79 protein-coding genes and 6 pseudogenes are annotated in these 91,714 nt (G+C 55.5%); 43 read left to right on the top strand and 42 right to left on the bottom strand.

Annotation, left to right across the window (positions count from 1 at the left end; all coding sequences use genetic code 11):
* Positions 1–211: 211 nt before the first annotated feature.
* From HX866_RS27675 to HX866_RS27665, 3 genes are all read left to right on the top strand, one after another.
* Complete coding sequence (locus tag HX866_RS27675; RefSeq protein WP_177101010.1) at positions 212–787, top strand: TetR/AcrR family transcriptional regulator; 576 nt, start codon at positions 212–214, stop codon at positions 785–787.
* Between the two features lie 211 nt (positions 788–998).
* Entirely contained in the window at positions 999–1,133 is a 135-nt protein-coding gene (locus HX866_RS27670) for a hypothetical protein (protein WP_256261192.1), read from the top strand.
* A 401-nt stretch (positions 1,134–1,534) separates the two neighbouring features.
* Positions 1,535–2,512: an aldo/keto reductase gene (locus HX866_RS27665; RefSeq protein WP_177140821.1), complete on the top strand. Its 978-nt coding sequence runs from the start codon at positions 1,535–1,537 to the stop codon at positions 2,510–2,512.
* Here the strand turns inward: HX866_RS27665 and HX866_RS34905 are convergent.
* The 10 genes and pseudogenes from HX866_RS34905 to HX866_RS27615 form a co-directional block, all read right to left on the bottom strand.
* Positions 2,505–3,016 (bottom strand): annotated as a pseudogene (locus tag HX866_RS34905) (hypothetical protein); the annotation flags it as partial. The gene HX866_RS27665 and the pseudogene HX866_RS34905 overlap by 8 nt on opposite strands.
* A gap of 6 nt (positions 3,017–3,022) precedes the next feature.
* Positions 3,023–3,988: pseudogene (locus HX866_RS27655) on the bottom strand (IS110 family transposase); the annotation flags it as partial.
* Between the two features lie 261 nt (positions 3,989–4,249).
* Positions 4,250–4,510, bottom strand: a pseudogene (locus HX866_RS27650) (transposase); the annotation flags it as partial.
* A 189-nt stretch (positions 4,511–4,699) separates the two neighbouring features.
* The gene (locus HX866_RS27645; RefSeq protein ID WP_177101006.1) at positions 4,700–6,370 is read right to left on the bottom strand and encodes a glycoside hydrolase family 3 protein; all 1,671 of its coding nucleotides are present in this window, start codon (positions 6,368–6,370) and stop codon (positions 4,700–4,702) included.
* A 78-nt stretch (positions 6,371–6,448) separates the two neighbouring features.
* Positions 6,449–7,897 carry an OprD family outer membrane porin gene (locus HX866_RS27640; protein ID WP_177140820.1) on the bottom strand — a complete coding sequence of 483 codons (1,449 nt, stop codon included), beginning with the start codon at positions 7,895–7,897 and terminating at the stop codon, positions 6,449–6,451.
* 88 nt (positions 7,898–7,985) lie between these two features.
* Positions 7,986–9,236 carry an MFS transporter gene (locus HX866_RS27635; RefSeq protein WP_177140819.1) on the bottom strand — a complete coding sequence of 417 codons (1,251 nt, stop codon included), beginning with the start codon at positions 9,234–9,236 and terminating at the stop codon, positions 7,986–7,988.
* Between the two features lie 210 nt (positions 9,237–9,446).
* Positions 9,447–10,427: a sugar ABC transporter substrate-binding protein gene (locus HX866_RS27630; protein ID WP_177140818.1), complete on the bottom strand. Its 981-nt coding sequence runs from the start codon at positions 10,425–10,427 to the stop codon at positions 9,447–9,449.
* Positions 10,428–10,463: 36 nt separating this feature from the next.
* Positions 10,464–11,432: an ABC transporter permease gene (locus HX866_RS27625; protein ID WP_177140817.1), complete on the bottom strand. Its 969-nt coding sequence runs from the start codon at positions 11,430–11,432 to the stop codon at positions 10,464–10,466.
* Positions 11,433–11,448: 16 nt separating this feature from the next.
* Positions 11,449–12,456 carry an ABC transporter permease gene (locus tag HX866_RS27620; protein ID WP_218179783.1) on the bottom strand — a complete coding sequence of 336 codons (1,008 nt, stop codon included), beginning with the start codon at positions 12,454–12,456 and terminating at the stop codon, positions 11,449–11,451.
* The gene (locus HX866_RS27615) at positions 12,453–13,964 is read right to left on the bottom strand and encodes a sugar ABC transporter ATP-binding protein (protein ID WP_177140816.1); all 1,512 of its coding nucleotides are present in this window, start codon (positions 13,962–13,964) and stop codon (positions 12,453–12,455) included. Before HX866_RS27615 ends, HX866_RS27620 begins: the two co-directional genes overlap by 4 nt.
* Positions 13,965–14,394: 430 nt before the next feature.
* Between HX866_RS27615 and HX866_RS27610 the strand changes: the two genes are divergently transcribed.
* Entirely contained in the window at positions 14,395–15,333 is a 939-nt protein-coding gene (locus HX866_RS27610) for a helix-turn-helix domain-containing protein (protein ID WP_177100995.1), read from the top strand.
* Positions 15,334–15,792: 459 nt separating this feature from the next.
* Entirely contained in the window at positions 15,793–17,034 is a 1,242-nt protein-coding gene (locus HX866_RS27605; protein ID WP_256261191.1) for a carbohydrate porin, read from the top strand.
* Between the two features lie 191 nt (positions 17,035–17,225).
* Here HX866_RS27605 and HX866_RS27600 read toward each other — a convergent pair whose 3' ends face one another.
* Entirely contained in the window at positions 17,226–17,624 is a 399-nt protein-coding gene (locus HX866_RS27600; RefSeq protein ID WP_177100991.1) for an EthD domain-containing protein, read from the bottom strand.
* 276 nt (positions 17,625–17,900) lie between these two features.
* On the opposite strand from HX866_RS27600, the gene HX866_RS27595 reads away from it, so the two are divergent.
* The 4 genes from HX866_RS27595 (at position 17,901) to HX866_RS27580 (ending at position 22,318) form a co-directional block, all read left to right on the top strand.
* Positions 17,901–18,830 carry a helix-turn-helix domain-containing protein gene (locus HX866_RS27595; protein ID WP_177100989.1) on the top strand — a complete coding sequence of 310 codons (930 nt, stop codon included), beginning with the start codon at positions 17,901–17,903 and terminating at the stop codon, positions 18,828–18,830.
* Between the two features lie 182 nt (positions 18,831–19,012).
* Positions 19,013–19,915 (top strand): DMT family transporter, encoded by a 903-nt coding sequence (locus HX866_RS27590; protein WP_177140814.1) that lies wholly within the window; start codon positions 19,013–19,015, stop codon positions 19,913–19,915.
* 51 nt (positions 19,916–19,966) lie between these two features.
* The gene (locus tag HX866_RS27585) at positions 19,967–20,854 is read left to right on the top strand and encodes an arginase family protein (protein WP_177100985.1); all 888 of its coding nucleotides are present in this window, start codon (positions 19,967–19,969) and stop codon (positions 20,852–20,854) included.
* A gap of 492 nt (positions 20,855–21,346) precedes the next feature.
* Complete coding sequence (locus tag HX866_RS27580; protein WP_177140813.1) at positions 21,347–22,318, top strand: quinone oxidoreductase family protein; 972 nt, start codon at positions 21,347–21,349, stop codon at positions 22,316–22,318.
* A gap of 144 nt (positions 22,319–22,462) precedes the next feature.
* Here HX866_RS27580 and HX866_RS27575 read toward each other — a convergent pair whose 3' ends face one another.
* The 4 genes from HX866_RS27575 to HX866_RS27560 all read right to left on the bottom strand — a co-directional run bounded on the left by HX866_RS27575 (position 22,463) and on the right by HX866_RS27560 (position 27,759).
* Complete coding sequence (locus tag HX866_RS27575; protein WP_177100981.1) at positions 22,463–23,332, bottom strand: transporter; 870 nt, start codon at positions 23,330–23,332, stop codon at positions 22,463–22,465.
* 126 nt (positions 23,333–23,458) lie between these two features.
* Positions 23,459–24,814: an MFS transporter gene (locus HX866_RS27570; protein WP_177140812.1), complete on the bottom strand. Its 1,356-nt coding sequence runs from the start codon at positions 24,812–24,814 to the stop codon at positions 23,459–23,461.
* A 196-nt stretch (positions 24,815–25,010) separates the two neighbouring features.
* Positions 25,011–26,696: a GMC family oxidoreductase gene (locus HX866_RS27565; RefSeq protein ID WP_177100977.1), complete on the bottom strand. Its 1,686-nt coding sequence runs from the start codon at positions 26,694–26,696 to the stop codon at positions 25,011–25,013.
* Between the two features lie 124 nt (positions 26,697–26,820).
* The gene (locus HX866_RS27560) at positions 26,821–27,759 is read right to left on the bottom strand and encodes a helix-turn-helix domain-containing protein (protein ID WP_177100975.1); all 939 of its coding nucleotides are present in this window, start codon (positions 27,757–27,759) and stop codon (positions 26,821–26,823) included.
* Between the two features lie 204 nt (positions 27,760–27,963).
* Here HX866_RS27560 and HX866_RS27555 point away from each other — a divergent pair, with 204 nt between their 5' ends.
* Genes HX866_RS27555 through HX866_RS27535 form a run of 5 tightly spaced genes read left to right on the top strand, consistent with a single transcriptional unit; the run spans position 27,964 to position 32,781 of the window.
* Positions 27,964–29,622, top strand: coding sequence for a GMC family oxidoreductase (locus tag HX866_RS27555; RefSeq protein WP_177100973.1), 1,659 nt, complete (start codon positions 27,964–27,966; stop codon positions 29,620–29,622).
* A gap of 9 nt (positions 29,623–29,631) precedes the next feature.
* Positions 29,632–30,678: an oxidoreductase gene (locus HX866_RS27550; RefSeq protein ID WP_177100971.1), complete on the top strand. Its 1,047-nt coding sequence runs from the start codon at positions 29,632–29,634 to the stop codon at positions 30,676–30,678.
* Positions 30,679–30,716: 38 nt separating this feature from the next.
* Positions 30,717–31,151, top strand: a complete 435-nt coding sequence (locus HX866_RS27545; RefSeq protein ID WP_177100969.1) for a nuclear transport factor 2 family protein — start codon at positions 30,717–30,719, stop codon at positions 31,149–31,151.
* 49 nt (positions 31,152–31,200) lie between these two features.
* Positions 31,201–31,641, top strand: a complete 441-nt coding sequence (locus HX866_RS27540) for a nuclear transport factor 2 family protein (protein WP_177100967.1) — start codon at positions 31,201–31,203, stop codon at positions 31,639–31,641.
* Between the two features lie 45 nt (positions 31,642–31,686).
* Positions 31,687–32,781, top strand: a complete 1,095-nt coding sequence (locus HX866_RS27535; protein ID WP_177100965.1) for an alkene reductase — start codon at positions 31,687–31,689, stop codon at positions 32,779–32,781.
* A 188-nt stretch (positions 32,782–32,969) separates the two neighbouring features.
* Here HX866_RS27535 and hpaR (HX866_RS27530) read toward each other — a convergent pair whose 3' ends face one another.
* The 3 genes from hpaR (HX866_RS27530) to hpaA form a co-directional block, all read right to left on the bottom strand.
* Positions 32,970–33,392 (bottom strand): homoprotocatechuate degradation operon regulator HpaR, encoded by a 423-nt coding sequence (gene hpaR, locus HX866_RS27530; protein WP_177100963.1) that lies wholly within the window; start codon positions 33,390–33,392, stop codon positions 32,970–32,972.
* A 75-nt stretch (positions 33,393–33,467) separates the two neighbouring features.
* Positions 33,468–34,226 (bottom strand): MFS transporter, encoded by a 759-nt coding sequence (locus HX866_RS27525; protein WP_177100961.1) that lies wholly within the window; start codon positions 34,224–34,226, stop codon positions 33,468–33,470.
* 178 nt (positions 34,227–34,404) lie between these two features.
* On the bottom strand, positions 34,405–35,307 hold the full coding sequence (gene hpaA, locus HX866_RS27520) for a 4-hydroxyphenylacetate catabolism regulatory protein HpaA (RefSeq protein ID WP_177100959.1): 903 nt from the start codon (positions 35,305–35,307) through the stop codon (positions 34,405–34,407).
* 183 nt (positions 35,308–35,490) lie between these two features.
* Between hpaA and HX866_RS27515 the strand changes: the two genes are divergently transcribed.
* From HX866_RS27515 to HX866_RS27475, 9 genes are all read left to right on the top strand, one after another.
* Complete coding sequence (locus tag HX866_RS27515) at positions 35,491–36,150, top strand: fumarylacetoacetate hydrolase family protein (RefSeq protein ID WP_177100957.1); 660 nt, start codon at positions 35,491–35,493, stop codon at positions 36,148–36,150.
* A gap of 12 nt (positions 36,151–36,162) precedes the next feature.
* Entirely contained in the window at positions 36,163–36,930 is a 768-nt protein-coding gene (locus HX866_RS27510) for a fumarylacetoacetate hydrolase family protein (protein WP_177100955.1), read from the top strand.
* Between the two features lie 35 nt (positions 36,931–36,965).
* A complete protein-coding gene (gene hpaE / locus HX866_RS27505) occupies positions 36,966–38,426 on the top strand; it encodes a 5-carboxymethyl-2-hydroxymuconate semialdehyde dehydrogenase (RefSeq protein WP_177100953.1) in 1,461 nt (486 codons plus the stop codon).
* 65 nt (positions 38,427–38,491) lie between these two features.
* Positions 38,492–39,415 carry a 3,4-dihydroxyphenylacetate 2,3-dioxygenase gene (gene hpaD / locus HX866_RS27500; protein WP_177140811.1) on the top strand — a complete coding sequence of 308 codons (924 nt, stop codon included), beginning with the start codon at positions 38,492–38,494 and terminating at the stop codon, positions 39,413–39,415.
* Between the two features lie 93 nt (positions 39,416–39,508).
* Positions 39,509–39,919 carry a 5-carboxymethyl-2-hydroxymuconate isomerase gene (locus tag HX866_RS27495; RefSeq protein WP_177140810.1) on the top strand — a complete coding sequence of 137 codons (411 nt, stop codon included), beginning with the start codon at positions 39,509–39,511 and terminating at the stop codon, positions 39,917–39,919.
* Between the two features lie 64 nt (positions 39,920–39,983).
* Complete coding sequence (locus tag HX866_RS27490; protein ID WP_177140809.1) at positions 39,984–41,288, top strand: MFS transporter; 1,305 nt, start codon at positions 39,984–39,986, stop codon at positions 41,286–41,288.
* A 12-nt stretch (positions 41,289–41,300) separates the two neighbouring features.
* Positions 41,301–42,104 (top strand): 2-oxo-hept-4-ene-1,7-dioate hydratase, encoded by an 804-nt coding sequence (gene hpaH, locus HX866_RS27485; protein ID WP_177140808.1) that lies wholly within the window; start codon positions 41,301–41,303, stop codon positions 42,102–42,104.
* Positions 42,105–42,125: 21 nt separating this feature from the next.
* Entirely contained in the window at positions 42,126–42,923 is a 798-nt protein-coding gene (hpaI, locus tag HX866_RS27480) for a 4-hydroxy-2-oxoheptanedioate aldolase (protein WP_218177361.1), read from the top strand.
* Positions 42,924–42,937: 14 nt separating this feature from the next.
* Complete coding sequence (locus tag HX866_RS27475) at positions 42,938–44,392, top strand: NAD-dependent succinate-semialdehyde dehydrogenase (RefSeq protein WP_177100942.1); 1,455 nt, start codon at positions 42,938–42,940, stop codon at positions 44,390–44,392.
* Positions 44,393–44,469: 77 nt separating this feature from the next.
* On the opposite strand, the gene HX866_RS27470 is transcribed toward HX866_RS27475, so the two are convergent.
* Complete coding sequence (locus tag HX866_RS27470) at positions 44,470–44,790, bottom strand: ArsR/SmtB family transcription factor (RefSeq protein WP_177100940.1); 321 nt, start codon at positions 44,788–44,790, stop codon at positions 44,470–44,472.
* A gap of 91 nt (positions 44,791–44,881) precedes the next feature.
* On the opposite strand from HX866_RS27470, the gene HX866_RS27465 reads away from it, so the two are divergent.
* Positions 44,882–45,973, top strand: coding sequence for an NADH:flavin oxidoreductase/NADH oxidase (locus HX866_RS27465; protein ID WP_177100938.1), 1,092 nt, complete (start codon positions 44,882–44,884; stop codon positions 45,971–45,973).
* A 118-nt stretch (positions 45,974–46,091) separates the two neighbouring features.
* Here HX866_RS27465 and hpaR (HX866_RS27460) read toward each other — a convergent pair whose 3' ends face one another.
* From hpaR (HX866_RS27460) to HX866_RS27450, 3 genes are all read right to left on the bottom strand, one after another.
* The gene (gene hpaR, locus HX866_RS27460; protein WP_177140807.1) at positions 46,092–46,514 is read right to left on the bottom strand and encodes a homoprotocatechuate degradation operon regulator HpaR; all 423 of its coding nucleotides are present in this window, start codon (positions 46,512–46,514) and stop codon (positions 46,092–46,094) included.
* A gap of 139 nt (positions 46,515–46,653) precedes the next feature.
* Positions 46,654–47,601 (bottom strand): p-hydroxyphenylacetate 3-hydroxylase reductase component, encoded by a 948-nt coding sequence (locus HX866_RS27455; protein WP_177100934.1) that lies wholly within the window; start codon positions 47,599–47,601, stop codon positions 46,654–46,656.
* A 77-nt stretch (positions 47,602–47,678) separates the two neighbouring features.
* Positions 47,679–48,848, bottom strand: coding sequence for a p-hydroxyphenylacetate 3-hydroxylase oxygenase component (locus HX866_RS27450; RefSeq protein ID WP_177140806.1), 1,170 nt, complete (start codon positions 48,846–48,848; stop codon positions 47,679–47,681).
* Between the two features lie 452 nt (positions 48,849–49,300).
* Here HX866_RS27450 and HX866_RS34500 point away from each other — a divergent pair.
* Positions 49,301–49,877, top strand: a pseudogene (locus HX866_RS34500) (IS3 family transposase); the annotation flags it as partial.
* Between the two features lie 55 nt (positions 49,878–49,932).
* Here the strand turns inward: HX866_RS34500 and HX866_RS27440 are convergent.
* The 11 genes from HX866_RS27440 to HX866_RS27390 form a co-directional block, all read right to left on the bottom strand.
* Positions 49,933–50,664 (bottom strand): SDR family oxidoreductase, encoded by a 732-nt coding sequence (locus HX866_RS27440; RefSeq protein WP_177140804.1) that lies wholly within the window; start codon positions 50,662–50,664, stop codon positions 49,933–49,935.
* Positions 50,665–50,813: 149 nt separating this feature from the next.
* Positions 50,814–52,223, bottom strand: a complete 1,410-nt coding sequence (locus HX866_RS27435; protein WP_177100926.1) for an MFS transporter — start codon at positions 52,221–52,223, stop codon at positions 50,814–50,816.
* 46 nt (positions 52,224–52,269) lie between these two features.
* Positions 52,270–53,004, bottom strand: coding sequence for an NADPH-dependent F420 reductase (locus HX866_RS27430; RefSeq protein ID WP_177140803.1), 735 nt, complete (start codon positions 53,002–53,004; stop codon positions 52,270–52,272).
* A gap of 32 nt (positions 53,005–53,036) precedes the next feature.
* The gene (locus HX866_RS27425; RefSeq protein ID WP_218179782.1) at positions 53,037–53,957 is read right to left on the bottom strand and encodes an SDR family NAD(P)-dependent oxidoreductase; all 921 of its coding nucleotides are present in this window, start codon (positions 53,955–53,957) and stop codon (positions 53,037–53,039) included.
* 20 nt (positions 53,958–53,977) lie between these two features.
* Positions 53,978–55,309, bottom strand: a complete 1,332-nt coding sequence (locus tag HX866_RS27420) for an NTP/NDP exchange transporter (protein ID WP_218179781.1) — start codon at positions 55,307–55,309, stop codon at positions 53,978–53,980.
* An 80-nt stretch (positions 55,310–55,389) separates the two neighbouring features.
* A complete protein-coding gene (locus HX866_RS27415) occupies positions 55,390–56,280 on the bottom strand; it encodes an aldo/keto reductase (protein WP_177140802.1) in 891 nt (296 codons plus the stop codon).
* A gap of 90 nt (positions 56,281–56,370) precedes the next feature.
* Positions 56,371–57,774 carry an efflux transporter outer membrane subunit gene (locus tag HX866_RS27410; RefSeq protein WP_177100922.1) on the bottom strand — a complete coding sequence of 468 codons (1,404 nt, stop codon included), beginning with the start codon at positions 57,772–57,774 and terminating at the stop codon, positions 56,371–56,373.
* The gene (locus tag HX866_RS27405; RefSeq protein WP_177100920.1) at positions 57,767–58,945 is read right to left on the bottom strand and encodes an efflux RND transporter periplasmic adaptor subunit; all 1,179 of its coding nucleotides are present in this window, start codon (positions 58,943–58,945) and stop codon (positions 57,767–57,769) included. Before HX866_RS27405 ends, HX866_RS27410 begins: the two co-directional genes overlap by 8 nt.
* Positions 58,938–62,114 (bottom strand): efflux RND transporter permease subunit, encoded by a 3,177-nt coding sequence (locus HX866_RS27400; RefSeq protein WP_177140801.1) that lies wholly within the window; start codon positions 62,112–62,114, stop codon positions 58,938–58,940. The genes HX866_RS27405 and HX866_RS27400 overlap by 8 nt, the downstream gene beginning before the upstream one ends.
* 286 nt (positions 62,115–62,400) lie before the next feature.
* Positions 62,401–63,138: an SDR family oxidoreductase gene (locus HX866_RS27395; protein ID WP_177100916.1), complete on the bottom strand. Its 738-nt coding sequence runs from the start codon at positions 63,136–63,138 to the stop codon at positions 62,401–62,403.
* 234 nt (positions 63,139–63,372) lie between these two features.
* A complete protein-coding gene (locus HX866_RS27390) occupies positions 63,373–64,494 on the bottom strand; it encodes an alpha/beta fold hydrolase (protein ID WP_177140800.1) in 1,122 nt (373 codons plus the stop codon).
* Between the two features lie 301 nt (positions 64,495–64,795).
* On the opposite strand from HX866_RS27390, the gene HX866_RS27385 reads away from it, so the two are divergent.
* Positions 64,796–65,719: a LysR family transcriptional regulator gene (locus tag HX866_RS27385; protein ID WP_177100911.1), complete on the top strand. Its 924-nt coding sequence runs from the start codon at positions 64,796–64,798 to the stop codon at positions 65,717–65,719.
* A gap of 336 nt (positions 65,720–66,055) precedes the next feature.
* Here the strand turns inward: HX866_RS27385 and HX866_RS27380 are convergent, their stop codons facing one another.
* Positions 66,056–67,003: an MBL fold metallo-hydrolase gene (locus tag HX866_RS27380; RefSeq protein WP_177100909.1), complete on the bottom strand. Its 948-nt coding sequence runs from the start codon at positions 67,001–67,003 to the stop codon at positions 66,056–66,058.
* 186 nt (positions 67,004–67,189) lie between these two features.
* A complete protein-coding gene (locus HX866_RS27375) occupies positions 67,190–67,765 on the bottom strand; it encodes a TetR/AcrR family transcriptional regulator (protein ID WP_371316692.1) in 576 nt (191 codons plus the stop codon).
* A 242-nt stretch (positions 67,766–68,007) separates the two neighbouring features.
* Between HX866_RS27375 and HX866_RS27370 the strand changes: the two genes are divergently transcribed.
* The 11 genes and pseudogenes from HX866_RS27370 to HX866_RS27320 all read left to right on the top strand — a co-directional run bounded on the left by HX866_RS27370 (position 68,008) and on the right by HX866_RS27320 (position 79,449).
* Complete coding sequence (locus tag HX866_RS27370; RefSeq protein WP_177140799.1) at positions 68,008–68,856, top strand: fumarylacetoacetate hydrolase family protein; 849 nt, start codon at positions 68,008–68,010, stop codon at positions 68,854–68,856.
* A 2-nt stretch (positions 68,857–68,858) separates the two neighbouring features.
* Complete coding sequence (locus HX866_RS27365; protein WP_177100902.1) at positions 68,859–69,848, top strand: ornithine cyclodeaminase family protein; 990 nt, start codon at positions 68,859–68,861, stop codon at positions 69,846–69,848.
* A gap of 29 nt (positions 69,849–69,877) precedes the next feature.
* Positions 69,878–71,005 (top strand): hypothetical protein, encoded by a 1,128-nt coding sequence (locus HX866_RS27360; RefSeq protein ID WP_177100900.1) that lies wholly within the window; start codon positions 69,878–69,880, stop codon positions 71,003–71,005.
* Between the two features lie 3 nt (positions 71,006–71,008).
* Positions 71,009–72,208 carry a cytochrome P450 gene (locus tag HX866_RS27355; protein ID WP_177140798.1) on the top strand — a complete coding sequence of 400 codons (1,200 nt, stop codon included), beginning with the start codon at positions 71,009–71,011 and terminating at the stop codon, positions 72,206–72,208.
* A gap of 77 nt (positions 72,209–72,285) precedes the next feature.
* The gene (gene dapA, locus HX866_RS27350; RefSeq protein ID WP_177140797.1) at positions 72,286–73,200 is read left to right on the top strand and encodes a 4-hydroxy-tetrahydrodipicolinate synthase; all 915 of its coding nucleotides are present in this window, start codon (positions 72,286–72,288) and stop codon (positions 73,198–73,200) included.
* Positions 73,201–73,215: 15 nt separating this feature from the next.
* Positions 73,216–74,250, top strand: coding sequence for an aromatic ring-hydroxylating dioxygenase subunit alpha (locus HX866_RS27345; RefSeq protein ID WP_177140796.1), 1,035 nt, complete (start codon positions 73,216–73,218; stop codon positions 74,248–74,250).
* Positions 74,251–74,252: 2 nt separating this feature from the next.
* Positions 74,253–75,215, top strand: a complete 963-nt coding sequence (locus HX866_RS27340) for a PDR/VanB family oxidoreductase (RefSeq protein ID WP_177140795.1) — start codon at positions 74,253–74,255, stop codon at positions 75,213–75,215.
* Positions 75,216–75,325: 110 nt separating this feature from the next.
* Positions 75,326–76,228: a SphA family protein gene (locus tag HX866_RS27335; RefSeq protein WP_177140794.1), complete on the top strand. Its 903-nt coding sequence runs from the start codon at positions 75,326–75,328 to the stop codon at positions 76,226–76,228.
* 88 nt (positions 76,229–76,316) lie between these two features.
* Positions 76,317–77,493: pseudogene (locus tag HX866_RS27330) on the top strand (IS3 family transposase).
* A gap of 297 nt (positions 77,494–77,790) precedes the next feature.
* On the top strand, positions 77,791–78,366 hold the full coding sequence (locus HX866_RS27325; protein WP_177100888.1) for a TetR/AcrR family transcriptional regulator: 576 nt from the start codon (positions 77,791–77,793) through the stop codon (positions 78,364–78,366).
* 429 nt (positions 78,367–78,795) lie between these two features.
* Positions 78,796–79,449: a TetR/AcrR family transcriptional regulator gene (locus HX866_RS27320; RefSeq protein ID WP_256345020.1), complete on the top strand. Its 654-nt coding sequence runs from the start codon at positions 78,796–78,798 to the stop codon at positions 79,447–79,449.
* Between the two features lie 38 nt (positions 79,450–79,487).
* Here HX866_RS27320 and HX866_RS27315 read toward each other — a convergent pair.
* From HX866_RS27315 to HX866_RS27285, 7 genes and pseudogenes are all read right to left on the bottom strand, one after another.
* A pseudogene (locus HX866_RS27315) lies at positions 79,488–79,715 on the bottom strand (Arm DNA-binding domain-containing protein); the annotation flags it as partial.
* Between the two features lie 421 nt (positions 79,716–80,136).
* Entirely contained in the window at positions 80,137–81,042 is a 906-nt protein-coding gene (locus tag HX866_RS27310; protein WP_177140793.1) for an alpha/beta fold hydrolase, read from the bottom strand.
* A gap of 126 nt (positions 81,043–81,168) precedes the next feature.
* Complete coding sequence (gene acuI, locus HX866_RS27305; protein WP_177140842.1) at positions 81,169–82,155, bottom strand: acrylyl-CoA reductase (NADPH); 987 nt, start codon at positions 82,153–82,155, stop codon at positions 81,169–81,171.
* A gap of 41 nt (positions 82,156–82,196) precedes the next feature.
* Positions 82,197–82,352, bottom strand: a complete 156-nt coding sequence (locus HX866_RS27300) for a hypothetical protein (protein WP_177123778.1) — start codon at positions 82,350–82,352, stop codon at positions 82,197–82,199.
* Positions 82,353–82,488: 136 nt separating this feature from the next.
* On the bottom strand, positions 82,489–83,358 hold the full coding sequence (locus HX866_RS27295) for an alpha/beta fold hydrolase (protein WP_177140792.1): 870 nt from the start codon (positions 83,356–83,358) through the stop codon (positions 82,489–82,491).
* Positions 83,359–83,471: 113 nt separating this feature from the next.
* Positions 83,472–84,260, bottom strand: coding sequence for an SDR family NAD(P)-dependent oxidoreductase (locus tag HX866_RS27290; protein ID WP_177140791.1), 789 nt, complete (start codon positions 84,258–84,260; stop codon positions 83,472–83,474).
* A gap of 68 nt (positions 84,261–84,328) precedes the next feature.
* Positions 84,329–85,423 (bottom strand): alkene reductase, encoded by a 1,095-nt coding sequence (locus HX866_RS27285; protein ID WP_177140790.1) that lies wholly within the window; start codon positions 85,421–85,423, stop codon positions 84,329–84,331.
* 146 nt (positions 85,424–85,569) lie between these two features.
* Here HX866_RS27285 and HX866_RS27280 point away from each other — a divergent pair, with 146 nt between their 5' ends.
* The 6 genes from HX866_RS27280 (at position 85,570) to HX866_RS27255 (ending at position 91,376) form a co-directional block, all read left to right on the top strand.
* Complete coding sequence (locus tag HX866_RS27280; protein ID WP_177140789.1) at positions 85,570–86,151, top strand: TetR/AcrR family transcriptional regulator; 582 nt, start codon at positions 85,570–85,572, stop codon at positions 86,149–86,151.
* 78 nt (positions 86,152–86,229) lie between these two features.
* A complete protein-coding gene (locus HX866_RS27275; protein WP_177140788.1) occupies positions 86,230–87,228 on the top strand; it encodes an AraC family transcriptional regulator in 999 nt (332 codons plus the stop codon).
* 336 nt (positions 87,229–87,564) lie between these two features.
* A complete protein-coding gene (locus HX866_RS27270) occupies positions 87,565–88,647 on the top strand; it encodes a zinc-binding dehydrogenase (protein WP_256345019.1) in 1,083 nt (360 codons plus the stop codon).
* A gap of 86 nt (positions 88,648–88,733) precedes the next feature.
* Complete coding sequence (locus HX866_RS27265) at positions 88,734–89,264, top strand: 2,4'-dihydroxyacetophenone dioxygenase family protein (RefSeq protein WP_177140787.1); 531 nt, start codon at positions 88,734–88,736, stop codon at positions 89,262–89,264.
* A gap of 33 nt (positions 89,265–89,297) precedes the next feature.
* Positions 89,298–90,359 (top strand): alpha/beta fold hydrolase, encoded by a 1,062-nt coding sequence (locus HX866_RS27260; RefSeq protein ID WP_177140786.1) that lies wholly within the window; start codon positions 89,298–89,300, stop codon positions 90,357–90,359.
* A 147-nt stretch (positions 90,360–90,506) separates the two neighbouring features.
* A complete protein-coding gene (locus tag HX866_RS27255; RefSeq protein WP_177140785.1) occupies positions 90,507–91,376 on the top strand; it encodes a transporter in 870 nt (289 codons plus the stop codon).
* The last annotated feature ends 338 nt before the right edge of the window (positions 91,377–91,714 follow it).

The raw sequence follows: 91,714 nt of genomic DNA, 5'->3' as shown, positions 1-91,714 counted from the left end.
CCACGCTGGCCGAGATTTTGTCGCTGGTTTTCGTTGCAAGCAGTGCTTTAAAGCTCATCTTTTCTCCTGGAGGCCCCTTAGGGCCGTGATTACAGTTTCGTTGATTTGCAGCAGGTCATCTGCTGCAGGTTTATTTAGATTACAGTCAACATGCAATTTATAGTACAGTCATAATCTAAAATGTCAACGGTGTCCGAGAAGGAGAACGCTCATGAGGGTTAGTAATGTGGAGGCGGCTCAAAGCCGCGAGAGAATCATCGAGGCCGCCGCCAGTCAGTTCAGAGCGCGCGGCTTCGACGGTATAGGAGTCGTCGACCTGATGAAGGCCGCCGGGATGACCAAAGGTGCTTTTTATGGGCACTTCGAGTCAAAAGAGGAATTGATGGCAATTGCCACAATGCGCGGACTGGATAGCCTGGTGGAGGGATGGCAACAGCTGGCGGAGACCGAAGGAGAAAATGCGCTGCATGCATTCGCCGCCGAGTATCTGTCCTTGGATCACCGTGACAACCCTGCTGATGGATGCACAGTAGCCACCCTAGGGGCTGAGAGCGCTCGTCACGGCGCGTTGGTACGCGGTGCATTCACCAAGGGTATACGTGCAGCTGCGGACCTGCTCACAAACCTAGTGCCAGGAAAGTCAGCGCGAGCCAGGAGAGAGAGAGCTTTGACGGCTTACGCGAGCATGGTGGGTGCAGTCGTCCTCGCACGAGCAACCGATGACCAGGACTTTTCCGAGGAGTTGCTGCGATCCGTACTGAAATCTATTGCACCTAATCGGACATAACTATCAAACAGTGGCTTAGGCTTAGCCGTATGCGTCCGAGCAAATCACCTACCCAGCTCTGCAAAGCCCAGACATGGTGTGCACTTCAAACGGCTTACGTATCTTCATCGAGAATCTGCGTTGAAATTCTGCACCCGTGCGACACGGTCAAAGTGAACTGGCCAACTGATAGTGTCGCTGCCTGCCCCGCATTCCTTAGAGACCTGCTGGGATGATCCTCATCGACGCTATCTGCCTCGCCATCGAGTTCTTGGAAATGCTTGCTGGCACTGAAACTGCGCTGCCCAGGCTGATCGCTATGTTCGGCGCGGCGCACCCGCACTGTGCTTATCTATTCAAGAGCTGAGATAGACCAACCCGTTAGGTGATCCTTTGACAGGTGAGCCTATATCAACTGCAGTAGCGCATGTTCTGACGGTGAAGTGGCAGCCACTTATGAGGCATCAACAATCCCTTCTGTGGCCTCAGCAAGCACTGCCCCACGTGACTCGGAATGCGCGCCGCCACCTCAACGATATGCGCATGCGTGATTTCTTTAGATTGAGCTTTACGATTTTCGATATGACGATCGTCATTTTTCTCTTGATTAAATGTCACCTATAATCTTAATCTCGCGAACAGGCACACCAATACAGTTACGTATCTGCCGCCCTCCATCGTGGCAATGCTGCCAAGGACTAGCCTACAGCAGCCCTGACAGGGGACACCGGCAGTGAACTCGGCGCGATTCAAGGATAGGAGCACGACATGAAATACACGTTATTTGGGAAGACCGGCCTACGCGTCTCGCAACTTGCGCTCGGTACAGGGAGTTTTGGAACCCGATGGGGCTATGGTGCCGACGCTGATGAAAGCAAGGCGATTTTCAACGCTTATGCGGAGGTAGGCGGTAATTTTATTGATACAGCGGATATCTATCAGTTTGGTCAAGCGGAGGAGTTTCTCGGCACCCTGCTCCATGGACGACGCGAGGAATTCGTCTTGGCGACCAAGTTCACCAATGGGGCTGAACCCAATGCGAACCCGCTCGTTACCGGAAATAGCCGCAAGGCCATGATTGCCTCCGTTGAGGCCAGTCTCAAACGACTCAAAACGGATCGGATCGACATCTACTGGGCGCATCATCCCGATGGGGTCACCCCTGTGGAGGAAATCATCCGTGGCTTCGAGGACCTTGCACGGTCCGGCAAAATCCTCTATGCGGGCCTATCAAATTTTCCGGCTTGGCGAATAGCCCGTGCGGTTACCTTAGCGGAGCTGAAAAACACAGTCCCAATTGCGGCCGCACAATTCGAACATAGCCTAGTTCATCGGACACCAGAGGCAGAATTATTTCCAGCGTCCCTGGCTCTAGATCTGGGCGTCGTTACGTGGTCGCCATTAGGCGGCGGTATGCTCACCGGCAAATACCGACAGGGCCAGAAGGGCCGCGCTGAAGGGTTCGGCGGCAAAGTATTTCAGGCTGAAGACTCGGCGCAGCGCACTCAAATTCTCGATACGGTTCTCAGCATCGCGGGTGAACTCGGTGCCTGCCCTGATCAGGTTGCCATTGCCTGGGCTGGAACTCACGGTGCTGTTCCAATTATTGGCCCGCGCACTGTTGCGCAACTCACAAGCAATCTAGGCTCGATCTCGCTGCAGCTTTCACCTGTGCAAGTTGGCCGTCTTGACAGCGTAAGTCGCATCGACCCGTCTACGTCGGCACGCAATGTAGTGGTCAACTGATCCTGGACACGATGTTAAGTTTTTCTCTGCCTGAGCCGGTGGCAGCCCGCCGTTAAACTGGTGCGCTCGAACCCAGTTGTACCGGTGCATCAAAAAATGGCTGATATCCCGCTGAGCTTCTTGAGCTGTCATGTAACCCACGGTCGGTATTCACTCGGTTTCAGGCTTCTGAACACCCGCGCCATCGGCGCCTTGACGCTCCTATGTCAACCGGTGCTCCTCGACTCGCCCAAGTCGGCCAAAATCAGTGGGTATAAGCCTCGGATGATGTAGCGCTTCAGACATCTTTGAATTTCTTTGCATGACAGCCCTTCAACCGTTCTACGCGCTACATAGCCTCTGGTTCTTGGGTCGCTGCGCATTCGCACCATAGCGATGGTCCACAGTGCATTGCTTGCTGACCAACTCCAGCTCGCGCATCAGGCTACGCACCTTGAAGCGGCCGATCTGCTCGCCGTCGTCCAGCATCATGACCATGACGCTGCGACTGCCGGGAGCACTGCGGCCTTAGCCGGGGGCGAGCGTCAGCCAGGAAGTGAAATGGTGGCAGGTACGCCATCGACTCAGATCCGTGCCGCACTCGGCGACCAGCCGCAGAGCCAAGTAGGGGCCGATTCCGTGGATCTGTGTCAGATCAACACCGACCAGTTGATAGAGCAAGGTACGTACATCGAAATTGAGCGCGTTGGGTTGTCGAGTGTTATGCCGTGGTTTTGGCAACGGCTCGACAGGTGATACCTTTTCTTGCGAGAGCTTGAGCAGCGTTTGTGCAATCTGCTGGTCGCAAACCAATAGCTGCGCTTGATAAGCGTCATACATGGACAGCGCCTGCGTCAAAGCGAAAACGTGCTCAGGCTGGTAGTTGCCGACCAGCGATGCCTCAATCACATCAATACCCGCCTTGCAGCGCTTGTCACTCAGCGCCGCTAACGAGGAAGGACTGCGCTCGCCTGCGACGATGGCGCGGATTATCCGCATCCCCGACAAGCCGGTGATATCGGCCACGACGTGATGCAATTGCAGGTTCATGTGCGTGAGAGCTTTTTGCATGTGCTGAATATGTGCGGCGACATAGTCGAGATGACGCTCCCGCAGCCTCAAATAGCTGCGTAAGGCCGAAATCTCACGATCCGGATGAAAGCTGGCGCGCAGCAAACCGCAGGCATGGAGTCGTTGTATCCACTGCGCGTCATTTACATCGGTTTTGCGTCCTGGCACTGCACGGGCGTCGCGGGCGTTGGCCAATACCACCTGAAGACCATGCGCTTCCAAAATTTCGTAAACCGGGATCCAGTAAACGCCTGTCGACTCCATTGCGACCGTCGTTATGCCGAGATTGACCAGCCAATTGGCCATGCGATCTAGATCGGCGGTGAAGGCCTTGAAGGTTTGAACGGATTCTTTGGCAAGGTCGGCGGGAACAGCCACCACATGAAAGCGTGAGCCAATATCAATGCCCGCTGCGCGATCATGAATGACCGGTAACCCTCACTGCTTGAGATCGTGCTTTTTCATGAGTACCTCCAGTCAAGTTGAACTGGACGGGGACTCGGATCAAATCACCTTCCTAAACGGGGTCACGGTACGCGCCACCACTAACGGGTCCGCAGCTTCCCCTGGGTCAAGTTTTTTGACGGGTATTTAGCCTCCAAAAAGCCAGCGACCACTGTCCAGTGGGGGAAGTGTAGAGCACGGTGTTTCTAGTTCAATGGGCCGCGGAGAGCCGGGGAGGCGGTTTTTTAAGATCGATTTTTCCCGCTCAAGGCGAGCAATCCGGGCTTCCAGTTCTTGGATTTTTTGCTGTTCCGGGGTCAACGCTTTGCTCTGCGGGGTGACGCCTTTGCGCTCCTGCTGAATCTGGTCGACCCATCGGCGCAATGCTGACTCGCCGACACCGAGCGAGCGGCTGGCTTCGATGAAGCTGTAGTTTTGCTTGAGCACGAGGTCGGCAGCCTCGCGTTTGAATTCAGCTGAAAAGGTACGGCGCTGTTTGGTCATCTGACACCTCGTTCTGGCGAGCATTCTCGCTTAAATGGGTGTCCGGAATCATTAGACCACTACACGACCGTACCGTTGGTCATAGACCCTGCTTCATCGTGCCAAGTGCACAAACAACAAAAAAACCACCGTGCAGACGGTGGGTTTTTTGTTTATCCATCACAGCGCAGACAGGTTTTAGAGCAAGCCTCAGTAACGCGCATCCTCAAGACCGCAAAAGGCGTCCACTGGGCTATGGGTGTTCCACGGCTGGCGCCCGAGAAGAGCCTCCACAACTGACGCCTGCATCGTATCCAGGGTCGAGTAGGCATTTATGTAGGTTGGGACTCGCGGTGCATCGTATAAATAATAGGGATGACCAAAGGAAATCATGACGCTGGGGATGTCGTGCCAATAGCGCTCCATGGATCGACCGAGCTTGCCCATCAGGCTGACCCAGTCAATGTAAATCCTCGACCTCGTCAGCAGAGACTCCTGACCAAACAGGTACATGATCAAATCAAACTTTTCAGCGCTCACCTCCGTTTCGCTGTTGTAGAGCGTGATGTCGAAACCCTCGGTTTTCAACAATGCCGGCAGCGTGAAATCGAACGGTGAGCCTTCAAGTAGCGGGTGGAATATCCCTTGGGTAATCACCAGTACCTTGCGGTGTTTTCCCCGGGTGAGCGGCAACAGGTGCTGTGTATCCTTGACAAGCGTGGGCACTCGAGCTGTCACGGCGTTGGCCTGCTGTCTGTTGGTGGGATTGGAGAAGGCTTGCTCGCACGCCTCCCACTCCGGCAGCCACGAGCGCTTGTGAAGACCCAGCGAAGCCTTCATACCCAACAAACGAGCGACCGCATCATCCAACCGTTGCTGACTCAGGCGTCCGTCGTGATAACCCGACAGCACCGCCTCGAAATCGGCATCCAGGTCCTTGACGAAGAGGATCATGTCGCAGCCGCTTTCTATCACCTCAGGCAGCATTTCACGTCTAGACCCCCATGCCCCCAGACCGCCCATCTCGGTGGCATCCGAGACAATGACACCATTGAATCCAAACTCCTCTCGCAACAACTGCTGATTCAACAGCCGGCTGATTGACGCGGGCCGGTGCGCCTCAACGCCCGGGTTCTCCACGACAGATCGAATGTATGCGGGAAAGGCGATATGCGCAGACATCACCGACATGACGCCCGCATCGATACTGCTCTTATACAAGTGGCCGTAGGTTTCACGCCAATCTTCAAGTGACAGCGGGTTCGATGTCGTGACCAAGTGCTGGTCGCGATCATCGTAGCCTTCACCCGGCCAGTGCTTCAACGTTGCCGCTACACCATTGGCCTGCATCGCCTGAACATGCGCATGGGCGTGGGCCTGAATCAGTTCAACGTTGCTACCAAATGAACGGCACCCAACGATGGCACTGCGAAAGGCTTTATTGATATCAATGACCGGAGTAAACGACCAATTTACGCCAATGCCACGTCCCTCCTGGGCGAGCAACGCCGTCATCTGCGCAGTCGCTTCAACATCATTCACCGCAGCAAGCGCCAACTGGTTCGGAATCGGTGTACCAAAGGAAAAGCTCTGGCGGCTGCCTTCCAGATCCGCACTCACCAGAGGGGGAATACTCAGGGCCGCCTCGAAGGTTTTCATCTGCTCCCACTCATAACGCAAATCGGCAGAATAAAAACGGGTAAAACCGCCGGGTTTGAACTGTCTGATTAGCTCAAAGTCTTTTTCGTCATTGCCCAACAACAGCAGATTGAACAGTTGGGCAATTTTTTCTTCGACCGATAAGGCTTGGTGCGTTTTTATCACCCAGGCCAAACTTTGCTCATCCAGATTGAAGGGAGACTTTTTTAAATACTCGAACATCAAACACTCCTAACGCTTATGACTACCCAAGAAAACACTCAACACCGGAGATTTTTCCGGCGGCCAACCCTGTTTTTTTCAAAAAAACTTTATAGGCAACTCACCGACCAGCAACAGCTCATTCGCATCCCCCGTCAATTGACCGCCCGTGGCCCGGTGAACGACATAACCCACCCTGATGGAGGCATCTTTGAGCTTCCCGGATTGAAAGACATAGGTCGGCGAGACGCCTATTTCATGATGGCGACCATTAGTGACACCGTTCATAAACCCCTGATAGACGCCACCTTTATAGTCCGAGCCGTCGATATCCCAGCCCGCTACTGCCCAGCTGTACAACAACAATCCAGGTAAACCGACATCAGCGAAATTACGCGTGTACATAACCTGTAGTGATTTCTCGTGGGGGCCTTGGTAGTCCGAGTACAAGGTATTGGAAAAATAAATACTGTTGGTCTCATTCAGGTAATCAAAAAGAGAATCACCCAACACCTGCTGATATTTGACCAGCACGCTGTGCACACCCCATTCGGTCGTCAATCCGACGATCGCCATATCAACGGTATCCTTACCGGCCAGCGCCTTACCTTGAGCATGACTGCTGTAATAAGCCAACTCGGGCGTGACATGTATACCGCCGTCGAAATCCAGGCGCTTTTTAGCTTCCAGCAAATATTGAGTGGCGACATCTTCCAATTGATTAACGTGAGCCGTCGCTGCAAAGCCACCCGAACCCGTAAACTCTGCGCCTGCATAACTGGCACGATCCACACGAATGGATTGTGCGTAGCTCATGGAAAGTGGCTCTTCATTGGTGCTGTTACGCCCAATCACCCGGGTGACACTACCGGCCTTTAAAACAAAGCCCTCCATCTCATGGCTCGCCAATGTTGCGCCATAAAAGCTAGCGGGGAATGTCCTGTTGTAGTTTGAGTGAAGCAAAGGAGAGTCGATGACTTGCCGGCCCAGTTTCAGTTCAGTTTCCGAGATCTTGAATTTCACATCGGCAACGGACAGCTTCGACCAGTTCCGGTTGGGCTCGCCTTCATTGTCGGTATTGGCCATATCCGCAGACAGCGACGTGGTACTGCGATTACCGTACACCGTCGTGCCATTCATCAAGCTGGCATCCACCCCCATCCCTAGGGGGCCTTGGGTGTAACCTGACGTGAAACTCAGCGTAGTGCCCAACGTGGCCAATTGCGCCGAACTTTTTGTGTAATTGAAAGGTTGCCCCTGTGAGTCTTTATCCTGGTAGCGTAAACCGGGTTCCGCATTGAACAGCCGACGAAAGTACAAGCGCTCAAATAAATTGAGATGACTACCGGCGAAAAACCCCTGCTCCTCAGCTTCATGTGCATTGGCCACATAAGCACTGACTTTCTTGATGGTGTCCGGTTGGCGTACTTCATCGTCCGGCGGCGACTCAGCATCATGTGGATCGAGCCGGGATGCTTCCGCATAAACTGCAGGAGAAAACAGCAGACAAAAAAATACCGACGCAAGCACTTTACTCGCAGAGACCATAAGCAACTCCCAGCAGAATATTTATCTGACATTTAGACACTTATTGAAAGGCGCCCTTAATAAAACCGCCATAACAAAGCCCTGCTGTTTACTTGACCCCTTTGACCCCATACACAGACAGCGCCGACAGCAGCGCAAAGCTCGCACTGCAGATCAGCAAGGAGGCGTAACCGCCCAAGTGAACGATGATCAGGGAGGCAATCAAGGGAGAGACAACCTGTGCGGCGGCGCTGGCAATATTCATAATGCCGAGGTCACGTGCCTGGCTGGTGGGATCAGGGAGCACTTCCGTCGCCAGCGCCGCATCGACCGCCATGTAGCATCCAAACCCAAGGCTGTTTAATATGCCAAACGCCAACATCCCATTGTAAGTGGGATAAATGAACGGAATCACCGCAGCACAACTCATGCACATGGCGGAAATGAAAACCAGAAAGCGCCGTTTCCCCAACCAGTCAGAAACAACACCACCCAGCAGGGTTGAAGCCGCCATCGCCATCATCGCGAAGATGTTGATCGACACTAGCGCTTGCGTCGGTGAAACATCTTCCGGAAGTTTTATAAAGTCTTTGAGCAGATAAAATTGATAACCGGCCAATGACATGAAGGCAATGACCATCATTAATCGGCTGAAAAAAACCCAGAAAAAGTCGCGATGAGATAGCGCGGAAAAAAACTGCCTTGCCGCCACGATCAACGACACCCGGCTGGCCTTGGCTCCCCTGGAGACGGCGGTATCGGGATTCAACAGCACGAACAGAATCGCCGTCGCCAGCGTGATCCCACCCAACAGATAATACCCGGAAGTATCGCCGACAAACCTCGAAGCGATTGCCGTTCCGACGATAGAACCTGCGGGAAATGCCAAGCCCATCATCGAGGACGCCAATCCTCTCCAGCGTGAGGGTACACGGTCCGGAACGACGGCAAATATCGCCGACTGGTAGGTGTTCATGGAGGCCTGTAACAGGCACATCCCCAAAACAATACCAAAAACCGTTTGCTGCTCGGCCATGTAGGCCAAGGCCGCGAAGACGGCTATCGCGCCTGTGACAATCCATGGCGTACGTCGTCCGAATTTACCGACCGTTCTATCGGAGAGCATTCCAGCCAAGGGATTGGCGATAATCGCGACGATGGCGGCAATGCCGGTGACCATCCCCAGAATCTCGACCTTATGAACCGAGTCCAGCGACTCAACCCTGGTCGGCAATAGCACTTGTAGAATGGCAAGATTCACCACGTACATCGCTGTATTGCCCGCAAATATCGACAACATGATACGCACAAGCCAGCCATATCCGGATGAAACAAACGTGCCATCCGTTGCTTTACTCATCCCACTCATCAATTAACCCCACGTGTTTTTTATTATCATGGAAAATGCAGCAAAGCCGCCGGAGACAACTATCCCGAGGACGATTCGATGATAATTATTTTGATAGACGATACTTGACTCGGCGCGACATTTGCCTTGTCCCGGAGCGTCTTTATAGAGGCCGCTCGAGACCGCGACTGATATCGACATTCGGTATAGCTGCCGGCGCTCTTAACCTGCCGGCCAAGGCTTGCAGACGTCATCAATATTGGCGTTGGTGACGGCGGGCATTGGAAGTATCTTCATTTTCTCTAATGGTTTTCCCGCCAGATAGTCGACAACGTTATCGATTGCATAGCGCGCATCATCAACCGGAGACTGCAGAACGGTTGCATATAACTTGCCCGCTTTTATCAGACTCACGCCGGTAGGCTCACACCCGACACTGACGATCGAGAGCTTGCCAGGATCCATTCCTGCCCGCTCCAGCGCGACGATCGAACCGGCAACCATCGCATCTTCATGGGCGTAAATACCTTTGATGCTCTGCCCATAACGCGTCAGCAAGCCGGCTGTCGCATCCGTGGCAATCCCCTGATCCCAGTTGCCCGGTTGAGTTCCGACTATTTTTATATCAGGGGCAAGTCTGGCGAGCTCTTCGGAAAAACCACGACTGCGATCAATCACTTGAGCCTGCGAGACGATGCCCGTGATCGTGATCACATCGCCCTTGAGCGCAAATCCCTTGTCTTTGAAGCCATCCACCATCAACTGCGCTGCCAGGCGCCCCTCTGCTTCGTTATCCGCACCGGAATAACTTTTCCAATACTTCTCGAACTTGCGATCCGGCAATACATCCGTTAGCAACAGAGGAATACCCGCCTTGTCGATCTTGCGTATGGCCGGCACCAACGCCGCCCCGTCGATGGCCCACAGCAGGATCACTGCCGGTTTTCTAGCAATGGCCTGATCAATTTGCGATGCCTGTTGTGCAGGGTCGAATTTGTTGGTGACAACTTCAAGATCAAGGCCTTTTTCTTTGGCATAGTCACGCAACGAACTGTTGTAGGCCGCACAATAACTACACACATCATCCGCTCCGAGGAAAATCACCTTGGAGGATTTTGATTCTGCCTGAGCCACTCCCGCAGCAAAAAACACACAGGCACCCGCCAGCCGCAACAGGCGTCGCAATACATTAGCTTTGAACATAATCAACGCTCCGAAACATTGTCGTTTATAGGGAATTCAACCAGGAAATTTACGTGTTTTAAAACTCATTTTCCCAAAGAAACTACCGACATCCCTGTCAAACAACATCACTAACAGCAGCATCAAACCGTTGAATAGCAGAATAAGCGCCGAGTGGGTGCCCAACAGATTCAACCCGTTGTTCAAGACTCCCAATATCATCACACCGACCGCGATATGCAGCGGACGGCCCACCCCCCCTGACAAGGCCACACCTCCGAGGATCGCAGCAGTCGCCGCCTGAAGCAGAAGGTTGGAACCATATTGCGAGGAAGCACTGGCCAAACTGATGGACATCAAAGCACCTACCAGCGCAGCGAACCCACCGGAGAGTGCAAACACTAGATAAATGGAGCTTCTGACATTTACTCCGCTGGCCAGCGCTGCCTTGCGACGACTGCCCGTCGCGATGATATTTCTCCCGAGGCGGGTGAGCCGAAGCAACACCGCGATTCCTACAAAGCAGGTAATCGTGATCAGGCTTCGAGGTGACAATATGCCCAGCACTTGTTGATCCAGCGCATCGGAAGCATCAAAGTTGGAATAGCTCACCACCTGTCCACCTTCAATCCACACAGCCAGGCCGCGCAGTAAAATCATCATCCCCAGCGAGGTGACCAACGACGACACCGCCAGCCAAAGTGTCAGTGCGCCATTGAGCAGCCCCAAGAGCAGGCCGCATCCGATAGCCAGAGCCAAACCCTGTAGAGGCATGACATCGCCGGTCTTGACCATGATCAATCCTGCAACCGCGACAATCGCGCCAATGCTCAGATCGAACTCACCGGCAATCATCGTCAGCGACAGTCCCAACGTCACCAACCCAAGTAAAGCAAAGCTCTGCCCTAACGCGTACAGATTGTCTTTGGCGAGAAAGTCAGGGTTTGCATAACTGAAGAACACGATCAAACAAAGCAGCAGTAAGATGCGAACAACGGCTGAACGGGAATACGTAAAAATTTTCATGAGGTCAGTCTCCCTCTCAGCGGCACAGGCGCAACAACAAGGCGCCCAAGGCCACCGACAGCAGCACTGCCAGGCCTTTGACCATGAGTTGCACTTCATAGGAAAAGTTGTTGACCAGAAGAATGTTGCTGAGCAGTGCCAGAAACAGCGCCCCGACTGCGGCGTCCAGCACTCTTCCGCGCCCTCCCACGATTGCAATGCCGCCGACCAGCACAGCGGATATGGCATTGAAATCCAGCTCTGCACCTACCAGCAAATTACCCGTGGATGACTGAGCCGCGATCAGGATGCCGGCCCCGGCGGCTGTCATCGCCGACACCACGTTGGCCATGACTACCGCCGCTTTAGTCCGCAATCCAGCCATGGCGGCGGCAACCGGATTGCTTCCGGTCAACCGAAGCTCTCGACCCAGCCGCATGCGCTGTACAACCAGATCCAGTACCAACGCAACCAGCAAAAAGACCAAGGCCTGATTTGGCACGCCGGGCACGACGAGGCCCGATCCTAACCAGACGGTGTCACCCTGCCCCATGATGGTTCGACCGCCGGACAGGAGGGACGCAACACCGGTGACCACCGAGGCGACTGCAATCGAGGTAATGATGGAATTACAGCGCAGCCCTCCAATCGCCCACCCCTGGACCAATCCAACCATCAGTCCCATGCTCAGGGCTGCAACTGCGGCAAGGCCGACTCCCGCCTGGACACAGGAGGCGAAGATGATCGACGCGCAGGCCGCTGTCGCCCCCAAAGAAAGCGAAAAAAGGTTCCCGCTCAATGTAATCGTCGCAAGGCCGACAGCCGCAATGCCCACGGTCGCCGCCGCATAGATGATCGCCGCGATATTGCTGGCAGACGCAAAATGGGGAATCCAGAAAAGTGCACTGATAAACAGCACGAGCGTGGCCAGGCGGACCATGGTTGCGTGCATGCGAAGGGGCGAGAACCCCCTTGGCAACCGTCCGGTGCTCAAATGCGCCCATGCCAATTGCAAGCGGGTGTCGCGGGATGATTTGCTCATCATGCGCAAGCCTCCAGGTTGTCGGTGCCATGCAGAATGTCGTGCAAAACGTCATCGCCGGTAATCGTCCACCGAGGTTTGTCATTCACCACCTGACCGCGATACACCGTGATGACACGATCAGCGACCTCCATGACCTCCTCCAGATCCGATGAGTAGAAAACGATGCTCATTCCGGCATTCGTAAGGCCACTCAACCGTTCATAGATTTCGGCACGCGCACCGATATCCACACCTCGGGTTGGCTCATTGAGCAGCAGCACTTTTGGCGTCATGGCAATCGCTTTGGCCAGCGCAACTTTTTGCTGATTGCCACCACTCAATGTTGAGACATCGAGCGTCAGCCGACGCGCGTCAATCTGGAAGTCCTGGGCGAGTTGCAGGGCTTTGCGTTGTGCTTTCTCCCTCACCATGACGCCTGCGACGCTGATGCGGTCGAGCACTTGGGACGTGATATTGATTTCGATGCTTTCGTCGAGGAACACACCCTTCGCTGCCCGGTCTTCAGGTACATACGCGATTCCCGCCTGATAAGCATCATTGATACTGTTGAGGCTCAGGGACGATGCCCCCATGAAGATCTCACCCGACATCTGCTGATGCAGCCCGGCCAGCGCCTCAAGCAAAAGATCTGCCCCGGATCCCAATTGCCCGACCACCGCGACTGTTTCACCTTGCGCAAAGGAAAGGTTGAACGGCCCACACTTGCCATTGATCGCCAGTGCACGAACGCAGAGAGCGGTTTCCGAGCGGGCTTCCAACGCAGGCTTCGCATGATGGGCGCCGCGAATCACCTCACGACCAATCATCACCTTAACCAGCGCCGGGCCGTCCAACGCCGAAGTCAGCTCAGTACACACATGGCGACCATTGCGGAACACCGTCACCCGATCCGTCAGCTCGAAAATTTCATCCAGGCGATGACTGACAATCACGATCGTCGAACCACCGTCCCTAAGCTTGCGCAGGACTGCAAAAACCTTGCGAATTTCCACATCAGAAAGGGTTGCGGTGGGCTCATCGAGCAACAGCACTTTGGCTTCACTGGCAATGCCGCGGGCGATTTCCACCAACTGTTGCTCAGCAAGCGTCAGTTGCTGCGCCAGACTCGCGGAATCGACGTGTTCCAGGCCCACGATGTCCAACAAATTGCGCGCTCGGGCCTTCAGGCTGCCTCGCCAGTACAGAACGCCTCCCGGACAGTTGAGCATGATGTTATCCAGGACCGACAAGTGCGGAACAATCGACAATTCCTGGTGCACAATTGAAATCAGTTCAGGATCAACACGCACACCCAAACGCAGCGGTTTCCCGTGGACGATGATAGATCCACTATCAGGCTTTACCAGGCCGCCGAGTATTTTTATCAATGTACTTTTACCGGCGCCGTTTTCGCCACACAGGCCATGTATCTCACCCGAAAACAAATCAAAGCCCACCTGGCTGAGTGCTTCGACGCCACCATATTTTTTTGTTAACCCACTGGCAAGAAGTACAGTTACACCACTCATAATTATTACTCAACCGTAACCCATAATTTAAAACACACACTCTCCGCCCTCACAACACGGACGAAGAGCTAACTAAGTCAACCCATTCAAACCAGAACTTTCGGCAGATCGACACTCAAACCACTGACGACTGCCTTGTTATCCAGCATAGAAAGGCAACAGACATCCAACCTGTTTCCCCGCGACATTAGCTGGATTCATAGCGACAATTTCCAACGACTCATAACAGTGCGCAACGCACCATTTAAATGCAGAACACCGCGCCTTTCGACCTCAATGAACTGATCGAAACGATGCAGCGTCATTCACATATTAATTAAATAAAGTGTTTACGTAGCGCCTCTATGGGTGAAGGGTCCGCTGACGGCACGTTTTTTGCTCACATGCCTCCAATCAAGACGCCAGATGATCCAGCAGTGAGTAGAGCCCTATGACCGTCACGCAAAGCACAACCCACTTGAAGGCGAAGGAGCGGTTCGCGTTTTGGCAAGACGTCGCGTGCCAGACCTACGTGCGCGTACAGTGCGAATTGAGCGGCGATCGCCCCTTCAATGTCCATGTTGCCCAAACCGACATCGGCAACCTGAAGTTCACCGATCACCGCTGCAACATCGCGATGCGTTACACGCGCCAGGCCCAGGATTTTCGCGAAGACGCCTGCTCGGATTTTCAGTTCATGTTGCTGGAGAGTGGAACAGCCCACGTTACTCAGGAGGGCCGGCAAGCGCTGCTGAATGCGGGCGACATGGTGATCTACGAGGCTTCTCGGCCATTCACCGTGGACTTCCCGGCGCAGCACAAATCCCTCAACTTCAAAATCCCCCACCACCTGCTGTCGCCACGACTGACTCACGCCAGCGAACTCACCGCCATCACGTTAAAAGGCAGCAGCCCGGTTGGCCAGATGGCCGCAGCAGCAATACGCCATAGCGGACGCTTGCAGGAATTACCGACTTTTTCCGCGCAGAACCGCGCCGGCACCAGCTTGCTCGATATGCTCACCACCGCGCTGGACGTGGAGCTGAACCACTATCCGACGCTGCCTACGCGGCACCAACAACTGCTGACAACCATCAAGCTCTACATGATGGATAACCTCGACGATGCCGAGATGAACATTGAGCGCATTGCTCAACGACATAACGTTACTGCCCGGACCATCAATCGGTTGTTCGCCCAGGATGGCACCACCGCCATCCGCTGGTTATGGCAGCAGCGCCTCAATACCAGCCACAAAGCCCTTTGCGACGGGCATTTCAAACAAGTAACCGATGCCGCGCTGAGCTGTGGTTTCAGCGACTTTTCTCATTTCAGCCGATCTTTCAAAAAAGCCTTTGGGGTGTGCCCCCATACATTGATCCAGCGCTAACCCCCTACCCTCTTTCCAACGGGTGCCGTGGCTGCAGGATGTAGCCACGGCAACGCCATTCCCCTATCTGATTCGAAACGTAACACCTCGTTGCCTCGAACAGTATCGTTTATATATTAATTTTTTGTCGTTCCTAATCTATAACTTGTCGCCGTGAATCAGGGCATCCCTCTTTCATCCCGATAAAATCAAATCGCCATAAATTCTAAACAACGGACGATAGTCAATTAACCGCGAAGCGCCTATGCGCTTTAGCAGGCCGACGGCTGCCTGAATTTATTGCTTTAGACCTCTCGCCAACTCGAAAAATCAAGATCAACAATCTGAGGCCCTCCCATGACAGCCCTAAGAAAACTATCAAAACAGTCTGCAATATCGTTAAGCCTCCTCGCACTGTCGAGCACTACACCTTTTTTAACAGCCCACGCAGATGAGGCGTTTAGCAAAGATTCACGATGGATGCTGGGTGACTGGGATGGCACTCGGCAGAAGTTGCTCGATGACGGTTATTCTCTCATCGGGAAATATGTCGGTGAAACGGCAACAAACATTCACGGGGGCTACGACAAAAACAGCAAATTTGGTTACGCCGACCAATTTGTCTTTGGGTTGAATGTCGATCTGCAAAAGACGATCGGCTTGAACAATGCCGATGTTCAGTTGTTCATCACCGACCGAAACGGCAGTGACTTCACCGCCGACCGCCTGCCCGACCCGCGTACCGGCCAGGTAGGCTCCAGCATGGAAGTCGCTGGTCGAGGCCAGATCTGGCGCGTCTCCCAGCTATGGTTTCATCAGGTCTACCTGAACGGCGCTGTGGACCTCAAGGTCGGCCGCGGTTCACCCAGTGAAGACTTTCAAAGCTTCCCGTGCGACTTCCAGAACCTGTCGTTCTGCTCTGCTCAGGCGGGCGTTTGGGCGGCAGATGATTGGTACAGCTTTCCGGTTAGCGTCTGGGGTACACGGGTAAAGGTTCAAGTCGCCCCAGAGTTGTATCTGCAAGTCGGCGCCTACGAACACAATCGTACCGAGCTTGAGCACGACAACGGCTTCAAAATGAGCACCAGTGGAGCCAATGGCGTCAACGTGCCGATTGAGTTGCTGTGGACCCCTCAGCATGCTTTGCTCGGATTGCCGGGCGAATATCGTCTCGGGGCCTATCACATCAACATGCGCGCAAACGACATTTTCGAGGATGCAAACGGCCAGCCACGAGCACTTACCGGTGCTGCGCCAAGGACGCGTAGCGAGCGTACGGGGGTTTGGCTGATGGCTCGGCAGCAGATCGCTCAGTTTGGTTCCGACTCAAACCGCCCCGTCGAAGTTTTCGCCCAAGCCCACGCGAATGATCGAAACACCAGCTTCGTCGACCGTTTTTACAGTGCAGGTATTGTGGCCACCGGAGCCTTTGACTCGCGCCCAAAAGACCAGATCGGGTTGGCCGTTTCGAGTATTCACGTGAACAGCAAAATTCGCGAGGCTCAACAACTGCTGAATCAGAGCTCTGGCGCGTCAACCTACAGTGACCCTGAGTACGTGCCACTGCAGGGCACCGAATACGACAGTGAACTGTACTACGGCATTCACGCTACCAACTGGCTGACGATTCGTCCAAACATCCAGTTCGTGCATAACCCTGGAGCAGTCAAACAGGTTGATGACGCGTGGGTCGGCGGGCTTAAAATCGTCACTCAGTTCTGATCAGGCAACGCTTCGGCGTTTGAGATCTGGAGTGACAGCGCCGCTTGTAAGCGGCGCTGTCACAAATCCGTCCAATCAGAAAACCGTGTGGTTGTTGAGTGGCAGGGTGATTAACTCTACGTAAAAAAGACGACGCTGCACATTTGGCAGCATTGTTGTTACACCAAATTATAAGATCGTTTTAACAACGCTCAAACCACCGTTCGTTTCTGAACAGGCATTGCAATCATCGTCTCAAAATCGATGAATTTCTCGCTGTCGGTAATCACTCCGGGAAGCAACGAGGTGTAATTGGCATCTTCGGCAGTTGCATAGGTATAAATCGAAATTGCGTCGTAAGGCGCTTCACCTGGGATGCTGTAGATATCTCCGAGCGAATCGGCATGCCGAAGCGGAAATTGCTCATAACTCAGTAGCCCACGCGCCAAGGCAGCCATGACCTGCCCGTGCTCTAGGTACAAAGTGAAAAACTCTTCCTGAGTCAGCCCAGGCTTGCGACGCATTACGTATGCAATGGTGTGCATCGTGTTCACATCCATAAAAATTAAAGGACTATTGGAACCAAAAGCGTTGGCTGAGGCTTGACTCAAGGCGTCTGTCCAATTGGTTCAAAGCGACATATCGCTGGTTAGACTCGTAGCGCCTCCGACTCCAAAGCACCCGAAATGGGGCTTCCAAACCGCGCTCAACGCTAGAGTTTCCAAATGCCCACAGCCGAGGCGATCTGATGGATTGCTGCATACGGCGCTTTTGATACTCAGCCGATGAGCTTATGATCCCAGGGGCATACCCATCGTATGTGGCGCCAACTTTCAATGGCTGAAAGCACGAGCGCCATGACGAACGAGTTTTTCCGGAGGCGCTCCATGGCCATTGTCTATCCCACCAGCACTCTCGATGCGAAGGAGCGTTTCGACTATTGGCAAGATGTTGTTTGCTCAACTTATGCTCCAACAGCCAACCGAAAGCTGACAGATGATCAGTTCGACGGATCACTCGATGTCACTGTCAAAGGCGGCGTATCGTTCAGCCGGATCAAATCACTCCCGATCGAGTACGAACGCGGTCAGCGGGATGACGGGAACAATCATTATTTTGTATCCCTGTCCTTGTGCCCTGATGCCTACGTCAATCAGTGCGGGCGTATATCTCGGCAAAGACCAGGAGATATTGTTCTGTTCGATAGCTCGCGCCCTTATACCTGCACCTTTCCAACGGGTGACGATCAGATCGTCCTAGCGGTACCGCGTGCCCTGCTGCAGGCGCACATTCCTGACAATGAGCGATTCCTTAACCGTACGTTAGAAAGCCGATCGCCTCTCGGCAGCCTCGCCAAATCAATGCTTATGGAGGTGTGGAACACTCAAGCACTGCCTGACATTATTGGCCAGCGACTCAATGGTGCATTCCTTGACGTCCTGTCTAGCGCCTTTGAAACGGCCTTCGTCCCCGACACACCCGATCTTGCCTCACACCGAACCAGACAGCTTGAGCGTGTAAAGCAATTTATCCTGGCAAACCTGGAACAGACTGAACTGACAGTAGAAAAAATCTCCAGCGCAACCCACGTGACACCGCGAACATTGAGTCGCCTGTTCGCTACGGAAAACACCACTATCATTCGCTGGCTTTGGCAGCAGCGCTTATGCGCGAGCCACCAAGCATTGATAGCAGGGCGTTTCAACCAGGTCAGCGAAGCTGCCCTCAGCTTTGGCTTCACCAACCTCTCGCACTTCAGCCGTGCCTTCAAGCAGGCGTACGGCATGTCGCCACAGCAACTGCTGCATATCACCTAAGAAAAATGGCCTACCGAGCACAACGGTTGGCAGTTGAAGCAAAGCGTCACCTCCCTTCCCGGCACACCATTGACGTTGTGCAGGCAAAGACCTGTGTTCACTCTAAAAACTTCGGTCTCGCACCAGACGTTTGCTGTCCAATTTTTTCGTAGCTGCCGCCAATTGAAAAATCGAGGTCTATCATGAGCCGAGGCTACGTATACGTATTACTGTGCTACATCCTGGTCGGGATCAGTTACCCAGTCGCCAAAGGGGCAATGGCTGACATCCCAATTTGGCTATTCACCTCCCTGACCTTCGCCATCGGCTTCATTTTGCTACTACCCGTGGTCAAGCTCAGCGACAAGATTGCACTGCACAAGATCGGTCTGCGTGCATGGCTCGCAATCAGTGTTCAGTCTCTTCTGGGTGCTGTTCTCTACACCGTGTTCCTGCTGTACGGATTCGATTCGGCGACAGCAATCGTCGCTTCCGTATTCAGCAGTCTGGCTCCCGCCGCCGTACTGACTCTCTCTTCGTTTTTTCTCAAGGAAAAACTCAGCCTAAGGAAAGTTCTGGCAATCATTTTGGCCATCGCCGGTGTGCTAGTGCTGACGTTGCCGACTGCAGATGGAGCCGGCGAAAACACCTTTGCGGGCATTATCTTCCTGCTGCTATCGACCCTCTCTACTGCCGGTTGCGTGGTTTCGGCGAAAAAACTAGATGTTGATCTTCCACCTGCCACCATGGCAGCGGGCGTATGCCTTACCGGCACTCTGTTCACACTGCCTATGGCGATCGTCCAGGGGCTGTCATTCGATTGGCAGCATCTGACTACAGCAAACGGCTGGGTTATGGCTTATTACGGTGCTTTGGTGTGGGCCGTACCATACGTATTGTTCTTCAAAGGCGTGACTCGTATTCCTGCTAGCGCTACGGGCATGGCAGTAGCTGTGATCCCGTTGGCAGCCTCCTTTTTCTCGATCCTCTTTTACGGGGAACACCTGCGTGCAACCGACTGCATAGCCTTGGTCCTCGTGACCCTTTCCATCATTGCGGCTGAAGCCCGCGAAGCTTCTAAAACTGCATTGGCGCCTGCAGCCTGAGTGATTGCAGGGCTAATTCATTTCAATTCAAGCCAACCCGAAGGTGATTCAATGGCTAGTAACTCCGGCAAAACCCTTCGCCTGCTATTCCCACAATGGCAAGGCGGTAACAACGCTCCCTACTTTTTCGGGGCACATCTGTTGTCGTGGCTCGCGCCTGAGGCCACCGGCCCAGTTGAAGAAGTCCAGGTAGCCAAACCCGATGGTCAGCCTTTACAGATCGAGAACGGAATCGTTGCTCGTGGCGCTCTGCTTGAGCAACTGAGCCATGCTCAACATCTCATAGAGAAGCATCAGCCAGATCGCATGGTGGTTCTTGGCGGTGACTGCTTGGTCGACCTAGCGCCGTTCGCCTATCTCAATGAGCGCTATGACGGTGAACTGGCCGTGCTCTGGGTCGACGCGCATCCTGACATCATCACGCCCAAGGACTTTCAGCATGCCCATGCCATGGTGCTGGGCAACCTTCTGGGTGAGGGAGACGAAGATTTTGCCAAGACCGTAAAGCGCCCGATCAAACCTGCCAACGTTATGTACGCAGGCTTGCAAGAAACGATGGGCGTCGAATCAGCAATGATCGAGCGACTCAGCCTTCGTAGCGCAAGTCCAGATGACCTGGCTCATACCAGCGAACCAGTGATCAAGTGGCTCAAAGAAACGGGTGCTAAACACCTGGCGATCCACCTCGACTTGGACGTGCTGGACCCTGCCTTTTTCCGTTCGCTCTTGTTTGCAAAACCCAACATTCCGGAAGACACCTTCGACGGTATTGCTCAAGGCAAAATGACCATCGAACAGGTTGTGCGATTACTTCGCGACGTTTCAAAAGTAGTAGATGTCGTAGGACTTGGTGTCGCTGAGCATTTGCCTTGGGACGCGCTGGCCCTTAAGAACATGCTGGCAGACCTGCCGCTTTTGGGGAACGCCGCCAAAGACTAACTGAAACGGGCCCGATGCAGGCGCGGGCCCGATCCGTGGCTCTTGCCCTCAGGCAGGTTGTGGCGAAAGCAAGTGCTATCGCAAGTGTCCGGCTATCGCCAACTAATCGCGTACTGACAGAAGTCCATTCGATCGATCCCTGGTTGGAACCAAAACGACTTTATACCTCACAGTTGGCCAGGTGCATCGAAGACCGCGACATCTGCAAGAGTTCGGTTGGAGCTAGCATCGCAGCTCAAATACTCAGGAAAGCGGGCCATCAGACAGATACCGCCCTCCTCAACGCTCGCCTGAGTACCAACGAAGATCTTGCCAAGCGCCCCCCAAATTCTTCAAGTCTTTACCTAGGCGTTGAGAGATTGTCTGTCGAGATTCGCGCTATAGCAGAGGCGGTGCAGGCCTCTCCAGCGAAGCAATGAGATTCAGCTCATGGGCTCAGTTACCTGTAGTCCTGCAAAGCGTCGTGTGTTATTCCACTCAAAGGATAAAATGATGAAAGCCCTCGTTGTCACCCAGTTCGGGCAGACGCCCAAAATGGAAGTCCAGGAACGCCCGATACCTACCCAGAAACCGGGCTACACCTTGGTCAAGGTGCATGCGGCTACTGTGAACCCACTCTCCAGCCAAGTGAGCGCGGGCATCGTTGTTACCGCTAAAGCACCCATCGTACTTAGCAACGACGGATCTGGAGTTGTCGAGCAAAGCGATGCGTTCAAACCCGGTACCCGTGTAGCAATCTTTGGCGGTGGACAACTGGGTATCTCCGAAGATGGGTTGCAGCAACAGTGGGTGCTTGTAGAGAACAAACGCATCATTGAACTACCCTCGGACTATGACCTGGACGAAGGAGCAGCTCTGCCCATCAACTATGTCACCGCACATCAAGCGCTAACACGCGTCGGCCGTGTAGAGCCTGGTCAGACAGTGGTGATTTCCGGGGCCTCTGGTGCACTCGGACACGCTCTGACTCAGACTGCCATCGCGATGGGTGCCATCGTTATTGGAGTGGTTTCCACGCCAGAGAAAGCCAAGCGTGCTCGCCTCAGCGGCGCATCGACGGTCATCGACCTCTCGACTCAAAACCTGAAGGAAGCCGTTCTGGAGGCGACTGACGGTGAAGGTGCCCATCTCGCATTTGACCCTGTTGGCGGGCCGATTCTGGGCCAACTACTCAGCGCTGTTCGTACACGGGGTGCTGTGATTTCGATTGGGTTCGTAGGTGGTATGACAGCCAACATCGACGTTGCTGACGTTGTTATCTACGAGAAGCGAGTACTGGGTTACGACGCTTGGCTGGAATCCGATGCCGATGTTTCAACTACCCTGAGGACGATTCAGGAACGTATTGCAATAGGCGCTCTACGCCCATCGATCGACAGTACGTTTTCAATGGATCAGTTCGCCGATGCCTACGCACGACTGGGGCCTCGCGAAGCGATCGGCACCATCTTATTGAAGGTCTGAAAGCTCACTTCACACTGATCAACGGCCTGATCTGCTAGCGATCTTTGAATAGGCGAGACGCGACTAGCGACGATTGCTGAAAGCTTCTGCACCTCGGCAGTGTCAAGAACCGTTCCCATACAATCGGGGACGGCCCTAACGGGATCAAAACGCGTGGACGAAGCGCATCCTGAGCCCTCGGGTCTCGAATGCGTTGTCGACCTTCACATCCTGAATGTATTCCACTTGGAGGTTATCCTGCTTCGTCATCTGCTTCGCGATACCCAGCGCAACGGTCTGCACTTTGGTCTCGTCGTCCTGAGCAATGTTACTCAGCGTGGTCTCACCACCCGTGGCGTAGGTGTATTTGGCGGACGCCCACACTGTCGGGCTCAGGTTGTAAGCGTAGATCGCCTGGACGCTGAAAACTTTGTCCTTTTTCTGCTGCTGGCCTTGGTAGTCATCGTTCTTACCGAAAAAGTCCACGGCACCGATCAAGTCGAGAGTGGTTTTCTCACCGAATCCCTTGGTCAATCCAATCTCTGCCGTATAGCTCCAGCGGTGTGCGCCTAAACTGGATCCCGGGCTGTTGTCGTTATAGCTCCCGGTAGGAACGGTGACGTATGGGGTAAAAGCAACGTAGGTCTTACTTGCGGGATCGTTCACGAACCAGAAGGAGCTGAGTAAAACCATATCCCCCACGCTAGTGCGACGCCGATCTACTGCTCCAGGGATGTCTACGTTCAAATTCCCCATCGGCAGTATGATCTGCGGGTCGATGATCATGCCACCCACTTCCATGAAGTGGACATAGCGGGCAATGAGCATATCGGTCGAGAAATCCGCCCCGATATCTTTTCCGTCTGAAACGTACGTATTGGCTTGTTTATGGGTGTAGTACATCACCGCAAGGTCCACGCCGGCAGGAGCTGCTATGTAGTCACGAGCCATGGCGTCTCCCGCCGCATTCACTTCAGAGGAAATGAACGCAGAGAGGGGAATTGAAAGGGCAAGCGAGCAAAGTTTCTTATTCATTGGGCACTGTTCTTTTTATTAGATGCGGGTTTACACAACCGGCACGAGGGTGCCGATTGCTGATTGTTGTTTAGGGGGTAGAGAAAGCCCGGCAAGCGTGTCGCCTGCCATGTGCAGAGTCGTGCGTTACGTCTCAGCTTGGCTGGTAACGTATTGGGAATTCCGGTTTAGATTGCCTTTGCGCCTGTGGTCGTAGAGCCAGGCTCCGGCAAAGAATATGACAACCACTAAGGGCAGCAACGCCGCAGCTTGAAAGATAGAGCCAGCAGCATCGACCATGACCCGATCAAAGCTCGCGGTACCCTCTTTCAGCGCTTCAAATGCCGCGCTGCCACCGGCACTTGATATTTTTGCCTGGTCGAACAGCTTTCCGAAAATTGGCATGAACGTATAAGTCGATAGCATGCCCGCCGACGCGGTGAGACCGATCGCTAATGAGCCTCCCTGGGGAAACCGCTCAGACGTTCCAGCGAGCATTGTCGGCCACAGCACACTGGTCCCCATTCCAAACAAAAGAGCCGCGAACAGCCCCGTGGCGGGGCTAGCAGCCCGACTCAGCAGCGCTAGCCCTGCGAATGCGAACAGGCAGCCGAAAAAAAGAATCCCACTTGAGCCAAGGTGGCGATTCAAGAAGCCCGTAAAGAGCCTGACAACAATCTGCACGGTGTAGATAAAAGCCACCAACCAGAAACCTTGAATACCTACGATTTTCGTAAGCGTCAGATCAATCCAGCTACTAGGAACGAGCTCAGCCGCAGATGTGAAAAACATGGCGCACAGAAAGAGGAAGAATGCCGGCCGCGTCAGCGTGTGCTTGAACATGTCCCCAAAAGAAACGCCATTCGCCACCCTTTCGCTCGGTGGATACTTCACCCGAGCAATCAATACCAGCGAGATGCAGGCAGGAATAAATACCAGGCCAAGCTGTAGCCGCCAACCCAGCGCAAACTGCTCAACCACGACACATGCGGGCGCCGCGATCAGCATGCCCAAGGCAAACGCCGCGTGAAAAAGATTGAGCTTCGGTACTTTTTTCGTAGGGTAAATGGTCACTACAAGAGGATTGAGCGCAGCCTCGATCGAGCCCCACGCAAGCCCTTGGAATAACGACCCTCCCCACAGCAACTGGTAGGCATGCTCAGAACCCGGCGTCGCAGAAACCAATGTAAGCGTGCCAAGCAGGTAAAGGATCACGCTTAACACATGTGTACGACGCAATCCGATCGAATCGACCAAGGCCGACATTACAAAATTGGCGATTGCAAACCCCAGGAACAAGACACCCAGGACTTCACCGATCATTGCGCCAGAGGTCAGAGAATTCGTGGCGTCGAAGAAGTCATGCTTGATTGTGCTTGCAGCGTTGAGCCGTAACAGCACCTCAAATCCCATGCAAAATTGAGTAATGAATGCAGCGATAAATATCTGCAACACCGGAACGCCTTGCAGATGCCGAGGGAGTGGTGGATGAGCACTTTGCATACTTGATACTCCTATCACCGATGGACACTCGGTGAATGCACGTTATTGTTGTTGTCGTATGTCTAGGTAAAACAATCGCCATGAATAACTGTCTGCTCGTCCGAACCTCCCATCCTGCTAGCCAGGAAATAGGCGGCACGATCCGTGGTATCCCAAGCGAGACACCAGTCCAATTTCGTGCCGAATGTTTTATTGGTCAGTCGAGGGACACTACGCTGGGACTTGAATGTCTGCGTCGAGGTCGCTCGCTTTGACGAGTAGGGTCAGATTGCTGACTGATGAACTCAGCAGCACGTTCGGCAATCATGATGACAGGCGCGGTAGTGTTCCCTCGGGTCAGAACTGGCATCACCGACGCATCAGCCACCCTCAATCCTTCGATCCCGATTACTTTGAGCTCAAGATCTACGACCGCCTGCCGCCCGGTGCCCATTGCGCAGGTGCCCGCAGGATGGAACGCATTCTGGGCATGCTCGCGAACATACCGCTCGAGGGAGGCCTGGTCATCACCCACTGAACTGCCGGGCATCAGCTCTCCGTCGATGAAGCGAGCCAGCGAAGGGGCTTTGAGGAGTTTGCGCGCGAGCCTGAGACCATTGACCAGATTCTGGAGATCTCTTGGATCGCTTAGATAATTGGCATTGATGACTGGGCCATCTGCAGGATTGTTGCTTCTCAAGCGGATCTGGCCACGCGAATAGCTGGTCAGGCAGCAAGGAGCAACCGAATACCCATGTTCTGGGGCCTCATCGGTGAGCTTACCCCACGCAGTAGAGGCCATAGCCAGGGTGTGAATCTGAATTTCGGGACGACCATCCCCATCCAGATCGAAGAAACCACCACTTTCCACCAAACCCGAACTGAGAATCCCACTTCGAAACATGCTCCATTCCAGACCATGCTTGAGTGCCTTCCACCCCCTGTCCTGTCCCAGCAGGCTGATTGGGGCTTTGAGTTTGCCATCAACGGGGGCGACCAAGTGATCTTGGAAGTTTTCCCCAACACCAGGCAAATCCATGACCACTGGAATGCCATGCTCCTTCAGATGCTCTGCGTGGCCGATCCCCGAGAGCATGAGCAACTTGGGCGTGATCACCGTTCCCGCGCACAGGATGACCTCGCAACGAGCAATGATGGTGCTTTCCTGCCCGGCACCGTCGCTGATTACGACACCCTTGGCACGCTTGTCCTCTATAAGCACCCTTGAAACGCGAGTATTCGTTCGAATGGTGAGGTTCGATCTGGATTTTGCGGCGCGAAGGTAGGTTCTGGCAGAGCTGCCACGCTCACCATTACGACTGGTGATCTGGTAATAGCCAACACCAGCCTGGCGCTCACCATTGAAGTCATCGTTGTATTCGAATGGGGCTCCATTATCGTCAGAGACCTCTTGGGCAGCCCTGACGAATGCATCACTCAGCATGTGCCGGTGCTGACTGTCAGAAACAATCAGGGGGCCGTCATTGCCATGAAGAACGCCGCCTATACGCTGGTTATTTTCTGCTTTTTTGAAGTACGGAAGCACGTCATCGAACGACCACCCCTTGCACCCCATTCGTGCCCAGCCATCGTAATCTTCTCGCTGGCCCCGAATGTAGATCATAGCGTTAATCGAGTGTCCTCCTCCAAGAGTGCGAGCTTGCATCACCTGGATTGGACGATCGCTCACATGAGCAGAGGGTTCGGTATGGTAGGTACTGGTACGCTGTGTACCCATCATTCTGAAATACCCCCCATTCATTCGAATGAAGAGGTTTTTGTCATCGGGCCCTTCTTCGAGCAGAAGCACACGCTTGCTCGAATCTTCACTAAGACGGGAGGCGACAACGCAGCCACCTGCACCGCCACCGACGACAATGAAGTCGTAAGCGCTGCTACTCATATCATCACCAATCGCTGTTGTATTTATTAGAAGCGTCTGGGATGAAATGATAGAGGCAAGAAGCTGACTTCGGCTTGGGCAGGTGCGCCAAGTTTTTGGTTGGCTGCGCCAGCGTTACATATGGTCAGTGGTCAGTTCCACGCAACACTTGATTAGGGGTTATTCCGTAGGTCTTCTTGAAGACTTTGCTGAAATGCGAGAGATCATTGAAGCCACAAATCAGAGCAGCTTCGCTGACTTGCCGGACTTTTCCCTCGCTCATGGCTCTGTAGCTCGCTTCCACCCGTTGAGACCACAGCCAGCGATTTGCACTGGTGCCTTCAGCCGCAAACAATCGATTCAATGTGCGCATCGAGATGTTGTGCTTGATCGCCACCTCTGTAAGCAATAACTCAGGATCAGCCAAATGGTTGAGCATGTAACGTTTGATCTGTTCGATAGGGCCTCTGTGTGCCAACTCGCAAGTCGGATTGGCACCTGCATCAAAGGCGAACGCAATGATGTCGAGCATCCCACTGACAAGCCGGGAATCAGCCGCTGAGCCATAAACAGAGCCCCAGGCCAAACTTTCTCTGACCATCCCTCCCATCATGGAGCCAAGAGCGGTATTTGCCTTGATGGACAGCGCCATCATGGATTCTGCGCCGTGGATTCGTTCAAGCACATTGAGCCGAGGGATTTTGACTGCAATTGTTCTAGAGCCCTTGGGATAAACGACGCTCGAAGGAGCAGTGGCGCTATACAGGGCGAGATCACCTGGCATAAGCACGGCTTCTCTACCGTGCTGCTGAAGCATCCCGGTTCCAGTCACTTGCAGAATCAACTGAAAATGTTCGTCCTCATGCCCCTTGAGTTGCTGTGGGCCGCGGTAGTACTCCATGGGAGGGGAAACCACGTCGATAAGGCCCAACCGCCCCATCTGACATCCTTTCATTTCTCCATGAAACAGACCGTCTCCTTGCTGACGGCAATCGACAGTGAGAAAGGTCTCGCAGATGGCATCAGTCCAGTAGGCGAGGCGCTTGCGATGATCGATTTGGCAGGTATTGAAGGCATTGAGCATGGCGCACAGGCCTCGGATCAGTGATTGTTATTTTGTTAATATGTTAACTACAGATCCTTCTTCCAGTCAACGCACCTACCCCACCGGCCATCGTCTCATTGGCGCGGCCAGCATAACGGTTGGCGCGCAAAACCAAGCACCAGCAAAGTGTGGGTCGTAGCCTTCTACTCATCATTCCCTACAAAAATAAGAAGGCTTTAGAAAATGCAAACTGCAGAAGGCCCTTTTGGCCACAAAACCTTCGATTTCATTGTAGTCGGCGGCGGCGCTGCGGGCTGTGTCGTTGCAGCCAGACTCAGTGAAGATCCTAACAATCGAGTTCTGCTTTTAGAAGCAGGGCCACACGCTCGCCATCCACTGATCAAAATGGCTGGAGGGTATTTCAAGATTCATGGCACATCGCGCACGTTCCTTTTCAAGAGCGAGCCTATCCCCGGCGCCAACAACCGGCAGCTCTCATTGCTACAGGGGAAGACACTGGGTGGAGGCACCGCAATTAATGCGATGTGCTACAACCGTGGCCAAAAAGAGGACTATGACGGCTGGGCCGCAGAAGGATGTGAAGGCTGGAGCTACGATGAGGTGCTGCCCTTCTTCAAGCGTGCGGAAAACAACAGTCGCTTGGCCGGCCGATACCACGGAACAGAAGGCCCTCTCAGGGTCTCGGACGGTATTCACCGCCACGAGCTCAGCGGCGCGTTCATCGTAGCAGCCCAGCAGGCTTCCGGAGCTCCTGGGCTGCCAGCCGTTTTCAACCACGACTTCAATGGTGAAAAACAGAGCGGCGTGGGCTTCTATCAGACGATGAGCCATCGCGGAGAGCGCAGCAGCAGTTACGTTGCGTACATCCAGAATGCCGAAAAGCGCTCGAACCTGACTGTATGGACTGATTCATCAGCCCTCAAAATCCTTTTTAAGGGAACCCGTGCTGTTGGAGTGAAGATCCGTCGTGGCGATAACGTTCAGGACATCCATGCCAGCAAAGAGGTCGTGCTCTGCGCAGGCGCATTCATGTCGCCGAAACTGCTTATGCTCTCAGGAGTCGGCCCTGCTGAGCACCTGAAGCAGCACGGCATCGATATGGTTGCCGACATTCCCGGTGTTGGTCAAAACTACCAGGATCATGTACTGGTTCCGGTCGATGCTGATCTCAAGAGTCCGATCAGCCTGATGGGCCAGGATCGAGGCTGGCGAGCGGTATCGAACGGCTTGCAGTGGATGCTGTTCCGCACCGGGGTGCTCACCTCCAACATTGTCGAATGCGGCGCTTACTTCGATACCGATGGAGATGGGCGATCAGAGATCCAACTGAACGCCCTCGCAGCCTCTTCATGCGGCTGGGGTGAACCTATTCCGCAGGTGCACAGATTCTCTCTCGCACCGCTCAACAACGCGTGTTACTCACGCGGCGAAGTGTTGCTGCGCAGTGCTAATCCAGATGACATGCCAATGGTGTATGGCAACTACCTGAGCGCTCAGGAGGACGTGGACAACCTCGTTAAAGGTATCCGGCTGGCCCGGAAAATCATGGCCGCACCCGCCTTGGCCAAGTTCCTGAAAGAAGAGTCATTGCCAGGTAGCAGCGTCAGTGACAGCGACGCAGATCTCGAAGCGTATGTTCGCAGTCGGGTTAGCACTGCACTCCATCCAACCGGGACTTGTGCCATGGGAGCGGGCCCAAACGCGGTTGTAGATCCACAACTGCGTGTGTATGGGGTGCAAGGGCTACGAGTAGCGGACGCCTCGATCATGCCCCACATCATCAGGGGCAACACTGCCGCGCCCACCATCATGATTGCAGAGCGTGCGGCGGACTTCATACATCAAGAATCGACGTTTATTCGTCAAAAAACGACGGCATAGAGGTGCGTCATGAGTAAAATTTTTGAACCGATGACCCTTCGCGGCGTGACGCTGAAGAACCGTATCGTGATGGCCCCCATGCTCATGTATACGGGTCAAGAGGATGGCAAGGTCAATGACCTGCATCTAGCTCATTATGCAGCCCGGGCTTTGGGTGGAGTTGCCTTGATCACCTCTGAGGTCGTTGCCGTTACTCCTCAAGGACGTATCAGCCACACAGACCTGGGACTCTGGGAAGACTCTCAGGTAGAGGGGCTGGCTCGACTTGCACAGATGATCCGCACCTGTGGTGCAAAAAGCAGTCTGCAACTCGCACATGCCGGGCGCAAATCCTCGGTCGACGGCAAGATAGTAGGCGCCTCGGCTATTGCTTATAGCGACAAACACCGCACACCTTCCGCACTGGCCACGGATGAAATCAAAAACATCGTTCGGGCCTATGCTGAGGCCGCAGAGCGCGCCATCAGTACCGATTTCGATTGCCTGGAAATCCATGCAGCTCATGGTTACCTGATTCATGGATTCCTTTCTCCGCTCACCAATCATCGTGAAGATGAATACGGCGGTAATGAAGAAAATCGCAATCGCCTACTGATCGAGGTCGTCACCGCTGTCAGGGAGATTTGGCCACAGGATCGACCATTAATTGTCCGCCTGTCAGCAGAAGACAAGGCAGGCATCGGAGGCAACACCGTCGAAGTCACCACGCGTCTTTGCACTGCGCTTAAGAAGCTGGGCGTCGACCTTCTAGGTATCTCAGCGGGCGGCCTGACGCCTACCTTTGATGGCGAAATCTTTCCAGGCTATCTCGTGCCATACGCCACGCATGTTCGCCACGAGTTGAACATGCCTGTTGGTTGCAATGGCTCCATCACTTCCAGCGAGCTCGTCGAATCAATCCTTAATGCTGGATCCTCGGACGTTGTGTACGTGGGACGAGAACTGCTGCGTAACCCCTTCTGGCTGCTTGATGTTGCCAAGGCCGCAGGTGTCGAGTTGTCGCTCGCAATACCAACTTATGCGCGAGCAACCGGCCCATACGTGCGGGGGCATTGATGCCGTATACACCGCAACTCCCCGAACGGAGCAATCGAATGAACACTGAATGGCAAAAGCAGCTGGCAAGGCAGGAAATTCTGCACTGCCTCAATGAATACTGCTGGGGCTACGACTCCAACGACATGACGTTACTTGGCGGCGTACTCACCGATAACGCGAAAAGCGGAGGTGTTGTTTCGAATTCCAACGCGTCCTGGGGCCCATGGATTGGTAAGTCAACCGTAGTTCAAGCACTCAGCGAGATTCGTAATTCCCAACCCGATCGCCGGCGTCATGTCGTGGACACCTACATCTTCGATGAGCTTAGCGAACACACCGCGACAGCCCGCGTGTATGTCACGATTTTCTCATATGGGAATGGGCAGTCGCCCCACTTGGTTGCTACCGGGGAGTACAGCCTGGACGCCGTCAAAACACCCGATGGCTGGCTGTTTGAACGTCTTGAAGAAGTGCTGGATTGCCCTTTTTGATCGGTACCCATTTAGCTACTGCCTATAAAAACGGTTAGGAATTATCGATATGACCACTACGACAAAAAAACTCGATTGGGCCTATGCACAATCAGTCCTTGATGTGTTCCACCAATACGCCTGGGGTTACGACTCCAATGACCTCGAATCGATGGGTGCGGCCTTCGCTGAAGACGGTGTCACCGGCGGGGTGGTTACTAACTCCACTAGCTCGTGGGGGCCATGGAAAGGACGAAGTGAAATAGTCGCAGGTCTTCAGGCTATACATGACAGCCAAAACGACCAACGCCGTCACCAAATCACCACTCCCATGTTCCTTAGCTTGTCCAGCGAAGAAGCTGTGTTGAAGGCCTACCTTTCCTGCTTCGCGACCCCTCCAGGCGGCCAGCCGGCGCTGGTAACTACTGGGGAATATCTGGCTCAGCTCTCCTGCAAAAACTCCCGCTGGCAGATTGATCGCCTCGACGTCGTACTCGACGGTGATTTCTGATCATGCTGCCACCCATAACCGCTTCAACCCTTTGGATATAAGCTGATGACTACACTACTCGACTCCTTTCGCCTTGGAGATCTGGAGCTTCCCAACCGGCTCGTCATGGCACCTCTGACCCGTGCACGTGCCACGGCGGATGGCGTTCCCACTCCGATGATGGCCGAGTACTACGCACAACGAGCAACAGCAGGCCTATTGATTTCCGAGGCCACCAACGTAAGCCCCCTGTCGAACCCTTTCGAACGTGCTCCAGGACTATTTACTGCTGATCAGATTGAAGGTTGGCGACCTGTCACCTCAGCTGTGCACGACGCAGGCGGGAGGATTTTCGCGCAGCTTTGGCACGGTGGTCGCGCTGGCGCTATGGGCACTCTGAATTGGGCGGCACCGTTGTCGCCTTCAGGCTTCAATGATGACGTGGATACCGTTCACGTTTGGGCGCTTCTGCAAAACGACAACTACGTTCGCATCAGCGCGACCCCCTCCCGAGCAATGACGCTGGATGAGGTTCGGAGCACTGTTGCCGAATATCGAACAGCTGCAAAAAACGCTATTGATGCAGGCTTCGACGGCGTCGAAATCCATGCAGCCAATGGGTATCTTCCCCATCAATTTCTTTCGGCACATGTCAATCGCCGAGAAGACGAATACGGTGGCTCGATCGAAAATCGCGCGCGCTTTCTCCAAGACATCGTGGACGCGGTTGCTGAGGTAGTTCCCGTATCGCGGATCGGTGTCCGGATTTCACCCTTCACGACTTATAACAGCGCGCTGGACGACTTCACCGCTGACACCTATGCCTACGTCGGTCGAATGCTCCAGGAAAAAGGGGTCAGCTACATCCATATTGCTGACGTAAATGGCTGGTCTGGCGCTCCTGACCTAGAGAAAATATTGGCGATCCTTTCAGGAAATTTCGACGGCCCGTTGATCGCGAATGGTGGCTTGGACGTAAGTCAGGCCGCAGCTTTGGTAAAAAGTCATAAAGTCCCACTGATCGCGTTCGGCCGCTACTTCCTGGCCAACCCTGACCTGGTGGAGCGAATCAAAAATCAAACGCCGCTCAACGAACTGAACAACCAGCGACTGTATGCTGGTGGCGAGGATGGGTACACCGACTACCCTCGACACAGCTGACCTAATCGCAGTATCTCTGTAAAGAAGCCCGTGATTACGTGGGCTTTTTACAGCCAAATAGTTGGCTTTTTTTTCGTTGATTCGGCGTTTTGGTGCAATCGCGAGTGCCAGTACCATCTTCGAAGCAAGACATGCTCAGCGTCGAAATCAACATGCAGTCTCAAAGCAATGCCCGTGCGGCTCGAATACTAAGGTTTGATTTTCTTCAGATCTTCGAGCAATGCGAGCAACGCCTGCAAGTTCTGCTCGCCGAACTTCCTCTGGATGTCTTGATAGCCGCGCTCCATCCCCTCACTCATCGACAGAAAGCATTGATGGCCTTGCAGCGTCAGGCTGAGAAAGATGCGGCGCTGGTCCTCGGTGGATTTACGACGGACCACCAGTCCATCACGCTCCAGACGCTTGAGCACTCCGCTCATGCTGGGTTTGAGGATGCATGCCTGACTGGCCAGTTGATGACTTTCCAGCTCGCCTTGCTGGCGCAAAATACGGACGACCCGCCATTGCTGTTCGGTTAAATCATGCTGGTTGAGCCCTGGGCGAAAGAACGCCATCGCAGCTTCACGCGCCTGCAGCAGGGTCAGGGTCAGAGAGGGTCTTGGGTCGGCCATGGAATGCGCGCAGCAATGAATGATCCGGCAGCTTAAGGTTGGCCGCCGTGACGTGCAAGCCGCCGACTGACCGTCCTAGGCTTTTTCACCCATCGACGTCGCTTTCCGGCCACGAGCCAGGCACACCATCAGGTAGGCCGCGCAACTGCCGAGCCCCGCGATCGCCATCGCCACACACATCGGCACTGGCGTGCCGTCTACATAGAATCCGATCACGGTACTGAAGGCCGCCCCCAACGCAAACTGAGCCGGAACCGCCAGCCCCGCCGCAGCACCTGCTTGCTGCGGGAAGAGTGCCAGAAGGCTGGCAACACTGTTTGCACCCAACAAGCCCGTAACGCTTACGAATGCGATCACACAACACACGATTGCTGACAGCGGCGCGCCGCCCGCGAGCGGTGCGACCAGCGTTACCAGGTGCATCAGCGACAGCACCCGCGCCGCATCGTTGACGGCGAACACGTCACGTACGATAGGCCGGGCCAGAACGGATACCGCAGCCCCGCCCAATGCTTGGACAAAACGCCAAAAGATTAATTGGTCGATGCTGGAAGCCGTCGCGCAACCGATGCTCGCAAGCAAATAAAGGGCGATGCCTGCCAACAAAACCGGACGTCGTCCGAACCGGTCTGACAGCGGTCCATACACCAGCATGCCCAGGCACAGCCCAAGAAGGAAAACGCTGATGGTCATCTGTACCTGAGCTGCACTTGAGCCCAGATTTTGTGCGATCTGCCCGAGGCTAGGCAGATAAGTGTCTATAGACAGTGGCGCAAAGGCAACCAAAGCAGCGAGCAACACGATCAAGCGTTCTGAGCGGTTTCTTATCGACATGAGAACAGTGCGGGCAAGAAAATAAAAATAACGTTAACATATTAGTGTTATGACGCAAGACAACGAAACGCCTGCCCATGAAAAGTACAATCGATCCCTCGTAAAAGGTATGTTGTCGCCCACCCCGAATTTGCACTATTGAGGCCTGATCACAGCAAGCAGGCCGCCCATGCAAACGTCAACGCGTTCCCGATTGCCGCTGCCGGTATTCGCCAGGCGTCACTTGCGCATAGCGGACAAAGAAACGGCTAAAGTAGCCAGGGTCCTTGAAACCGAGCTGGTAACAGATCTCATTGACCGAGCTGCCGGTGAACAACAGCAGTCGCTTGGCCTCCTGCATGACCCGCTCAAGTACAAGGCGCTTGGACGGCAAATCGGCGATTCGTCGGCACACGTCATTGAGCCTTGCCTCAGTCACACCCATGGCATTGGCGTAAAGCCCAAGGGCCCAATGTTCGAGGTAGTGCGCCTCGATCAGTTCGTTGAAACGGTGGAAAATCTGCAAGTCTTCATGCCGCGCCGGCGTGGACTCCAGCGAGTTTGCGCACAGGCGCAGCAGGCTGAGCATGATCAGCCGCGTCAGACTCAACTGCGCCGCATCGAAGCCTGGCGCCGTGCTGTCCATTTCGGCCCGCAGCTCTTCAAACATAAACGCCAAACGCCGGGCCTCGCCCTGATATTCGGGTGCCAGCCGCTCCAGCGATACACACGCCGCAGCCAGCTGCGGGCCCGGTGCCAGGCTCGGATCGCTTTCGATCAATTGCCAGACCACCTGCTGACGCACCGTGAGCACATGGCCGTCCGCATCAGCTTCCGTGACAAACGAATGAGGGATTGTCGGCGGCGTGAGAAAGAACATGGGGCCCGCCTCCACGTACTGCTGGTCGTCCAGATAAACCCGCACCGTGCCGCTCTTGACGTAGTGCACCTGAAAGAAACGGTCGTGCCTGTGGACCGGCATGTTGCGCCCAAAGAACCCCGCCAGATTACCCAGCCTGTCGTAATGGACTTCGCTGTCGCTATAACGCTGGTCATAGACCTGACCAATGTTGATGTTGGGGATGGGATGGCGCTCGGTCATCGGTACCTGCTCTTTCTTGTTTTTTTGGTCTTGCTCAGTGCGCCCATGGTGCACCTGTCGCCGGTTTTTCTCCATCAAAGGTTGTCCTCTGCTCTTGACGATCGTTAACATATTAAATATAACGTTAACACATTAACAATTATTGCGAGGCGTCCTTTGCCTCGCCACTGCCAGGAGAAATGCATGAGCCATGCATTGCATGACGTTGCGACCGGAACCTTGCTCGGCGTTGCGTTGAACTATCAGGGTCTGGTGGACGAGCACCTCGCTCAGTTCCATGAAGCCCCGTACAAGCAGCCACCTGTCAAACCGGTGTTGTTTATCAAGACGCCCAACACCCGTAACGGTCATGACCAGGCAGTGACTCACCCTGGCGGCGATCTGCGCCTGCAACCTGGCCCGGCACTGGCCGTGGTCATTGGCAAAAGTGCCAGCCGTGTCAGTGAAGCCGATGCCTTGGCGTATGTCGCCGGCTACACCATCGTCAACGAGTTCAGCCTGCCGGAAGACAGCTACTACCGCCCTGCCGTAAAAGCCAAATGCCGCGATGGCTTCTGCGCCATCGGCCCGGAACTGGTTCCGCGTGACCAAGTCGCCAATCCGAACGACCTGTCGCTGAAGCTTTGGGTCAACGGTGAACTGCGTCAGCAGAACAGCACCGCGCATTTCGTGCGCAATGTTGCGCAGTTGATCAGCGAGATCAGCGAGTTCATGACGCTGCACGAAGGCGACGTATTGATCACCGGCACGCCTGAGGGCCGCGTCGATGTAAAACCTGGCGACAAGGTCGAAGTTGAAATCAGCGGCCTGGGCCGCCTCGTCAACCACATCGTGGCCGAGTAAGAGGAGCCCACCATGAAACACGCACGTATCCGTTATGAAGGTCAGGTTCACGCCGCCACCGTCGAAGACGACAACAGCCTGCGCCTGGCCGATGGCAGGCAGTTGCAAGCGTCTGAGGTCGAGTGGCTGCCACCGGCCACCGGCAACATGTTCGCGTTGGGTCTGAACTATGCCGACCACGCCAAAGAGCTGGCCTTCGCGCCACCCACCGAGCCGTTGGCGTTCGTCAAGTCGGCCGGCACCTACACCGGTCACAACCAAGTCACCTGGCGCCCCGACAACGTTGCCTACATGCACTACGAGTGCGAACTGGTCGCGGTCATCGGCAAGCCGGCCCGCAACGTCAAACGCGAAGATGCGCTGGAATACCTGGCCGGCTACACCGTGTGCAACGACTACGCGATCCGCGACTACCTGGAAAACTACTACCGGCCCAACCTGCGGGTAAAAAACCGTGACGCCACCACGCCAGTCGGCCCGTGGATCGTCGATGTGGCCGATGTGCCGGACGTCTCCAACCTGACCCTGCGCACTTGGATCAACGGCGAGCTGCGTCAGGAAGGCTCGACCAAGGACATGATTTTCGACATCCCCTACCTGATCGAATACCTGTCCAGCTTCATGACCCTGCAACCGGGCGACATGATCGCCACTGGCACCCCAGAAGGCCTGGCCGACGTGGTCCCGGGTGACGAAGTGATCGTCGAGGTCGAGGGCGTTGGCCGTCTGGTCAACCGCATCGTCAGTGAAGCTGCTTTCTTCAAGAACAAAGAAATTTAAGAACAAAAACTCGCAGAGCAAGAGGCGTAAACACCATGATCAAGCACTGGATTAACGGTCGAGAAGTCGAAAGCAAAGACGTATTCGTCAACTACAACCCGGCCACCGGCGAGCCTATCGGCGAAGTCGCCAGCGGCGGCGCCGCAGAAGTCGCGCAGGCCGTTGCCGCCGCCAAGGAAGCTTTCCCGAAGTGGGCCAACACCCCGGCCGCACAGCGCGCCAAGTTGATGCGCAAACTCGGTGAGCTGATTGAGCAGAACGTGCCGCGTCTGGCCGAGCTGGAAACCATGGACACCGGCCTGCCGATCCACCAGACCAAAAACGTACTGATCCCGCGTGCCTCGCACAACTTCGATTTCTTCGCCGAAGTCTGCACGCGCATGGACGGCCACAGCTACCCGGTCGATGACCAGATGCTCAACTACACCCTGTACCAACCGGTGGGTGTCTGTGGCCTGGTGTCGCCGTGGAACGTGCCGTTCATGACTGCGACCTGGAAAACAGCACCGTGTCTGGCGCTGGGTAACACCGCTGTGCTGAAGATGTCGGAACTGTCGCCATTGACTGCCAACGAGTTGGGCCGTCTGGCAGTTGAAGCCGGTATTCCCAACGGCGTACTCAACGTGATTCAGGGCTATGGCGCGACCGCTGGCGATGCGCTGGTCCGTCACCCTGACGTGCGTGCTATTTCGTTCACCGGCGGCACGGCCACCGGCAAGAAAATCATGCAGACCGCGGGCCTGAAAAAATACTCGATGGAGCTGGGTGGCAAGTCACCGGTGCTGATCTTTGAAGACGCCGACCTTGAGCGCGCACTGGATGCCGCCCTGTTCACCATCTTCTCGTTGAACGGCGAACGCTGCACGGCCGGCAGCCGGATTTTCATTCAGGAAAGCGTCTACCCGCAGTTCGTTGCCGAGTTCGCCGCTCGCGCCAAACGCCTGATCGTAGGCGACCCGCAAGACCCGAAAACCCAAGTCGGCTCGATGATCACACAGGCCCACTACGACAAGGTCACAGGCTACATCAAGATCGGTCTGGAAGAAGGCGCCACTCTCCTCGCCGGTGGCCTTGAGCGTCCGGCCAACCTGCCGGCCCACCTGAGCCGCGGCCAGTTCATTCAGCCGACCGTGTTCGCTGACGTGAACAACAACATGCGCATCGCCCAAGAAGAAATCTTTGGTCCGGTGGTCTGCCTGATCCCGTTCAAAGACGAAGCCGAAGCGCTCAAGCTGGCCAACGAAACCGAATACGGCCTGGCGTCGTACATCTGGACCCAGGACATCGGCAAGGCGCATCGCCTGGCCCGTGGCATCGAGGCCGGCATGGTGTTCATCAACAGTCAGAACGTGCGTGACCTGCGTCAACCATTCGGCGGTGTGAAGGGCTCGGGCACCGGTCGCGAAGGCGGTCAGTACAGCTTTGAAGTCTTCGCCGAGATCAAGAACGTCTGTATTTCCATGGGCAGCCACCACATCCCGCGCTGGGGCGTGTAACCGAATCATCGTTCGCGCCACCTCTGCGGCGCGAACGCCACGCACAACAAGAAAGGAGCCTCATCATGGGCAAGCTGGCATTAGCCGCCAAGATCACGCACGTTCCTTCCATGTACCTCTCCGAGCTACCGGGGCCGCGCCATGGCTTTCGTCAAGCCGCGATCGACGGGCATTACGAAATCGCCCGGCGCTGCCGCGAGCTGGGAGTAGACACCATTGTGGTGTTCGACACCCACTGGTTGGTCAACGCCAACTATCACGTGCTGTGCGGGCCTCATTTCGAGGGCGTTTACACCAGCAACGAGCTGCCGCACTTCATCAGCAACATGCCTTATGAGTTCCCTGGCAACACCGAGCTGGGGCTGCTGTTGGCCGAAGAGTGCAACCGTTTCAACGTTGAAACCATGGCACATCACAAGACCACCTTGGGGCCTGAGTACGGCACCCTGGTGCCGATGCGCTACATGAACAAGGATCAGGAGTTCAAGGTGATCTCGGTCTCGGCCCTGTGCACCTCGCACTTTCTGGCAGACAGCGCTCGCCTGGGCTGGGCTATGCGCAAAGCCGTGGAAGATCACTACGACGGCACCGTGGCGTTTTTGGCCAGCGGCTCGCTGTCGCACCGTTTTGCCCAGAACGGCCAGGCGCCGGACTTCGCCACCAAGGTGTGGAGCCCGTTCCTGGAAACCCTGGACCACCGCGTGGTGAACATGTGGGAGAACGCCGAGTGGGCCGAGTTCTGCGGCATGCTTCCCGAATACGCCTCCAAGGGTCACGGCGAAGGTTTTATGCATGACACCGCCATGTTGCTTGGCGCGCTGGGCTGGAGTGACTACGACGGCAAAGCTGAGGTGTTGACGCCTTATTTCGGCTCATCGGGCACCGGCCAGATCAACGCCGTGTTTCCGGTTACACCACAAAGCGGCGCAAACATTCCGAGTTCACAGGCCGCCAATCCAGCGGCGGTTGCATCCACTTCCCGGCTTTGATTCAAGCGCCTGCACTCCCTGTCTGGGGTGAATACTGCCCATGCGGCAGCACTCGCCTCAGGCGGTGAAGGCACACCACATGGAATGACTGACATGCCTCATTTGGTACTGCTTTACACCCCCGATCTGGAACAGCAAGCCGATCTCTCGGGCCTGTGCCGCGCCTTGGCCGACACCATGCTCGAACAACGTGACGAGGCAGGCAAAGCGGTGTTCCCCACCGGTGGCACACGCGTTCTGGCGTTCCCCGCGACCCACAGCGCGGTGGCCGATGGTCAGGGCAACTACGGTTTTCTCTACGCCAACCTGCGCATGGGCAGCGGCCGCAGTGCTGCGGTGCACAAGGCGGTGGGCGACAGCTTGCTGGCGACGCTGCGCGCCCACCTGGACGCCGTTCTGGAGCAGCGCCCGGTAGGCATCACTCTGCAGATCGACGAAAGCCATAGTCAGGTTTACGACGGCAAACGCAGCACGCTGCATCCGCTATTCAACAAGACCGTTTGACGCTGGGGCGCCTCAACGCCCCTGCTTCTCCATGCGCTTATCTCATTAAAAAAAGTACAAAACCATGAGCACAGCCAGCACCGCCACGCACACCGAAGGGGTCGCACGCGACCACACTCACCACCTCATCACTTGGCGGCTGATGCCGCTGCTGTTGATCTGTTACCTGTTCGCCCACCTGGACCGCATCAACATCGGTTTTGCCAAGGTGCAGATGAGCGCAGACCTGCAGTTCAGTGACACTGTTTACGGCTTCGGCGCCGGGCTGTTTTTCATCGCCTACGCGCTGTTCGGCGTGCCCAGCAACATGGCGCTGGAGCGCGTCGGGCCACGCCGGTGGATCGCGACGTTGATGCTGGTCTGGGGAGCCCTTTCGACCGCCATGCTCTGGGTCGACAGCGCCGGGGGCTTCTACACCCTGCGCTTTCTGCTCGGCGTTGCAGAGGCCGGGTTCTTTCCAGGCATTCTGGTGTTCCTCAACCGCTGGTATCCGGCCCGGCGGCGGGGGCAGATCACCGCGTTGTTCGCCATTGCGGTGCCGATGGCGGGTGTGATCGGTGGGCCCTTGTCTGGCGGCATCCTTGAACTGCTGCACCAGGTCGGTGGACTGCGCGGCTGGCAGTGGATGTTCCTGATGGAGGGGATCCCTGTGATGCTCCTGGGGCTGGTCGTCCTGAGGTGGCTGCCCGAAAGCTTTGAAACCGTGAACTGGCTGTCCGGTTCTCAGAAACAACACCTGCGCGATCAATTTGGCCAGGAAGAACAACGCAAGCCCCAGCACTCATACGCCGGCATCCTCAAAGACCCTCGGTTCTGGCTGCTGGTGGCGGTGTACTGCGCAGTGATGCTGGCCGTGAACACCCTGGCGTTCTGGATGCCCACGCTGATTCACGCCGCCGGCATTGGCAGTGACGGCAAGGTCGGATTGCTGAGCGCGATTCCTTACCTGGCCGGCTGCCTGTTCATGATCGGTTGCGGTCGCTCCTCGGATCGCCAGCGCGAACGGCGCTGGCACCTGTGTATACCACTGCTGATGTCGGCCATGGGTATCGCCTTGGCAGGTGTCGCACCGAGCAACGCAACCGTGGTGCTTAGCGGCCTGATCATTGCGGGGATGGGCGCCAGTGCCGCCCTCCCTATGTTCTGGCAGCTGCCACCGGCGTTTCTATCCCGATCCACGCAAGCCTGGGGCATCGCCCTGATCAGCTCACTGGGCAGTATTGCGTCTTTCCTGGCGCCTTATCTGATCGGCTGGATGCGTGACACCACGCACAGCGCCAGCCTGGCGCTCTATGCCCTCGCCCTGTTTATCGCACTCGGCGGCTTTCTGGTGCTGCGCACCCAGGCCGCCCTCGTTAATCCTCAATAAGAGATCCCGACCATGTTCGACTCAAGCCAGATCCTTCAAGCTGCCGCACAACTGGACAACGCAGAACGCTCCCGTGAACAGGTGCGTCAGTTCTCCCTTGATCACCCCAACATCACCATCGAGGACGCCTACGCCATTCAGCGCGCCTGGGTCGCGCAGAAAATCAAGGACGGCCGCAAGCTGGTCGGCCACAAGATCGGCCTGACCTCACGCGCCATGCAGGTCTCCTCGAACATCACCGAGCCCGACTTCGGTGCGCTGCTCGATGACATGTTTTTCGATGATGGCACAGACATTCCGTTTAACCGTTTCATCGTTCCGCGTGTCGAAGTCGAACTGGCGTTCATCCTCGGCAAGCCGCTCAAAGGTCCGAACGTAACCGTGTTCGATGTACTTGATGCAACCGAGTGGGTGATCCCGGCGCTGGAGATCATTGACGCCCGTATTCAACAGGTGGACCCGCAGACCAAGGCCACGCGCAAGGTGTTCGACACCATCTCCGACAACGCGGCCAACGCTGGCGTGGTGATGGGTGGGCGTGCCGTACGCCCCACTGAAATCGACCTGCGCAAAGTCCCGGCGGTGCTCTATCGCAACGGCGTGATCGAGGAGTCCGGTGTCTCTGCCGCCGTGCTCAATCACCCGGCCAAAGGCGTGGCGTGGCTGGCCAACAAACTCGCGGCGTACGACGTCACCCTGCAACCGGGGCAAATCATCCTGGGCGGCTCGTTCACCCGACCTGTCGCCGCCAATCCTGGTGACACCTTCCATGTCGACTACGACATGCTCGGTTCCATTTCCTGCCGTTTCGTCTGACCGGAGGACGTCTCTGTGAACATGCCTATCAACACCTTCAAGCAACGCCTGCAAAGCGGCGAGCCGCAGATCGGCCTGTGGCTGGGCCTGGCCAACGCCTACTGCGCAGAGCTGGCGGCCAACGCCGGTTTCGACTGGCTATTGATTGATGGCGAACATGCGCCCAATGACTTGCGCGGGATGCTCGGTCAACTCCAGGCCGTCGCTCCTTACGCCAGCCAGCCGGTGATTCGCCCGGTGATCGGCGACACGGCACTGATCAAGCAAGTGCTCGATATCGGCGTGCAAACGCTGCTGGTGCCCATGGTCGAAACCGCCGAACAGGCACGCCAACTAGTGCGCGCCATTCACTACCCGCCAAGCGGTGTGCGTGGCGTCGGCAGTGCCTTGGCCCGCGCGTCACGCTGGAACAGCATCCCCGGTTACCTGGATCAGGCCGACGCGCAAATGTGCCTCTTGGTGCAGATCGAGAACCGCGAAGGGCTTGAGAACCTGGACGCCATTGCCGCTGTCGAGGGGGTCGACGGCGTATTCATCGGCCCCGCCGACCTGAGCGCCTCAATGGGCTATCGCGGCAACCCTGGCCATCCAGAGGTGCAAGCCGCCATCGAGGATGCCATCGCACGCATCCAAAAAGCAGGTAAGGCAGCCGGAATTCTAAGCGCCGACGAAAAGCTCGCCCGACGCTACATCGAACTGGGCGCAGCATTCGTCGCCGTCGGCGTCGACACCACCGTGCTGATGCGCGGCCTACAGAGCCTGGCCGGCAAATTCAAAGACACCGCGGTGGTCAACACCACTGCCGGCGGCGTGTACTGAGACTGAGAAAAACAATGAAACTCAACGACCTGAAACTGCTGCGTGAACAAGGCTACATCAACGGCCAATGGGCGGAGGCGGATAACCATGCCCGCTTCAACGTTACCAACCCGGCGAACGGTGAGGTCATCGCCGAAGTCAGCTCCATGGGCCAGGCTGAAACAGCCCGTGCCATCGCAGCGGCACACACCGCCCTGCCCGCTTGGCGTGGCAAAACCGCGAAAGAACGTAGCACCGTTCTGCGTAAATGGTTCGACCTGATCATGGCCAACCAAGAAGACCTGGCCCGCCTGCTGAGCTGGGAGCAAGGCAAACCGCTGGCCGAAAGCCGCGGTGAAATCGCTTACGGCGCAAGCTTCATCGAGTGGTTCGCTGAAGAAGCCAAGCGCGTCTATGGCGATGTCATCCCCCACGACAAAGCGGGCCGTCGTCTGGTGGTGATCAAGCAGGCAATTGGCGTGGTCGCGGCCATCACACCGTGGAATTTCCCCAATGCCATGATCACGCGCAAGGTGGGCCCTGCCTTGGCAGCGGGTTGCACGGTGGTCCTGAAGCCGGCCTCGGAAACGCCGTTGTCCGCGCTGGCGCTGGCAGAACTGGGCGAGCGCGCAGGCATTCCGGCAGGCGTACTGAACATCGTACCGGGCAAGAGCTCGCGCGAAATTGGCGCCGAGCTGACCGGTAACCCACTGGTACAGAAGCTGTCGTTCACCGGTTCTACCGGTATTGGCAAGTTGCTGATGGCCCAATGCGCCGAAACCATCAAAAAAGTCAGCCTGGAGCTAGGTGGCAACGCGCCGTTCATCGTCTTTGAAGACGCCGATCTGGACGCCGCCGTCGAAGGCGCCATCGGCTCGAAATTCCGTAATACCGGGCAGACCTGCGTGTGCACCAACCGGTTGCTGGTGCAAAACAGCGTCTACGACGCGTTCAGCGCAAAACTGGTCAAGGCGGTGCAGGCGCTGAAGGTCGCCGATGCGGCCACCGAAGGCGCCCAACAAGGGCCGCTGATCAACGCCAACGCCGTAGAAAAGGTCGAGGAACACATCCGCGACGCACTCAATAAAGGCGCCACGCTGCTGACCGGTGGGCAACCTCACGCGCTGGGCGGCCACTTCTTCCAACCCACTGTGCTGGGTGATGTCACCTCCGACATGCTGGTCGCACGCGATGAGACGTTTGGCCCGCTGGCGCCGATCTTCCGTTTCGAAACCGAAGAAGAAGCCATCGCCATGGCCAATGACACCGAGTTTGGGCTGGCGTCCTACCTGTACACCCGCGACCTGGGCCGTGCCTGGCGCGTCAGCGAAGCATTGGAGTACGGCATGGTTGGGGTCAACGAAGGGCTGATTTCGACCGAGGTTGCGCCTTTCGGCGGTATCAAGCAGTCGGGGCTGGGCCGTGAGGGTTCGAAGTACGGGATCGACGACTACATCGAGCTGAAGTACATGTGCGTAAGCATCAAGTGAGTCAGCCAGTCTTTTGCTGGAAGTGACGACGGCTCTGCATCACCGGATACACCGCCGCCCAGGCGGTGTATCCACCCTCAATCGCGCGACAGGCCTGCACCCGACTGCGCCAGAATCGCCATCAGCAACCCCGGAAACCGCCCATCGAGCATCTCGCTTCGCAACGAGTTCATGTGCGTGGTGCCAACGTTGTGGGTGTAGACCAAGCCTGCATCGCGCAGCACCCGAAAATGATGCGACATGCTGGATTTGGGCCGCCCGCCGTCCAGCTCTCCGCAGGTTGCCTCAGCAACCGTCGACAGATAACGCACGATGTCCATGCGCACAGGATCGCTCAAGGCGTACAGCACGCGCTCGAGAATGAGGTCATCGGGGTCTGGGTGTTTGAAGGCTCGCATGACACAAATGATATCAAGGCTTTAACAAATTGCCATAGTTCGAATATGATCGAACAAACGAATCTTATTAAACGTCTCAAGGAGTACGCCAATGTCTGCGCTGTTCACCCCCTATACCCTCAAAGACGTGACACTGCGCAACAGGATTGCGATCCCGCCTATGTGCCAATACATGGCCGAAGAAGGCGTGGTCAACGACTGGCACCACGTTCACCTCGCCAGCATGGCGCGTGGCGGTGCTGGCCTGGTGGTGGTCGAAGCCACCGCCGTGGCGCCTGAGGGCCGGATCACGCCCGGTTGTGCAGGTATCTGGACCGATGAACAGGCGCAGGCGTTCATTCCGTCTGTCAAAGCAATCAAGGCGGCCGGTTCGGTGCCTGGCATCCAGATCGCTCACGCAGGCCGCAAAGCCAGCGCCAACCGACCTTGGGAAGGCGACGACCACATTGCCGAGGGCGATGCCCGCGACTGGCAAACCATCGCACCATCCGCGATCGCCTTTGGCGCACATTTGCCCAAGGTGCCAAAGGCGATGACCCTGGAGGACATTGCCCGCGTCCGCCAGAACTTCGTTGACGCCGCTCGCCGCGCACGCGACGTGGGCTTTGAGTGGATTGAATTGCACTTTGCCCACGGCTACCTGGGTCAGAGTTTCTTCTCGGAGCACGCCAACCAGCGCACCGACGCCTACGGCGGCAGCTTCGAAAACCGCACTCGGTTTATGTTGGAAACGCTGGCGGCGGTGCGTGAAGTCTGGCCGGAACACCTGCCTCTGACCGCCCGTTTCGGCGTGATCGAATATGACGGCCGTGATGAGCAGACCCTGACCGAATCCATCGAACTGGCGCGCCAGTTCAAAGCGGGCGGCCTGGACCTACTGAGCGTAAGCGTTGGCTTCACCACGCCTGCCGCCAACATCCCGTGGGGGCCTGCATTCATGGGCCCGATTGCTGAGCGCGTGCGCCGTGAAGCGGGCCTGCCGGTGACCTCGGCCTGGGGTTTTGGCACGCCACAACTCGCTGAGCAAGCCGTGGCCGCAGGGCAACTGGATCTGGTGTCGGTGGGACGAGCGCATCTGGCCGATCCGCACTGGACTTACTTCGCGGCCAAGGAGCTGGGTGTCGACAAGTCCGCGTGGACCCTCCCGGCCCCTTACGCCCACTGGCTGGAACGCTATCGCTGATTGCAACGATGTCCGGGTCTGTGCGTGAGACTTATCGCAGGCCCAGACCCGGACGTTGCCACACAGGGCGTTATGACATGGCGTCATCTCGCCCTGCTTGTTTACGCAGCCAGGCCGGTCAAGGTTTCATCCTCTTCAGCTCATTGAGCAGCACTAACAGCGCCTGTAACTTCTCATCGCCAAATCGTTCGAGCAGCCGCCGGTAGTTGTGTTCCATCTGGCCGCTCATCGCGTCGAAGCATGCATGCCCTGCTGCGTCCAGATTGACTAACACACGACGCTGATCGCTTTCGGATCTGCGCCGCACCACCAGATTCGCCGCCTCCATTCTAACCAGCACGCCGGTCATGCTCGGTTTCAGGATGCACGCCAGATCGGCCAGCCGATTGATCTCCAGTTCACCTTGCTGACTCAGTATCCGCACGATGCGCCACTGTTGCTCGGTCAGCCCGATCTCGTTGAGTGATGGACGGAAGAAACTCATCGCACTTTCGCGCGCTTGCAGCAGATTAAGTGTCAGTGATTGACGGGGTTGCGACATGGAATGGGCATCACATTAATTATTAACATATTAATAACGGTATCACGCAGACGCCCTCCTCGCTATGCCCCACCCTGCACTCATCACGTTTGAACAAAAAAAACGGCGCATAAAGCGCCGCCAAGGAAAGTGCAACCGGTCAGTGCTGAATAACCGTTTTCAATACTGTTTTGAAGGTGTCCAGTTGTTCGTCACTGAACTGACTGAAGACTTTTTCTTGCTGTTCCCGGGCAATGGTCCACAACGCTTCGGTTTCATCGATGCCCTTAACGGTCAAGCGCACGCGCCCTTCCTCATCAGACACCAAGCCTTTGCGCTTGAGGTTGGCCACGGCTTCGGTGATCTCGCGCTCCGGCATGGCAACTTCACGCAGCAGATCGGGCAGGCTCAGACCCGCATCGTTCTCCAGCACCATCAGCATTCGCGCCTCGCTGGTGCGCAGACCGGTGGACAACTGACGAGGCTGATAACTGGACTGATAAGCGCGCAGTGCCTGGGTCATCAGGTAATACAGGTTGTGGCTCAGGCGCCCCTGGAAGTGGCTGCTAGGCGCCTGACCTTCTTCACGTTTGGTCATGCGTGTGTGTGGCAGCACCATTGAGTAGGCACCTTGGTGATAAAGCAGCGGCGCACGCCCGAAATCATCGAACGCCACGACCTTACCGATCATGATCCAGTGATCACCACCGTCCACTTGCTGGTACTTCTCGCAGTGAAAACGTGCAGACACGTCAGCGAACACTGGGGCGCCGCCTTCGCCGCGATCAAATTCAATCTCGGCGAAGCGATCATCCTTGGGCCGGGCAAAGTTGTTCGACAAGTCAATCTGATCCGCTGCGAGCACGTTGACCGCAAAGTGTGAGGCTTCTTCAAACACCTCATGGCTGGTGGATCGCTTGTCGATGCTCCATAAAATCAACGGCGGGTCCAGCGACACCGAGTTGAAGCTATTGGCGGTCACACCCACTTTACGGCCACTGGCATCGGCGGCGGTCACGACGGTCACGCCGGTAGCGAAGTTACCAAGGGCACGGCGGAAAGCGCGTGCATCGAATTCAGTTGCAGGCGTTTCACTGATACTGGACATGCAAGACTCCCGAGCAGGCCGTGCAAGCCCACTCTGATTTGTTTTTATTTAAGAGTGATTGGGTAGCGCGTGGCGGCTCAGACCATGGTTGGATCAGGCTCAAGGCCCATGAGTTCGCGACCAAGGATTTGCGCGCAGACATCGTAGTCGGTGTACGCGTGCGCGCCGGTCAGGTGCGAGTCACGGAATAGCCGTTGCAGCTCATTGGTTTCAAACCACGACCCGCCGCCCGCAGCTTCCATCAAGCGATCGACTGCCTGAATGCACATTTTGGTTGCGTAGCCCTGATTGGTACGCCAGAACGCTAGGGCGCCGCGGTCTGGATACTGGTGACGTTCGCTGTGCTCGGCAATCTGATTCCAGCTTTGTTCGAGCAAGGCGCGGGCAGCTGCCACTTGATGCGTGGACTCGGCCAACCGCATCAATGCCGGCGTAGCGGCACCCACCGCAGCACCGGTATAGGCGCGCACGCGGTTCTTGGTCTTTTCCTTGAAGACCTCAAGCATGCGCTCGGCAACGCCCAGGCTGACGGTCGAAAAACCGCTGGCGAAGTAAGGGCGGTACGGGCTGAAAAATATCTTGCTGTCCGGGTACAAACCAAATCCGGCGGACTTGCCTTCCATCATATCTTTGGCTTTCTGGATGCGGTGTTCAGGCACGAACGCCCCTTCCAGAATCAGCGTTTTGCTGCCGCTGCCACGCATGCCGACGGCGTACCAGTCATCGCGGATCTGGTAGTCCGAGCGAGGGACGACCGCGAAGCAGTAGTCCTGGGTGCCTTTGGTGTTCTTGCGGCGAAAGCCAACAATCGCCCATTCCGCGTGGTCACAACCACTGCTCCAGCCCATCTCACCACTGAACAGCACGCCATCCTCAACCTCTTCAGTGCGGCCAAACGGCGCGATGCTGCTGCTGGCCGTTGCGTCGGCGTCATCGCCCCAGACTTCGGCCTGCAACTTGGCCGGGAACATGGCCATCTGATGACTGTGCGTACACAGCAGGCTCATCGCCCATGCGGTACTCGCACAGGACCCTGCGAGTAAAGCGATGCAGTCGGCGAATTCAGGAAGAGAAATTTCCATGCCGCCAAACGCCTTGGGTTGAAAGGCACGGTGCATGCCGATGCTTTTCAGCAGCGCGATATTTTCAGGTGGGACGCAACGGTCTTTTTCGGCCTGGAAGGCATTAGCGGCGATGGCCGGCAGCAGAGACTTGAGGTCTTCCAACAGCGGGTTTGGCTTTTTCATGGACATACTCTTTATTATTGGATGTCGTCATTGGCTGCCCGCACGCTCTCTGGCAGAGCGCAGGTGTGATCTGAATCCACTCAGTGGACAGCTCGGTACCAGGTCAGTATGTGGCGCCACCACGTTGTGGAAAATGCATCTTCCAGATGGAAGATTGCACTTTCCATAGGTGCGTTTGCCAGGAAACACCGGCCCGGCCAAATATCGTTAGCATATAAACAATAATCCACCCGCGCCGCCCGCTAACAAGAGAAAAGACCGTGCCGCTCAGATTGACCGTGATTGATCAAACGCCTGTTCATGGCGACCGCTCGCCGCTTCACGCTGCGCACGCTTCAGTTGAACTTGCCACGGCCTGCGACCCCCTGGGCTACCACCGTTACTGGCTGGCGGAGCACCACAGCATTCAATGAACCGGACAAAACGTGTCCACGGTGGCCCGGCAAAACGGCATCAATGCCAACCAGCTCTTCCTGTGGCGCAAGCTGTATCAGGATGGAAGCCTTTCGGCGGTCAGTGCCGGCGAGGCCGTTGTAACAGTGTGGGAGCTAAACGAAGCGCTGAAGAAAATCCACGAATTGAAGCGGATGCTGGGCAAGAAGACAATGGAAGCGGAAATCCACAAAGAGGCCGTGGATATCGCCCGATCGCGAAAATGGATTGCGCACTCATCCTTGTTGTCGGGGGACGACCAGCAAAACTGGTCAGCGAATGTCTCGGTGCGTCGCGCTCGCAATTAGCGGTTCGAATCAAGCGGGTTGCTGCGCCGCGAGCGTGAAGTCCAGTCACTGGCCTCTATCAATATGAAGCGGGTCTACCGCGTCATGCGCGATCACAATTCGCTGCTAGAACGACGTATTAAGCAGTGCTGGCGTCCAGCCCCGACATGAAGGCCGAATTGCCGTCACGACCAGCAATATCCGCTGGTGCTCGGACGGCTTCGAGTTCTGCTGCGACAACGGTGCGAAGTTGAGCGTGACCTTTGCCCGGGATTGCTGTGATCGCGAAGCCATCGGCTGGATCGCTAGCTGCCTGTACCGATGCAAAACTGACCTACCAGGGATAGGGGCAAAGCTTTGGGTCTTTACATAACTCCGCCCCCCACACCAATGTTTTGACCATTCACCCAACTCGCTTGAGAGCTAGCAACAAAGCATACAACTGCTGCCACCTCTTGCGGCTCGCCTACTCGATTGAATGGAGACATTTCAGCCGCTATAGTTCGCAGGTCCTCAGTCAAAAGTTCGGTATTTGTAAATCCTGGTGACACCGCATTGACGGTGATATTACGAGCCCCAAGTTCTTTGGAGAGGCCCCGAACAAACTGTTCAACAGCGCCTTTACTGCCAAGATAAAGTGAAGTACCCGACAGTAGTAGTTTTGTCCCTCCTGAAGAAATAGCGATGATGCGACCGCCATCGTTAATTCTGAGTGCAGCTTGTTGCATGACAAAAAAAGCTCCACGCGTGTTAGTGTCAAAGGTAGACGTATAGTCTTCAATCGTATATTCAACAAGAGGCTTGTTGATTGCTATCCCGGCATTTGAAACAACGATATCGAGTTTTCCAAGCTTCGATTCCACCTCATCATATAAACGATAGATATCATCCATAATGGAAACATCAGCTTTGACTGCAATGGCTTTTCCGCCCAACGACTCTACAGATTTAACCACCTTATCTGCTTCATCTTTATTGCTACGGAAGGCAATGCAAACAGCTGCTCCTCGCTGCGCAAGCTCCAAAGCTATCGCGCGGCCGATGCCTCGGGACGACCCTGTGATCAACGCCGTTTTACCTTGTAGATATTGTTCCATAGTCACCTCTCTAATTAGTTTTGGTGTTTAGTATTTTCTTGGCTGTACATTTTGTTCGTCCAACGGAGCCCCAGTCTTTAAGTCACCCTGCACCTCACTGGTGATCCACTAGTTAATTTTATGGAGGCACAGGTTTCTTTTTTTCCAAATCAAGTGATGGCTGTGGTGTGTTTCTTGCGCAACGATATGAGGAAAAACACAACGATCAGGGCAAGGCCTACCATCACGGAGCTACTCTCCATTACCGCAGCCACCCCATGCGCGAGCAACGTCGGATCTTCTGTCTCCCCGCCGGCCGTGACATGGAAGACCACGATCAGTATCCCAAGCCCCAGCGACCCACCTAATTGTTGAGCGACGCTAACCAGCCCCGATGCCGCGCCAGCGTCATTAGGATGTACACCAACCACGCCCGCAGTGATCAGAGGGCTGAGTGTGCAGGCCTGGCCGATACCGACCAAAATCATCGGCAGCATGACGGCGGCGAAATAGTTGCTGGTGGCTGAGACATGGCCCAACCAGAACATCCCAGTCAGTGAGATCGCCAACCCAATGGAGGGCAGCCGAGTCACTCCGAACTTGCGCAGCAGCCGAGGTAGGAATAGCGCGACGGAGAAGTTACTGATGGTCGCGGGTAGGAATGCCAAACCGGCCTGAAGGGCACTGAAGCCCATTACGCCTTGTAGATACAACGTCAGGAAAAACCAGAAGCCCATCATTGAGCCAATGAACAACATTCGGCCAGCGTAGGCACCCACCCTTCCGCGATCTGCGAACAAGCGCAACGGCATGATCGGTTGCACGGCGTTCTTTTCAACCAGAACGAACAGAAGCAGAAGTGCTGCGCCTAATGACAGCGCGCTGATCGTCCCGATGTCGCTCCAGCCAGCAGTGGCCGAGCGCACAATTCCATAAACCAGGATGAACATGCCCAGCGTGGAGAGGATTGCCCCCATCAGGTCGAGTTTCCCACTGCGTACTGGTGTTTCCTCCAAAAACTTCCGGCTGGTGAAATACAGCAGAATGCCAATCGGCACGTTGATGAAAAACCCTACCCGCCATGACAGGCTGTCGGCGATCAACCCACCGACCACCAAACCCAAACTGGCCCCCACTCCCGAGATCGCACCATAGTAGGAAACAGCACGGGTTCGCTCAGGCCCTTCCGGGAAGTTGGTGTACAGCAACGAGAGTGTTGCCGGAGAAAGGATCGCGGCACCTAGACCTTGCACTGCCCTGGCACAAATCAACCACGATGCAGACTCTGCGAAGCCAATCGCCGCAGAGGCAACGACGAAAATCAGCAGCCCCAGTGTGAACATTTTCTTGCGACCAAACAGATCACCGGCCCTGGCGCCAAGCAGAAGCAAGCCACCCAGTGCGAGGGTATAAGCGCTTTGGACCCATGACAGGCCATCTGCCGTGAAATGCAGTTCGTCCTGAATTTTCGGCAGCGATGTAATGACAATCGAGACGTCAAGAATCGTCATCAAATAGCTGAGCAGAATGATCGATAGCACGGCCCATTTGCGGCCATCAAATACAGCTTCGGACTTCATTTACACTTCCAGATTAGAAAATAACGGACCCACTCTCGGAGTCGATTTATTTAAGCGGCAGGTCCAGACGCTGCCGTAGCTCAGCTGCCGACCCAATAGCCTGCCAACCGGGAGACCCCGGCTGGAAGCGTCGTGCCGCGTTGAGATCACCTACAACTACCGGCTCCAGGCCGATGTCGGTGATCAATCGAGAGACCACGACGATCGCGTCCTTGTCGTCACCAGCAATCGGTATCGCCAGCAATGGCTCCTTGCGGTGCGCTTGCTCAGCGATTGTGGAAGTACCCATGTTGTTAAACGCGCGTACGATCTTTGCACCAGGCAAAAGTGCGGCTGATACCTTGCCGATACCTTGCTCCTCTACTTGCCGAACAAGATCACCATCACGCCAGTCGTAAGCGTTGGTCGCGTCAATGACGATCTTGCCGTTCAGAGTCTGTGCGAGTTGCTGCCCAATCTCGGGGAGGGCCCGATACGGAACGGCCATCAGCACGATGTCGCCCTCACGGGCTGCTCGCTCGGGCGTTCCGACGCTGGCCAGCGAGCCAAGCCCTGCTGCCATGCCCTTCAGCTCATCAGGGTGCCGTGACGAGAAAACCACAGGGTATCCAGCGGCAACGAACAACTTGCCCAGCGTTCCGCCAACAGTTCCAGAGCCAATGATGCCGATCGTTGGCTTGGTGTCATTGGGTGCGCTGGCTTGAGCATTGGCTACTGTGGCAGCCGCAAACAGCGCGCACGCCAAGATGCAGGCGAACAGTCGACGTATCAGGTAATTCATGCTGTATTCCTCCCATAAAGGCTTGCGTCTAGTCAGCCAGGAAATGGCGTGCCACTTAGCTGCGTGCACAATGCAATCAGGCGGTTCTGCATCGACTCATCGCCCGCATCTGGATTCGATCTCTTTCGGTTCATGTGGTAGAAATTTCGCCCGCTGACGAGCGCGGCTGACTGGTCGCTAACGGCTAACCAAGCCTGTGTGAGGTGCCCTTGATTAAGGTCATCGGATGCACTCGGTCCCCCCATACGCGTGGGCACCCAGCCGGGCTCAACCGTGTTCGACCTTACGGTCGACCAGCTTCTGGCAACCGTAAATGCCAGCATCGACAACAGCAGCTTGGTCTCGCTATACGCACCGGAACCGCTCCAGGAACGCTTCGCCCAAAGCGGATCATCCAAAGCGGTCTTTCCATCCGCCGACTGCTGCATGCCTGAAGTCATGTAGATCAGCCTTTGTGGTTTTTGAATCAGCGCTGTCAGCACGTATGGTGCAAGCACATTGATGCTGAACAGGCGTGGCAAGCCGTCGTTAGTCAGTACGCGGCTGGTTTCATCATCGCCCAGACCTGCGTTGTGGAGGATGCTGTCAAAGGGGCCGATTGCATTGGCCTGTCGAGCAAGGTCCTTGATCTGCTCCAGACTCTCGAAGTCCCCATGCAACGCTGCTTCAGCTCCGGGTATCTCCTGCAATGCTTTCTGAGCACTGGCTGGCGATCTACCATGAAGCACGACGCGGTGGCCTTGCTCTACCAATAAACGAGCAGCCATTTGCCCCAGGCCGGTCGTCGACCCCGTTATGAAGATCCGTTTCTTTGTTGCAGTGCTGGTGTCATCGCCAACTGCTGCGGCCAGCAATGTCTGAGGTATCACTGAGGTTGCTAGCCCTGCGATGCAGAGCGTGGTCGCGTGAGCAAGTACTCGGCGACGTCCCAACATCGGATTTAAATACGCCATGTTTTTTCTCTCCATCGGCTCTATTGAGGGTTAGGACGCTGAGCAGCCAGCTCCAGATTGCCCTGGCGTCGGCCCAACCAAACGCTCATCAGTAACCAGAGAATCGATAGCGGGACCGCAACCATAGAAATGCCCGTAGCCGTCAGGCCCACGGCGAGTAAACCGGCATAGGACCAACTCGCTATCTGATCTCCCGCGCGGTAGATGGCGGTATCAATCAGGTTTTTGGTTTTGTACCGATCTTCTCTGCTGACCGAGGTAAATAGAATCTCCCGCGCAGGTCGAGTGAGGGCAAAATTGCAGACCCTTCGCGCCACTTGCACCGCCACAAAAACACCTACCGTCGGAGCCATCGCCAAGGCGGAAAATCCAACCACGCTTGCCAGTGGCAACAAGCAAAGGGTTACCGTCACACCGAGCAGTCTCAGCGCTTGGCTCGCCACGAACAGTTGAAAAATCAGGGTGATGGCGTTTACCCAAAAGTCGATGCTGGCGAAGAACGCTGTGCGTGCAGCTCTGTCAGCGATGTTCGCTTCAACGATGCTCGCCTGTTGGAAATACAGGATCGTCGAGGTGATCGAGTACAGCACTATGAAAGCCGCGATCCCCAGCAGATAGGGGGATTTCACGATATGAGAGATACCAGAAAATACCCCTCCTCCAACAGGCTGGTGAGGGTCTGACTTTCCAAGGGACGTCTGGAAAGAGTCGCTGATACTCGACAGGCGTTTGGATGAGAAAACAGAGACTTCCAGAAGTAACACAGACGCGACGAGCAGCCAGGTCTGACCGGCGCTTTCAACGAGCCCGGCGGTCAATGCAGAGCCTGCAATCCCACCGACTGTTGCCCCGGCGGCCAGAAAGCCAAACAGCCGTTTGCCTTGTTCAGAACTGAACACATCGACTACCAGCGACCAAAACACCGAAACGACGAACAGATTGAACACCGATACCCAGATGAAAAATGCCCGCCCAATCCAGACATGCTGCTCGGGTGTTGCATTGGCAAGCAACACGGCAAAACCTATGAGATTGAGCATGAAAAAACGGTATGCGATGGCAATGAAACGCTCGCGCGGCCAACTGCGCACGATGTAGGAATACAACGGGTGCAGCACCAGCATTGCCACCAGCGTTCCAGTAAACAGCCAAGGCAGATTGCGCACGCCACCTGCCACGCCCAGCTCGTCCCGTATCGGCCGCAACACGTAATAAGCAAGGAAGAGCGAAAATATGTATAGCCAGGACCATCCCAGCGCCTTCATCTCTTGCGGGCGAATATCGATGAATCTTCCGATCACCTTGTACATAAGCGAACGCTCGTCGCTCGAAAGCGCAGGTTGATAGTTCATTGGGCCTTCCGTCTGTTCTTCCTTTTGAGTCGCCAAATCGCTCGATGCAGCAGCGTGATTCGGTCTTCGGAACATGCACGCTACGTAGGAAACGCGCTGTCGAGGTCATCCAAATCTGATTGGGTCAGGCGCATATCCAGAGCGCGGGCGTTTTCACGGACGTGCTCAGCCGAACCCGTACCGGGAATTGAAATGACACCGCCATCGCGTAGTGTCCACGCCAACGCAATCGCCGCAGTGCTGCATTGATGTCGTTCAGCAATTTGTTTGAGGACCGGATTGCCGAGCAGTCCGCCCTTACCGAGTGGTGAGAACGCCATGATCGGCATCTGATGCTTTTGGGACCAGGGAATCAGGTCTGACTCAACCGCGCGATCCTGAAGGTTGTAGCGCACTTGGTTGGTGGCGCAGTTGCGGCCACCAGGGATGCTGTAGAGTTCCTCCATGTCCTTGACCGAGAAGCTCGACACGCCCCAGCGGCGGATCTTCCCAGCGGCTCGAAGATCCTCAAAAGTCTCCACGACCGTCTTAAGATCGGTCTGGAAGGTTCGCCAATGCAGCAGATAGAGGTCGATATAGCCAGTCTGCAACCGCTTCAAACTCTCCGCGCAAGAGGTACGAATCTGCTCCGCGGTGTGGTGATTCGGGAGCACCTTGGACACCAGGAAGACCTTATTGCGCTGGCCGGTAATCACCCGACCGACCATTTCCTCCGCGCTGCCATCTCCATACATTTCTGCTGTATCGATCAGCGTCAGCCCCAACGCAATACCGGTCCGCAGCGCGTCCTCTTCCTGGGAAGGGGGACGTCGACCCTCCGCAAGCTGGAACGTACCCTGACCGAGCGAGGGCACGCCAAGGCCGTCGGGAAGCTTCACTTCATGTTTGATTTCACTCGCCAAAACACTTCTCCCCAGCAGCCCTATTGCTGCTCCAGTCAAAAGGACCTTGCGCCTGGTTAATCCAATCATGGGTATTCCTCGCATTAGGTTGATTTCGTCGCAGGCTGGCGTGCGTGGTAGCAACGCAAGAGTCCTCACTTGACTGCGCCAAACCGAATCTCATGAATCATTTGCAGGTGGCTTCCAATCCCCACCCAGTTCACGTACGAGATCAATGCTTGCGATGAGTCTGCGAGTCTCGATATCGATGAGTGCTTCCTGACTTTGCAAATGCGCAATCTGCGCAGTGACTACCTGCAGATAGTCCACCGCACCACCACGGTATTGGCGTTCGATGATCTCGTCCGCACGGGCTGCTGCCTGTGCCGCGCCACGTTGTTTGTCACTCGCGTTCGCTAGCCGGTTTGTGAGGGTCAGTTGGTCCTCAACGTTCCGAAACGCGTCGAGCACTGTCTGTCGATACTCAGCGCTCGCTTGTTCAAACTCGCCTTGTGAGCGTTTCACTTCAGCTTTTCGGCTACCGCCGTCAAAGACTGGCAGCAGCGCAGCTGCGGGCCCTAACGCCCAGACCTTGCTGCCGGCAGAAATGAGATTATTGGTGGTCGATGCGAACCCGCCCGAGAGCCCCAGAGTAATGGACGGAAAGTAAGCAGCCCGTGCAACACCGATTCGTGCGTTGGCAGCAGCAACCCTGCGCTCAGCGGCAGCTATGTCAGGGCGTCGCTGAAGTAGTTCGGAAGGCGCGCTGACTGGGGTGGGACTCGGACTAGGTAGCTCTTTTGTCGGGGTTATCGCGAACGCAGAAGGCTGCTCACCCAACAAGGCAGCTATTGCATGCTCGTATAAGGCCCTCTCTGCGAGTTGTTGCTCTAACTCGGATTGCGCAGTGCCAAGCTGGGTGCTTGCACGGGACACGTCTGCCTCTGTAGTGGCGCCCCCGACAAAAAGCCGGTGGGTCAGATCCAGAGCGGATTGGTAGGCGGTAATCGTTTGTCGTAAAAGCACGATCCGACTGTCAGCGCCGCGCAGACGCAGGTAATTTTCGGCGACCTCGGCTTGCAGGCTGAGCTTGACGCTCTCCAGATCATAAACAGAAGCCTGCGCCTCGGCGTCGCCGGAGATCACAGAGTTCCTAACCCGCCCCCAGAGATCGAGTTCATACGAAACTGCACCGCCCAGGTTGTAGGCATTGCGGCGCACCGGTTCCCCGGTAAGATCCATTACCCGCTCTCTTGTTGCCCCCCCAGTCACATCAATTTGAGGGAATAACGCCGAGCGCGTGCGCCTTGCGACCGCCATCGACTGATCCATTCGGGCAATCGCCACAGCCAATCTGGGTGGATTCTGTTCGAGCCTGTGCACGAGAGCATCAAGTTCGGAATCATTGACGATGTCCCACCACGCGCCCCTTGAAGCTGTATCGGCAGGTCGTGCAGGAGTCCAAGGACCGGTCTCCTTGTACTCCGCTAGCGGTGCAGGGGTATTGGGCACTTTGTATTGCGGCGCAGTGTTGCAACCCACCAACAGAAAAGCAGCAGCGATCGGGGCGAGAAAGTCACGCATTTTTCACTCCTTGCGCAGGCGCCTGACGGGGTTTGATGTGATCACCCGTCTGGATTTCATCGGTCGGTGCCTTGATGATCCAGTCTTGCCTGCCAAGGCCTAGAACCTCCAACTCGCTGCCGAAATCAGTCACGATCGAGATCTTCTGGATACGCACCAACCCGTCCTGATCGGAGACTGCCACGGCAGTCCCTTCTTTTCTGAACATGATCGAGCTGGCCGGCACCCTGACGATGCCTGCTTGCGTACCGGACCTGTCATCAAGGTTGAAGGTCACCTGAGCGTATGCGCCGGGCTTCAATACGGCAGCTTGGTTGTTGTAGGTGAGCTGGATCATCATCGATCCGGAGTCGGAATTCACCGCCTCCGACGAACGCTCAATCACTGCATCAAATTGCTTACCTGGCAGGTCCGGTACAGCGAAGTGTGCGACCTGGCCATTGAATATTTGCTGGACGTACGCTTGCGGGATCTGGACACGGAGCCGCAATTTGGTTGCGTCCGAAACGGTGAATAGCGGCGCCGTCCCAGATCCGCCCGCAGCAATCAACGCGCCGATGTCAGTAGTGCGACTGGTCACCACGCCGTTGAAAGGGGCCACCACACGCTTGAATGCAGTCAAAGCGCGAAGCCTATTAACATCAGCCACCGCCTGATTACGAGCAGCGAGCTGGGCTGCAAACCTGCCGCGCCGCTCATCAGCGTCTTGTTGCGAGACGGCCTGACCGGCCAGAAGCTTGTCCCAACGCTGGCTGGTGGACTGCGCAAGTTTGAGTTCAGCCTCTGCCGTAGCGAGAGCCGCTTGAGAACCAATCAACTGTTGGTCCAAATCGGGAGTATCGATGTCTGCAAGCACTTGCCCTGCCTTAACTGGCTGGCCAATATCTGCATACCAACGGCTGAGGTAGCCGTTAGTCCGTGCATACACAGGGGATACTGCCCACGCTTCGAGTCGTCCTGGCAGAACTAGCGTGCCGCTCTTGGTGCTCGACGGCTGAATGATATCTGCCGTTCGCACGGCCGCAGCTTGATTCTGCTCCTGCAACTCATCGCGCTCTTGAACTCGCAACGCAGCACCCGCAGCCAAAGCCACGCAGACACCCGCAACACCGAGAGCCAATAGAGTTCTAGGGCGAATACTCTTGGGCGAGGTAATTTCGTCGTTATGCATGGGCGGACCTATTGGACTCTTGAGCGGCCCGGCGGCCGTGCAATATAGAAAAAAGCGTCGGTACGAAAAGCAGCGATGCAAACGTGGCGCAGATAAGCCCGCCAATCACGGCACGTCCCAGCGGTGCGTTCTGTTCGCCTCCATCACCCAGTCCGATTGCCATCGGCAGCATGCCAATGATCATTGCAAGTGCAGTCATGAGTACTGGACGCAACCTGGTTCTACCGGCCTCTAATGCGGCGCGAATGGCCTCCCCATGCTCTGCCATCCGCTCACGTGCAGAGCTAATGACCAGAATGCAGTTTGCGGTAGCAACCCCCATGCACATGATTGCGCCAGTGAGAGCCGGAACAGACAATGGAGTCCTGGTAATAAACAGCATCCAGCAGATACCGGCCAGGGCAGCAGGGAGCGCCAGGATGATGATCAATGGATCAGTCCAACTCTGGAAATTGATCACGATGAGAAGGTAGATCAGCACTACTGCCCCGAGGAGCCCTAATCCCAAGCCCACAAAAGCTGTGTTCATGGATTGGTATTGCCCGCGAAGCGTGGCTGTTACGGACGCGGGCTTGTCTGCGCTGAGGCGGTCCAGAATTTTCTGTACGTCCCCTGCCACCGCACCCAAATCACGCCTGTCGACACCGGCATAGATGTTGATGAGCGGCTGAATGTTGTAGCGGCTATCGACGACGGAAGATGTACCGCGCTCCAGCGTACCCAAGCCACCAAGGACCTGTGGAGTCCCTCCGCCTTCAGGAATAACCGGTATGCCGGAAATGTCCGTCAACGAGCCTAACTTGTGCTCCGGCGTCTGGATGACGATCGGGTAGGTCACGCCATTGGTGGGGTTGAGCCAGTAGACAGGGGTTCCCTGGGAGGTCCCCGCAACAGCAGTTGCAACGCTGTTCGTCACGTCGCTTTGGGTCAACCCGAGCTGACTCATGCGCGTCCGATCTGCGTTGAAGCGAAGCTCAGGGTATCCCGCAGGTTGGTGAATGCGAGCATCCACCAAGCCGTCGATCTTGCGTACCTCACGAAGAACGCGCTCAGCATACTGCCTCGACTCGGCCTTGTTCGGTCCAGTGAACTGGATGTCGATGGGAGCCGGTGCACCGAAGTTCAGAACCTGACTCGTCATATCAGCCGGTAGGAACGCGAACGTGGCCTCCGGGAAAAGATCAGGCAGCATGGCTCGAAGCCGAGTCACATACCCTTCAGTTGGATGGTGACCTGGCTTGAGCGAGATCATGATGTCGCCATCTTGAGGCCCAAGCGTTCCTGACGTGCTGTAGACCGTGTTGATAACACTGTTCGGAAGTCCGATATTGTCGGCAATCGACTCCAGCTCTTCGGCAGGAATGACTTCCCGTATCTTTTGCTGGATACGCTGGAACATTGCGGAGGTCTCTTCGACCCGAAGGCCCGGTTGACCCCGTACGTGCAATAACATTGAGCCAGAATCGACTTGTGGGAAGAATGTGCGGCCGAGAAACGGAGCCAGCGCGATGCTTGCAAGCGACACACCCACAAAAGCGATCACGAAAAGCCCACGTCGCTCCAAAACGTTTTTCAGTACATGTGTATAGCGCTCACGGAAAGCCGCAAAATAGCGCTCAAAACCTTTTTGAAAGGCTATCAGTCGACCGATCACGCCAGTACGCGTCTGCTGCTCTGACTCGGGCGAGTGATGCTTCAGCAGGTACATGGCCATGGTCGGAACCAAGGTCCGCGATAGTAGGAACGACGTGGTCATGGCGAAGATCACTGCTAACGCCATGGGTACGAACAGAAAACCCGAGACACCTGGTAGAAAGAACATCGGCACGAAAACGATACAGATGCACAGCAGCGCCAAAAATGCGGGCACTACGATCTGCTGAGCCCCATCCAGAATCGCCGTACGTACTTCCTTGCCCTCCTCCAAATGCTGCTCGATATTCTCGATCGTCACCGTTGCCTCATCGACGAGGATACCGACCGCTAACGCAAGCCCGCCAAGGGTCATGACGTTCAGCGTCTGGCCAAAAGCCGAGAGAACGGCGACGGAGCCAAGGACCGATAATGGGATAGACGTTGCGACGATAATCGCGGAACGCCATGATCCCAGGAAAAGCAAAATCATCAGGCTCGTCAGCGCAGCGGCTAGCACACCTTCATGAACCACAGCATCAACCGCTGCTCGAACAAAAAACGACTGGTCGTTCACCGGAGTGATGTTTAACTCGGGCGGAAGGCCACGTTTGATTTCCGGGATCATGTTCTTGACCCCCTGAACAATATCGAGAGTCGAGGTCGCCCCGGATTTGAGCACCGTCAACAGCACTGAACGCTGGCCGTCGACATGCACAACATTTTGCTGAGGGGCAGCACCGTCACGAACATGCGCGACATCGCGCATGCGGATGACCGCACCGGACAAAGTGCGGATAGGCAGGTCGTTCAATTGCTCTATTGTCGATGGGGCGTTGTTGAGCTTGAAGTTGTACTGGAACTCGCCAATCTTGACGAAACCCGCAGGGGTGATCTGATTCTGCGCAGCCAGCGCCGCAGTGACCTGAAGCGGCGACAAGCCGTAGGTTTGAAGGGCTTGAGGGTTCAGGTCCATCTGGATCTGCCGTCCGCTTCCCCCGTAAGGAAATGGCATCGCTACACCGGGCACTGTTACCAGACGGGGGCGCAGGAAACTGACGCCCATGTCGTACAAATCTTTCTCGCTCAGCCCATCGCCCGAAAGTGCCAGTTGCACAATCGGAACGGTCGATGCGCTGTAGTTCAAAATCAACGGGGGCGAAGTTCCTGCTGGTAGCTGTCGTAGCATCGTTTGCGCTGACGCCGTGACCTGGGCGGTGGCCAAGATCACGTTCGCACCCGGTTGCAGGAAAATTTTGGTGATGCCAATACCTGGTAGGGATTGCCCCTCGATGCGCTCGATATCGCTGACACCCGTGGTCAACGAACGCTGGTGAGGAATGACAATTCGGGAGGCCATTTCATCCGGAGACAAGCCGCTGTAGGTCCACGCAACGGCAATGACCGGTACGCGGATTTCCGGAAACATATCGCTGGGCATCCGAAAGATCGAGAGGATGCCCGCGAGCAGAATGATCAGTGCCATGACGATGAAAGAATAGGGTCGTGCAAGCGCTAGGCGCACAATTGCGCTCATCGGTCATTCTCCAATTGCAGATGGCGTATGACCGCCCAGATAGATTCAGGTGTAGTTGCTGGCAAGACTATTAATTTAACCAACGGAGTCGGATGCGAGTAGTTACTAAAAACCGGATGGGGCTGTGAATGCAGCTCAGCAATAGAACGGTCCAATTGAGCCGCATGAAACAATCAGTAACAAAGTAAACGTGCGCAGATTTAGCCGCACGCGAGCGTCACTGGGCTCATCCCGTCCGTTATAGCCCACTGGCGGCCTCCGTAAACTGCTAGCTCATACTCTCGATTTAGTAGTCCTGACAGGTGGGCCGGAACAAGACCTCGTTAATATCCACGTCGTCTGGCTGGCTCATCGCGAAGAGCACTACGCGCGCGAATGCCTCAGCGGGGATTGCCTTCGCATATAGCTGTGTCAGACGTGCCGAAACGACAGGGTCAGTGACTGTGTGCGTCAACTCTGTTGCCACCGCCCCAGGTGAGACAATGGTCGAGCGGATGTTGTAGGGCTTTACTTCCTGTCGCAGGCCTTCTGAGATAGCGCGAACGGCGTGCTTGGTTGCCGCATATACGGTGCTTCCAGGCCCCACCTTATGACCCGCAACCGAAGACACATTGATGATGTGTCCACTCTGCTGTGACTTCATGACCGGAAGCACGGCCGCGATACCGTAGAGCACGCCTTTGATGTTCACATCGATCATCTTGTCCCAGGCATCTACGTCCAAACGCTCTAGCAAAGAGTTCGGCATCAGGCCTGCGTTATTCAGCATGACGTCGACGCGACCGTGCAGTTTCACGGCTCGATCGATGAGGTTTTGTACTTCCTCCCGACTGGTGACATCGGTGGCAACGACTGCGTCCTCGTTCAAACCTAGCTCGCGCGCCAACGCCTGTAGTCTGTCCAGACGGCGGGCTCCAAGAACCACCTTTGCGCCGTGTTGAGCGAGTAGGCGTGCAGTCGCTTCGCCCAGGCCGCTGCTCGCTCCGGTAATGACAACCACTTTGCCGTCAATATTCTGATACATGGAACATTTCCTTTTGGCTTATCTCTGGACGCTGTCACCGGCCCGTTGTCGAATACAAAAGCCCGCAGCTTTGACGGTGTCGCGAGGAACAAGATCGACGTTAAGCACGCGGACGACCGAGCCGGACCAAGTGTGGATAGGCAGTTCGTTAAGCTGCTAAATGGTCAACGGACGTTGTTTGGCCGGAAGCTGCAACGCCTGTGCGCCCCCGACTAATAACCATGAGCTTTGATATCAGCGCTTTACTGACGAGGAGGTGTTGCTGGATTTCACGTTGTCGTGCATCCACTTCAGTATCAAATCTGCGATCTGCAAATTATTGCGGTCTTGCATGAGCATATGGCTGTTGCCGTGAATGCCAAGCTCCGGCGGGTGCAGCATTGTTGCCTGACCGCCGACCTCATTGATATGCTCGATAAACCCTTGGCACTGCTCGAACGTCTTCTGCCAGGAGAAGCCCGGCAAGCCGGTATCGGCATCCAGATGATCACCAAAGACAACCAGAATGGGGAGCTTTGCCAGCTTCTGGAAATTCTCCTCGGAGTAGGTGGGTTCACCGCAGGCTCCTGGTTCGATCAACACTAGGCCTTTGATATTTCGGCTATCTGTGAGCGCCGCTTCGAGAGGATAGGAACCCGCCTGGGAGTGTCCCATGAGCACGGCGCCGCCGGCTTTGTTGGAGAGGTCCGCAAGTGCTTTGTAATTGGGATTGGGGTTTGGCAATGACCAGTAATAATCAGGGACGGACTGCTTCGAAAACTCATTTAGAGCACTCAATGGGAACTGCTCGTCAGCAAAAGCTTCTCCGCTGGGCTTTCCAAACCTGAACAATCCCCAGCCGGCCTCGTTACTCAGACGGAAGACATTCGCCAGCTTGTCGATGCTTTGTACACCGGACCGCACATCATTGTAGGTCGCAGTGTCTACCCCTGAGCGTGCTCGGCCAATTTGATCCGGAACGTACACAGGATGCCCCCGTCGTACGAAGTACTCATCCCATCCCATGCGGCCATCAGGGGTGGTTTCATATGTCTTGCCACTCAGTGTTGCACCGTGAACCAGAATGACCGGAACGCCACCCCCCAACTCAGGGACCATGTACTGCACGTACATCTGGTTCACCTCGATCGTCCCACCTTTCTCAAATGGCTTTCCGAAAGGAGATGACAACTGAACCGGTGTCTCTTTTACGGCTTCACCACCGATAAAAAAGCTACCTTGGTCCTTGAGGATCAGAGGACCCGTTGGCTGAGCTGGAGTCGGCGGAGCAGCTGATACCGCACCCGACAGGAGCGCTGCTACAGCCATCGAAAGTAACTTGGCGGCAGTGCTGCCGTCTCTGGATAAAAGCTTCATTTCAATCCTCAATCATGTCGTGTCATCAGCTAGAAAGATCGCCTAAACGACCGACGTCTCTCAGGCTTGGGCTCACCCGTGGTAGGGCTTGACCGAGAATTCGGTAATCCCTTGACTCACAATTTCTGCATACCAATATTGTAGCGCTTGACAATTGCTGTGATAAGCTCAAGTAGAGCGCATGTGGTTGTGAACGGTGTTCATCAATAAACGACCGTTTATGCTGTAATCGCTCGGAAGCCCAGCACGGAACAGCTTCTGTGTCAGGCCCGCAGACTTTGACTCTGGATAGGATGGACTTATGTCGCGTACCAACATCAACGACCTCGTAGCCTTCACGTTGATTGCGCGAGAGCGAAGCTTTACGCGGGCAGCTTCTCAGCTCGGCGTGTCACCCTCAGCGCTCAGTCATACGATGCGGGCACTAGAGGAGCGGCTCGGCTTGCGCCTTCTGACACGAACCACGCGCAGCGTTTCGCCAACCGAGGCCGGGGAGCGAATGCTGGCAGCAGTGGGCACGCGGTTTGATGAAATTGAGGCTGAAATCGAAGCCCTTACCGAGCTTCGTGAGAAGCCCGCCGGAACGGTTCGAATTACTGCGATTCAACATGCCGCTGAATTCTATATTTTCCCGAAACTCGCGCAGATGCTGCTGGACTATCCCGACATCAAGCTTGAGGTTTCGATTGATTACGGCCTGACTGACATCGTTTCGGAGCGATTCGACGCAGGTGTCAGAGGCGGGGAGCAAATAGACAAGGACATGGTGGCTACGCGTATCGCGCCAGATATGCGCATGATTGTCGTAGGCGCTCCAGCCTATTTTGCGACCAGGAAAAAACCGAAGACCCCCCAAGAACTCACTTCCCACACCTGTATCAACATGCGACTGCCAACGATAGGCGGGTTGTACGCCTGGGAGTTTTCCAAAGGCGGTCGCGAGTTGAGGGTGCGGGTCGATGGCCAGGTCATCGTGAACAGTGGATCGACAATTATGAAGGCAGCCATAGCAGGCCTGGGGTTAGCCTTCCTGCCCGAGGAGCAGGTCGAGCCCTATATCGTCAGCGGGGAACTGGTGTGCGTGCTGTCGGATTGGTGCCCGAAATTTCCAGGCTACCACCTCTACTACCCTAGCCGCCGACAGCTATCCCCTGCGTTCAAGATGGTACTGAATGCCCTGCGTTACGATGGCCCCTTACAGAATGCTGCCCCGCGCCGCAAATGATACCAGACGGAAGAACCATGGAAGCTTCCGCCCAACCAGCCCATGCACACAGTGGCATGGCATTTCTCTTTTAGGTCAGAGAGTTATCTAAATTCACCCGTTCAGCCAAAGATTCCGAGGAAAAAGCAGCGACACATTAAACCAAACTAAAGTTTTATGAATAATTCACATATCAACATTCAAGTAATGTTACCGAGAAGACCGCCGACAACTTTTGATAAATTGACGGCGTGCCTTCGACTCACCAACAAAGTAGAAACCGCTGCACCTCAGAGCTATTGCGTGTGATTGAGAAAATACGACCCTGGCACTGATAAGAATGCAAGAGCACTCATCTCACGCGCCCTCCATCTTCCATACATCGCCATCAATCTTCACGCGGACCGCGCTGGGCCCAGCAAAATGCGTACCTAGGACGAGACGGCCACTTTCTGCGGACTTTTCCAGGATCCGACGACGGCTTGTGATAGCCAGCTCATCGTTCCAACAGGTATAACTACAAACATGAGGCTCGGCAGCCTGAAGAGGATGATGCATCACATCACCGCTAATCAAAGCCTCTTCTCCCTTGGATGAAATGATGATACTGCAGTGCCCTGGTGTGTGGCCAGGCGAATGCTCAAACCACACTTCGTCCGAGAGCATATGGTCATATTCGACTAACTGTGCCAGCCCCGCCTCAATGATGGGCTTGATGGAGTCTTGGTAGGTAGCTTCCTGTTCTTCGCCCTTATCAACTTTAGCAAATTCATACTCTCCGCGAGCAAAGAGATAGGCTGCATTAGGGAAGGTCGGCACCCACTTCCCATCGACAAGCATTGTGTTCCACCCGCAATGGTCTGTATGCAAGTGCGTACACAGTACGATATCTATAGATTCGCGTGGGAAGCCCGCCGCTTCAAGCCTCTCAAGAAACGGATTGTTCAACATGTTGAAAGACGCCCCGTCACGCTTTTTGTCGTTACCAACACACGGATCGACCATGATCCGCTTGCCCTGCGACTCTATGATGAAGGCCTGTATGTTGATTTTTATAAGACCCTCGGGCGTAGCAAATTCGGGTTGAAGCCAAGCGTGACGAAGCACGTCCTCTGGAGAAGCTTTGAGAAGTACTTGGGGGGGTAAAGTAGAGGTCGGAAACTCAAGCACGCGAGTAATAGTAACGTCACCAATCCTCCATGTTTTGAAGTTCAGCAAGTCAGAAGTGTCTGTGCCAATAACCATGGTATCGCCTACCAGCGGCTTTTCTACGGGCATGACTGCGCCGGTTTCATTCAGTTTCATGTTTATCCCTCTCTTATTTTTGTTGAGTAACAGCTCTGCCTCATCTGGACGGCTTTTATGCTTTGCTATGAACAGCGTTAACGTTTTCAACCTCGATTCGCCGCAGCACCCACCGTCGGAATACAGTTATACGGTACTTGCAGCGAACCCCTCGCTCGCTTTTACTAAGGCAACAACAGCTTTTTTTCAAATTAGCGTGTTTTCGATTGCCATATTGATGAAGTCATTTGCTTCTGATTCTGTACCCTTAAAGCCCGTGGCATATAAAAGAAACGGAGAAAATAGTGTCCAACCAAACATGAGAGCCATCGCGTGCGCGACCTCAAGCTGAGCATTATTAAGCCCCTCCCCCCCTTCATTTTCCTCCGTACGACGCTTTGTGAGACGAGAAACGCCACCGTCCTCAAGTGCAAATTCATTTGGCAAATGGCCGCTAATGAGCAACTGCGCAAGTATCTTCGTAAATGCAGGTCTGGCTGCTGCAATGGCAGCCATTTCCACAGCTGCCAGGGCTGAATCAGGAGCCGCAGAAGCGGCTTCTCTGAAAACAATTGCGTGATCAAGCAGCACTTCCCTTAACAGGCTTTCTTTACTTCCGAAATGTCGGTGCAACAGAGCATGGTTAACTCCAGCATGTGCCGCTACGTCCCGGACAGAGACCGAATCTGGCCCCTTCAGACCAAACAGCTCATTCGCAGCACTCAGCAACGCCGCTTTGGTCTCATCCTTCCCACGCGGCTTGGCCGCCTCCTTCAAATCCACGTTACTCAAAAACACCTCCAACTTGAGTCACGATGCATCACACCCTTAAATGCGAATTAGTCGCAACAACTTGTGTAGTCGTTAGGTTACACCATTTCCGCTTATGCCACGCAACCCTTTTTTACAAACGAAAAAAATGTCTGAGCAACCGTTGACAGGGTGTAACCCGATGGTTACATTTTAAGTGTAGTCGTACGGTTACACATCGCCAAAACCCATAAAAACAACCAAGCGGGTGGTATATGCGTTTCGCAAAAATTGTCGATGCCGAAGGTTCGGCGGTCATCGCTATCCTCCAAAATGGCCATGCCTACAAGGTCAGCAAATCAGCCAAAGCGTCAATCGCGGACATCATGCGGGATTTGGTCTCAGGTGATTTGGTCTCACGCCTTCCAAAATGTACGGAAGTACAATACGCCGCTAAAAGCTTGCTGCGCCCGATAGATGATGATGCCCGCATTCTATGCGCCGGCTTCAATTTCAGCGCTCACGCGGTTGAGTCAGACCGCGAACAGCCGAGTCATCCAACCTTTTTTGCGCGTTTTTCCAGTGGCCTGGTGGGTCCAAACGATGCCATCGAGCGCCCGTACGTATCCGACACCCTAGATTGGGAAGGTGAACTTGCCGTCATGATCGGCAAGGGTGGACGGGATATTTCAGTAGAAGAGGCATTCGAGCATGTCGGTGGGTATCTGTGTTTTGGCGACCACAGCATTCGCGAGTTTCAAACCCATAGCACTCAAGCAACTGCCGGCAAAAACTTTGATCGTTCCGGTGCAGCAGGGCCCTGGGTTGTGACTCCAGATGAACTTCCTCACCCAGATAGTTTTGAGGTATTTACCTCGCTCAATGGTGAACGAGTTCAGCACGGCCAGCTTTCCAATCTCCTCTTCAGTATCCCTGAGTTGATCTCCTACGCATCCAAGTTCATGGAGTTGCGCCCAGGTGATGTGATTGCTACGGGCACACCTTCTGGAATCGGTGCACGTCGAAATCCACCTAGGTTTCTTCAGGAAGGCGATGAGATCAGTGTTGAAGTCCCAGGCATAGGTACGTTGACCAGCCACGTCATCAACCAGAAGGGGATCTGAAGATGCATTCTCCAATATGGATAACTGAATCTGAAGTGGTCGGCCTCCTCAGTTTGGAAGAAGCGTTGATCCCATTACGTGAAGGCATAAGCCGCTTGGCCACGACCGATGCATCAACCTTCCCAAAAGCAATGCACGCGTGGGGAGGTGGAAGCCTGCACTCGTTGGGCGCGTTTGACCCAACCACCGGAATGGGTTGCTTTAAAAACTGGGTGAACACTCCGAATGGTGCTGTCGCCTACCTTTCCTTGTTTGATACAGAACAAGGAAAGCTGCTGGCAATTATTGAAGCCGGTGCGCTGGGCATGATGCGCACATCCGGAGTCACCGCATTAGCTACAGATGAACTGGCAGATCCTCATGCAGAAGAAATAGCAATCATAGGCTCTGGCCGCCAAGCCCTGCATCAGCTCGGTGCGATCGCCCTAGTCAGACGGCCAAGACAAGTAAGGTTTTGGTCGCCGACTCCTGAGAAATGTGCAGCAGCGGCCATCAATGCAGCTGAGCGATTCGGTGTAAATGCCATAGCCGCTGAATCGTTGGAGTCCGCCCTTGAAGGCGCTTCAATCGTCGCTACTGTCACCAGGGCACATGAGCCGTTTCTGAAACTGGAGCACTTGGCTCAAGGCACTCACCTCAACGCAATGGGTGCGATCCTTCCAGGCCACGCAGAGCTATTCCCGGAAGTGCTCGCTGCTGCAGAAATCATCGCAGCTGACAGCGTCTCTGGCGTTCAGCGGCTACGCGAACTTACCGATTCATCGGTACTGGCCCCTTCGCTTGGAACAAGAGTTCAAGAACTCTCGACACTACTTGCACAAAAAACAAATGGGCGCCCCGCCGCCCCCAGGTTGACCGTCTTCAAGTCGGTCGGCATTGGTGCATCCGATCTCGCTCTAGCCGGTGAAGTCTATCAGCGAGCCATTAAAACAGGAGGGGGACGTTCGTTTCCCGCTCCGACGTCTACGCAGCCAAGGTGGCGTCGCAATTAACTACCTGTAACCAATGAGGAATAAAAATAATGTCCACCTCTTACCTCTCTCCCAGCATCATTGATAGTCGAACATTCAGGCCTCGTGATAACGAGATGTGGCCCGCTCATATAGTGAAGGCAGCCGCAATAACCGAAGCAGTTGAAACGCTAAAACTCGGTGCTGCTGGCAGCAACGGCCGACGTGAAGGCCTCATCGCCCATCCCGCCAGCCGAGAGCCTGGCATTGGGCTCGCACCCAGCACTGCGGTGTCTTATGGAGTATTGCTGCCCGGAGAAAAAACACAGCCCCGGCGCACGAACGCTTCATCGTTCTCAATTGGCATCGAGGGTTCTGCGGTCGCCTATGTCGATGATCGCAAGTTTTCAATTGCTAAATGGGACGGGTGGAATACACCTGGCATGCGCATCGAGGTGCTTGAAAACAAGACTGACAAGCCCTTTATCTATGTGACCTATTCAAACGCTCCTTTCCTGCAGAAGCTCGAAGTCTTCTACGAAGAATATAATCCTCCTGAAGCCAGTCACATCTCGCAGACTCCCGAGTTTGCGGACAAGTTGGCGAAGCGGGCCCGAGCTAAAGACATGGCAGGAAAGCCGCGGGTAGTTGGCGACACAGGCGCCATGCTGCTGCCTTACGAACATTTGATCGATCCTGATTTCATAGAATCGCGTGCTCTGCACTGGCGATGGGAAGACGTTGCGCCGCACATGGGCTTGGTTCGGTCGCTGTCGCAGGGCTACAACGGCAGACCACTGTGGTGCCTTTACAACTCCGCTACGGGCTCTCGTAACGGAACCACCTTTTCGTTCTTCGCTACGATGACTTCAGCCGCTCCAAATTTCATCGGCCCGGTACATCGTCACGTCTCCTCCGCAATCAACCTGATTCTTGAAGGTAGCGGTTGGAGCATCGTAAATGGCGAGCGCATTGAGTGGGAAGCTGGCGACATCATGCTTTCCGCACCAGGTTGGTCCCCCCACGGGCATGCATTCGGGCCTCAAGGCGCCATTGTCCTGACCATCCAGGACCACCCGCTACATATCGGCGCGGAGTCCCTGATCTGGCAAGAAGACCTCAAAAATGGCCCGATTCTTTCATTGGGCGCACAGGCCGGCTTCGAAACCAACATCTCTGAATTTCGCAAGGCGGAGTAACGTATGTTCAACCCTGTTGAATTTGTACGGCTGCGCGATCGCTATCCGACCTACCGCGAAATGCGCGACAACACGCCGGTTATAAAAGTTGAAAATGGCCATGCGCCCAACTGGATCCTGACTCGTTATGAGGACGTGTCACTCTTGCTTAAAAACCCCCAAGCGCGGGTCAAACCCGCTGGCGGTGCCCCTGCATGGTTAGGCAACGGTGCCGCTGCGGCCATGTTTGATGCACAACTGGTACTTACCGACCCTCCGAACCATGATCGTTTACGTCGACTGGTAAGCCCTGCATTCACTGTTCAGGCCCTGCGCCCCTTGGAATCCTGGATCCACGAGATGGTCAATAACCGTGTCGAAGAGCTAGCGGGACGCGACTCGTTTGACTTGGTCAATGACCTCGCCTCATTTGTCCCTGCGACCACGATCCTCCATATTCTCGGCGTGCCCAGCACTGATTGGGAGCCTCTTATTTCAAGGGTGCCGGCGTTTTTACACTTGTTTTCGCCCTTCCCCATTATGGAGGAGCAGCGTGAAGCCTGCGAAGCAGCCTGCCAGTTCTATATTGATTACTTCGATAACATCGTCAAGGATCGCTGGTCAAACCCTGGCGATGACATCGTCGGAAAATTGATATCCGTCCACCAACAGGACCCTGAATTCACACGCATCGAATTGCTGAGCATGTTACATGCATTCCTGAATGCCGGTTTTGAAACCACCATGAGTGCTTTGGGCGGAGGATTGTTTGGAATGCTAAGTCAAGGCGATCCGTGGAAACAGCTATGTGAGGATCCGACGCTGGCAGGAGCTGCGCTGGAAGAAACGTTACGATTCGACCCCCCCGTTCATTTCATGCGGCGCTTCCCGGTAGAGGATACAAACTTCAGCGGCATCATTATCCCAGCTGGAGATTCCGTACAAGTGTGTCTGGCGTCGGCGAACCGGGATGAACGAAAGTTTTCTGACCCCGATCGAATCGATATCCATAGAGCGGACAAGAACCATGTCACGTTCGGTGGGGGGCGGCACTTCTGCATCGGTGCCATGCTCGCCAAGCTGGAGGCGCGAACAACGCTGGAGGCGATAGCGCGCAAACTTCCTAACCTGGAACTTCTTGATCTCGCACCTGAACGCCAGGAACACCTGATGTTTCATGCCATCAAAAATTTGAAGGTCAGTACCGGGTCGTACCGTATCTAAACCTATTTCCCTGCAACGGCGGGCTTGAACACGGATTCGGATTTTAGTCATACGAACCGGGTCCAAAGGAGTTTCTGATGATATCGCTAACTAAAACCGCTTTGCGCGGTTCTTACCCTCCTGTCGTGACCCCGTTCTTGAACGGCGAAGTTGACTACGACAGTTATTCAAATTTGATTGAGCATCTCATTCAGGGCGGCTCCCATGGTATTGTGATTAATGGCACTACTGCCGAACCCACAACACTAAGCTTGCAAGAACGCAGCAAACTTGTAGATGTTGCAGTTAAGACGGCTGCAGGGCGCGTACCTGTAGTCGCTGCCACAGGCTCACAGAATTATCATGAAACATTACAGCTCACAAAAGCGGCGATGCAATCGGGTGTCGATGCCCTGATGATAGTGACCCCTTACTTTCTTAAACCTCCGGTGCGCGGTCTCGTAGAGTATTACGTAAAGCTGGCAAGCGAAACTGACCTACCGGTGTTGATCTACCATATTCCTGGCAGATCCGGTGTATCGCTTCCACCCTCTTCGATTGAACAAATAGCTAAGCGCGCGCCTAACTTGGTGGGCGTAAAACATGCGTCCACTGATCTAGCGTTCGTTACTGAAACCCTCGTACGCCTCGGACCTGACTTTCGCATATTTGTTGGGTTGGAAGAGCTGAGTTTCCCAATGATGGCGATCGGCGCAGCTGGCCTAATGAACGCGGCGGGCAACATTGTACCCGCTAAGATTGCGGCGCTGGCTCAAGCTGCCATGAATGAGGATATGGCGAAAGCACGTCAACTTCACTACGAGCTCTTTGAGCTGAACCAAGCTATTTTCTGGGACACCAATCCGATCCCGATGAAATACATGCTCTATCGCATGGGTATTCTTCCCAATAACGAACATCGCTTACCGATGATGAGTGCAACGCCTGAGCTTGAATTAAGGCTTGACGTCTTGCTCAAAGATCTGAACATGCCGCTGAGTTCTGTCCGCTGATTAGGGGGAATCTGTATGAACTACCTGCGTAATATCTGGTATGCAGCTGCTTGGTCAGAGGAGGTAAATCGCACCCCTCTAGCCCGTGACCTGCTTGAAAAACCCGTGCTGATGTTTCGTGAAGTGGATGGCACTCCAGTGGCGATCGGCAACCGGTGTTCACACCGTTTCGCACCGTTATCTCAAGGTCCACTGGTGGGTAATTCCATCCAATGCCCTTATCACGGGCTTCGATATGACGGTACAGGCACTTGCGTCCACAATCCACACGGGAATGGAGAAATCCCCAACGCTGCTCGCGTACCGTCTTACATTATCGAAGAAAGGCACGGGTTGATATGGCTGTGGGCAGGCGATCCGGAGAAAAGTGACTCTACTCTGATCCCAGACCTATCGCATCTAGAAAACCCAATGCTGGGCACCGTCCGAGGCTATATGGACATGAAGGCCCATTACCAACTTGGCGTCGACAACCTGATTGATCTGAGCCATACGCAGTTTGTACACGGAGATATTCTCGGGTCAGACAACTATCACAGCTCAAGCGTAGAGGTGATTCAGCACGGTGAAACCGTATTGGTGAAACTCTCAATTCCGAATAGCGATGTGCCACCCATTTATCAACGCCACATCAGTAATCCCAAGGAAAAGGTTGATTACTGGCTTGACGCAGTTTGGTCTCCGCCCGCCATGGTGATTAATGACGTCGGCGTATCAGCACCAGGTGCCCCTAGAGACAGTGGTATTCGCTCGAAAGGATTGCATCTGTTAACGCCAGCGTCGGAACGCTCTGCCCATTATTTTTTTGCGCACTCGCGAAATACAAAAATTAACGACCCCGATTTTGACGAGCAAATTCGCGAATGGCATCGCGTGGGTTTTGGGCAGCAAGACAAACCGATAATTGAAGCCTCGGCCGCGATGATGGGCAACGAAGTGGATCCGATGAAGTTAGGAGCCGTGCTATTGCCCACCGATGGAGGTGCTCTACGCAGTCGGCGCATTCTGGCAAAGCTCATTGACACCGAGCGCAATGGCGTTGTGGAGTAACAATGACTATCTCTCGACAGTTTTTAAACTTAAAGATTACTGCCAAACGCCAAGTAGCAGACGATATCGTTGCACTGGACCTGGTATCAAGCGATGGTAAAGAACTCCCTGAATTCGAAGCAGGATCACACATCGACTTGCAGTTGGCAGAGGGGATTTCACGGTCATATTCGTTGTACGGCAGTAGCACTGAACGCCATGTCTATCGTATTGCAGTTTTACGTGAACCTGATAGTCGTGGCGGCTCTCGCTATATACACGATGCGCTGAACGTTGGAGACCGGGTGAACGCCACACCACCACGGAACAACTTTTCTCTGCATGAAGCCCCCCACCATGTGCTATTTGCGGGCGGGATTGGGGTAACACCAATGCTGAGTATGGCGTGGACCTTATGGGAGCGTGGTGAGTCATTCCATATGCATTACTGCGCACGCAGCTTGACGCGAATGGCTCTGCGCGACGCATTGACTACTGGACCATTCGCCAAACACGTAAGCTTGTATTTAAACGATGCCTCCCCCGCCGAGCAACTGGACATCGAAGCCGTCCTGACCAATGCACCACAAGGTACGCATTTTTATACCTGCGGCCCCGGTGGTTTCATCGAATGGATCGAAACGAAAGCCAGCCAATGCAGTATTGACCCTCAGTATCTGCACCATGAATATTTTACTGCCGAGGTCGATACAAAGGGTAATGAGTTCGAAGTTTTCCTGGCGAAGTCGAACATCACGGTCAAGGTTCATGAAAACGAGTCAATTGCTGATGCACTGTTCAAGGTAGGACTAGACGTTCCAATCAGCTGTGCTCAAGGCGTTTGCGGAACCTGTATTACACCTGTGCTCGAAGGCACCCCCGATCATCGAGATCAATATTTGATGACGTCAGAAAAGGAGTCCAACAAAATGATGACTCTCTGCTGCTCACGCGCCCTGAGTTCACGCCTGGTGCTCGACATCTAAATACACGAAAGGATTCTAAACAGCATCAACATAAGCGACGATTTAAATCGTCGCTCGGATCACCGCTGCCATAAATAAAGAACCTACAATAACAATAAAAGGCTCCTGAAATGAAAAAGAACGTCACGCAATACATCATTCTGGCCGCAGTTATTATTGCCAGCCCCGTAGAAACAGCCTCAGCTGTCGAAAACGGTGTTAGCACATACCCTGCGGGATCACTCACTATTTACAATGGGTTCATACCTGCACCAGGAACCTATATAAACATGTACAACGAGTACATCAACAAAGACAAAGTAATAGGCAATGATGGAAAAAAATCGTTCGACGCCAAAATCACCGGCAGCGGTCATGCAATACAAATAATTCATGTTTTTGACAATATTACATTCGCAGGTGCAAATGTCGGATTTGAAATAGATCAAACTTATCTAGACGCACGCTTTAAGTCGAGCGACATTGGAGTCAATACATCTGAGGGAGCGTTTGGTGACACTACGCTTGGCTTTCGTTTAGGCTGGCACGACAAGACAGTCCACCAGCAATTAATTATTCTGGGTGCGATTCCGACCGGCAGCTATGACAAGAGCGAAACATTCAATGCTGGCGTCAACTATTACTCGGGCATCGTACACTATGCTGTTACTTGGCTTCCAACCAAACACATTGAAGCCTCCGGTGAGTTGATAGGTGTATGGAACGCACCAAACAAGGATACTGATTACCGATCCGGCATCACTGCCAACATGAACTACAGCTTGAACTATCACTTTGATGACGGTTGGTTTTCCGGCATAAGTGGATATTGGATTAACCAAATAACGGACGATAAGCAAAATGGAGAGACGGTAAACGGTAACGGAAACCGGCTGCGTACTTTTGCGATTGGCCCACAGGCAGGCTATATCGCTCCAAAGTGGGCCGCTTATCTCGCTTGGCACCATCTAGCCTACGTACGTAACACCTCCGAAGGTGATGTAGTTTGGCTCGACCTTTCTTACAAACTTTAGAGATGGCCTTCTGGCGACTGAACGGGCCCCATGAAAGACAGGACACCGTTCCCCCCTTAAGATAAGGGATAGGCAAACGGGTATGTTTATGACTAACAGCAACGATAAGGGTGGCGAGCTGCTCGACCAGGAGCGGCGTCGCCGCTGGAGTACCGACCAGAAGCTGGCCATGGTTCGCGAGAGCCTTGAGCCGGGCCAAAGTGTGTCCTTAGTCACTCGGCGAAACGGCATCAACGCCAACCAACTGTTCCTGTGGCGCAAGTTGTACCAGGAGGGAGCCTGTCAGCGGTCAGTGCCGGTGAGGCCGTGGTACCGGCGTCAGAGCTGAGCGATGCACTCAAACAGATCCGTGAACTGCAACGGATGCTGGGCAAAAAGACGATGGAAGCGGAAGTTCTAAAAGAAGCCGTAGAGATCGCCCGGTCGCGAAAATGGATTGCGCACTCACCCTTGTTGCCGGGGGACGACCAGTGAAACTGGTCAGCAAATGTCTCGGTGTGTCGCGCTCGCAATTAACGGTTCGAACCAAGCAATCGGCATCGCCCAGAAGACGGCGACGCCGGACGGTGGACGACATGGAGCTGGTCGCTGAAATCCAGCAACAGGTCAGCGAACTGCCCAGCTATGGCTACCGTCGTGTCTGGGGATTGCTGCGTCGTACGCGTGAAACCCAGTTACTGCCGGCGATCAACGTGAAGCGGGTTTATCGGGTCATGCGTGATCACCACCTGTTGCTTGAGCGCCGAGTCAAACAGCCCGGCGTGCCGCGTCGGCACGAGGGTCGTATTGCTGTTACCACCAGCGATACACGTTGGTGCTCGGACGGTTTTGAATTCCGTTGCGACGATGGTGCGAAGTTGAGCGTGACCTTTGCTCTGGATTGCTGTGATCGCGAAGCCATCAGTTGGGTCGCCAGCCCGACCGGCTACAGCGGCGATGACATCCGGGACTTGATGCTGGAAAGCGTAGAGAAGCGTTTTGGCGATCAACTGCCGAACACACCGGTTCAGTGGTTGAGCGACAATGGCTCGGCCTATATCGCCGAGCAGACGCGCCTATTTGCCCACTAGATAGGCTTGCAGCCGGTGACCACACCGGTACGCAGCCCGCAGAGTAACGGCATGGCGGAGAGCTTCGTGAAGACGATCAAGCGAGATTACGTAGCGCACATGCCCAAGCCGGATCGGGAAACGGCGTTGCGCAATCTGACGATTGCCTTCAAGCACTACAATGAGCAGCATCCGCACAGCGCTTTGAAATATTGATCGCCGAGAGAGTTCAGACGCTTGGCCGCAGCATCAATTTAACGGGGAGTTGGTGTCCGGTTTGGTAGGGGCAAGTCCGCTGCGCTTCCACGAACACTTCAAGTCAAGAGATCAGCTCAAAGACGCCACGAGACGCATCATCTACCTTATGCTTGGCTAGCACAGGAGGATTTTTATGCGGCCCGAAGCTTAATCGTCTACCAAGCCCCATCAAGCTGAACGATTGAGATCCCCCGCCTCCTTATATTTCAGTCATAATCTATCCTGTCGTCAGGATCTGGGGAAACGAAGAATCTAATGAGAGTCAGTAGAGTGGAGGCGGCTCAGAGCCGCGAGCGAATCATCGAGTCAGCTGCGAATCAGTTTAGGCAGCATGGCTTTGACGGAATTGGTTTAGCCGAGCTGATGAAGTCCGCCGGGATGACCCACGGCGCTTTTTATGGGCACTTTGAGTCCAAAGAGGCGCTGATGGCGATAGCTGCAGAACGCGCAATGAATAATTCGGTTGACGCCTGGCAAGAATTGGCGAAAACCTCTGAGAAAGACGCATTTCACACAGTCGTTTCTAGTTATCTTTCTCCTGCGCATCGTGACAAGCCCGGCGCTGGATGCACACTTGCTGCATTAGGAGCTGAGTCCGCTCGCCACAGTTCTCCAGTCCGCGTCGCCTTCACTAAAGGCGTCCGCGCTGCTGTCAAACTCCTGATCAGCCTTGTACCAGGGGAATCAGAGCGCGCTCAGAGAGAGCGAGCTCTAGTGACTTACGCGAGCATGGTTGGCGCACTTGTTCTCGCTCGGGCCGTCGATGACGATGAGCTTTCTGAAGAAATACTGCGGTCCGTGCTCGTATCGATTGCTCCTAATAAGGCATAAAAATTAAATATTTGTGGAGTACGCACGACTCCGAAGAAAAAAATGCATGCTAGCAATCTGCCAGACATTCGATGTCGGTTACGTCTGCCCTCGACCTACAAGTATCACCTAACTAGAGCCGCCGGAAAGCTGATGCCTCCAATCATGTCAAGCAGCCGTCTTGCTTGGATTTCGGTACACCACGAGCCACGCTGTGAGCGATCACCAGCCCGGTAGACGTGGGCCCCTCGTTCGAGGGCGGCGAAGATTTAGTCACGCAAAATAAATGACAAGCAAAATCCAGACAATAGACTTCTATTGTCATTTATTTTTTGCTGTCAGCAACCATCGGAATGTCGCTTCAGACGATCGTTTTCCCTCGCGCTGACTGTCGAACGGTCAGGCTTTCGAGGAGGCAAGAAGCTGGAGACGGGGAAGCCGGCTCTATATATGATGGTAGAAATTTATTTTAGCGGGGTCGATATGCCTAGAGTTTCCCGTGCGCAGACTGAGCTCAACAGAGTGAAGATTATGCAGACCGCCACAAGGTTGTTTCGCGAGAGAGGCATTCAAGGCATCACCTTGTCGGAGGTGATGAATGAATCTGGCCTCACGAACGGTGGCTTCTATGGTCATTTTGCGTCGAAGGAAGCCTTGGTAAATGAGGCCTGCGCGCAAGCATTTGAGCAGTCGGCAATCGCATGGCGTGAGAAGGTCGCTGTGCACAGTAAAAAGAGCCGAGCTCGCAAGGCGATCGTCGATCATTATCTTGTCGAGCGTAAACGCGATCAGCACGATGGCACTTGTCCCGTCGTAGCGCTTTCAGGGGAAATGGCCCACGAAGATGAGCAGTCTGCAATTCACCAAACCTATCTCCGCGGCCTGAAAACGCTCATCTCAACTTACATGTCGACCATTGAGAGCGATGACTTGGCTGAGAGTGAAGGAGCCAAGAGACAAACCGCTCTGGTTGAGTATTCGCTCATGATTGGAGCCATGACTTTAGCTAGAGCAGCGGGCCAGGCGCCCATCTCAGGAGAGATTATCAAGGCAGCCAAAGCCTTTCTCAGCAAAGACTGTTGGACCCCGCCGCAAGCTAAGTGAATAGCTGTCAGTGCCAAGACCAGGCGCCACTTTGAAGGGGCCACCAGACTACGTGCCTGGTCAGGGGCGCGGCAGGCGTCCTTGAGGCCAATTTCCGGATAGGTGCCAAGGGAAATGCGTGCCTGCCTGCCCAGCCAGTAAAAGCGGAAGTGCCAGTATTTGCAGCCCTTGGGTCCCACGTACAGGGACAGGCCGTCAATATCTTTGAGAGCATAGGGTTTAGCGGCAGGCTTCGCCTGGCAAACAGCGGTATCGGTCAAGGCCATATTGCACCTCCTGTCTCGATGGATAGAGGAGATATGCCTTGATCCCAGTGCCGGACTCCAGCAAGAAACCGAACCGCAGCGCCGCCAAATCAGATGTACTTATTGATGTACTTAAAATTCGTGGCTGGGGGTGGTTTCCAGTGGACGCCACTGGAACGAAAAAAGACGCCGAAGCGTCTCTTTTCAATGATTTACAGACTTCTATGGAAGTCCATGGATTTCTGCAAACCTTAATGTGGAGCGGGAAACGACACGAATCCCCGCGCCGGATCTCCTTGAAAACCTTGGGCTTGCGTAAATCCCGTGGGTTTCGATGTGCTCAATTTTGTACTCATTCGGGGCGACTGGCAACCCAGTCGTGTGGAACCCTATCCGGCCATCATCATTTGAATAACCGTCAGAAGCAGGTACTGGGTCGCGCTTATGTCCCTCGCCCCTCCAGTAAGGGATAGCGTGCCAAAAATGCGGCGACGCGCTCAATGACCTCGCCCGGTTCGGAGTCAGGAAAAAAATGCCCTCCCGGTATCGAAAATGCCTCCATGACAGTACAGCGGTCTACCCAAGTACCCGGTAAATTATAGTGTTTGGCCATCGCACCCGAGGCGCCATAAAGGATCAGCGCCGGAGGAGTGATACGTCGCCCGGAGTCAGACATATCGTCTTCCAGATCCACAGTGAGCGTTGCACGATAGTCGTTGCAAAGCCCGGCGATCGTCGCGGAATCACGCCAGGCTTTCCGATAAGCCGCGAGCTGGTCGGCATCAAAATCGTTCACCCCTGCCGCGCCCCAACCGAAAAGGCAGGTCTCGAAAAAGAAATCGGGGTCCGCCTCAATCATGCGTTCCGGAAAGGGTGCGGGCTGAGCAAGGAAAAACCAATGCCAGTAGCTGCGGGCTACGTCCTTGCGTAGATCTGTCAACATCACAGCCGTGGGAACGATATCCATCAGCGTGACACTCGCCACCACCCCCGGATGATCCAGCGTCATCCGGTACGCAGTGCGCGCGCCGCGATCATGTCCAACAAGATGGAACCGTTCATGTCCGAGCGCACGCATCAACGCGACCTGATCGGCAGCCATGGTCCGAAATCCATAGTTCGACAGATCTGACCGAGCCAGTGGCTTGTCCGATGCGCCATACCCGCGCAAATCAGCACAGACAACCCTATAACCACGCGCGACCAGTTCAGGCGCGATACGCGCCCAAAGCGCCATGGTCTGCGGAAAGCCGTGCAGCATCAATATAGGTTCGCCCTTACCTGCGACAACGCAGGCAATTTCCAAATCGCCTACGGTCATTCGGTGCGTTTCGAAGTTCTCAAACATTGGGTCGCCTCTCGTTATCGCTGCACAACGCCGTTCCCCAACCTCTCGTCCATCCACGTATTGAAGCAATACCGATGGACGAGCGTTGTAGTTACATCATTTCGCATTCCTGGATGAGTGGTGTGGTCACGCGTTGACGTCAACCACCACACGGCCTTGAACTTTACCGTCGAACATCCGACCGACCACCACGGGCACCTCCGCAAGCCCAATCACCTGCGTCGTGCGCGCGAGCTTGCTCAGATCAAGATCACTCGCCAATCGCATCCAAGCCTGGAGTCGGGACTCGTACGGGGCATTGACGGAGTCGATGCCAGCAAGGGTCACGTTACGTAGAATGAAAGGCAGCACTGACCCTGGAAGATCCAGCCCCTGAGCCAGGCCGCAGGACGTCACCACACCGCGATACTGGGTTTGCGCCAATACGTTCGCCAGGGTATGACTGCCGACCGAGTCCACTGCGCCCGCCCATTTCTCAGAGGCTATAGGAGCTCCTGGGGCTGAGAGTGTTTGGCGGTCGATGATCTGTGCCGCACCCAGGCTGGTCAGATAATCTTGTTCCTCGACACGGCCGGTCGACGCGACCACGCGATAACCAAGACCGGAGAGAATGGCAATCGCGATTGAGCCCACACCGCCATTGGCGCCAGTGACGAGAATGTCTCCACGAGCCGGTGTAAGGCCACCATGTTCAAGCGCCAATACAGAGAGCATCGCCGTGTAGCCAGCCGTACCAATCGCCATTGCGTCCCAGGTCGAAAAAACGTCCGGAATCTTGACCAGCCACTCGCCTTTCACACGTGCCTTCTGAGCAAATCCGCCGTGATGGGTCTGACTCAGCCCCCAACCGTTGGCGACGACGCGATCTCCCACCGCAATGCCTGGATAAGCCGATGCCTCGACGGTGCCAGCAAAATCGATGCCGGCAATCAATGGAAATTGCTTGATGACGTCTGCGTACCCACTCAGGGCCAGTGCGTCCTTGTAGTTAACGGTCGAATAATCGATCTTGACGGTCACATCTCCAGGCATGAGATCTTGCTCATGCAGGTCAACGACACTAACCGAAATCCTATTATCGGTCTTTGTTGCGAGCAGTGCTTTGAACGTCATCATCTTCTCCTCAACGACCGAGATGGTCGAAATCAATTTATCTATCTTTGCTGCTGTCTTGCTTTCCACTCCAGAGGGTTTACAACCGCCGCATGAATCTGAACTAGAACATCTTCCTTACCCAATTCAGGTTCCGGCATTTCGGCAGCTCGTAACGCCACCGTCTTTCCATAACCATCGATAATGAATGCTTTCATGATGGGGCAGACCTCCAAAACTTCAGGTTGAAATCGGTTCGCGATAGCGTGTATTCGAACAGCGGTATGTCTGGTCGTGGCGACCTCTCACTTCTCGCGTAAGCAAGAGGCTCAGTACAGGACAGGTCATGTTTTTTCACCGTGCCTGGTCGAGGAACGACAGTGCCCTCCACACAAAGTTGACGTGATTCTGGAAAATCGCGCCGTGCCCGGCATCTTCGTAAATAACCAGTTGCGCGTTAGGAATACGGTGCGCCATATCAGTACTGAGTACAGTGGGCACCATGATGTCGTTATCACCATTGGCGATCAGTACCGGAATTCCGAGGCTGCCGAGATTCTGGGGGGACTGTCGCCCCCATGCCTTGATCGCCTTTAGTTGTCGTAACAAGGCTCGTGGCGTGGGTCCTTTGTCCCGACTCTCCTTGCGCTCCTTCAACCGCTTCAGAAAGGCTTTCGCCGCTTGGCGACCATTGGCCGTGGAGGTGAAGAACATATAGAATTTCGGATCGCGCAGTGTCAGCAAGCCTTTGATCATCAGTGGCCAGGATGCCGCCCCTACCTTGTCAATATCCTTGCCGCCTGCCGGCCCCGTACCGGTCAAAATGAGCTTTCGCACCAGATCCGGTGCTTTCAGCGCGATGTCTTGCGCCACGAATCCCCCCAGGGAAAAACCAAGCAGATCAACCTTCTCGAAGCCCAGAGCGTGGATCAAAGCGATCGCATCCAGTGCCATTTTATCGATAGTCACGGGTGCGGTTCCGCCCGACGTGCCGATCCCCCGGTAGTCAGTGGCGATGATGCGATGCCTGCTGGCCAGGCCATCGACGATCCGCGGGTCGAAGTTATCCAATACCGCGCCCCAATGATTGAGAAGAATCAATGGCACGCCACTGCGAAGTCCCAGGTCACGATAGGCAAACACAGTCCCCTCGACATTGATCGAGCGGTTCTCGGTATTTATATAGGACATACCCGATCCAGGATATTCGTCGGAATGGGTCATTGTTTACTCCTGGCTGATGTGGACCGGAAACCCTGGGATGGGAGGTCCCAGGCGATGTTCCGGTGATTGAAAGGTGGCCCTCCCCGGCCTCTACTACGCATCGCGGGAGAGGTTTATGAGGGCGTGCGATACCGCACTGCCGCATGCGCCTGCCTGATATCCGAAATCAGCCCCTGCCGTGCTGTTTCAAGGACATCCCAGCGTTCGGCATCGTGCAATGGCGGGATAGTCACCTGTTCACGCCGATCGAAGCCGACCAACGCTGCATCCACCAGCTCACCTACTTCCATCATGTCGGGCAGCGTAATGACGTCGATGCCCGCATGCCCCCAAAGCTCCGTGCGAGTTGCGGCAGGAAGTACGGCTTGAACATAGACGCCCTTGGGCGTGAGCTCCAGACTCAACCCCTGGGAGAGGAACAATACAAAGGCCTTGGTGGCACCATAGACCGACATGCCGAACTCCGGCGCCAATCCAACCACCGAGCCGATATTGATGATCGCACCTTCGCCGGCCTGTGCAAGCCGAGGGGCGACTGCACTGGCAAGCCGGACCAACGCGGTGGTGTTGAGTGCGACGAGCCGACCGACATCGTCGGTCGTCTGCTCGATGAAACGTCCAGACTGAGCAGCTCCCGCATTGTTGATAAGGATTCCGATTCGAGCATCATCGCGCAGGCGCTTCTCGACAGCGGCCAACTCGTTGGGCTGGGTGAGATCGGCCTGGAGGATATCGACGACGACGCCGTTTTCCTCGCGCAGGCGGGCCGCGAGCGCCTCCAGCCGTACTACGTCGCGAGCCACCAGCACGAGGTCGTGGCCGCGGCGTGCGAAGCGCTCGGCGTAGGTGGCGCCGATGCCGGTGGATGCGCCGGTAATGAGAACTGCGGAACGGGTGGTCATGTATTGGCTCTCTTCATCAGGTGAACCCATGCTTGGGCATGCAACATACAAATGGGGCTGTTCCAGCGTTACAGGGCGCTGGAGCTCGCGAGGGCCGGGTAGTCGATGTACCCCGCGGCACCGCCGCCAAAGAGTGTGGACGGATCGAGTGCCGCCAATGGCGCCGCTGACTTCAGACGCTCCACCAGGTCTGGGTTGGCAATGAACGGACGCCCAAAAGCAAAGAGGTCGGCTTTGCCTTCGATGAGCCGGGAGGTCGCGAGATCCAAGTCATAGCCATTGTTGGCGATGTAGGTGTTCTTGAAGCGCCGACGCAAGGCGTCAAAGTCGAAAGGCGCGACATCCCGCGGCCCACCGGTCGCGCCCTCGACGACATGCAGGTAGACGATGCCCAGGGCGTCGAGCTGGTCGACGGTGTAATCAAACTGCGCCTGCGGATCGCTACTCGAGACTCCGTTGGTTGGCGAAACCGGTGAAATACGGATGCCGGTACGCTCAGCGCCGATCTCGTCCACTACGGCCGCAGTCACTTCCAGCAGCAGACGCGCGCGATTCTCGATGGACCCTCCATAGGCATCGGTACGTACGTTGGCGCTGTCCTTGACGAACTGGTCCAGCAGGTAGCCATTCGCACCGTGGATCTCGACGCCATCAAAGCCTGCGGCGATTGCATTTGCCGCGGCCCGACGGAAATCGTTGACGATCCCCGGCAGCTCACTGAGCTCCAGTGCCCGAGGCTCAGAGACGTCCGCAAAGCCATTGTTGACGAACGTCTTGGTCTCGGCCCGGATGGCCGAGGGGGCCACCGGAGCGGCACCGTTCTCCTGCAAAGAGATGTGTGAGACGCGACCGACGTGCCACAACTGCAGGAAAATCCGCCCACCCTTTGCATGGACGGCATCGGTGACCTTGCGCCAGCCGTCGATCTGGGCCTGCGAGTAAATGCCGGGCGTGTCTTGATAACCCTGTCCCTGCTGCGAGATCTGCGTGGCCTCGGAAATCAGCAGGCCGGCTGACGCCCGTTGACTGTAGTACGTTGCAGCGAACTCACTCGGCACAAAGCCTGCGCCGGCGCGGTTGCGCGTCAGCGGCGCCAGGACAACCCGGTTGGAGAGTGTCAGGGAGCCAAGGGTGTAGGGCTCAAACAGAGTTTCGTTAGTCATGGCTTTTTTCCACGCTGATTGATGGTGATGGTGGGCGAAGCTTTATGATGATGATCATAATCCTACTCGTCAACGACTTTGATTACGATTGACATCAATGTATATTGACCGCCTGACTGTTGGCAGAAGCAAAGAGGCATCTGGATATGAAAGTCACCAAAGCGCAAGCGCAGGCGAATCGGGCGCACATCGTCGAGACGGCCTCAGTCCTGTTTCGTGAACGTGGCTACGATGGCGTGGGGGTGGCGGAATTGATGGCGGCTGCCGGTTTCACCCATGGCGGGTTCTACAAGCACTTCCGTTCCAAGGCCGATTTGATGGCTGAAGCCGCCGCGAGCAGCCTTTCGCAGACCCTGGCCAATAGCGCAGGCCTTGACGTCGTCGAGTTCATCAATCTTTACCTGTCGCGCGAGCACCGTGATGCCCGTGGCGTTGGCTGCACAATGGCAGCCCTCTGCAATGACGCTGCGCGTCAATCAGAGGAGATCAAGGCGACGTTTGCCGGCGGAATCGAAAACACGCTGGCATCCTTTGAGCGCGAGGGCGGGGCGCAGGTTGAAATGGATCAGCACAAAGCGCGGGCAAAGATGATCGACATGCTGGCCCGTACCATCGGCGCGGTCGTTTTGTCTCGCGCCTGTCCGGATGACTCGCCGCTGGCAGAGGAAATTCTCGACGTTTGCCGCCAGGAGATTCTCGCATCCCTGTCACCGTCGGCGGCTGATTAACAGTCCGATCCGGCCTCATCGTCAGATGCCCGTATACCGAGCGTAGATTTCGCAGAGAGTGCAGGTCGTTAAACGACTATGACAGATTTAGTAGCGGGCATAGGACTCCTCCATTTCGCAAATCTGGTTGCCAGTCTCGGCGGCAATCCTGAGCGCCTGCTGCGAGCTCATGGCGTGGATCCCTGCGCAGCCGGGGCCGCTGAACGTCTTATCAGCTACGGAGCAATGGCCGCAGTGATCGGCTCTGCGGCATTGGAGCTGGACTGCCCGGACTTCGGAATGCGCCTCGGCAAACGACAGGGCATCGAGATTCTGGGGCCGGTAGCGGTCCTTGTCCGTCACGCCGAGACCGTCGCCGACGCGATCGAGGGGGTCTCGCACTATCTTTACCATTGCGCGCCACCCGACATCGCCGAGCTGAAACGCGGACCGCGGTCGACGGTATTAACCTTTGAAATCGCGTTGCGGCAACTGTCTTACCGGGATCAGATGATTGAAAAAGGCTTGGTGGTCTCAATAGAGGCCTTGCGCCTGATGCTGGGTGAAGACTTTGTGCCGCTACGAGTCACGATGAAGCATCACCCCCTTTCTCCCCCCGAGACCTACCGCAAAGTCTTCGGTTGCCGCGTCGAGTTTGGCAGTGACTTTAACTCCGTGCATTTCCCCAGCGAAGTGTTGAATCGTGAGATTCGTGGGCGGGATCCCACGGTGCTGGCCCTCGCCGAAAATTACCTCTCCCAGATCGGACAGATGCTTCCTCTCGTCGACCACGTACGCGAGTTGATCCATCGCATGCTGCAGGTCGATCAGGCCGACCTGATCTCGGTTGCACAAGCCTTGATCATCCATCCTCGGGTCCTCCAGCGCAGGCTGGCCGAATCCGGCACCTCTTTCGAGAAGATACTCGATGACGTGCGCCGGGAAATGGCCTGGCAACTGTCGGCGCGGGGAATGCAGGTCGCGCAAATCGCGAGCCTGCTCGGCTACTCCGAACAAAGCAGCTACACCAGGGCTTGCCGCCGCTGGTACGGCGAGTCTCCGCGGCAGTTGATCACACGCCGCAATAACACCCTCTGAACGTCTACTCCCTGCGCAACGTCACCATTTTCCTGCCTGCCTCGAGGCGGTCTTGCGCTGAATGGCAAACCTTGCACAGCGACCTCTTGAGACGACATGAGTCGCGAAATGCCAAATAAAATTCGTGCAATGCCAAGTTCAGGGAGAGGTGATCTGACAAATTAATAAAACCAATAAAAAAGAGCGGGATGCCCTCCCGCCGCAGAGGATCAGAAAAATGAGCACTAACGCGTTCAGCATTCTTCGTGAGCTCTATCAATGCCCTATCGGAACGAGCCGACTCAGCAACGGCCGCGCCATACATCCCAAGTCACCACTCGATGGCCGGAGTTGCTCATGAGCATGCGCGCCGTCGTCATGCGCCACGGCAGCCTTGCGCTGGCCGAAGCGCCTATCCCCCGGCCTGGAAAGGGCGAAGTCCTGGTCAAAACCCTCGCGTGCGGGATCTGCGGAAGCGACCTGCACTGTGTCAAGCATGGCGCCCAGTTGCTTTCAAGCGTGAAAGAAGTCGCGGGTATCGACCTCTTCGATGTTGATGAGCCCGTTATCCTCGGTCACGAAATCTGCGGTGAAGTGGTCGACTATGGTGCGGACTGCCGCCGGACGCTTTCGCTCGGCACTCGGGCAGTCTCGGCGCCCTTCCTCCTGCGCCCGCAACCGGTGACCTTGGGCTTCGGTGGGCTCGATACACCTGGCGGTTATGCCGAGTACATGGTGTTGTCAGAGGACCTGCTGATTCCCGTTCCCGAGGCAATTCCCAACGACATCGCAACACTCGCCGAACCGCTCGCCGTGGCGCTTCACGCCGTTAACCGGGGCAACCTGGGGGCTGATGACGTGCCGATCGTCATTGGCTGCGGTCCTATTGGACTCGCGGTCATTGCGGTGCTCAAGATGCGAGGCATTGGTCCGATCGTGGCCGCTGACTTCTCGCCATCGCGACGCGCCATGGCAACGAAGCTCGGTGCCGACGTTGTGGTCAACCCAAGGGAAAATTCTCCCTATGACTCGTGGAAGGCGTTGGCGGGTACGTCGGACCCCGCCCGATATGGTCGGCAGACCGGGATGTTTGCCGGGTTCCCTTTCCGACCGTCAGTGATCTTCGAGTGCGTCGGCGTACCGGGGATTATCCAACAGGTTCTGGCTGGCGCGGCCCCCTGCTCCAAGGTGGTGGTGGCCGGGCTCTGCATGGAGCGGGATAGCTTCTATCCGTCCTTCGCCATCATGAAGGAAATCGACCTCGCTTTCAGTATCGCCTATTCGTTCGAAGAGTTCGCGCAGGCGTTCGACCATATTGCCTCGGGTCGCCTCCAGGTCGATGCGCTCATCACCAGCCATGTCGGACTGGATGGCGTACAGGATGCTTTCGACCGGCTCGCCGATCCGGAAAGAGACGCCAAGGTCATCATCATTCCATGAACGGCTGAGCGCGGCCGGCGAACAGTGCCGGCCGCTATCAACTGTCTGGGCTCACGCAACACCCTAACAATAACAAGGGCTATCCCATGACCAGTAAACAGGCTGCAAGCAAGGCTCCGGTTTTCTCACTACCGCAGGACCGATTGCTCACACTCAACGTCAATGACATTCCGATCCTTAAGGATGCGGCTGGCCCCGGCGTCAGTTTCCAACCGCTGTTCATTGACCCCGAGCTCGGTATCTGGACGGTGATGGGTATCTTTGCCCCGGGCGCGAAACTGCCCACTCACCTGCACACCGGTGGCGTCCATGGCTACACATTGAAAGGCAGCTGGATTTATACCGAGTATCCGGACCAGATTCAGACAGAGGGCTCCTATCTCTACGAACCCGCCTCATCGATGCACACCTTCTACGTTCCCGACACGAACAGGGGCGATACGGTCGTTCTCTTTATCGTGAATGGGGCCAACATCGGTTTCACTGACGACGGCCAGTTTCACTCAGTGCTCGACGCAATCACGGTGCAGAAACTGACCGAGCAATGGACCCAGGTGAACGGCACTGACGGTGTCCAATACCTGACTGGCGGTACCGCACGATACGCCCACAACTAGGTGACCGAGCTTGCCCACAATGAAGGTGTTTCAATGAATACCAGCAACTGGGAATCAAGAACTGTTCAAGCCAATGGACAACGTATCCACCTGACCATCGCCGGCTCGTCGGGGCCAGTGGTCCTGCTCTGCCATGGATTTCCCGAATCCTGGCATTCGTGGCGGCACCAACTGGCAGCCTTGTCAGCCGCCGGTTATCGCGCGGTAGCAATGGACATGCGCGGCTATGGCAGGTCCTCCAAGCCCAGCGAGGCCATCGCCTACCGTATCAGTGAACTGGTGGCGGATTGTGTCGGAGTCGTAACGGCACTCGGTGAGTCCAGTGCCGTGATTGTCGGCCACGACATCGCTGCGCCCGTAGCCTGGACTGCGGCATGGACAAGGCCAGATGTTTTTCATGCTGTTGTCGGCATCAGCATGCCTTTCGGCGGCCGTGGACTGGCCTGCCTGCCAGGCAACTCCTTTGGCGTGGTCCGCCCCAGCATCGCGGAGCGGGAAATCGCCGGACCGGACCTACTGTTTTATCAGGAGTATTTCTGCCTTCCCGACAATCGTGCACTACGCGATGCCGAGAGCGACCTTCGTAGCTGGCTCGCCAGTGCCTTCTACAGCCTGTCCGCTGACCGCCCCCTGCCGCCGGAGCTCCTCGGTGTTGATCTGACCCGATTGCCCGAAGAAATGCTGAAGCCATTCGTACGCGCCACGATGTGTGTGCCCCGATCAGGTCAATTCGACGACATGCTGGTGAAACCGGATGCGTTGCCCGCCTGGTTCAGTCAAGACGATCTGGATTTTTGTACCGCTGAACTGGAATACAGCGGACTTGCCGCCCCCCTCAATTACTACCGCAACGCCGACCTCGATTGGGAAGAACTGGGTCAATACGAGGGCAGGACAATAGACATGCCCTCGCTCTTTATCGGAGGGGACCGCGACGTTTCCACCATCTGGAGCCAGCAAACGATCGCCCGCGCGAGTGAGCGATGCACCGACCTGCGCGGAACGCTCATCATCAAGGACTGCGGGCACTGGATCCCGCAGGAAAAGCCCGAAGCCGTCAATGAGGCGTTGCTGACCTTCCTGCAAAGCCTGTGACCACTCACTGAGTGATTGGTCGGGCCTGGCTTGACTGGGCCCTCCCCCTACTGCACCAGAGCAACTCGTCTTGATCCAAGTCTTGAGTGATGGACGAGGTCGCCTTAAAAAAAGCTAACAACAACAATAATATAGCGGGTGAAAACAATGAAAATCACGACGTTCAGGACCGCAATCTGCCTCACGCTGGTACTCGGTTCGGAACACGCCGCAGCGCTTGACCTCGCCCCCGGCGACTATGTCCATCTGCCAGCCGGAACCGTCGCGCTGGTGCACTACGCCAACTACGCAACAGGCAGCCAGTTCAAGGACAAGAACGGCAACGAGGTCCCTGACTCCAGTGACCGGCTGGTCCTTGGAATAGAGCGTGCACTCTACTATGGCGAAACAAATGGTATCGACTGGGCGGTGCAGGCAGTCTTACCCTTCGGCAAGATCACAGACGCTAGAATAGGTGGCAGCGAGCTGCCCAGGAACAACGGCGTGGGCGACCTGACATTAGGTGCCGCGGTTTGGGCGATGCACTCCACGGACCCGACCGGCACCACGCTCGGTTTTACCAGCTACATCACCTTGCCGACCGGTACCTACCATCCTTTGCAAGCCTCGCTGGGCTCGGGAGCAGTCGCCCTGACGCAGCAGATCGGCTTCAGCCAGGGACTTGGCCATGGCTTCAAGCTGGACGCCTCGGCGGATGCCAACTTCCGCTTCGATCACACCAATGACGGCATCCAGGTCAGCCACGATCCCAACTATCAGCTCCAGTCGTATCTTAGCTACAATTTAACGCCGGCCACCGCCCTGTCCTTCGGCTATTCCGGCACCTTTGGCGGCAAAACGACCTTGAACGGCATCGACAGCGGTACCCGCACCCGCGAAGACCAACTCCGCGTCTTTGCCAGCACCTTCGTCGCGCCAACGGTGCAGATTCAGGGCATGGTGGGCACCGACATCAATGTGCGGGGGGGCTTCCAGCAAGACCTGATCCTCCAACTGCGTGTCGCAACCTTGTTCTAAGCCTCACTTCAGCCACAATGGGTACGTCGTCCCAAGCAAGGCGCCGTACTCATCGTGCCCTTCCTTGGGCTCCAAATTGAAGACACTTCCGAATTACAGCGATCCTGTACTGGTCATCAGTACTTCATCATCTGACTGCTCAGCTCGGAGCCCAAATTTCTGATACTGTTTAACATAGTGAATCACCTATTAAATAGATAAGTTGGCAACTTAACGGTTTAGCAGCCGATGACTGATAGCCTTCTTTAATCATTGAATCTGAATTGCGGTGGGTTCGAGAACCTGATCTCGCAGACGTTAGGTGTCAGTGGCAAGGGCTAGTGCGTCCTTGTAGTTAA

Source organism: Pseudomonas gingeri (genome assembly GCF_013386165.1).
Classification (GTDB): domain Bacteria; phylum Pseudomonadota; class Gammaproteobacteria; order Pseudomonadales; family Pseudomonadaceae; genus Aquipseudomonas; species Aquipseudomonas gingeri_C.
The sequence above is the reverse complement of the archived record's forward strand: the minus strand, read 5'-3'. Positions and strand labels throughout refer to the sequence as shown.

Coding starts and splice junctions, on each gene's coding strand:
- HX866_RS27610 (WP_177100995.1), top strand. CDS start 14,395: ATGACCGTCACGCAAAGCACAACCCACTTGAAGGCGAAGGAGCGGTTC.
- HX866_RS27645 (WP_177101006.1), bottom strand. CDS start 6,370: ATGTTCGAGTATTTAAAAAAGTCTCCCTTCAATCTGGATGAGCAAAGT.
- HX866_RS27565 (WP_177100977.1), bottom strand. CDS start 26,696: ATGAGTAGCAGCGCTTACGACTTCATTGTCGTCGGTGGCGGTGCAGGT.
- HX866_RS27390 (WP_177140800.1), bottom strand. CDS start 64,494: ATGAAGCTTTTATCCAGAGACGGCAGCACTGCCGCCAAGTTACTTTCG.
- HX866_RS27675 (WP_177101010.1), top strand. CDS start 212: ATGAGGGTTAGTAATGTGGAGGCGGCTCAAAGCCGCGAGAGAATCATC.
- HX866_RS27470 (WP_177100940.1), bottom strand. CDS start 44,790: ATGCGAGCCTTCAAACACCCAGACCCCGATGACCTCATTCTCGAGCGC.
- HX866_RS27620 (WP_218179783.1), bottom strand. CDS start 12,456: ATGATGAGCAAATCATCCCGCGACACCCGCTTGCAATTGGCATGGGCG.
- HX866_RS27490 (WP_177140809.1), top strand. CDS start 39,984: ATGAGCACAGCCAGCACCGCCACGCACACCGAAGGGGTCGCACGCGAC.
- HX866_RS27455 (WP_177100934.1), bottom strand. CDS start 47,601: ATGTCCAGTATCAGTGAAACGCCTGCAACTGAATTCGATGCACGCGCT.
- HX866_RS27425 (WP_218179782.1), bottom strand. CDS start 53,957: ATGGCGTATTTAAATCCGATGTTGGGACGTCGCCGAGTACTTGCTCAC.
- HX866_RS27515 (WP_177100957.1), top strand. CDS start 35,491: ATGAGCCATGCATTGCATGACGTTGCGACCGGAACCTTGCTCGGCGTT.
- HX866_RS27435 (WP_177100926.1), bottom strand. CDS start 52,223: ATGAAGTCCGAAGCTGTATTTGATGGCCGCAAATGGGCCGTGCTATCG.
- HX866_RS27550 (WP_177100971.1), top strand. CDS start 29,632: ATGAGTAAAATTTTTGAACCGATGACCCTTCGCGGCGTGACGCTGAAG.
- HX866_RS27420 (WP_218179781.1), bottom strand. CDS start 55,309: ATGAACTATCAACCTGCGCTTTCGAGCGACGAGCGTTCGCTTATGTAC.
- HX866_RS27385 (WP_177100911.1), top strand. CDS start 64,796: ATGTCGCGTACCAACATCAACGACCTCGTAGCCTTCACGTTGATTGCG.
- HX866_RS27575 (WP_177100981.1), bottom strand. CDS start 23,332: ATGAATAAGAAACTTTGCTCGCTTGCCCTTTCAATTCCCCTCTCTGCG.
- HX866_RS27640 (WP_177140820.1), bottom strand. CDS start 7,897: ATGGTCTCTGCGAGTAAAGTGCTTGCGTCGGTATTTTTTTGTCTGCTG.
- HX866_RS27310 (WP_177140793.1), bottom strand. CDS start 81,042: ATGTTTGAGAACTTCGAAACGCACCGAATGACCGTAGGCGATTTGGAA.
- HX866_RS27365 (WP_177100902.1), top strand. CDS start 68,859: ATGCATTCTCCAATATGGATAACTGAATCTGAAGTGGTCGGCCTCCTC.
- HX866_RS27465 (WP_177100938.1), top strand. CDS start 44,882: ATGTCTGCGCTGTTCACCCCCTATACCCTCAAAGACGTGACACTGCGC.
- HX866_RS27300 (WP_177123778.1), bottom strand. CDS start 82,352: ATGAAAGCATTCATTATCGATGGTTATGGAAAGACGGTGGCGTTACGA.
- HX866_RS27625 (WP_177140817.1), bottom strand. CDS start 11,432: ATGAAAATTTTTACGTATTCCCGTTCAGCCGTTGTTCGCATCTTACTG.
- HX866_RS27360 (WP_177100900.1), top strand. CDS start 69,878: ATGTCCACCTCTTACCTCTCTCCCAGCATCATTGATAGTCGAACATTC.
- HX866_RS27615 (WP_177140816.1), bottom strand. CDS start 13,964: ATGAGTGGTGTAACTGTACTTCTTGCCAGTGGGTTAACAAAAAAATAT.
- HX866_RS27585 (WP_177100985.1), top strand. CDS start 19,967: ATGGCTAGTAACTCCGGCAAAACCCTTCGCCTGCTATTCCCACAATGG.
- HX866_RS27570 (WP_177140812.1), bottom strand. CDS start 24,814: ATGCAAAGTGCTCATCCACCACTCCCTCGGCATCTGCAAGGCGTTCCG.
- HX866_RS27495 (WP_177140810.1), top strand. CDS start 39,509: ATGCCTCATTTGGTACTGCTTTACACCCCCGATCTGGAACAGCAAGCC.
- hpaI (WP_218177361.1), top strand. CDS start 42,126: ATGCCTATCAACACCTTCAAGCAACGCCTGCAAAGCGGCGAGCCGCAG.
- HX866_RS27595 (WP_177100989.1), top strand. CDS start 17,901: ATGGCCATTGTCTATCCCACCAGCACTCTCGATGCGAAGGAGCGTTTC.
- HX866_RS27630 (WP_177140818.1), bottom strand. CDS start 10,427: ATGTTCAAAGCTAATGTATTGCGACGCCTGTTGCGGCTGGCGGGTGCC.
- acuI (WP_177140842.1), bottom strand. CDS start 82,155: ATGACGTTCAAAGCACTGCTCGCAACAAAGACCGATAATAGGATTTCG.
- HX866_RS27290 (WP_177140791.1), bottom strand. CDS start 84,260: ATGACCACCCGTTCCGCAGTTCTCATTACCGGCGCATCCACCGGCATC.
- HX866_RS27295 (WP_177140792.1), bottom strand. CDS start 83,358: ATGACCCATTCCGACGAATATCCTGGATCGGGTATGTCCTATATAAAT.
- hpaA (WP_177100959.1), bottom strand. CDS start 35,307: ATGACCGAGCGCCATCCCATCCCCAACATCAACATTGGTCAGGTCTAT.
- HX866_RS27345 (WP_177140796.1), top strand. CDS start 73,216: ATGAACTACCTGCGTAATATCTGGTATGCAGCTGCTTGGTCAGAGGAG.
- HX866_RS27580 (WP_177140813.1), top strand. CDS start 21,347: ATGAAAGCCCTCGTTGTCACCCAGTTCGGGCAGACGCCCAAAATGGAA.
- HX866_RS27540 (WP_177100967.1), top strand. CDS start 31,201: ATGACCACTACGACAAAAAAACTCGATTGGGCCTATGCACAATCAGTC.
- HX866_RS27560 (WP_177100975.1), bottom strand. CDS start 27,759: ATGCTCAATGCCTTCAATACCTGCCAAATCGATCATCGCAAGCGCCTC.
- HX866_RS27555 (WP_177100973.1), top strand. CDS start 27,964: ATGCAAACTGCAGAAGGCCCTTTTGGCCACAAAACCTTCGATTTCATT.
- hpaH (WP_177140808.1), top strand. CDS start 41,301: ATGTTCGACTCAAGCCAGATCCTTCAAGCTGCCGCACAACTGGACAAC.
- HX866_RS27275 (WP_177140788.1), top strand. CDS start 86,230: ATGACAGATTTAGTAGCGGGCATAGGACTCCTCCATTTCGCAAATCTG.
- HX866_RS27535 (WP_177100965.1), top strand. CDS start 31,687: ATGACTACACTACTCGACTCCTTTCGCCTTGGAGATCTGGAGCTTCCC.
- HX866_RS27395 (WP_177100916.1), bottom strand. CDS start 63,138: ATGTATCAGAATATTGACGGCAAAGTGGTTGTCATTACCGGAGCGAGC.
- HX866_RS27605 (WP_256261191.1), top strand. CDS start 15,793: ATGCTGGGTGACTGGGATGGCACTCGGCAGAAGTTGCTCGATGACGGT.
- HX866_RS27260 (WP_177140786.1), top strand. CDS start 89,298: ATGAATACCAGCAACTGGGAATCAAGAACTGTTCAAGCCAATGGACAA.
- dapA (WP_177140797.1), top strand. CDS start 72,286: ATGATATCGCTAACTAAAACCGCTTTGCGCGGTTCTTACCCTCCTGTC.
- HX866_RS27430 (WP_177140803.1), bottom strand. CDS start 53,004: ATGAATTACCTGATACGTCGACTGTTCGCCTGCATCTTGGCGTGCGCG.
- hpaR (WP_177140807.1), bottom strand. CDS start 46,514: ATGTCGCAACCCCGTCAATCACTGACACTTAATCTGCTGCAAGCGCGC.
- HX866_RS27510 (WP_177100955.1), top strand. CDS start 36,163: ATGAAACACGCACGTATCCGTTATGAAGGTCAGGTTCACGCCGCCACC.
- HX866_RS27320 (WP_256345020.1), top strand. CDS start 78,796: ATGATGGTAGAAATTTATTTTAGCGGGGTCGATATGCCTAGAGTTTCC.
- HX866_RS27545 (WP_177100969.1), top strand. CDS start 30,717: ATGAACACTGAATGGCAAAAGCAGCTGGCAAGGCAGGAAATTCTGCAC.
- HX866_RS27475 (WP_177100942.1), top strand. CDS start 42,938: ATGAAACTCAACGACCTGAAACTGCTGCGTGAACAAGGCTACATCAAC.
- HX866_RS27285 (WP_177140790.1), bottom strand. CDS start 85,423: ATGACTAACGAAACTCTGTTTGAGCCCTACACCCTTGGCTCCCTGACA.
- HX866_RS27255 (WP_177140785.1), top strand. CDS start 90,507: ATGAAAATCACGACGTTCAGGACCGCAATCTGCCTCACGCTGGTACTC.
- HX866_RS27325 (WP_177100888.1), top strand. CDS start 77,791: ATGAGAGTCAGTAGAGTGGAGGCGGCTCAGAGCCGCGAGCGAATCATC.
- HX866_RS27665 (WP_177140821.1), top strand. CDS start 1,535: ATGAAATACACGTTATTTGGGAAGACCGGCCTACGCGTCTCGCAACTT.
- HX866_RS27265 (WP_177140787.1), top strand. CDS start 88,734: ATGACCAGTAAACAGGCTGCAAGCAAGGCTCCGGTTTTCTCACTACCG.
- HX866_RS27400 (WP_177140801.1), bottom strand. CDS start 62,114: ATGAGCGCAATTGTGCGCCTAGCGCTTGCACGACCCTATTCTTTCATC.
- HX866_RS27590 (WP_177140814.1), top strand. CDS start 19,013: ATGAGCCGAGGCTACGTATACGTATTACTGTGCTACATCCTGGTCGGG.
- hpaR (WP_177100963.1), bottom strand. CDS start 33,392: ATGGCCGACCCAAGACCCTCTCTGACCCTGACCCTGCTGCAGGCGCGT.
- HX866_RS27355 (WP_177140798.1), top strand. CDS start 71,009: ATGTTCAACCCTGTTGAATTTGTACGGCTGCGCGATCGCTATCCGACC.
- HX866_RS27410 (WP_177100922.1), bottom strand. CDS start 57,774: ATGCGTGACTTTCTCGCCCCGATCGCTGCTGCTTTTCTGTTGGTGGGT.
- HX866_RS27450 (WP_177140806.1), bottom strand. CDS start 48,848: ATGAAAAAGCCAAACCCGCTGTTGGAAGACCTCAAGTCTCTGCTGCCG.
- hpaD (WP_177140811.1), top strand. CDS start 38,492: ATGGGCAAGCTGGCATTAGCCGCCAAGATCACGCACGTTCCTTCCATG.
- hpaE (WP_177100953.1), top strand. CDS start 36,966: ATGATCAAGCACTGGATTAACGGTCGAGAAGTCGAAAGCAAAGACGTA.
- HX866_RS27340 (WP_177140795.1), top strand. CDS start 74,253: ATGACTATCTCTCGACAGTTTTTAAACTTAAAGATTACTGCCAAACGC.
- HX866_RS27415 (WP_177140802.1), bottom strand. CDS start 56,280: ATGATTGGATTAACCAGGCGCAAGGTCCTTTTGACTGGAGCAGCAATA.
- HX866_RS27380 (WP_177100909.1), bottom strand. CDS start 67,003: ATGAAACTGAATGAAACCGGCGCAGTCATGCCCGTAGAAAAGCCGCTG.
- HX866_RS27270 (WP_256345019.1), top strand. CDS start 87,565: ATGAGCATGCGCGCCGTCGTCATGCGCCACGGCAGCCTTGCGCTGGCC.
- HX866_RS27370 (WP_177140799.1), top strand. CDS start 68,008: ATGCGTTTCGCAAAAATTGTCGATGCCGAAGGTTCGGCGGTCATCGCT.
- HX866_RS27335 (WP_177140794.1), top strand. CDS start 75,326: ATGAAAAAGAACGTCACGCAATACATCATTCTGGCCGCAGTTATTATT.
- HX866_RS27280 (WP_177140789.1), top strand. CDS start 85,570: ATGAAAGTCACCAAAGCGCAAGCGCAGGCGAATCGGGCGCACATCGTC.
- HX866_RS27670 (WP_256261192.1), top strand. CDS start 999: ATGATCCTCATCGACGCTATCTGCCTCGCCATCGAGTTCTTGGAAATG.
- HX866_RS27405 (WP_177100920.1), bottom strand. CDS start 58,945: ATGCATAACGACGAAATTACCTCGCCCAAGAGTATTCGCCCTAGAACT.
- HX866_RS27635 (WP_177140819.1), bottom strand. CDS start 9,236: ATGAGTAAAGCAACGGATGGCACGTTTGTTTCATCCGGATATGGCTGG.
- HX866_RS27525 (WP_177100961.1), bottom strand. CDS start 34,226: ATGTCGATAAGAAACCGCTCAGAACGCTTGATCGTGTTGCTCGCTGCT.
- HX866_RS27440 (WP_177140804.1), bottom strand. CDS start 50,664: ATGGAACAATATCTACAAGGTAAAACGGCGTTGATCACAGGGTCGTCC.